General features: G+C 53.2%; 104 protein-coding genes and 1 other RNA gene (2 of these 105 cut by a window edge). 83 read left to right on the forward strand and 22 right to left on the reverse strand.

Translation table 11 applies throughout. The features are described 5' to 3' along the window. Positions 1 to 610, reverse strand: the 5' portion of a protein-coding gene (locus EDM56_RS06215) for a permease (RefSeq protein WP_183192311.1). It extends 287 nt beyond the left edge of the window; 610 of the gene's 897 nt are visible here — the first part of the coding sequence; the start codon lies at positions 608 to 610; the stop codon falls past the left edge of the window. 376 nt (positions 611 to 986) lie between these two features. Between EDM56_RS06215 and EDM56_RS06220 the strand changes: the two genes are divergently transcribed. From EDM56_RS06220 to pyrE, 13 genes are all read left to right on the forward strand, one after another. After that, a complete protein-coding gene (locus EDM56_RS06220) occupies positions 987 to 1,373 on the forward strand; it encodes a DUF4912 domain-containing protein (protein WP_122917029.1) in 387 nt (128 codons plus the stop codon). A 33-nt stretch (positions 1,374 to 1,406) separates the two neighbouring features. After that, positions 1,407 to 2,837 (forward strand): phosphoglucomutase/phosphomannomutase family protein, encoded by a 1,431-nt coding sequence (locus EDM56_RS06225; protein WP_122917030.1) that lies wholly within the window; start codon positions 1,407 to 1,409, stop codon positions 2,835 to 2,837. 281 nt (positions 2,838 to 3,118) lie between these two features. Next, the gene (locus EDM56_RS06230; protein ID WP_122917031.1) at positions 3,119 to 3,772 is read left to right on the forward strand and encodes a serine/threonine protein kinase; all 654 of its coding nucleotides are present in this window, start codon (positions 3,119 to 3,121) and stop codon (positions 3,770 to 3,772) included. Between the two features lie 127 nt (positions 3,773 to 3,899). Beyond that, positions 3,900 to 4,349: a signal peptidase II gene (gene lspA, locus EDM56_RS06235; RefSeq protein WP_122917160.1), complete on the forward strand. Its 450-nt coding sequence runs from the start codon at positions 3,900 to 3,902 to the stop codon at positions 4,347 to 4,349. 12 nt (positions 4,350 to 4,361) lie between these two features. After that, positions 4,362 to 5,291 carry an RluA family pseudouridine synthase gene (locus EDM56_RS06240; RefSeq protein WP_122917032.1) on the forward strand — a complete coding sequence of 310 codons (930 nt, stop codon included), beginning with the start codon at positions 4,362 to 4,364 and terminating at the stop codon, positions 5,289 to 5,291. A gap of 258 nt (positions 5,292 to 5,549) precedes the next feature. Continuing rightward, on the forward strand, positions 5,550 to 6,092 hold the full coding sequence (gene pyrR, locus EDM56_RS06245) for a bifunctional pyr operon transcriptional regulator/uracil phosphoribosyltransferase PyrR (protein WP_122917033.1): 543 nt from the start codon (positions 5,550 to 5,552) through the stop codon (positions 6,090 to 6,092). Positions 6,093 to 6,218: 126 nt separating this feature from the next. Continuing rightward, positions 6,219 to 7,568, forward strand: coding sequence for a solute carrier family 23 protein (locus EDM56_RS06250; protein ID WP_122917034.1), 1,350 nt, complete (start codon positions 6,219 to 6,221; stop codon positions 7,566 to 7,568). 195 nt (positions 7,569 to 7,763) lie between these two features. Further along, a complete protein-coding gene (locus EDM56_RS06255) occupies positions 7,764 to 8,705 on the forward strand; it encodes an aspartate carbamoyltransferase catalytic subunit (protein ID WP_122917035.1) in 942 nt (313 codons plus the stop codon). Beyond that, the gene (locus EDM56_RS06260; protein WP_122917036.1) at positions 8,672 to 9,949 is read left to right on the forward strand and encodes a dihydroorotase; all 1,278 of its coding nucleotides are present in this window, start codon (positions 8,672 to 8,674) and stop codon (positions 9,947 to 9,949) included. The genes EDM56_RS06255 and EDM56_RS06260 overlap by 34 nt, the downstream gene beginning before the upstream one ends. Positions 9,950 to 9,964: 15 nt before the next feature. Further along, on the forward strand, positions 9,965 to 11,053 hold the full coding sequence (locus tag EDM56_RS06265) for a carbamoyl phosphate synthase small subunit (RefSeq protein WP_122917037.1): 1,089 nt from the start codon (positions 9,965 to 9,967) through the stop codon (positions 11,051 to 11,053). After that, on the forward strand, positions 11,046 to 14,258 hold the full coding sequence (carB, locus tag EDM56_RS06270) for a carbamoyl-phosphate synthase large subunit (protein WP_122917038.1): 3,213 nt from the start codon (positions 11,046 to 11,048) through the stop codon (positions 14,256 to 14,258). The genes EDM56_RS06265 and carB overlap by 8 nt, the downstream gene beginning before the upstream one ends. 18 nt (positions 14,259 to 14,276) lie before the next feature. Further along, the gene (gene pyrF, locus EDM56_RS06275; protein ID WP_122917039.1) at positions 14,277 to 15,002 is read left to right on the forward strand and encodes an orotidine-5'-phosphate decarboxylase; all 726 of its coding nucleotides are present in this window, start codon (positions 14,277 to 14,279) and stop codon (positions 15,000 to 15,002) included. A gap of 19 nt (positions 15,003 to 15,021) precedes the next feature. After that, positions 15,022 to 15,663 carry an orotate phosphoribosyltransferase gene (pyrE, locus tag EDM56_RS06280; protein ID WP_122917040.1) on the forward strand — a complete coding sequence of 214 codons (642 nt, stop codon included), beginning with the start codon at positions 15,022 to 15,024 and terminating at the stop codon, positions 15,661 to 15,663. Between the two features lie 120 nt (positions 15,664 to 15,783). Here pyrE and EDM56_RS06285 read toward each other — a convergent pair whose 3' ends face one another. Next, on the reverse strand, positions 15,784 to 16,260 hold the full coding sequence (locus EDM56_RS06285; protein WP_122917041.1) for a CcdC family protein: 477 nt from the start codon (positions 16,258 to 16,260) through the stop codon (positions 15,784 to 15,786). Between the two features lie 112 nt (positions 16,261 to 16,372). Continuing rightward, on the reverse strand, positions 16,373 to 17,593 hold the full coding sequence (locus EDM56_RS06290; RefSeq protein ID WP_122917042.1) for an MFS transporter: 1,221 nt from the start codon (positions 17,591 to 17,593) through the stop codon (positions 16,373 to 16,375). A gap of 116 nt (positions 17,594 to 17,709) precedes the next feature. Between EDM56_RS06290 and EDM56_RS06295 the strand changes: the two genes are divergently transcribed. Continuing rightward, on the forward strand, positions 17,710 to 18,396 hold the full coding sequence (locus EDM56_RS06295; protein WP_122917043.1) for a CPBP family intramembrane glutamic endopeptidase: 687 nt from the start codon (positions 17,710 to 17,712) through the stop codon (positions 18,394 to 18,396). Here EDM56_RS06295 and EDM56_RS06300 read toward each other — a convergent pair. Continuing rightward, positions 18,377 to 18,916, reverse strand: a complete 540-nt coding sequence (locus EDM56_RS06300; protein ID WP_122917044.1) for a DUF309 domain-containing protein — start codon at positions 18,914 to 18,916, stop codon at positions 18,377 to 18,379. The two genes, EDM56_RS06295 and EDM56_RS06300, sit on opposite strands and share 20 nt — an antisense overlap. A gap of 168 nt (positions 18,917 to 19,084) precedes the next feature. On the opposite strand from EDM56_RS06300, the gene EDM56_RS06305 reads away from it, so the two are divergent. Then, positions 19,085 to 19,810, forward strand: a complete 726-nt coding sequence (locus EDM56_RS06305; RefSeq protein WP_183192312.1) for a stalk domain-containing protein — start codon at positions 19,085 to 19,087, stop codon at positions 19,808 to 19,810. A gap of 83 nt (positions 19,811 to 19,893) precedes the next feature. Next, positions 19,894 to 20,136 (forward strand): hypothetical protein, encoded by a 243-nt coding sequence (locus EDM56_RS06310; RefSeq protein ID WP_122917046.1) that lies wholly within the window; start codon positions 19,894 to 19,896, stop codon positions 20,134 to 20,136. Between the two features lie 53 nt (positions 20,137 to 20,189). On the opposite strand, the gene EDM56_RS06315 is transcribed toward EDM56_RS06310, so the two are convergent. Next, positions 20,190 to 20,360, reverse strand: coding sequence for a YjzC family protein (locus EDM56_RS06315; RefSeq protein WP_122917047.1), 171 nt, complete (start codon positions 20,358 to 20,360; stop codon positions 20,190 to 20,192). 134 nt (positions 20,361 to 20,494) lie between these two features. On the opposite strand from EDM56_RS06315, the gene EDM56_RS06320 reads away from it, so the two are divergent. From EDM56_RS06320 to ssrS, 5 genes are all read left to right on the forward strand, one after another. After that, the gene (locus tag EDM56_RS06320) at positions 20,495 to 21,439 is read left to right on the forward strand and encodes a GntR family transcriptional regulator (RefSeq protein WP_122917048.1); all 945 of its coding nucleotides are present in this window, start codon (positions 20,495 to 20,497) and stop codon (positions 21,437 to 21,439) included. Positions 21,440 to 21,450: 11 nt separating this feature from the next. Continuing rightward, positions 21,451 to 22,341, forward strand: a complete 891-nt coding sequence (locus EDM56_RS06325) for a DMT family transporter (RefSeq protein WP_122917049.1) — start codon at positions 21,451 to 21,453, stop codon at positions 22,339 to 22,341. A 693-nt stretch (positions 22,342 to 23,034) separates the two neighbouring features. Continuing rightward, positions 23,035 to 24,198: a CaiB/BaiF CoA transferase family protein gene (locus EDM56_RS06330; protein ID WP_122917050.1), complete on the forward strand. Its 1,164-nt coding sequence runs from the start codon at positions 23,035 to 23,037 to the stop codon at positions 24,196 to 24,198. 65 nt (positions 24,199 to 24,263) lie between these two features. Next, complete coding sequence (locus EDM56_RS06335) at positions 24,264 to 25,826, forward strand: long-chain-fatty-acid--CoA ligase (protein WP_183192313.1); 1,563 nt, start codon at positions 24,264 to 24,266, stop codon at positions 25,824 to 25,826. Positions 25,827 to 26,011: 185 nt separating this feature from the next. Beyond that, positions 26,012 to 26,200: non-coding RNA, 6S RNA (gene ssrS, locus EDM56_RS06340), on the forward strand. 273 nt (positions 26,201 to 26,473) lie between these two features. Here ssrS and EDM56_RS06345 read toward each other — a convergent pair. Further along, entirely contained in the window at positions 26,474 to 26,989 is a 516-nt protein-coding gene (locus EDM56_RS06345; RefSeq protein ID WP_183192314.1) for a hypothetical protein, read from the reverse strand. A 171-nt stretch (positions 26,990 to 27,160) separates the two neighbouring features. Next, complete coding sequence (locus tag EDM56_RS06350; RefSeq protein ID WP_122917052.1) at positions 27,161 to 28,903, reverse strand: Rqc2 family fibronectin-binding protein; 1,743 nt, start codon at positions 28,901 to 28,903, stop codon at positions 27,161 to 27,163. Between the two features lie 211 nt (positions 28,904 to 29,114). Here EDM56_RS06350 and EDM56_RS06355 point away from each other — a divergent pair, with 211 nt between their 5' ends. The 15 genes from EDM56_RS06355 (at position 29,115) to EDM56_RS06425 (ending at position 44,321) form a co-directional block, all read left to right on the forward strand. Next, positions 29,115 to 30,002, forward strand: a complete 888-nt coding sequence (locus EDM56_RS06355) for a YicC/YloC family endoribonuclease (RefSeq protein WP_122917053.1) — start codon at positions 29,115 to 29,117, stop codon at positions 30,000 to 30,002. Positions 30,003 to 30,027: 25 nt separating this feature from the next. After that, positions 30,028 to 30,297, forward strand: a complete 270-nt coding sequence (remA, locus tag EDM56_RS06360) for an extracellular matrix/biofilm regulator RemA (protein WP_122917054.1) — start codon at positions 30,028 to 30,030, stop codon at positions 30,295 to 30,297. Next, on the forward strand, positions 30,290 to 30,937 hold the full coding sequence (gene gmk / locus EDM56_RS06365) for a guanylate kinase (protein WP_246009287.1): 648 nt from the start codon (positions 30,290 to 30,292) through the stop codon (positions 30,935 to 30,937). The genes remA and gmk overlap by 8 nt, the downstream gene beginning before the upstream one ends. A 3-nt stretch (positions 30,938 to 30,940) precedes the next feature. Further along, positions 30,941 to 31,150 carry a DNA-directed RNA polymerase subunit omega gene (gene rpoZ / locus EDM56_RS06370; RefSeq protein WP_122917055.1) on the forward strand — a complete coding sequence of 70 codons (210 nt, stop codon included), beginning with the start codon at positions 30,941 to 30,943 and terminating at the stop codon, positions 31,148 to 31,150. Positions 31,151 to 31,229: 79 nt separating this feature from the next. Continuing rightward, positions 31,230 to 32,468: a bifunctional phosphopantothenoylcysteine decarboxylase/phosphopantothenate--cysteine ligase CoaBC gene (gene coaBC, locus EDM56_RS06375; protein ID WP_122917056.1), complete on the forward strand. Its 1,239-nt coding sequence runs from the start codon at positions 31,230 to 31,232 to the stop codon at positions 32,466 to 32,468. A gap of 2 nt (positions 32,469 to 32,470) precedes the next feature. Beyond that, positions 32,471 to 34,915: a primosomal protein N' gene (gene priA, locus EDM56_RS06380; protein WP_122917162.1), complete on the forward strand. Its 2,445-nt coding sequence runs from the start codon at positions 32,471 to 32,473 to the stop codon at positions 34,913 to 34,915. Positions 34,916 to 34,965: 50 nt separating this feature from the next. Next, on the forward strand, positions 34,966 to 35,442 hold the full coding sequence (gene def, locus EDM56_RS06385; RefSeq protein ID WP_122917057.1) for a peptide deformylase: 477 nt from the start codon (positions 34,966 to 34,968) through the stop codon (positions 35,440 to 35,442). A gap of 5 nt (positions 35,443 to 35,447) precedes the next feature. Continuing rightward, the gene (gene fmt, locus EDM56_RS06390; protein ID WP_122917058.1) at positions 35,448 to 36,410 is read left to right on the forward strand and encodes a methionyl-tRNA formyltransferase; all 963 of its coding nucleotides are present in this window, start codon (positions 35,448 to 35,450) and stop codon (positions 36,408 to 36,410) included. A 1-nt stretch (position 36,411) separates the two neighbouring features. Beyond that, complete coding sequence (gene rsmB, locus EDM56_RS06395; RefSeq protein WP_122917059.1) at positions 36,412 to 37,770, forward strand: 16S rRNA (cytosine(967)-C(5))-methyltransferase RsmB; 1,359 nt, start codon at positions 36,412 to 36,414, stop codon at positions 37,768 to 37,770. A 342-nt stretch (positions 37,771 to 38,112) separates the two neighbouring features. Continuing rightward, entirely contained in the window at positions 38,113 to 39,183 is a 1,071-nt protein-coding gene (gene rlmN, locus EDM56_RS06400) for a dual-specificity RNA methyltransferase RlmN (RefSeq protein WP_122917060.1), read from the forward strand. 5 nt (positions 39,184 to 39,188) lie between these two features. Further along, positions 39,189 to 39,953 (forward strand): Stp1/IreP family PP2C-type Ser/Thr phosphatase, encoded by a 765-nt coding sequence (locus EDM56_RS06405; protein WP_122917163.1) that lies wholly within the window; start codon positions 39,189 to 39,191, stop codon positions 39,951 to 39,953. Positions 39,954 to 39,958: 5 nt separating this feature from the next. Further along, positions 39,959 to 41,926: a Stk1 family PASTA domain-containing Ser/Thr kinase gene (gene pknB / locus EDM56_RS06410; RefSeq protein ID WP_122917061.1), complete on the forward strand. Its 1,968-nt coding sequence runs from the start codon at positions 39,959 to 39,961 to the stop codon at positions 41,924 to 41,926. Between the two features lie 24 nt (positions 41,927 to 41,950). After that, complete coding sequence (rsgA, locus tag EDM56_RS06415) at positions 41,951 to 42,841, forward strand: ribosome small subunit-dependent GTPase A (RefSeq protein ID WP_122917062.1); 891 nt, start codon at positions 41,951 to 41,953, stop codon at positions 42,839 to 42,841. Beyond that, complete coding sequence (gene rpe / locus EDM56_RS06420) at positions 42,835 to 43,482, forward strand: ribulose-phosphate 3-epimerase (protein WP_122917063.1); 648 nt, start codon at positions 42,835 to 42,837, stop codon at positions 43,480 to 43,482. The genes rsgA and rpe overlap by 7 nt, the downstream gene beginning before the upstream one ends. Before the next feature lie 152 nt (positions 43,483 to 43,634). Next, positions 43,635 to 44,321, forward strand: coding sequence for a metallophosphoesterase family protein (locus EDM56_RS06425; protein ID WP_122917064.1), 687 nt, complete (start codon positions 43,635 to 43,637; stop codon positions 44,319 to 44,321). An 88-nt stretch (positions 44,322 to 44,409) separates the two neighbouring features. Here EDM56_RS06425 and EDM56_RS06430 read toward each other — a convergent pair whose 3' ends face one another. Then, the gene (locus EDM56_RS06430) at positions 44,410 to 45,540 is read right to left on the reverse strand and encodes a M20 family metallopeptidase (RefSeq protein ID WP_246009288.1); all 1,131 of its coding nucleotides are present in this window, start codon (positions 45,538 to 45,540) and stop codon (positions 44,410 to 44,412) included. Between the two features lie 421 nt (positions 45,541 to 45,961). On the opposite strand from EDM56_RS06430, the gene EDM56_RS06435 reads away from it, so the two are divergent. The 19 genes from EDM56_RS06435 to spoVM all read left to right on the forward strand — a co-directional run bounded on the left by EDM56_RS06435 (position 45,962) and on the right by spoVM (position 64,713). Beyond that, positions 45,962 to 46,786, forward strand: coding sequence for a transporter substrate-binding domain-containing protein (locus tag EDM56_RS06435; protein ID WP_122917066.1), 825 nt, complete (start codon positions 45,962 to 45,964; stop codon positions 46,784 to 46,786). A gap of 32 nt (positions 46,787 to 46,818) precedes the next feature. Then, complete coding sequence (locus EDM56_RS06440) at positions 46,819 to 47,478, forward strand: amino acid ABC transporter permease (protein ID WP_122917067.1); 660 nt, start codon at positions 46,819 to 46,821, stop codon at positions 47,476 to 47,478. Beyond that, entirely contained in the window at positions 47,471 to 48,193 is a 723-nt protein-coding gene (locus EDM56_RS06445; protein WP_122917068.1) for an amino acid ABC transporter ATP-binding protein, read from the forward strand. The genes EDM56_RS06440 and EDM56_RS06445 overlap by 8 nt, the downstream gene beginning before the upstream one ends. 317 nt (positions 48,194 to 48,510) lie before the next feature. Continuing rightward, the gene (locus EDM56_RS06450) at positions 48,511 to 49,980 is read left to right on the forward strand and encodes a M81 family metallopeptidase (RefSeq protein WP_122917069.1); all 1,470 of its coding nucleotides are present in this window, start codon (positions 48,511 to 48,513) and stop codon (positions 49,978 to 49,980) included. A gap of 45 nt (positions 49,981 to 50,025) precedes the next feature. Next, positions 50,026 to 50,895 (forward strand): MurR/RpiR family transcriptional regulator, encoded by an 870-nt coding sequence (locus tag EDM56_RS06455; RefSeq protein ID WP_122917070.1) that lies wholly within the window; start codon positions 50,026 to 50,028, stop codon positions 50,893 to 50,895. Between the two features lie 101 nt (positions 50,896 to 50,996). Beyond that, on the forward strand, positions 50,997 to 52,628 hold the full coding sequence (locus tag EDM56_RS06460) for an ABC transporter substrate-binding protein (protein WP_122917071.1): 1,632 nt from the start codon (positions 50,997 to 50,999) through the stop codon (positions 52,626 to 52,628). A gap of 20 nt (positions 52,629 to 52,648) precedes the next feature. Then, positions 52,649 to 53,569, forward strand: a complete 921-nt coding sequence (locus EDM56_RS06465; RefSeq protein WP_122917072.1) for an ABC transporter permease — start codon at positions 52,649 to 52,651, stop codon at positions 53,567 to 53,569. An 88-nt stretch (positions 53,570 to 53,657) separates the two neighbouring features. Next, positions 53,658 to 54,497 carry an ABC transporter permease gene (locus tag EDM56_RS06470; RefSeq protein ID WP_246009291.1) on the forward strand — a complete coding sequence of 280 codons (840 nt, stop codon included), beginning with the start codon at positions 53,658 to 53,660 and terminating at the stop codon, positions 54,495 to 54,497. A 27-nt stretch (positions 54,498 to 54,524) separates the two neighbouring features. Further along, positions 54,525 to 55,412: a serine hydrolase gene (locus EDM56_RS06475; RefSeq protein WP_122917074.1), complete on the forward strand. Its 888-nt coding sequence runs from the start codon at positions 54,525 to 54,527 to the stop codon at positions 55,410 to 55,412. Between the two features lie 26 nt (positions 55,413 to 55,438). After that, positions 55,439 to 56,428, forward strand: coding sequence for an ABC transporter ATP-binding protein (locus tag EDM56_RS06480; RefSeq protein WP_122917075.1), 990 nt, complete (start codon positions 55,439 to 55,441; stop codon positions 56,426 to 56,428). Beyond that, positions 56,425 to 57,414 (forward strand): ABC transporter ATP-binding protein, encoded by a 990-nt coding sequence (locus EDM56_RS06485; RefSeq protein WP_122917076.1) that lies wholly within the window; start codon positions 56,425 to 56,427, stop codon positions 57,412 to 57,414. Before EDM56_RS06480 ends, EDM56_RS06485 begins: the two co-directional genes overlap by 4 nt. Positions 57,415 to 57,416: 2 nt before the next feature. Then, the gene (menC, locus tag EDM56_RS06490) at positions 57,417 to 58,544 is read left to right on the forward strand and encodes an o-succinylbenzoate synthase (RefSeq protein ID WP_122917077.1); all 1,128 of its coding nucleotides are present in this window, start codon (positions 57,417 to 57,419) and stop codon (positions 58,542 to 58,544) included. An 18-nt stretch (positions 58,545 to 58,562) separates the two neighbouring features. Beyond that, positions 58,563 to 59,393, forward strand: a complete 831-nt coding sequence (locus EDM56_RS06495) for a GNAT family N-acetyltransferase (protein ID WP_122917078.1) — start codon at positions 58,563 to 58,565, stop codon at positions 59,391 to 59,393. 1 nt (position 59,394) lies between these two features. Next, positions 59,395 to 60,804, forward strand: a complete 1,410-nt coding sequence (locus EDM56_RS06500) for a serine hydrolase (protein ID WP_122917079.1) — start codon at positions 59,395 to 59,397, stop codon at positions 60,802 to 60,804. Between the two features lies 1 nt (position 60,805). After that, positions 60,806 to 62,224, forward strand: a complete 1,419-nt coding sequence (locus EDM56_RS06505) for a serine hydrolase domain-containing protein (RefSeq protein WP_122917080.1) — start codon at positions 60,806 to 60,808, stop codon at positions 62,222 to 62,224. A gap of 26 nt (positions 62,225 to 62,250) precedes the next feature. Beyond that, positions 62,251 to 63,087 (forward strand): M55 family metallopeptidase, encoded by an 837-nt coding sequence (locus EDM56_RS06510; protein WP_122917081.1) that lies wholly within the window; start codon positions 62,251 to 62,253, stop codon positions 63,085 to 63,087. Between the two features lie 5 nt (positions 63,088 to 63,092). Then, a complete protein-coding gene (locus EDM56_RS06515; protein ID WP_122917082.1) occupies positions 63,093 to 64,250 on the forward strand; it encodes a M20 peptidase aminoacylase family protein in 1,158 nt (385 codons plus the stop codon). Positions 64,251 to 64,427: 177 nt separating this feature from the next. Then, positions 64,428 to 64,601: a hypothetical protein gene (locus tag EDM56_RS31375; protein WP_183192315.1), complete on the forward strand. Its 174-nt coding sequence runs from the start codon at positions 64,428 to 64,430 to the stop codon at positions 64,599 to 64,601. Positions 64,602 to 64,629: 28 nt separating this feature from the next. After that, positions 64,630 to 64,713, forward strand: a complete 84-nt coding sequence (gene spoVM / locus EDM56_RS06520) for a stage V sporulation protein SpoVM (protein ID WP_122917083.1) — start codon at positions 64,630 to 64,632, stop codon at positions 64,711 to 64,713. Positions 64,714 to 64,856: 143 nt separating this feature from the next. On the opposite strand, the gene rpmB is transcribed toward spoVM, so the two are convergent. Beyond that, positions 64,857 to 65,045, reverse strand: coding sequence for a 50S ribosomal protein L28 (gene rpmB, locus EDM56_RS06525; protein ID WP_122917084.1), 189 nt, complete (start codon positions 65,043 to 65,045; stop codon positions 64,857 to 64,859). A 237-nt stretch (positions 65,046 to 65,282) separates the two neighbouring features. Between rpmB and EDM56_RS06530 the strand changes: the two genes are divergently transcribed. The 4 genes from EDM56_RS06530 to EDM56_RS06545 all read left to right on the forward strand — a co-directional run bounded on the left by EDM56_RS06530 (position 65,283) and on the right by EDM56_RS06545 (position 68,933). Continuing rightward, positions 65,283 to 65,648: an Asp23/Gls24 family envelope stress response protein gene (locus EDM56_RS06530; protein WP_122917085.1), complete on the forward strand. Its 366-nt coding sequence runs from the start codon at positions 65,283 to 65,285 to the stop codon at positions 65,646 to 65,648. Positions 65,649 to 65,661: 13 nt separating this feature from the next. Then, positions 65,662 to 67,401: a DAK2 domain-containing protein gene (locus EDM56_RS06535; RefSeq protein WP_122917086.1), complete on the forward strand. Its 1,740-nt coding sequence runs from the start codon at positions 65,662 to 65,664 to the stop codon at positions 67,399 to 67,401. Positions 67,402 to 67,420: 19 nt separating this feature from the next. Beyond that, positions 67,421 to 68,278, forward strand: coding sequence for a DegV family protein (locus EDM56_RS06540; RefSeq protein WP_122917087.1), 858 nt, complete (start codon positions 67,421 to 67,423; stop codon positions 68,276 to 68,278). A 268-nt stretch (positions 68,279 to 68,546) separates the two neighbouring features. Beyond that, the gene (locus EDM56_RS06545) at positions 68,547 to 68,933 is read left to right on the forward strand and encodes a DoxX family protein (protein ID WP_122917088.1); all 387 of its coding nucleotides are present in this window, start codon (positions 68,547 to 68,549) and stop codon (positions 68,931 to 68,933) included. A 62-nt stretch (positions 68,934 to 68,995) separates the two neighbouring features. Here EDM56_RS06545 and EDM56_RS06550 read toward each other — a convergent pair whose 3' ends face one another. Beyond that, the gene (locus tag EDM56_RS06550) at positions 68,996 to 69,214 is read right to left on the reverse strand and encodes a hypothetical protein (RefSeq protein WP_122917089.1); all 219 of its coding nucleotides are present in this window, start codon (positions 69,212 to 69,214) and stop codon (positions 68,996 to 68,998) included. A gap of 234 nt (positions 69,215 to 69,448) precedes the next feature. Between EDM56_RS06550 and sdaAB the strand changes: the two genes are divergently transcribed. The 3 genes from sdaAB to recG are packed head-to-tail and all read left to right on the forward strand — an operon-like array spanning position 69,449 to position 73,093. Then, positions 69,449 to 70,114, forward strand: coding sequence for an L-serine ammonia-lyase, iron-sulfur-dependent subunit beta (gene sdaAB, locus EDM56_RS06555; protein ID WP_122917090.1), 666 nt, complete (start codon positions 69,449 to 69,451; stop codon positions 70,112 to 70,114). A 40-nt stretch (positions 70,115 to 70,154) separates the two neighbouring features. Further along, positions 70,155 to 71,039 (forward strand): L-serine ammonia-lyase, iron-sulfur-dependent, subunit alpha, encoded by an 885-nt coding sequence (gene sdaAA, locus EDM56_RS06560; protein ID WP_122917091.1) that lies wholly within the window; start codon positions 70,155 to 70,157, stop codon positions 71,037 to 71,039. Between the two features lie 2 nt (positions 71,040 to 71,041). Further along, positions 71,042 to 73,093: an ATP-dependent DNA helicase RecG gene (recG, locus tag EDM56_RS06565; RefSeq protein ID WP_122917092.1), complete on the forward strand. Its 2,052-nt coding sequence runs from the start codon at positions 71,042 to 71,044 to the stop codon at positions 73,091 to 73,093. Positions 73,094 to 73,162: 69 nt separating this feature from the next. On the opposite strand, the gene EDM56_RS06570 is transcribed toward recG, so the two are convergent. Then, positions 73,163 to 73,711, reverse strand: coding sequence for a hypothetical protein (locus EDM56_RS06570; protein WP_122917093.1), 549 nt, complete (start codon positions 73,709 to 73,711; stop codon positions 73,163 to 73,165). A 219-nt stretch (positions 73,712 to 73,930) separates the two neighbouring features. Here EDM56_RS06570 and EDM56_RS06575 point away from each other — a divergent pair, with 219 nt between their 5' ends. Then, entirely contained in the window at positions 73,931 to 74,647 is a 717-nt protein-coding gene (locus tag EDM56_RS06575) for a response regulator transcription factor (RefSeq protein WP_122917094.1), read from the forward strand. Next, on the forward strand, positions 74,637 to 76,208 hold the full coding sequence (locus EDM56_RS06580) for a sensor histidine kinase (RefSeq protein WP_183192317.1): 1,572 nt from the start codon (positions 74,637 to 74,639) through the stop codon (positions 76,206 to 76,208). The genes EDM56_RS06575 and EDM56_RS06580 overlap by 11 nt, the downstream gene beginning before the upstream one ends. Before the next feature lie 39 nt (positions 76,209 to 76,247). On the opposite strand, the gene nadE is transcribed toward EDM56_RS06580, so the two are convergent. The 5 genes from nadE to EDM56_RS06605 form a co-directional block, all read right to left on the reverse strand. Then, complete coding sequence (gene nadE, locus EDM56_RS06585; protein WP_122917096.1) at positions 76,248 to 77,075, reverse strand: ammonia-dependent NAD(+) synthetase; 828 nt, start codon at positions 77,073 to 77,075, stop codon at positions 76,248 to 76,250. Continuing rightward, positions 77,075 to 77,719 carry a nicotinate-nucleotide adenylyltransferase gene (nadD, locus tag EDM56_RS06590; protein ID WP_122917097.1) on the reverse strand — a complete coding sequence of 215 codons (645 nt, stop codon included), beginning with the start codon at positions 77,717 to 77,719 and terminating at the stop codon, positions 77,075 to 77,077. The genes nadE and nadD overlap by 1 nt, the downstream gene beginning before the upstream one ends. 18 nt (positions 77,720 to 77,737) lie before the next feature. After that, a complete protein-coding gene (locus EDM56_RS06595; RefSeq protein ID WP_122917164.1) occupies positions 77,738 to 79,372 on the reverse strand; it encodes a nicotinate phosphoribosyltransferase in 1,635 nt (544 codons plus the stop codon). A 26-nt stretch (positions 79,373 to 79,398) separates the two neighbouring features. Beyond that, on the reverse strand, positions 79,399 to 79,962 hold the full coding sequence (locus EDM56_RS06600; protein WP_122917098.1) for a cysteine hydrolase family protein: 564 nt from the start codon (positions 79,960 to 79,962) through the stop codon (positions 79,399 to 79,401). A 67-nt stretch (positions 79,963 to 80,029) separates the two neighbouring features. Further along, a complete protein-coding gene (locus EDM56_RS06605) occupies positions 80,030 to 80,806 on the reverse strand; it encodes an NUDIX hydrolase (protein ID WP_122917099.1) in 777 nt (258 codons plus the stop codon). 429 nt (positions 80,807 to 81,235) lie between these two features. Between EDM56_RS06605 and EDM56_RS06615 the strand changes: the two genes are divergently transcribed. The 7 genes from EDM56_RS06615 to EDM56_RS06645 all read left to right on the forward strand — a co-directional run bounded on the left by EDM56_RS06615 (position 81,236) and on the right by EDM56_RS06645 (position 91,833). Then, positions 81,236 to 82,336 (forward strand): ATP-binding protein, encoded by a 1,101-nt coding sequence (locus EDM56_RS06615; RefSeq protein ID WP_122917101.1) that lies wholly within the window; start codon positions 81,236 to 81,238, stop codon positions 82,334 to 82,336. Further along, the gene (locus tag EDM56_RS06620; RefSeq protein WP_122917102.1) at positions 82,297 to 84,678 is read left to right on the forward strand and encodes a DUF5682 family protein; all 2,382 of its coding nucleotides are present in this window, start codon (positions 82,297 to 82,299) and stop codon (positions 84,676 to 84,678) included. The genes EDM56_RS06615 and EDM56_RS06620 overlap by 40 nt, the downstream gene beginning before the upstream one ends. After that, positions 84,663 to 85,802, forward strand: coding sequence for a VWA domain-containing protein (locus EDM56_RS06625; RefSeq protein WP_122917103.1), 1,140 nt, complete (start codon positions 84,663 to 84,665; stop codon positions 85,800 to 85,802). Before EDM56_RS06620 ends, EDM56_RS06625 begins: the two co-directional genes overlap by 16 nt. A 55-nt stretch (positions 85,803 to 85,857) precedes the next feature. Then, on the forward strand, positions 85,858 to 89,361 hold the full coding sequence (locus EDM56_RS06630; protein WP_122917104.1) for a DUF4132 domain-containing protein: 3,504 nt from the start codon (positions 85,858 to 85,860) through the stop codon (positions 89,359 to 89,361). Positions 89,362 to 89,365: 4 nt separating this feature from the next. Then, the gene (locus EDM56_RS06635) at positions 89,366 to 91,006 is read left to right on the forward strand and encodes an SWIM zinc finger family protein (RefSeq protein ID WP_122917105.1); all 1,641 of its coding nucleotides are present in this window, start codon (positions 89,366 to 89,368) and stop codon (positions 91,004 to 91,006) included. A gap of 20 nt (positions 91,007 to 91,026) precedes the next feature. Then, complete coding sequence (locus EDM56_RS06640; protein ID WP_122917106.1) at positions 91,027 to 91,320, forward strand: hypothetical protein; 294 nt, start codon at positions 91,027 to 91,029, stop codon at positions 91,318 to 91,320. A 186-nt stretch (positions 91,321 to 91,506) separates the two neighbouring features. Continuing rightward, on the forward strand, positions 91,507 to 91,833 hold the full coding sequence (locus EDM56_RS06645) for a YnfA family protein (RefSeq protein WP_122917107.1): 327 nt from the start codon (positions 91,507 to 91,509) through the stop codon (positions 91,831 to 91,833). A gap of 502 nt (positions 91,834 to 92,335) precedes the next feature. Here the strand turns inward: EDM56_RS06645 and EDM56_RS06650 are convergent. Further along, complete coding sequence (locus EDM56_RS06650) at positions 92,336 to 92,953, reverse strand: cupin domain-containing protein (protein WP_122917108.1); 618 nt, start codon at positions 92,951 to 92,953, stop codon at positions 92,336 to 92,338. Positions 92,954 to 93,089: 136 nt separating this feature from the next. Here EDM56_RS06650 and EDM56_RS06655 point away from each other — a divergent pair, with 136 nt between their 5' ends. Next, a complete protein-coding gene (locus EDM56_RS06655; protein ID WP_122917109.1) occupies positions 93,090 to 99,098 on the forward strand; it encodes an AAA family ATPase in 6,009 nt (2,002 codons plus the stop codon). Positions 99,099 to 99,246: 148 nt separating this feature from the next. Beyond that, positions 99,247 to 100,095 carry an SDR family oxidoreductase gene (locus EDM56_RS06660; RefSeq protein ID WP_425456285.1) on the forward strand — a complete coding sequence of 283 codons (849 nt, stop codon included), beginning with the start codon at positions 99,247 to 99,249 and terminating at the stop codon, positions 100,093 to 100,095. 85 nt (positions 100,096 to 100,180) lie between these two features. Here the strand turns inward: EDM56_RS06660 and EDM56_RS06665 are convergent, their stop codons facing one another. Together EDM56_RS06665 and EDM56_RS06670 are read right to left on the reverse strand one after the other, a co-directional pair. After that, positions 100,181 to 100,537 carry a response regulator gene (locus tag EDM56_RS06665; RefSeq protein WP_122917111.1) on the reverse strand — a complete coding sequence of 119 codons (357 nt, stop codon included), beginning with the start codon at positions 100,535 to 100,537 and terminating at the stop codon, positions 100,181 to 100,183. A gap of 239 nt (positions 100,538 to 100,776) precedes the next feature. Next, a complete protein-coding gene (locus tag EDM56_RS06670) occupies positions 100,777 to 102,423 on the reverse strand; it encodes a family 10 glycosylhydrolase (RefSeq protein ID WP_122917112.1) in 1,647 nt (548 codons plus the stop codon). 315 nt (positions 102,424 to 102,738) lie between these two features. Here EDM56_RS06670 and EDM56_RS06675 point away from each other — a divergent pair, with 315 nt between their 5' ends. Both EDM56_RS06675 and EDM56_RS06680 read left to right on the forward strand, forming a co-directional pair. Beyond that, the gene (locus EDM56_RS06675; RefSeq protein WP_246009292.1) at positions 102,739 to 103,482 is read left to right on the forward strand and encodes an ABC transporter ATP-binding protein; all 744 of its coding nucleotides are present in this window, start codon (positions 102,739 to 102,741) and stop codon (positions 103,480 to 103,482) included. Continuing rightward, the gene (locus tag EDM56_RS06680; RefSeq protein ID WP_122917113.1) at positions 103,479 to 104,240 is read left to right on the forward strand and encodes an ABC transporter permease; all 762 of its coding nucleotides are present in this window, start codon (positions 103,479 to 103,481) and stop codon (positions 104,238 to 104,240) included. Before EDM56_RS06675 ends, EDM56_RS06680 begins: the two co-directional genes overlap by 4 nt. Positions 104,241 to 104,331: 91 nt before the next feature. On the opposite strand, the gene EDM56_RS06685 is transcribed toward EDM56_RS06680, so the two are convergent. Then, positions 104,332 to 105,513 (reverse strand): CapA family protein, encoded by a 1,182-nt coding sequence (locus EDM56_RS06685; protein WP_122917114.1) that lies wholly within the window; start codon positions 105,511 to 105,513, stop codon positions 104,332 to 104,334. A 245-nt stretch (positions 105,514 to 105,758) separates the two neighbouring features. Here EDM56_RS06685 and EDM56_RS06690 point away from each other — a divergent pair, with 245 nt between their 5' ends. The 5 genes from EDM56_RS06690 (at position 105,759) to EDM56_RS06715 (ending at position 109,476) form a co-directional block, all read left to right on the forward strand. Then, complete coding sequence (locus EDM56_RS06690; protein ID WP_122917115.1) at positions 105,759 to 106,481, forward strand: amino acid ABC transporter ATP-binding protein; 723 nt, start codon at positions 105,759 to 105,761, stop codon at positions 106,479 to 106,481. A 31-nt stretch (positions 106,482 to 106,512) separates the two neighbouring features. Further along, positions 106,513 to 107,334 carry a transporter substrate-binding domain-containing protein gene (locus EDM56_RS06695; RefSeq protein ID WP_122917116.1) on the forward strand — a complete coding sequence of 274 codons (822 nt, stop codon included), beginning with the start codon at positions 106,513 to 106,515 and terminating at the stop codon, positions 107,332 to 107,334. Between the two features lie 79 nt (positions 107,335 to 107,413). Further along, positions 107,414 to 108,100, forward strand: a complete 687-nt coding sequence (locus tag EDM56_RS06700; RefSeq protein WP_122917117.1) for an amino acid ABC transporter permease — start codon at positions 107,414 to 107,416, stop codon at positions 108,098 to 108,100. 25 nt (positions 108,101 to 108,125) lie between these two features. Further along, positions 108,126 to 108,857: an IclR family transcriptional regulator gene (locus EDM56_RS06705; RefSeq protein WP_122917118.1), complete on the forward strand. Its 732-nt coding sequence runs from the start codon at positions 108,126 to 108,128 to the stop codon at positions 108,855 to 108,857. Between the two features lie 409 nt (positions 108,858 to 109,266). Continuing rightward, entirely contained in the window at positions 109,267 to 109,476 is a 210-nt protein-coding gene (locus tag EDM56_RS06715; RefSeq protein WP_122917120.1) for a hypothetical protein, read from the forward strand. 382 nt (positions 109,477 to 109,858) lie between these two features. Here the strand turns inward: EDM56_RS06715 and EDM56_RS06720 are convergent, their stop codons facing one another. Then, positions 109,859 to 110,878 carry a YeiH family protein gene (locus tag EDM56_RS06720; protein WP_246009294.1) on the reverse strand — a complete coding sequence of 340 codons (1,020 nt, stop codon included), beginning with the start codon at positions 110,876 to 110,878 and terminating at the stop codon, positions 109,859 to 109,861. 174 nt (positions 110,879 to 111,052) lie between these two features. Between EDM56_RS06720 and EDM56_RS06725 the strand changes: the two genes are divergently transcribed. Then, entirely contained in the window at positions 111,053 to 111,970 is a 918-nt protein-coding gene (locus tag EDM56_RS06725; RefSeq protein ID WP_122917122.1) for a LysR family transcriptional regulator, read from the forward strand. 358 nt (positions 111,971 to 112,328) lie between these two features. Then, positions 112,329 to 112,871: a GNAT family N-acetyltransferase gene (locus tag EDM56_RS06730; RefSeq protein ID WP_122917123.1), complete on the forward strand. Its 543-nt coding sequence runs from the start codon at positions 112,329 to 112,331 to the stop codon at positions 112,869 to 112,871. Positions 112,872 to 112,877: 6 nt separating this feature from the next. Here EDM56_RS06730 and EDM56_RS06735 read toward each other — a convergent pair whose 3' ends face one another. Then, positions 112,878 to 114,443: a hypothetical protein gene (locus EDM56_RS06735; RefSeq protein ID WP_122917124.1), complete on the reverse strand. Its 1,566-nt coding sequence runs from the start codon at positions 114,441 to 114,443 to the stop codon at positions 112,878 to 112,880. Between the two features lie 184 nt (positions 114,444 to 114,627). Here EDM56_RS06735 and dinB point away from each other — a divergent pair, with 184 nt between their 5' ends. After that, a protein-coding gene (gene dinB / locus EDM56_RS06740; RefSeq protein WP_122917125.1) for a DNA polymerase IV crosses the window boundary here: on the forward strand, positions 114,628 to 115,343 show its 5' portion. Its footprint extends 520 nt past the window's final position; the window shows 716 of its 1,236 coding nt (coding positions 1–716); it begins with the start codon at positions 114,628 to 114,630; the stop codon falls past the right edge of the window.

Consider the following 115,343-nt stretch of genomic DNA (forward strand, 5'->3'; position numbering starts at 1 on the left):
TTTGTCCCAATGCGCTAAGCGTGTCGCGCGAAAGAAAAACTTGCAGAATCGAGCTGACCAAAGCACCAAAGATCAAATATTTTCCCATATCAAAAAATTCGTCCACCGCATGGCTGAACACGGCGAATATGCCGGAGGAACCGCGCGAGGAATGTGCGGATGTTTCTTCCGCACCGTAACGTAGCACCCGATTCCGGAAAAAAAACAGGACGAACGCGCCGACCAAAAGTGCGGTGACGAGCGCAAGTACGCTACGATAGACAACCATTTCTGGCTGCTTGATAAAGGCGGTGTAAGTAGCTGCCATCACGACCGGATTGACAATCGGTCCTGCCAATAGAAATGTGACCCCGACAGAGGGAGGCATGCCTTTGTGGATCAGACGGCGCACAATGGGAATGATCGCGCATTCGCAAACTGGGAAAAGGAAGCCAAGCAAAGAGGCAAACGGCAATGCCACAAGCGGATGCTTCGGCGTCCAGCGCCTGATTTGTTCGTCGGTTACGAACGTTTGGATGAGTGCGGAGAAAAACACACCCAGCAGCACAAACGGGACAGCTTCCAGGAGGATGCTGAGAAACAGGGTTTTCACATCGAGCCAACGTTCCAAGGGGGTGTCCCTCCTTACGAAAATCAATAACGTAACTATAAACCGGAATTATTCTTGTTTGCAATGCGTATCTTTTCGACAAGCCGTATTCCTGACCACAATGGTTTCCATTACTTTATGAGCGAGAGGACAAACCATGCATGATTTTAACGCTGCATTCACAATTTTTCGCTACCATCGAATGAGGTGAAGCTGCATAAGATGAGTAGGGGCGGACGTTTGCAGCAGGCAAATCCAATCGATTTGGAAGGATTACTCGACAAAAGAAGTAACAAAATGCGCCGAGCATTCGACAGTCATCGCTGATTTGGTTCAGTATACTTGGTTACAGACATGATTCGCGAAATGGGTACAAGAGAAAGGGGCGTAAAACCAGATGATGACTGATCGTAACCCAAAATGGGATACCGTTCCGCTCGATGAGCAGCCACATATACAAGCCATGCTCGTTTACCAGCGTGCCGCCGCCACACTCTATGTGCGTTGGAAAATGTCGCAAACACGGATGAGAATGGTCGCCTCGTATCTTGAAGCCGATGAGCGCTGCATCAAGCAAGGGCTACGATTGTATGATGCAACCGATTCGCTCGACCGCCAAACAATACGTGATTTTATGATCAACGAGTCGTCGGCAGGCGCGAATGCGAAAGAAATTTCCGAAATTGTCGAGAATCGCATTTATATTGTAGATTATGGTTTTTTCCATCAGGATAAGTTTTACCCCATCTTACGGTCGGAGCCGATCGCGGTCAACGCGATGTGATGCCGGTCAGGGGATGTGAAGGAGGGACGCCGGATGAGCGACATACGGTTTGGGACGGACGGGTGGAGAGCGGTGATCGCCGATCAATTCACAATGGAAAACGTACGAATCGTCGCACAGGCGATTGCTCACTATACGATCGAAAATCAGCAGCAGCAACAAGGAATCATCGTCGGCCATGATACGCGATTCATGGGGCGGGCATTCGCGCAAGAGGTAGCGAGCGTACTGGCAGCCAACGGAATCACCGCCTATTTGGTGAACGAACCGACGCCGACCCCGGTCGTCGCTTTTGGAGTGAGGCATTTTGCCGCGAGCGGTGCGGTCATGATCACAGCAAGCCACAATCCTCCGCACTACAACGGAATCAAGTACATACCCGATTATGCCGGACCTGCCACGAACCCGATCACGATCCGGTTGGAGCAGTTAATCCATCAGGTGCAGCAAAAACGTGAGGTGAACCGGATCAGTCTAGAAGAAGCGGCGAGCAAACGGAAGCTGCAATACATTTATTTGCGCCCGCACTACGAGGCGCATCTTCGTCGGATGATCCGTTTTGATGTGCTTCGTGGAGCCGCTCTGCATATCGTGGTCGATGCGATGCACGGCGCCGGGATCGGCTATGTCAGCACCATTTTGAAAGAAAACGGGCTGAAAGTGACGACCATCCGCGATTATGAGGACCCGATGTTTGGCGGTGAGCTGCCGGAGCCCAATGACAAACATCTGGCAGAACTCAAAGAGGAAATACGCCATGCACGCGCTGACCTTGGGCTAGCGAATGACGGCGATGCGGATCGATTCGGCGTCGTCGCTGCTGACGGACGGTATATCCCGCCTAATCAGGTGCTTGCGCTGCTCGCGCGCCACCTCATCAAAAACCGCAAGCAGACCGGGCGGATCGTTCGTACAGTCGCGACGACGCATCTGCTTGATCGAATTGCCCGTCAGCATGGGCTGGATAGCGTGGAGACACCAGTCGGCTTCAAGTATGTTGGCACCGAGATGATGGCAGGAGACGTACTCATCGGCGGGGAAGAAAGCGGCGGTTGCAGCATTATGGGGCATATACCGGAAAAGGACGGTATTTTGACGAACTTGCTGATTGCCGAAATGTGCGCGTGGGAAAAGAAAAGCATTACGGACATTTTGGCTGAGCTGCATGGCGAGTATGGCGAATTTTTTAGCACCCGCCTCGATCTGAAAACGCGGGGAAACAGCGAATGGCTTAATCAAATAAGAGAAAAGCCGCCCGTCCAGATCGGTAGCTATGAGGTTCGGGGCGTCGACCAAAAAGACGGGATCAAGCTGCAGCTAGATAACGAACAATGGCTGCTGATTCGTCCGTCCGGGACGGAGCCGCTGGTGCGGATTTATTGTGAGGCGGGTTCGCTGGAGGAGCTTGGCGGACTACAAGAGACGGTTTCTGATTGGTTCCGGGATTTGCACGATGACGAATAAACCTAAAAGGCGCCCTGACAGCGTAAGAACGCGGAAGGGGCGCTTTTTTTGTACAGATAAGAATTTATAAAATTCTTATCCAGTATAAGGGCAACCGCGGCTCCGCCAAAAAGCATGGCGTAGCCAGGTTTTCTAAACACTTAAAGAGCCAAGTTTTCCAGCTTTAGCTGGATTGTAAACAATGGTAGAATAGAAACGTATTTTTGTATGAAGTAAAGCTGCTACCGCAAAGGTCTGCTGCTTGACACTATTGGTAAGACGTGGGAGCGAGACAGTGAACGATGAAAATCGAAGAATCTGTGTTAACCGAATTTTTGCATCAGGTGCGATTGAAAAGTCCGTCACCAGATGACCCGATCGTCGTTTCGTATACGCCCCATCCATGGGAGCTGGTCGGGACCGGCAACTATGCGGGCGTATTTGGTCACCCTGATTATCCCGAGCTGGTCGTGAAAGTGTATGCGCCGGGACGGCCTGGGATTGAAAAAGAGATCGAGGTGTACAGCAAGCTGGGGGAAACGCGTTACTTTCCCGTCTGCTATCAGTATGGGGACAATTATTTGGTCATACGTCGGATGAACGGCATCTCCCTGTTCGACTGCATTCGCCACGGGATTCCCATCCCGCCGCAAGTCATCGAGGATGTGGAGGAAGCGTTGGAGCTCGCGCGCAAAAGGGGCTTGTATCCGCATGACGTGCATGGAAAAAACGTGCTGATGCATCTGGGGCGCGGTTATTTGATCGATGTGTCCGACTATTACATCAAGGCGGAAGATACGAAATGGCGCGATTTGCGTAAAGCGTACAATGCGATTTATTTGCCTTTCCTCAAGGACCGCGGGTGGAAGGTGCCGCTATGGGTATTGGATGGCATTCGCAAAGGATACCGGTATGTAAAGAAGGTGCACCGGCTGCTTGAGGCGATGCGGCTGTAGGGACGGTCGCTTGGGAAACGGGCACTTCATTGCCGCTTACGAGACGATATGATAGAATTTGATTTTGACCGCATATGGAGCTTTTTTTCTAATGATGCATTTGCAGGGGATAGAGGAGGACAAGATGTTGATTTACTACTTATACGCACTGGCAGTCATTTTATTGGATCAATTGACAAAGTACGCCATCGTAAAAAACATGGTTCAGGGCGAATCGATCCCGTTGATCGATAATGTCTTCCAATTAACCTCGCATCGCAATATGGGAGCGGCATTTGGAATTCTGCAAAATCAGCGGATTTTGTTCATTATTATCACCCTGGCGGTCGTCACGGGCATCATCGTGACGCTGTTCCGTATCGGGCGCACGCAGCCGCGCATTTCCCTCGGTCTTTCGCTCGTGCTGGGTGGGGCGATCGGTAACTTTATCGACCGCGCTTTAAATGGACAAGTCGTCGATTTTCTCGATTTTGTGCTGATCCATTTCCCGATCTTCAATGTGGCGGATGCTGCGATCACCATCGGGGTCGTCATCCTGCTGCTTGACATTTTCTTTGATTCGAAACGAACACGATAGGAGAACACCATTATGGAAAATACCCCGCTTTTTGAACGCTTCGACTGGACGGTCGAGGCTGCCGACAAGGGCGAGCGGATCGACAAATTCATCACATCGGCCAATGAAGACTGGTCGCGTTCCCAAGTACAGGCATGGGTAAAGGAAGGGCGCGTCACAGTAAACGGTGAGCCGATTAAAAACAATTATAAAGTGGCGGTAGATGACGAGGTCACGCTGCGCGTACCACCTCCGCGGGAGCTGGCGATCAAGGCTGAGGAAATGCCTTTGGACATCGTGTTCGAAGACGCTGATGTCGTGGTGGTCAATAAGCCGCGCGGACTTGTCGTGCATCCGGCGCCGGGACATTACAGCGGCACGCTGGTCAACGGCCTGATGCATCATTGCAAGGATCTTTCCGGGATCAACGGCGTATTGCGTCCGGGCATCGTGCACCGAATCGACAAGGATACTTCCGGTCTTTTGATGATCGCCAAAAACGACAAGGCTCATATGGGACTTGCCGAGCAATTGAAAAACCATTCAGTCAACCGCAAGTATGTAGCATTGGTCAACGGCGTGATTCCGCATGAAATGGGCACGATCGATGCGCCGATCGGCCGCGATCCAAAAAATCGTCAGCAAATGGCGGTTGTCTTCGAAAACAGCAAGTCGGCTGTCACGCATTTTGTCGTGCTGGAGCGTTTTGCTGATGCGACATTGGTTGAGTTGAAGCTAGAAACGGGCCGGACGCACCAAATCCGCGTCCATATGAAATATATCGGCTATCCGCTCGTCGGCGACCCGAAATACGGAATGAAGAGCAACATCGATTTTGACGGGCAGGCGCTGCATGCCAAAACGCTCGGCTTCGAGCATCCTCGGACAGGGGAGTACATGGAGTTTGAGGCGGAGTTGCCTACGGAGATGAAAGAGCTGATTGCATTTTTGCGCCAGCAGTAGGAAGCGGGGTAAGTTGAACCTTCCTTACATCGATAGATTTATTTTTCTTGACACCCATCCGCAAAGGTGGCATACTGATTGCAGATGCAAAGTGAACCTTTAAATCCAGTCCTGTGAGGCTGGCAAGGGCTTCGGATATGGAAAAGAAGGCTGCAGCCGCCGGCTGTCTGCCTATTTTCCGCAAGCGAGCTTCTTGTCAGGTGGACAAGAAGCTTTTTCTTGTTTCATTGACAAACTTCCTAAGAGGAGAGGCGTACGATGGGTGAAAAAAGCGTATTGATGGATGAAGCAGCCATTCGCAGGGCGTTGACACGCATTGCCCACGAGATCATCGAGAAAAACAAAGGCGTCGAGGATTGCATCATCGTCGGCATCAAGACGCGCGGTGTGTACCTGGCGGAGCGCCTCGCCGAGCGGATCGAACAGATCGAAAGCGTCAAGCTGGCAGTCGGCGAACTGGACATCACGTTTTACCGCGATGACCTTTCGCACAAAGCGGAGGATGCGGTGCTGCGCGGCGCGCAAATTCCGGAAGATGTGACAGGCAAGACGATCATCCTGGTCGATGACGTTCTCTTTACGGGACGGACCGTCCGTGCGGCATTGGATGCCTTGATGGACCACGGCCGCCCCAAAATGATTCAGTTGGCTGTGTTGGTAGACCGCGGTCACCGCGAGCTGCCGATCCGACCTGACTATGTAGGCAAAAACGTGCCGACTTCACGAAGCGAGATCATTTCCGTTCTGCTCGAAGATGTCGACGGCGCTGAAGAAGTTACGATTTCCCAAGTATCGGAATAGTCCTCTTTAAATCCAATCCCGTGAGATTGGCAAGGGGAGACTTTGTACCGTCTCTCTTTGTGTGCGCACAAAGAGATTTTTTTTGCCCAAAAGCAAACAATACAAAGAGAAATGAGGGGGAGCCCAATGAATCAAAAGAATTTTATCGATGTCCATGAAACACCTGCACCGTCCCGGCTCTTGCCGCTCAGCATTCAGCACTTATTCGCCATGTTTGGCTCTACGGTACTGGTTCCGATCCTGGTCGGACTTGATCCATCGGTAGCACTGCTCACGAGCGGAATCGGCACGCTCTTGTACCTGCTCATCACAAAAGGAAAAATTCCGAACTACGTCGGATCGTCCTTTGCCTTCATCGGTCCGATCATCACCGTGTCCCACGCATACGGCATGGGAGTGGCACTGCTCGGCGGCCTCCTCTCCGGTCTAGTCTACATGCTGGTGTCGGGAATCGTCTACAAAGCGGGCGTACGCTGGCTCGACCGCGTTCTGCCTCCGGTCGTCATCGCCTCGATCATCGCGGTCATCGGCTTGAGCTTATCCGGTGTAGCCGTCGACATGGCGACGAAAGTAACGGTAAACAATCAATCGGTCTTCTCGCTCACCTCCGCGGAAATTTCGTTGGTGACTGTCATCGTAACGGTAATTGCAGCGGTTGTGCTGCGCGGATTTTTCGCACTCATCCCGATTTTGATCGGTATCATCGTAGGTTATCTGTACACGCTGGTTCGCCATCCAGACCTGATTATGAGCAAATGGAACCTGGTGACGGACGCAAGCTGGATCGTTGGATTCTCGGAAATGTTCCACAGCCACCTGAAAGTCGGTCTGGTCGTCGAAGCGATGAAAACCCCTTCTTCCTGGCTCGCAGCGCTCATCATCGCGCCAATCGCGTTCGTTACGCTGGCTGAGCATCTTGGCCACCTGCTGGTAACCGGAAAAGTCATGGACCGCGATCTGATGAAAGACCCGGGCCTGCACCGTTCGCTCTTAGGTGACGGTGTGGCGACCACGCTCGCAGCGTTTCTCGGCGGACCGCCGAATACAACGTATGGTGAAAACATCGGTGTCTTGGCTATCACCCGGGTCTACAGCCGCGTGGTCATCGCGCTTGCAGCGGTATTCGCCATCCTGTTCGCCTTCATCGGCAAAATCAGCGCGCTCTTGATGACCATCCCGACCCCGGTGCTCGGCGGCGTTTCGATCATCCTGTTCGGGATCATCGCTGCGCAAGGCTTGCGGATGTTCGTCGAAAACAAAGTAGACTTTGCCAACAAACGCAACATGATCATCGCTGCAGCGATTTTGGTCACCGGTATCGGCGGATACAAAATCAGCTTTGAAAGCATTCCGTTCCTGAGCAACCTGACAATCGATAACATCGCGTTCTCCACTTTCTTTGGGATCATCCTGAATGCGGTTTTGCCAGGCAAGGATCAGGCGCAGGCGGATGAGATGAAAAAACAAATCGCATAACAGAATACAGTTCGCAATCCTTTTAAATCGGTCCCGAGAGGCTGGTAAGGGTAAGCAGGGCTTCCTTTGCCCTGCACTGTAGAAGCAGTTAAAGAAGCTTCTTGCCCAACCAGCCCACCCAAAACGGCTATGTATGGCAAGAAGCTTTTTCTATAGAGAAGCAAGACAAGCGAAAGAAAATGGAGGCGTGTAGGCATGAAAAATCATTTACTCGGCATGAAAGATCGATCCAGACAAGAGATTGAAATGCTACTGGCACGAGCAGCATATTGGGCAAACGAGCGCGGCGTTCAATCCGACGCCCTGCAAGGAAAATTCGTTGCCAACGTGTTCCTCGAACCCAGCACCCGCACCCGCTTTTCTTTTGAAGTCGCACAAAAACGATTGGGCGCGCACGTGCTGAACTTTGCGGCCGAATCATCATCCACGACAAAAGGCGAAACCGTCTACGATACGCTCAAAACGCTTGAATCAATGGGTGTCGAGGCAGCGGTGATCCGTACATCAGAAAACGGGCTCTTGCAGACGCTGGCCGACAAGGTGAACATGACGCTGGTTAACGCCGGCGATGGCACGAATGAACATCCGACACAGTGCTTGCTTGACCTACTTACCATCAAACAGCATTTCGGACGCATCCAAGGCTTGAAGATCGCCATCATCGGTGATTTGCGCTACAGCCGCGTGCTCGGTTCCCACCTGCATGCCCTTCCGACTTTAGGCGCAGAATTGATGCTAGCAGGACCTGCATCGCTCATGCGTGACACAGCTGAACTACCGCCGGGAACACGCGTGGTCGAGGTGGACGAAGCGGTTCGCACTGCGGATGTGGTAATGATGCTGCGCATCCAGCTTGAGCGTCACGCAGGTACGCTTGACATGAGCAAGGAAGAGTATCATCAGGCGTACGGCCTGACGGTCGGCCGCGCAGCTCAGATGAAGCCGCATGCGATCATCATGCACCCGGCGCCATTCAACCGCGACGTGGAAATCGCCTCCGAGCTGGTGGAGAGCGAGAAATCGAAAATCTTCACACAGGTGGCAAACGGTGTGGCCGTCCGCATGGCAGTACTAGAAAATCTTTTGAACGGGGGAGAGAAACAATGGGCATCATCCTTCAAAACGGCAAACTTCTAAATCAAGCAGGCGAACTGATCAAGCAGGACATTTTGATTGAAGACGGCGTGATTCTACATATCGCCGATCAAATAGAAGCAGCAGGGCATGAGGTAATCGACGCAGGCGGCAAATTCGTCTCGCCAGGTCTCATCGACGTCCACGTGCATTTTCGCGAGCCAGGCTTTGAAGCGAAAGAAACGATTGCGACAGGCGCGGCATCCGCAGTGCGCGGCGGATTCACGACTGTAGCCTGCATGCCGAATACGCGCCCGGTGATCGATTCCGTCGAGACAGTGGAACTTATTTTGAACAAAGCGGAGGAAGCGGGCAAAGCACGCGTCATCCCATACGGCTCCATCACGGTTCGCGAGCTCGGCAAAGAGCTGACCGATTTCGCCGCACTGAAGGAAGCGGGCATTTTCGCGCTGACGGATGATGGCGTCGGCGTCCAGTCGAGTGCGATGATGCGCGAGGCGATGAAGCAGGCGACCGCGCTCGGCATCTCGATCGTGGCGCACTGCGAAGACGAGGAGCTCGTGCCAGCTGGCAGCGCCCTGCATGAAGGCGAAGTCAGCAAAAAGCACGGATTGCCAGGCATCCCATCGCTCTCTGAATCGATCCATGTGGGTCGCGACATTTTGCTCGCCGGCGAAGCAGGCGCGCATTACCACGTATGCCATATCAGCGCGAAGGAATCGGTTCGCCTGGTACGTGACGGTAAGCGCGCAGGGGTGAACGTGACGACGGAAGTGTCACCGCACCACCTGCTGCTTTGCGACGAAGACATTCCGGATAATTTGGACACGCGCTGGAAAATGAATCCGCCGCTGCGTTCCCGCGAGGACCGCGCAGCGCTGATCGCGGGCTTGAAGGATGGCACGATCGATGTGATCGCCACCGATCATGCACCGCATACGGAAGAAGAAAAAGCGAAAGGGATGGAGCGTGCGCCGTTCGGTATCGTCGGACTGGAAACCGCCTTCCCACTTCTATACACACATTTTGTCCTGACCGGTGAGCTGACGTTAAAAGAGCTGGTGGACAAAATGACGAAACGACCGGCGGAAATATTTAACCTGCCATATGGCGAGCTGAAAGAAGGCAAGCCGGCAGATTTGACCGTGATCGACCTCGAGAAAGAACAAGCAATCAACCCTGATGAATTCGCGAGCAAAGGACGCAACACACCGTTTTTCGGCTGGGTGTGCAAAGGTTGGCCCGTGCTGACGATCGTGAATGGCCAGGTAGTATACAACGGATAAAGAGGAGGCGGCAACATGCGCGCAAGGCTGATTTTGGAAGATGGAACGGTATGTGTAGGGAAAGCAATCGGAGCTACATCGGAATCGATTGGCGAGGTTGTATTTAATACAGGTTTGACAGGCTATCAGGAGGTTATCTCCGACCCGTCCTACTGCGGACAAATCGTCGTAATGACCTATCCACTGGTAGGCAACTACGGGATCAACCGTGACGATTTCGAATCGGTGCGCCCGTTCATCCACGGGTTTGTCGTACGCGAGCACTGCGATGTGCCAAGCAACTGGCGGAACTCCAAGACGCTCGACGAGCTGTTGAAAATGTACGATATCCCAGGCATCGCGGGCGTTGATACACGCATGCTGACGCGGAAAATCCGTCATTTCGGTACATTGCGCGGAATCATTACCACGAGCGAGGCGCCGGCGGAAGAGCTGATTGCGACCTTGCAGGCAAGCAAGCTGATGACTGATCAAGTTTCGCGCGTCTCCACCAAGAGTGTGTTCTCCAGCCCTGGCAACGGGCATCGTATCGCACTGGTCGATTTCGGTTCCAAGCACGGCATTTTGCGCGAGCTGACCAAGCGCGGCTGCGATGTGGTGGTTGTTCCTTACAACACGACTGCGGAAGAAATCCGCCGCATCGAGCCGGACGGCATCATGCTCTCCAATGGCCCTGGCGACCCGAAAGATGTGCCGGAAGCGATCCAAATGATCCGTGACATCTTGGGCGAGTATCCGCTGTTCGGCATCTGCCTCGGACACCAGCTGCTGTCGCTCGCGAAAGGCGCAGACACACAAAAAATGAAATTCGGCCACCGCGGTGGAAACCAACCGGTGAAAGAACTGACCACAGGTCGCACATACATCACTTCACAAAACCACGGCTATGCCGTAACGGCAGAGTCGATTGAAGGAACAGGGCTTGAAGTCACGCACATTTCCTTGAACGACGATACCATCGAAGGCGTGCGCGACGTCGCAAACCGCGCGTTCTCGGTACAGTACCATCCAGAGGCGGCGCCGGGTCCATACGATTCCGGTTACCTGTTCGATCAATTCCTCGATATGATTGCGAAAGCGAAGGAGGCCAAAACACATGCCTAAAAATACAGACTTGAAAAAAATTCTCGTGATTGGCTCCGGTCCAATCGTAATCGGCCAAGCGGCAGAGTTTGACTATGCAGGTACACAAGCGTGCCAAGCACTGAAGGAAGAGGGCATGGAGGTTATTTTGATCAACTCCAACCCAGCTACCATCATGACCGATACCAACATGGCGGACAAAGTGTATATCGAGCCAATCACGCTTGAATTCGTCGAGCGCGTCATCCGTCAGGAAAAGCCAGACGGCCTTCTGCCGACCTTGGGCGGACAGACTGGTCTAAACATGGCGGTCGCACTTGCAGAAGCGGGCGTCCTGGAGCGCGAAAACGTGAAGCTGCTGGGAACCAACCTCGACTCGATCAAGCAAGCGGAAGACCGTGAACTGTTCCGTGCCCTGATGAATGAACTGAAAGAGCCAGTGCCAGACTCCGTGATTGTCAGCACGATTGAAGAAGCGGTTGATTTCGCGAATGAGATCGGCTATCCGATCATCGTGCGCCCGGCTTACACATTGGGCGGAACTGGCGGCGGTATTTGCGATGATGAAGAATCGCTCCGCGACATCGTGGCGAGCGGACTGAAATACTCGCCGATCACCCAATGCCTGATCGAAAAAAGCATCGCTGGCATGAAGGAAGTCGAGTACGAGGTCATGCGCGATGCCAACGACAACTGCATCGTAGTCTGCAACATGGAAAACATCGACCCTGTCGGAGTTCATACTGGGGACAGTATCGTCGTAGCACCGAGCCAAACGCTGTCTGACCGTGAATATCAAATGCTGCGCTCTTCTGCACTGAACATCATCCGCGCACTCGGGATCGAGGGCGGCTGCAACGTGCAATATGCGCTTGATCCATACAGCTTCCAATACTATGTCATCGAGGTAAACCCGCGCGTGAGCCGTTCCTCGGCGCTCGCATCCAAAGCGACCGGTTACCCGATCGCCAAAATGGCAGCGAAAATCGCCATCGGCTACACGCTCGACGAGCTGAAAAACCCGGTGACAGGCCAAACATACGCATGCTTTGAACCAACGCTGGACTATATCGTCAGCAAAATCCCGCGCTGGCCGTTTGATAAATTCCAATCGGCGAACCGCAAGCTCGGCACGCAAATGAAAGCGACAGGCGAGGTCATGGCGATCGGCCGCACCTTGGAAGAATCGATTATGAAAGCCGTTCGTTCCTTGGAAGTGGGCGCATACCACCTGGAAATGAAAGAGGCTGCATCTATCTCCGAAGAAGAGCTGAGAAAACGCCTGGTCACACCTGACGATGAGCGCTTGTTCCTGGTGTGCGAGGCGCTGCGTCGTGGCTACTCAATCGATGCGATCCACAGCTTGACCAAGATCGACCTGTTCTTCCTTCACAAATTCGCCAACATCGTCGAGATGGAAAAAACGATAGCGGAAAGCGGAATCGACGTAGAAACGCTGTACGATGCGAAGCGGATGGGCTTTACCGACCGCAAAATCGCCGAGCTTTCCGGCAAGGCGGAAGTGGACGTGCGCAGCCTGCGTGAGCAGCATGGCTTTATCCCGGTCTACAAAATGGTAGACACTTGCGCAGCCGAGTTCGAAGCTGCGACACCATACTACTACTCGACCTATGAGCAAGAGGATGAGCGCGTGGAAACAGGCAAGAAGCGCGTGATCGTGCTGGGCTCCGGTCCGATCCGGATCGGTCAAGGAATCGAGTTCGACTATGCGACCGTCCATGCGGTATGGGCGATTAAAGAAGCAGGCTACGAGGCTGTCATCGTCAACAACAACCCGGAAACCGTATCGACCGACTTCAATACATCCGACCGTCTGTATTTCGAGCCGCTCTACATCGAAGATGTCATGAACATCATCGACAAAGAAAAACCGGAAGGCGTCATCGTCCAGTTCGGCGGACAAACAGCAATCAACCTGGCTGACAAGCTGGAAGCGCGCGGTGTGAAAATTTTGGGTACCAGCCTGGAAAACATCGATGCAGCGGAAAACCGCGAAAAATTCGAAGCGCTCTTGCGCGAGCTGAATATGGCACAGCCGCTTGGCAAAACGGTCTTCTCCGTCGCGGAAGCGGTGAACGTAGCGGAAGAGCTCGGCTTCCCGGTACTGGTGCGCCCGTCCTATGTACTCGGCGGACGTGCGATGGAAATCGTCTATAACCAGCAAGAGCTGTCTTCCTACATGGAGCAAGCGGTAAAAATCAACCCAGAGCAGCCTGTCCTAATCGACCGCTACATGCAAGGAACGGAAGCGGAAGTAGATGCGATCTGCGACGGCGAGAACGTCCTGATCCCTGGCATCATGGAACATATCGAACGCGCAGGCGTGCACTCCGGCGACTCGATTGCGGTTTATCCGCCGCAATCGCTCTCTGAAGAGATCAAGCAAGAGTTGATCGAAATGACGACGAAGCTAGCGCGTGCCCTGCAGATCAAAGGCTTGCTCAACATCCAGTTCGTCATTTACAAAGATCGCCCATATGTGATCGAGGTGAACCCGCGTTCGTCCCGTACGGTGCCGTTCCTGTCCAAAGTGACAGGTATCCCGATGGCAAACATCGCGACAAAAGCGATCATGGGCCAATCGATCCCAGAGCAAGGCTTTGCGACGGGTTATCATCCAGAAGAAAAAATCGTCTCCGTCAAAGTACCGGTCTTCTCGTTCGCCAAGCTGCGCCGCGTCGACATTACGCTCGGACCGGAAATGAAGTCGACAGGCGAGGTAATGGGCCGTGAAACGACGTTGGCTAAAGCGCTGTACAAAGGGCTGATCGCCGCAGGCATGAACATCCCGACAAAAGGCTCGCTTCTGGTAACGGTGGCGGACAAAGACAAGGAAGAATCGCTTGAGATCATCAAAGGCTTCCAACGCATCGGCTTCCGCATCATCGCGACGACGGGAACAGCGGATTATCTCGAACAAACAGGCCTCAGCGTGACGCGCGTACAAAAACTGGCAGAAGGTGTACCGAACATCCTCGATATGATTCGCACCGGCCAGGCTAATATCGTGATCAACACGCTGACAAAAGGCAAAACGCCTCAGCGCGACGGCTTCCGTATCCGCCGCGAAGCAGTGGAGAACGGCATTCCGTGCCTGACGTCCCTCGATACCGCGAAAGCGCTCCTGCACGTCCTGGAAACGATCACGTTCCAGACAGAAGCGATGCCGCAAATGAATCTCGGCAAATCAGCCGTGACGGTATAAAAGGGAGGAAACGAAAGCATGACAGATTTTCGCGAACGGATCATTCTAGCGCTCGATTTCGGATCGCCTGAAGAAGCGTATGCTTGCTTAGACCGGCTTACGGGTGATGTGAAGTATGTCAAGGTCGGCATGGAGCTGTTTTACGCAGCGGGCCCAGCGATCGTCTCCACATTGAAAGAACGCGGCTTCAAGGTGTTCGTCGACCTGAAAATCCACGACATTCCCAATACGGCCCAAGGCGCGATGCGCAGTCTAGCGCGCCTCGGTGCCGATATGATGAACGTGCATGCGGCAGGTGGCGTGAAAATGATGGCAGCAGCTCGCGAAGGAGTGGAACAGGGGACGCCGGCAGGCTCCCCGCGCCCGCTCCTGATCGGTGTCACCATGTTGACCTCCACCAGTGAGGATGTAATGAACAGCCAGCTTCTCATTCCAGGCAAGCTGGAAGACACCGTCGCAGGCTATGCGGCGTTTACGAAAGAGGCAGGGCTTGATGGGGTAGTGGCTTCCCCGCTGGAAGTTCCACTGATCAAAGAGACGTGCGGCACAAGCTTCGTCACCGTGACTCCGGGCATCCGTCCGGCAGGCTCGGCAAAAGGTGACCAGACCCGTGTGACGACACCGGAGGAAGCGCTCTTGACCTTGAATAGCGACTACATTGTGATCGGTCGAGCGATTACCGGCGCAGTTGATCCGCGTGCAGCCTGGAACGACATGATCGATTCACTGAAAGCATCGAGATAGAAAAAGGGAGGATACAATCATGAGTCAAATTGCGTCTATTGCGAAAGAGGTGGCATCCCACCTGCTAACTATCGGAGCGGTGCATCTGCGCCCAGAGGAGCCGTTCACCTGGACGTCCGGGATCAAATCGCCGATCTATTGCGATAACCGCATCACGATGTCTCATCCCGAGATTCGCAGCAAAATTGCCGATGCTTTCGTGCAAACGATCCGCGAGCGTTTTCCTGATGCGGAAGTGATCGCGGGCACGGCGACGGCAGGTATCCCGCACGCGGCTTGGATCGCTGACAAAATGGGGCTGCCGATGATTTACGTGCGCGACAAGGCGAAAGGCCACGGCCGTCAAAATCAGATCGAAGGTAGCCTTACCAAAGGACAAAAAGTGGTAGTCATCGAGGATTTGATTTCGACCGGCGGCAGCTCGCTGAAAGCAGCACAAGCAGTGCAGGCGGAAGGGGCGGACGTGCTCGGCGTGGTTGCGATCTTCTCCTACCAGTTCCCAGATGCTGAAGCGCTTTTCAACGAAGCAGGCGTGCCGTTTACCACGCTGTCCAACTACACCGAGCTGCTCGCTGTCGCAAAAGAGCAAGGTATCATCACACCTGAGCAGGAGAATGTGCTGGTAGAATGGCGCAAATCGCCACGGACGTTTTTTGCCTAATCCTGCTAGACAGCACAACAAACGATAAAGAGTCACCCTTAGGGGTGGCTCTTTTTATTGAACAAGCACACAAAAAAGCACCGCCGGAATGGTTCCGGACGGTGCATCGCGTAAGCAGGCTCAAAAGCTCGCTTGTTTTTTCATCAATTTGCGGTACATCACGGCCATCGCTACGCGCCATGGCATGATCATGCCGAATGCGAGGACAAAGAACAACCCCGCAGTCTGCATTGCGGAAAAGATTGGCTCGATCTCCTCTCGCAATGTGATACGAACGATCAAGAGACCGACCAAAATGAAGAAAAACGCCTTGGATCGTTTCAAGTACACATCGCTGCCGACCAATTCAAAGCGAGATGTGAGAATCAGCGGAATGGAAAAGATCACGCCGACGCAAAAAGCGATCAGATCATAACTGATTGACGTGGTCGTATCCGGCAGCACAAACATCAAGAATCCGGTCGACATGAAAAACGGTGGAGCTATGATTTTTCGAAAGGAAATCGGCTTTCTCGCCGCGCGCATGCGAATGAAAATCATCGAGGTCGCCATCAAAAGCGCCACGATCATAGATATCGTTTGTAACGTAGGATGCATTCGATCTGCTCCTTTCAATCCTGATTGCGAATTTCGGTAGAAAACCTCTCGTTTACTAGTGTACTCTTTTTCGAAAAAAGCGCAATGGATTCATTTGTGAATCAAGGAGGAATCAGCCTGAGATCTCATGATTAGATAGCTGGTGCTGACGGACGTCCACGGGATGCCGCTTGCCATAGACGAGCGAGAAAACACCCATGAAGAAGGTCGCCCCGCACATTACCCACATGAAGCCGTTTAGTCCAATCAAATCGAGGCATGCCCCTGTCATTATGACAGAAACCTGGATCAGGACGCGCTCGAGCATTCCTTTGAAGGCGAAGAACCGGCCATGGGTATCGTCAGGCAGCCGCTTCTGGAATATCGTCGTCACGGAAGGGAAGAAAAATGCGACGGTGACACCAAACAAGGCAAATCCGACGAGTACGATCAATCGGCTTTCGGCGAAGGAAAGGAAAAACTGGGACAGCGCAAACACAAACAACAGCATCGAGGAGAACTGCACTAGGTTACGGTTGCCGATCAACTGTTTGCTGATAAGCCCTGCGATCAGGATGCTCGTTCCCTCCACGGTATAAATCCAGCCCATCACCTCAGGCGAATGCTGAATCTCGCTGTATTTGAGCACGAGCAGATTGAAGCCGCCGAGCAGCAGAGTGATGATGAACGTATTGCAAAGCCCGATAATGACGGCAGGTTCCCGCTTGATCAAGGAAAACACCTCGGAAAAGCGCATCGCCTGTTTTGGGCGAGCTTTTGTTTCCGTTTGCTTAGGAATCGTCATCCACAGCGTGGCGACCGCAAGAAAGATATTTGCTGCAAACGTGAACCAATAGAGCTGGTCAAGGGCGAGCGAGGCGACCAGCACACCACCGAGCGCTGTTCCCCCAATGCGCGAGATCGTGGTCACATTCAGGTAAATGCTGTTACCGCGCAACAACTCGGATGGGCCGAGAATGGCTGGCAACGAAGATTGCACAGCGGGCAAGTAAAATGCATTGGATGCTTGTTGTATCACCAGGGCACAAATCATGATGAAGATCGATTGGTGGTCGATGGCGGGGATCATCAAGAGCGGACTGGCGCAGCGGAGCAGGCTTGAGGTAAACAAGATTTTTTTCTTATCGCTGCGGTCGATCAAGGCGCCTGCTTTTGGCGAAAGCAGCACGCCTGCCATCAACCCCGCCATCAAGATGAGCCCCTTCACGGTGTCGGACGGAACGATATGCTGCATGAACTGCAGATTGCCGATAATAAAAATCCACAGCCCTGCCCCCGCAATGCTTTCGCCAATCATCAGTAAAAGAAAGGTGCGATTGCGTAATAAGTTCATCTTGGTCGATTCTCCCAAATAATCAAAAATTTTTTATTGGCACAGTATAACATAAGCACCAACTGCAAACAATAAAACGATCATGTCACTACGCTTTGTGTGAGGTGGGCTGAGAGTTGCACCGTACGCACTTGCTTCGTCTTGCCATATCTTACGGGATACTCGGGACAAGCGCCGTTTGGGTCGGGCTTGTCTGGCTGCAAAGTCTGATGGCCACGTTTATTCTCTTTCATTTCTTGGTATGCTGCATGATTCCGATCGTACACGGAATTGGGGAAGGTAGTTTGCGAGCGCGGTGGAGCGAGGCATTTGCTATCTGGTTTACCAGGACGGAAGGGATTTTTGTCGGGATTGCGACAGGGACGGTACTGTGTCTCGCTGCCTTGTCGGGGCTTTATCTGCTCCTGCAAGTGGTGCCGGATAAGGAGCAAATTCGCCCCGTCTTGATTCGCTGGGGGCTCTCCGCTGATTGGCTGGGCCTTTTTTTTACCTATATCGTATTCGTGAATTCCTTGCTGGAGGAATTGATGTGGCGCGGTTTTTTGTTGGAGCGTCTGGAACGGGTGGTGGCGCCGATGACCGCTATGCTGTTGAGCAGCTTTTTTTATGCGCTCTATCATGTAGTCATCGGCACGGTGTTATTTGGCTGGAAATGGGGGGCAGTGATCACGGGAGCGGTCTTTTGCGTAGGGATGATGTGGGCGTATATAAAGCGTCGCCATCCCCCGATCTATGCCGTCTGGATCAGCCATTTGCTGGCAGACCTCGGCATTATGCTGGCGCTCAGCTGGTGGATCTTTTGAGACGCTCAGCTGTTTTTCTGTCCAATTCTTCTTTTCGTTTATCAATGACATCCCGGCGATCGCGAACGGTATGTTTGTTGCAAATGTACGCGTTGCCCAGATCGCTTGGACTGCCAAACACCAAGCCGCGCTCGTCGCAAAACTTTTGACAGTGCGCCAAAAGCGCCGGATCGGCAATCGGCAGGTCGATGCTGTGATAGACCTGCTGGCTGTCCAGTGCAGCTAGCCGCTCTTCCAATCGCTTGAGTAGCTCATCAGACGCTAGCCCCAATTGTTGCAGCGTGTCTGGATTCGCCTGCAAAATGTCGTATGCGGAAGCGAGCATTTTCCGCGCGCCACTGAAATTGTTGCGCCGCTGGTGATACAGCGAGACGGCGATCTGAATCAATCCTACCCACGTGCTGTGTTTGCCACGGTCAGGCAAGCTCTTCCAATACTCTTCCAAAATCTCATGGCATTCAAAATAATCTCGGTCGGTGTGAAAATGAATCAAATAGTCTACGTAAGCGTTGGGATACATCGCGTTATCTCCTTTTCTAGTGCCAGATCGGAATCTTCTTGGCAGACTGCGCTGGCGGCGCTTAGCAGCCTGATCCCGGAACAAATGTCTGAAGAGGCATAGGTTTTGATCAAGACGAGCTCCAGTCCCGCATAGACTTTAGCAAAGCGGGGAATGGAGGGATTAGTCATGGTGAAGAAATGGTTGCTCACAGGCTTGCTGGCATGCTCGCTCTCATCAGTCGCTTACGCTGACGCGTCAAGTAAGCCGAATGGAGCGGCAGCTGTCGCAGGTGCAGTGGTTTTTCTCCCTGCCCAAACGGTCATGCAGCAGTATGACGTGGACCTCTTTTATCATTATAACTCACAAATGTTCCTCATGATGAGCGGAAACAACTCGGTTTATTTCCAGGTAAACCAACCAGTTCTCTATATAAACGGCAAGCAAGTGCGGTCAGGCGTTTTTGCAAAATATGAAAATGGCGCGCTGATGATTCCGGCCAGGTATTTGACGGATGGCCTGCAAATTGTCCTAAAACCCCAAGGACAGGAAGCGCAACAAAAGGCGGATGGGGCGACAGCATCGGGGCTTTTTCACAAGTGGCAGCTGTTTCTCCCTGGCATCGCATGGGAAACGCATCCGAATTCCGGCCAAAGCACCATTTACCAGGGCGCAGATACGTTGCAGGGCTCATTGGATATCCATGCCGATGGCACCTATGAATGGATCAGCTCGCGTGACAACAAAACGATCACAGGCGTGTGGACGCGGACCGACAGTATGGAGGAACCGATTTTGCTGCTGCAAGGCGAAGGGGGAGACGACTATCGGATCGGGATTTACAAAGGAGCGCTTTTCATCAAGGCGAAAAGTAGCGGTTGGCTGTATTACCTTTCAGGCAGGTTGCTTCCGTAATGGTTGAGGTGTGGCAAGCCTTGCAATTGACCGCAGACTGTAGTGAAATAAGAGAGAGAACCTAACAGAGAGTTGAGGATTGTATGACAAGAGACGAAATTATGAATGCGTTACAAGCAAAACGGATGACAGAAGTGATTGAACTGGTGGAGGATGCAGAGACCGGCGAACTGGAAGAATTGGAATTGGTCGAGCATCTGGGGCTGATTGCGGATGAAGCGCTCAACCATGCCGTGCTGGCTTATCTGATGAGCAAAGGCGTGAAAATCACGTACTTGAGCCCGGAAGATTTTGATGATGAGGAAGAGGACGGAGACGAAGACTGATCGGCTCTATGGCAAACGTCAGGGATCAAACAACCCCTGACGTTTTTTGCTGCTTATTTTTGCGTCCAGACACGGTTTTTGTTACGTGTCGCCGGGAATTTCTGGCCTCTTTCCAATTCAATGATCATCGGGTCTTGCACACCGGAGCCGGATTCTCCGATCTCCATGTAGACGCCATTTTTGGGGGACTTGTCTCCCTCTTTGAAACGGCTTTGTTCGCCCATGCTCTCCACCTCACTTTCTACGCTGGCTACGGGGTTAGTATTTCCGATACGGAAGTGTTCATCCCACCTATACAAAGGGTGTTATCCATTGATATACTGATTGATATATCAATGAAATCATGCGGAGGAAAAAAATGCTGCGCATACAATTGCAAAAAGATTCAAATCATTCGTACCACGAGCAATTATACCAACAGATTGCCTCACTGATTCGTAGCGGCGATCTTGAGCCGTTGGCGCACCTTCCCACTGTGCGTGAGCTGGCTGCGCAGCTTCATGTCAACTACAACACGGTCCGCAGCGTGTACCTGCGCCTCCAGCAGGAAGGGCTGGTCGATTCTAGGCAGGGACGGGGCACGATTGTTAGCAATATTGTGAATGATCCATCAATGATGCGCAATCCGGCTCAGTTGGCTCTGCTGGCAAAGGAGACGGTGCATAAGGTGAAGGCGATGGGCTATACGATGGACGAATTTTCACGGGTGATGTCCATCGTGATAGACGAGCTGAAGCACCTTCCTGTCCTATTTCTTCGCTTCACGGAACTGGAGCTGGCGGAATACTGTCGATTGGTCCAGTACCATTTGCCGAGCGCCATGGTAGAGGGCTGGACCTTGCAGGACTTTTGGGAGCGATTGGAAAAGGACACGTGCTTTTTGCAGCAATACAAGGCGATCGTGACGCATCCGTCAGTGAACCTGCGCGTCAAGCAAGCATTGCCGCGAGAAGCTCCGCCGGTGGTAAGCCTCGACTTCATCCCCGATCCGACCGTTGTTATTCCGCAGCTTGACGCCTATCCGCGCTCAACGAAAGTGGGGCTTATTTGTGCGACGACCCGCGGCGTCGAAGGAATGATGAACGATTTGGTCAATGCGGGCATCACCCATCTGGACTTGAATGCAATTGAAGTGAATCATTCGGATGTGTTCGAGCGGATCGCTACCTGCGATGTCGTCTACATTTCAAAGCCAGGCTACATGACGCGGCCGCAGCTATTGACGCTGCCGAAAGTGAAGGAGTTTCGGGAAGTGCCCGATCACCACGGAATCAATGAGCTTCGTAAAATCGTGACCCATTAGGAAGGGATAGCGTGAGTCGAACAAATGCGATGCTGCTTTTGGCAGTAATACTGTGGGGAGCGACTATCCCTCCGACCAAATGGGCGTTGGAGACGGTCGAGCCGCTTACGTTGACGTTTATGCGTCTGGCGCTCTCCAGCATTCTGTTTGTGCCGTACGCCTGGAAAAAGGCCAAGAAGGAGCAAAGTGACATGACCATCCCGTGGCTGCGCCTTTGCTCGCTGTCCTTTACCGGCGTGGCAGGCTACTTTTTATTCGGTTATACAGGCATCGCATTCACAAGCGGAGTCAACGTCAGCATTATCGACTCGACTTTGCCGCTCTTTACGATGGTGTTTGCTTATTTTTATCTCAAAGAACGGATCGTCTGGCAGCAGTGGACCGGACTTTTCATCGGTTTGACCGGTGTATTGCTGATCGCCCTGAAATCGGACAAATCGAATGACAGCTCACTGTTTGGCGACATGATGGTGCTAGCAGGCTGCATCATCTGGGCAGTCTATATCGTCCAGATGAAAAAGCCGAAGGGGGAGGATCGGTTGCCCAGCGAATTGTTCACCGCACTCCTTTTGCTGATCGGCGCCGCGATGATCTTTCCTTTTGCTGTAGTGGAGATCGGGGTGCTCGGTTGGCCGACGTTTCCGCCCAAAACCATCCTGTCGCTGGTGTTCCTCACCATTGGATCCTCGATTTTGGCCTATTGGTTGTGGAACAAGGCTGTGGAATCAGTGTCGGCCAGCAAGGCAAGCGTGTATCTGAACTTTATGCCAGTCATCAGTGTCATCGCCTCGGTTCTATTCCTGAAAGAAACGCTTACTTGGCAAACGGTGATCGGCGGCTGTCTCGTGCTGACAGGTGTCGTGTTCGCTGAGCGTCTCCAGAGACGGCGGGCGCTTGACTAAGGGACATACGCTGATTTTCAAGGCATTTGGTCATTTGTACCAGTCGCAACGCCCCCTTGTGTAATACATTGTAAATGTACCAAGACAAAAGGGGTGATCTTACAATGGGTTGCGGATGCAGACGTTCACGTTCACATTGCAAGACGAGTTGCCATTGCAAGAAATGCTGCAAGGTAAAGCACTATAAGAAAGTATTGGTGCCTTACTACAAAACGCATTGCACGGATTTCCACAAATGCCACCACGGAGGCCATCACCATGGCGGCGGATGTGGCTGCGGCAGCAGCAAGTCCTATGATTCCTCTTCCATGATGTATATGCACCATGACCATCACATGATGGAAAATCGAATGATTGGTGGCTATGGCAAATAAGAACGGAAAAAAGAACCGGAGATACGTGCCGGTTCTTTTTTTTGATCGTATAAGAATTTATAAGTGCTCGCGCTTATAAATTCTGGAGCGGAAGACGGAGTACCTCAGCGTCACTTCTAGCATCGGCATCGGTAAAACTTTCCATAGATCGAAGGACCTGCTTCTTGAAAGGACTTCTGAAAGAAGTTTTTCTTACCATATAAAATGAAGTTTATATTGTCAGAAAATTGGGAGGATTAGGAAAGCTTTCTGCCGAATACATAGCAAAAAAGATGGCTTGGATGCTTTTCGCAAAACGCTGCGAAAGGAGGCGATAAGGATGCTTTCGGGAATTACCATCCTCGATTTCACCATGAACATGCCAGGCCCGTACTGCTCGATGAGGCTCGCCGATTTGGGGGCGACCGTAATCAAGGTGGAAACGCTTCCGCTAGGCGATCCGCAGAGGGCCCAGCCTCCTTTGATTAATGGGACCGGTGCAGGTTTTCTGGCACTGAACCGCAACAAGAAGAGCATCGCTCTCAACCTGCGCGCCAAAGAGGGCAAGGAGCTCGCGTTTGGACTTGCGCGTCAGGCAGATGTCGTCCTGGAAAGCTATCGTCCCGGTGTCATGAAGCTGCTCGGTCTGGATTATCATGCCATCCGGCGCGTGAATCCGGCGATTGTCTATGGCTCGATCACCGGCTATGGACAGCGAGGGCCGCTCAGCCAAGCGGGCGTCCATGACCTGAACGTGCAAGCTCAATCCGGCATGTTGGCGAATGACCCTGAACACCACCGGCCCTTGTTGCCCCGCGTTCCTGTATCTGATTATGCCACGGGGATTTATGCTGCTGAGCAAGTATGCGCCGCCCTCGTGCAAAAGGAGCGGCAGGGGATCGGGGCGTTTTTGGACATAGCTGCGATAGATGTGATGGCTTCCTGGATGGGCCAGCACGCCATGCTGATTGCGGAAGGGCGCGGGCGGGAAGCCGAAAAACTCGGGCAAAAACAGCTGATGTACGGGATGTATGAGACGGCGGACGCTCGCTTTGTCGCTTTCGCAGCGGTGGAGGAAAAGTTCTGGGTTAATTTTTGCCATGCCGTCGGACGGGAGGATTGGGAAGCGCTATCCCATTTGGATGCGTGGTCGGTAGCGGAGCTGCAGGAGGAAGTGCGCTCGCTGTTTCTCACGCGGACGCAGAGCGAATGGCATGAGCTGGGACTAGAAGTGGATTGCTGCCTGACGGCGGTAGAAGAAATGGACACGCTATTGGACAATCCGTTTTGGCATGGTCGCGAGCTTTTGTCTGCGCAGGAGAAGGGCGAGTGGGCGAACATTTTGCAGGTGCGGACGACGATGCACGAGACGAATGAGCATTTCAGCCCACCGCCCACACTGGGAGCAAACACCTTTGACATATTGCGCGAGCGACTCCACATGACAGACAGGCAGCTGCGCGCATATGAGGCAGTTGGGCTGATCGGCGGCGCGCTAGATTGAGCGGCCCTATGGAAAGATCCACAACGGAACTGGAACGATTTTGGCGATTGCAAGGGGGAGAATGTATGATCATCACTCAGTCTCTGATTACGCAAGCGAAAAACAGGCCGAACAAGATCGCGATCATCGATGGGGAAAAACGCTTTACTTATAAACAATTCGCGCAGCGTGTTGCGCTACTTGCGGGCGCGCTGGAAGAGGCAGGCGTGAAAAAAGGCGACCGTGTCGCCCTGCTCTTGCTAAACGAATCGCGCTACCTGGAGCTGCTTTACGGGATCACCTTGTTAGGGGCGATCGCGGTTCCGCTCAATGTGCGGCTATCCCCGGTAGAACTCGACTTCATTTTGAAAGACAGCGGAGCGAAGCTGTTGTTTATGCATAAGGAGTTTTTGCCGATCGTACCCAAGCTACGGCAGGAAATCGCCTCGATCGAGCGGTTTGTGCTGTGCGAGGATGAGTGTGCAGGCGATGGGATGAGCGGTTATGAGGACATGCTGTCTTCTGCACAGCCGGTAGAGCTGGTCGGGCGCGTGACGGAAGAGGAGATCGCCGGTATTTTTTATACGGGGGGCACGACGGGCATGCCCAAAGGGGTTATGCTCACGCATCGCAATCTTTTGTCGAATGCCTACAATGTCGGCCTGGCGCTTAACTACACAGCAGATGATATATACTTGCATGCGGCTCCGATGTTCCATTTAGCAGACGGTGCTTCAACCTTTGCCATCACTGTCGTTGGCGGAACACATGCACATGTGCGGATGTTCGAGCCGAACCAAGTGCTGCAAACGATCCAAGATGCGCGGGTCACCTCGTGTCTGCTTGTCCCGACGATGATCAATATTTTGATCAATTTGCCGGGCCTGAAGGACTATGACATCACAAGCTGGCGCAAAGTCCTCTACGGCGCATCGCCATGCCCGCCTGAAGTGCTGAAGAAGGCGAAAGAGCTACTGCCTATCCAGTTTTACCAAGGGTATGGGCAAAGCGAAGCGGCGCCGGTTCTCACCTTTATGATGCCGAAGGATCACGTTACGGAAGGGGAGCCGAATTTGGTCGCTCGCCTGGCATCGTGCGGTCAACCGCTCGCTGGCGTGGAAGTACGCTGCTTCGATGCTGAGGATCGGGATGTGAAGCCTGGCGAGGTTGGGGAAATCGTCGCACGGGGACCAAACGTCATGAAAGGATACTGGAACCGTCCAGAGGAGTCGGAAGCCGCACTGCGCGGGGGATGGCTGCGTACTGGGGACATGGCGACGGTGGACGAGGAGAATTTCTTTTTCATCGTCGACCGGAAAAAAGACATGATCGTCACAGGAGGCGAAAATGTGTATTCCGTTGAGGTGGAAAATGTCGTCTACACACATCCTGGCGTCTTGGAGGCGGCGATTGTCGGGGTTCCGGACGAGCGCTGGGGCGAGGCGGTCAAAGCGGTCGTAGTCGTTCGAAACGGCACTAGCCTGACGGAGGAGGAATTGATCCAGCATTGCCGCAGCTATTTAGCGAACTACAAGGTGCCGAAATCGGTTGATTTTGTGAGCGAGCTGCCGAAAAGCGGAGCGGGCAAAATTTTAAAGCGCAATCTGCGGGACAACTATTGGCTCGGTCAATCCCGCAAAGTGAACTGATAGGAGCGTTTTGCAGTATCAACTTGTGCACTGCTGCATATCTTACAAAAAACGTGGCGCAAAAAAGAACTGGTGCATCAAGGGAATCGTAGAGTCGCTTTCCTAGCATGGCAGGAATTATATTTGTGCAAAGGTCTTTCGTATGCTACTATAATGGCAAGAAGAACAACACAAGTGAAATAAACAGACTCCTGCGATGTGCGTTTTGGCTTTTATGTTTTTAACCTTAAGTGTTTCCAGGGAGACAGAACTTTTCGCGTATGTCAGGCCCACCTCCGGTACGGACGCATGGGAAGGCAAAAGCGATGACGGGTCACCCACCTGTTAGTAACAGGTTATAGAAACATGATGCCAGACGGCAGAGCGGGGCTGTTTATTTTTTAATACCCAATGAAAAGAGTTGCCACCATAGCTGGTCGCCACCATAGGTTGATGGCGAGAGGGCTATTTTTTTTGCCCAAAATAGGGGGATATTGTGGATTTAACACTGGAACATGCGTCGAAAGCGGCCTAGTTTTTTGGGGCGGGACCGGCAGTCAAGCGTCTAATTTTGATGCAGTCAACTCAAAAAACGCACGGCCCAAGCGGCGTGCGTTTTTATGTTCACGCGGCTCCGCCAAAAAAGCTGGGTGAGCCTCTCTTGAAAGTTAATGCGTGCTGCCAGAGCCTTGCTGGTTGCTTTGATAGCGCTGTGTCATTTGCCCAGGCTGGCCTTGCGTACTGCGCTGATTTTTTTGCTGTCCCTGTTGCCCTTGCTCGTTTCCATTGCCGACAATTGTCAAGTTATGCTCCAGGTCTTGGGGTTGCTTGGCGTCCTGGATGACTTGATACATTTGCAGGAAGGTGGCTTTTTGTCCTTCGGGAATCCCTTTTATGCGGACGGTCATTTCTTGTAAACCACCCTGGCCAGAGCCTTGGTCTTGGCCGTTTCCGCCACTGCCACCACCACCACGCTGACTACCCTGGTTTTGGTCTTCTGAACTATCCATGGTGAGGAAGCTGAACAGGTTGTCGTCTTCATTGCCATTATCGCCATGGGAGCTTTGATTTTGCTGGCTTTGCCCTTGCCCTCCGCCTTGGCCCTGTCCGCCACCTTGTCCCCCCGTTTCAAACAAGATATTGAATTCGTTTAAGTCCGTTTGCACAATTCCTACTACGTTCATTGTAAAACCCCTCTTTGTATCGCAAGATGAGTAACAATTGATGTGTCTCCGATTGATCCATGATCTTAGTATGAACGTTGAAGGACTGAGTATGCGTGAACCGTTATCTTTATGGGACGGTTGTTTTATACAGGTAGGAATCGCGAGCCGTGTTGAAGTATCATGGCGCCGTTACGGCTTTGCAGCAGCGGGTTTTGTCCTGTTTTGTTTTTTTAGTCGGTCGATTGTTTTGCTGTCTGGGGTGACATAGATCGTGCGCTGCTGCTCATAAATGACGAACCCGGGCTTGGCTCCGTTCGGTTTTTTGACGTTGCGGATCAAGGTATAATCGACAGGTACCTGGCTTCCCTCGCGAGCCTTGCTGAAAAAGGCAGCGAGCATGGCGGCTTCCTGCAGCGTCTGCTCGGAAAACTCTCGCGCACGGATTACCACATGTGAGCCCGGAATGTCTTTCGTATGCAGCCATGTTTCATTGGCAGCTGCCAGCTTGTTGGTCAAGTATTCGTTTTGCTTGTTGTTTTTCCCCACCAAAATCGGGGTGCCGTCGCTCGATACGTACTCCTCCAGCTCGGGGCGCGTATCTTTTTTCTTACGCGCATTCCGCTGCTTTTGTTTGCGTACATAGCCCTGCTCGGCCAACTCGTCACGAATCTCTTCCGTTTCGCTCATCCGGGAATACTCCAGCTGCACGAGCAGACCATCGAGGTAAAGAATCTCTTCCTCGGCAAGCCGAATTTGTTCCTCGACGAACTGCAAGCTGTTTTTGGCCTTGTTGTATTTTTTGAAATACGCTTGCAAATTTTCCGACGGGGTTAAGAGCGGATCTAGGGGGATGTCGATCGTTCCGCCGGCCTCATCGTACCAGTTCACAGCAGACAGAACCGTATCGCCGCGTTTCAGCTGATGAAGGTGTGCAGTGATTAGCTCGCCGTACAGGCGAAAGCGCTCGGCGTCCTGCGCGTCGATCAGCGTCTGCTTCAACTTCTCGATCTTTTTTTCGTTCTTTTGTTTTTCCAGGGTGACGATTCGCAGCAGGTCATGAACCTTTTGCTTGATCACGTCACGCTGGGCTTTGTCTTGGAAAAAATGCTGTAGGCAGTCACTGACATCAGCAAAAGTCGTGCGCTCCCCGTCAACCAAATGGGTGAGGGAGGTTACAGAAAACGCGGCCTTTTCCTTTGTGATAACTGTGTTTGGCGAGTATCGGTTCTGCTTCACTTCCGCAAACAGCTCGGAAAAAGCAGTCCACAGCGATTCACGCGTAGGTAAGCCGGCACGGAACACGATCTCTTTGGCAAGAAGCGGGCTTACGCCGCTGTACCGATCGACAATTTGTTTATCCAGCTTTCCCTCGTTCCAGTTTATCCGCGCGATGAAGTCGGCTTGCGTTTCTTGCAGCGGATCGGCTTTTCCTTGTGCGGGAGGGGAAATGTACGGACGTCCGGGCAGCACTTGCCGATGCTGGCTCATGCCGTGTGATACGTGGTGCGCGCTGTCTAAAATCATCTGCTTGTCGACATCGATCAAAATGATGTTGCTGTGCTTGCCCATGATCTCGACGATGATTCGCTTGTGCGTGACATCGCCCAGCTCGTCGCGAGAACGCACATCTATATGGATAATCCGTTCCATGCCAACCTGCTCGACCGATTCGATCGTGCCGCCTTCGCAATGCTTGCGCAGCAGCATGCAGAACATCGGCGCTTCAGTCGGGTTGACGAATTCTTCCGTTGTCAAATGAATCCGGGGATAGGTCGGATTGGCGGAAAGCAGCAGTTTTTGGTTGCCGCCTTGCGCGCGGATGGCGAAAACAAGGTCACTCTCATGCGGTTGATGGATGCGTGAGATGCGGCCTCCTTTCAGTTTGGCCAGCTCGTGCGCCACGGCACGGGTGACGACTCCGTCAAAAGCCACGATTCTTCACCTCTATGTATAGAATGGACTAAGTGTACCACAGCGCGGGAGCAACCCCAAGCGACAAGTTTCCCCGCAGCTTTTGTTGACACTGCCAATGATTGTCTCCTATAATAGAATAACGATTTTGTGTCTATTTATCGTAAGGAAAAAACGCAGCGCCTTAGCGCTAAATTCAAAAAAAGTTGTACTTATGGCGGGATGTGTGAGCATGCTCCGATCAATGACAGGGTTTGGCCGAAAGGAATCGGTTTACCAAGATTTGCGCGTAACGGTAGAGATGCGGGCAGTCAACCACCGTTTTTGCGAGGTGGTCGTTCGCCTGCCGAAATCGTACGCGGTGTTAGAGGATCAAGTCAAAAAGATCGTCGGTGCGAAAGTGCAGCGCGGCCGCGTTGATATTACCATTTCACTCGAACGGCAGGCAGTCGCCCAAAAAACGGTTGCTGTCGATTGGGAGCTGGCAGAACAATATGTCCAGCTATCCAGAGAAGCGACGATTCGCTTGGCAGTGGAAGGTCGTTTATCGATTGATGAATTGTTCGCGATGCCAGGTGTACTCACGACAGCGGAACCTGAACAGCTTGCACCCGAGGAAATTGCCGAGTGGGTGTCTGCTACTGTAAGCGAGGCGACGGACGACCTACTCTTGATGAGAGAACGGGAAGGTGAACGACTACTCGCTGACTTTAAGCAGCGCTTGCAAAAAATCGAACGTTGTGCGGAAGAGATACATACGCTCTCCCCTACAGTCGTGGAGGAGCACCGTAGCCGGCTGCTTGCGCGCATCGCGGAATGGAAGTCCGAGCTAAAGCAAGAGTTCGAGGAGCAGCGAGTCATGCAGGAGATCCTGTTGCTGGCAGAGCGTTCGGATATCACAGAAGAATTGACGCGTCTATCCAGCCACTGTGTGGAATTCGGCAACCAGCTGAATGGCGCGGAAGCAGTGGGACGCAGGCTCGATTTTTTGCTTCAGGAAATGAACCGCGAGGCCAATACGATTTGTTCAAAAGCCAATCATGTAGGAATTTCGCATTTGGCTGTTGAAATCAAAGCGGAATTGGAAAAAATGAGAGAACAGGTTCAGAACATCGAGTGACGATGAAAGGATGGACTTGGCAACTATGGCAATTAAACTGATTAATATCGGATTCGGTAACATTGTGAATGCCAACCGGATCATTTCAATCGTAAGCCCGGAATCGGCTCCAATTAAACGGATCATTCAAGAGGCGCGCGATCGCAGCATGCTGGTGGATGCCACTTACGGAAGACGGACCCGCGCGGTTATCATTACAGACAGCGATCATGTAATTTTGTCGGCTGTCCAGCCAGAGACTGTCGCGCAACGTCTGTATACGAAAGATGACAAAGATGACGAGTCTGATGAATAAAGCAGGAGTTGAAACAGGTACGATGGAAAAGGACAAAGGACTGCTTCTCGTGCTCTCCGGACCATCCGGGGTAGGCAAAGGGACTGTCTGCAAAGCGTTGCGAGAGAAGATGCCGGAGCTGATTTATTCCGTCTCCGCCACGACGCGCAGCGCCCGTGTTGGGGAAGAGGAAGGCGTGAACTATTTCTTCAAAGGTAGGGACGAATTCCAACGGATGATCGAGCAAGACGAACTGCTGGAATGGGCAGAATATGTAGGCAACTATTATGGCACGCCGCGCCGCTTCGTCGCGGATACGCTTGCAAGCGGTAAGGATGTCATTTTAGAGATTGAAGTGCAAGGGGCCTTGCAAGTAAAGGAAAAGTTTCCGGAAGGGGTTTTCCTGTTCCTGGCGCCGCCTGATTTGTCCGAATTGGAAAGCCGGATCGTCGGTCGCGGCTCTGAATCGGAGGAAACGATCAAGAGCCGCATGGAAATGGCCCGCACCGAGATCGAGCTGATGGACAAATATGACTACGTCGTGGTCAATGACTACATCGATACCGCCTGCGACAAGATCAAGGCGATCATCGCAGCAGAGCATCTGAAAAAAGACAGGCAAATCCATAAGTATCGCAAGTGGATCCTGAAGGAGGTTTAATCCATGTTGTTTCCATCGATTGACAAATTGGTTGAACAAGTAGAAAGCAAGTACACACTGGTGACAGTGGCGTCCAAGCGTGCTCGCCAGCTGCGTGAGCAAAACGACCTGCAGCTGGACAAGCCGAAAGCGCGCAAATTCGTCGGACAATCGCTCGAAGAGCTGATCACCGGCAAAATCGTTTACGAAAACCCAGAAGTACGCAAAGCGTAGACCGAAAAAAACAACCTCTTTGCAGGTTGTTTTTTTCACATGAAGATGCGTAAGTTGTGTTGAGAGGAGAGGCAAAAGCATGCAGGTATTGCAGGGGAAAAGAATCGTTCTGGGCGTTGCCGGAGGGATCGCCGCCTTCAAGGGCGCGGCGTTGGCGAGCAAGCTCGCTCAGGCGGGAGCGCTTGTGGATGTGATCCTCACCGAAAATGCGACCCAATTTGTCCAGCCGCTGACGTTTCAGGCGCTGACCCATCGTCACGTGTATACCGATACGTTCATCGAGCCGGACCCGAGCGTCATCGCGCACATCGAATTGGCGGACAAAGCGGACTTGGTCGTGCTGGCTCCCGCGACCGCGAACCTGATCGGCAAGCTGGCGAATGGCATTGCCGACAATATGCTCACCTCGACGCTTTTGGCTACGAAAGCGCCTGTGCTGATTGCGCCAGCGATGAACGTCAATATGTATGAGCATCCGGCCGTACAGGCGAACATGCAGCGGCTGGCATCGTACGGCTACCGTTTTTTGGAGCCGAACGAAGGGCTGCTGGCTTGCGGCTGGATCGGCAAGGGTAGGCTGGCAGAACCGGAAGAAATCCTCGCGGCAGTGTCGCGGTTTTTGACAGAGGAAGCATCACCGGTAGAACACGATTGGGCGGGCAAAAAAGTGCTGGTCACCGCAGGGCCGACGCGGGAAAAAATCGACCCTGTGCGCTACATCTCCAACCATTCCACCGGCAAGATGGGCTACGCGATTGCGGAGGCGGCGCGCGACCGAGGCGCTGATGTCGTGCTGGTCAGCGGACCAGTGGCTCTACCGAAGCCAGACGGCGTGACGGTCATTCCTGTCGAGTCCGTGCAGCAAATGTACGATGCGGTCATGCAGCATCTGCCAGAGGTGGAGGTAGTCATCAAATCCGCAGCCGTATCGGATTATCGGCCGAAAACCGTCTCTGCGCAAAAAATGAAAAAAACGGGCGACGATTTGTCGCTCGAGCTGGAAAAGGCGCCAGACATTTTGGCGGAAGTAGGCAAGCGGAAAACACATCAGTTCGTCGTCGGTTTTGCGGCCGAGACACATGATGTACTGAATTACGCTGCTGATAAGCTAGCACGCAAAAACTTGGACATGATCGTCGCCAACGACGTTTTGCAGGAGGGTGCCGGCATGGGGACCGATACCAACATCGTCACGATTTTGGCCCGGGGGAGCGAGCCTCTGCAATCGGGGAAAATGAGCAAACGCGAGGTGGCGGACAAGCTGCTCGACGCCATCTTGACGAATCAACGCGGAGCAGCTGCCGCATCCGAACGATGAGCATGATTGCACAAGTGATTGTGGAAGTGCCGGTGAACCGGACCAATCGGCCGTTTGATTATGCGGTGCCGGAGTGGCTTGAACCGATGGTCGCCATCGGTAGCCGCGTCGTGGTGCCGTTTGGCCCGCGCAAGCTGCAAGGCTATGTGATCAATCTATATGATGCCGAGGAGTCCGGAACACAGGAGGGGGCGCCCTCACTGCTTAAGTTGAAAGAAATCGAGCAGGTGCAGGATGATGTGCCGCCGCTCACCCTGGAGCTGATTCAGCTGGCTGAATGGATGAGCCGCCAATATCTCTGCACATGGGTAAGTGCCCTGCAGGTCATGCTGCCTGCCGTGCTGAAAGGCAAGACGAAAAAATGGCTTTCGGCTACAGAGCAGCTGCTTGCAGGCCCGCCGCAACAACCTGGCTTGCTGCAGGAGCTGTACTGGCGACGGATCGAGTTCGAGGAAGCAGAAAAGCAATTTCCCCAAGAAATCAAGCAGGTGCCTGGGTGGGTGAAGGCAGGCCTCGTCAGCTTCGACTACCAAGTCACGGACAAAATCACGCGCAAGCAAATTTCGCAGGTGACACTGCTACTATCCGACGAGGAACTCGTACAGGTGCTGCCGACCATTCCCGAACGCTCGCGTAGAGCGCGGCAGCTCTTGCTTTTGCTGCAGGAGACGCGTGAGCCGATGCCCTTGTCCGATGTTCTGACGGAGACCGGCATGGCTCGCTCGACCCTCAAAGGACTGGAGCAAAAAGGCTGGATACGGATCGAGCAGGTGGAGGTTTTTCGCGACCCGTACGCAAACCGGACGTTCGCCAAAGGTGTGAAGCACCCATTCACCACCTGGCAGCAACTCGCTTACACTGCTATTGAAGCGGCCATAAATGGAGGAGAGCATGCCGCATTTTTACTGCACGGGGTGACAGGCAGCGGCAAGACGGAAGTTTATATGGAAGCGATCGAACGGACGCTTGACCTTGGGAGGGAAGCGATTTTTCTCGTGCCGGAAATTTCGTTGACGCCGCAGATGGTCAAACGCTTCAAGGAACGGTTCGGCGATCGCGTTGCTGTGCTGCACAGCGCACTGTCGCAAGGGGAGCGCTACGACGAGTGGCGCAAAATCGTTCATGGGCATGTGCAGGTGGCCGTCGGAGCCCGCTCCGCGATTTTTGCCCCGTTCAAAAATCTTGGGCTTGTGATTATTGACGAGGAGCACGAAAGCTCCTACAAGCAAGAGGAGACGCCTCGCTACCATGCTCGCGATGTGGCGATGCAGCGGATGAAAAACAACAATGGCGTGCTGATCCTAGGCAGCGCGACGCCCGCTTTGGAAACGTATGCGCTGGCGACCCGTGGGCGCTACAGGCTGCTGACAATGAGCGAGCGCGTTGGTAAACGGCCGCTGCCGACCGTTCATGTGGTCGACATGCGCGATGAGCTGCGCCAGGAGAACCGCTCGATGTTCAGCCGCAGCCTGTTTTCGCTGATCGAGGACCGTTTGGCGAAGCAAGAACAGATCGTGCTGTTTTTGAACCGCCGCGGATTTTCAACCTTTGTCATGTGCCGCAGCTGCGGCTACACGTTGTCGTGCCCTCATTGCGATATTTCGCTCACCTATCATAAAACCAACCATACGAGCCGTTGCCATTATTGCGGCTACACGGTGGCACAGCCGCAGCATTGTCCGGAGTGCCAAAGCCCACACATCCGATTTTTCGGGACGGGCACGCAAAAGGTGGAGGCCGAGCTCGCTCAACTGTTTCCTGGCATCCGGGTCATCCGGATGGACGTGGATACGACGTCTCGCAAAGGAGCGCATGAAGAGCTGCTGGACCGTTTCCGCACCGGACAAGGCGACGTTCTTCTCGGGACGCAAATGATCGCCAAAGGCTTGGATTTTCCAAAAGTCACACTGGTCGGTGTAATCGCTGCAGATACGTCGTTGCACCTGCCGGATTTCAGGGCGGCGGAAAAAACGTTCCAGCTGCTGACACAGGTTGGCGGACGGGCCGGGCGCCACGAGCTGAAAGGCGATGTGGTGATCCAGACGTATACACCGGAGCATTTCAGCATCCAGCATGCCACACACCACGACTATCTTTCCTTTTATGAAGAAGAAATGCGGCATCGCAGGCAAGCGGGGTATCCGCCTTATTTTCGTCTGGTACTGATCACGTTCAGCCATGAGGATGTGCCAACGGTTATCCGGGCTGCGGATTTGATGGCGCAATATTTGAAGCCGCGGTTGGCCGAAACGACTCGATTGCTTGGGCCGGTCGCCTCGCCGATCGCCCGGATAAAAGATAGATTTCGTTTCCAACTCATGCTAAAATATCGTGATGAGCCGAAGTTGGCTGATTTGTTGGCCCAGGCGACCGCACAGGCGCAAGAGTGGCAGAAGCAGCACGGCGTTCTGATGACGATCGACGTCGATCCGCAAGTTTTGTTATAAACCAAATGGAGACTTCCAGGTTCCATTTTCAATATCAGGAGGTATTTTTTATGGCAATTCGCACCATCGTGAAACATCCCGATCCTGTCCTTCGTGAAAAAAGCATTCCGGTAACAAAGTTCAATAGCAATCTGCACAAGCTCCTCGATGACATGGCAGACACCATGTACGATGCAGATGGCGTAGGCTTGGCAGCTCCGCAAGTCGGCATTTTGAAGCGCGTGATCGTGATGGATTGCGGCGACGGCCTGATCGAAATGGTTAATCCGGAAATCATCGAGCATGAAGGAGAAATGATCGAAGATTATCCAGAGGGCTGCCTCAGCATTCCAGGCATGCGCGGTGACGTACGACGCCACAAATGGGTGAAGCTGCGCGCGCAAGACCGCAATGGCGAATGGTTTGAGATGGAAGCGGATGATTTGCTGTCCCGTTGCTCCCAGCATGAAATCGATCATTTGAACGGCGTTTTGTTCATCGATATCGCGGAACGCGTTTATACGGTAAAGCCTGGAGAGGAAGAGTAAACGAAATGAATGATAAAAAGGATGTGCGCATTTTGTTCATGGGCACGCCTGATTTCGCCGTAGCCAGCCTGGAAGCATTGCTCAGCGCTGGCTATCGCGTCATTGGGGTTGTTACCCAGCCGGACAGGCCTGTCGGACGCAAGCAGGTGATGACGCCACCGCCGGTGAAAGAAGCCGCGCTGCGCCACGGTTTAAGTGTTTACCAACCGGAGAAAATAAAAGAAGAGGATGCGCTTGCCGAAGTGATGGCAACGGAGCCTGATTTGATCGTGACAGCTGCTTACGGACAAATTTTGCCCAAACGTCTGCTGGACGCGCCGCGCCATGGCTGCATCAACGTCCATGCCTCGCTCTTGCCGAAATATCGGGGAGGCGCGCCGATCCACAAATGCATTGTGGAAGGGGAAAAAGAGAGCGGTGTGACGATCATGTACATGGTCGAGGCGCTTGATGCGGGCGACATGCTCTCGCGCGTCGTCGTACCGATCGAAGAGAATGACAATGTGGGGATGCTGCACGACAAGCTGGCAGAAGCGGGTTCCCAGCTGTTGGTGGAAACACTGCCAAAGCTTTTGAACGGTGAGCTCGTGGCCGAACCGCAAGACCATGCGCAAGCGACATTCGCCCCGAATATCAAGCGTACGGACGAGCGGATCGATTGGAGCAAAACGGCGGAACAAATCTACAACCAGATTCGCGGCCTGAACCCGTGGCCGGTGGCTTTTACCACATGTGAGGGCAAGACGTGGAAAATTTGGCAAGCGGAAAAAGCGGAGGTAACCGGCGTGATGGGCGAACCGGGAACTGTGATCGACAAGACGCAGGACGGCCTGATCGTCGCATGCGGTGCAGGTAGCGTGAAGCTGATCGAAATCCAGCCGGAGGGCAAAAAGAAGATGAGCGTGCTCGACTTTTTGCGCGGAGCAGGAGCGTCGCTTGCCATTGGAACCAAGTTAGGAGACTGTTAACGTGACGAGAACAAAAACTGCGCGCGAAGTAGCGCTTGAGGTGTTGGTACGGGTAGACGAATTCAAATCGTACAGCAACCTCGAACTCAAAGCGGTGCTGGAACGCGAGCCATTGTCGGCGGTTGACGCAGGACTGGTCACAGAGCTGGTCTACGGTACCATTCAGCGGCGTAATACGATCGACGATGTGCTGTCCCGCTTCATCAAAGGCAAGGGCGGCCTAGCCAAGCTGCAGCCGTGGGTGCTGCACTTGCTGCGCTTGAGCCTGTATCAAATCCGGTATTTGGATCGAATTCCGGACCGGGCTGCCGTTCATGAAGCCGTCGAGATTGCCAAACGGCGCGGTCACCAAGGGATCGCCTCCTTGGTAAACGGGGTGCTGCGCAATGTCCTGCGCCAGCCGGAATGCTTTGAGGTATTGCCGACGGGCAGTTTGGCCAAGCGGTTGTCGGTGGAGCTTTCTCATCCCGAGTGGCTGGTCGCTCGCTGGCTCAAGCTGTATGGCGAGGAGGCGACACGGGCGATGTGCGAAAGCAACAACCTTCCTCCGCACACCTCCGTACGAACCAATCAGCTGAAAACGGGGCGAGAGGAATTAATTTCCGCGATGCTGCAACATTTTCCACATGCCCGACCGTCTATGTTAAGTGCGGCTGGAATTGTCGTGGATGGCGGACATGTCGCTGGCACAAGCTGGTTCCGTGAAGGGCAGTGTACGATTCAAGACGAAAGCTCCATGCTGGTTGCTCCAGCGCTCAAGCCGTTGCCAGGTCAGCGCGTGCTCGACGCCTGTGCGGCACCGGGCGGGAAGACAACGCATATCGCGGAACTGATGAACAACGAGGGCGAGATTGTGGCCTGCGACGTGCATGCTCACAAGCAGGAGTTGATTCGCCAAAACGCAAAGCGTCTCTCCATCGATATCATAACGCCCGTAGTCGCCGACGCGGCTACGCTGACAACAGAAGAGCATGGCACGTTTGACCGGATTTTGCTGGATGCGCCGTGCACCGGCTTAGGGGTAATCCGCCGCAAGCCAGACTTGAAATGGCAAAAAAACATCAACGACATCAAGCAAATCGCCAAACTGCAGGCAGAGCTGCTGGAGCGCGTTTCCAAGCTGCTTGCACCAGGCGGACTGCTCGTATACAGCACATGCACGATCGACCCGGAGGAAAACCAACAGGTTGTCGAACGATTCGTCGCCGACCATCCGGAGTTCGAGCTGGACACCACGCTCGCAGCCGATCTACCGGAAGCGGTGAGCGCCCAAGTGCAGGAAAAGGGCTATCTGCAAATCCTGCCTCATCAATTTCAAAGCGACGGCTTTTTCATCTCACGACTCAAACGAAAAGCGTAGCGAACAGGGATGGGGTATCGCAGCAGCGGTTCACCATCCCTATTTTTTCAGATTTTTATATCTAGGATTAAACTGCTGTTAGGAAAGACAGATCACAGCAGCAACGGGATTTTCGGAAAAAAGTGGAACGGATGCCTTGGCGGAGCCGATCACCCCGACCCCCAGTGGGCATTGTCACAGCATCCGTGGAACTTTTTTCCGAAAATCCCCGAACGACCCCTACGGTCGTTTTATAAAAATTTAGACCTTCTCAACCAGTAAAAATCTGTTTCATTGCCGCAGCACTCGGCAAAGAGTACAATGGACAATGAAAGAATTTAAGAAAAAGGTGAATGATGCATCATGCCGATGACCTCAGCGACGGGGAACCGTCCTTTGATTTATGGAGTAACGTTAGATGAGATAAAAGAATGGCTCGTGCAAAACGAAGATAAAGCGTTCCGCGCCCAGCAAATTTTTGACTGGCTGTATGTTAAGCGCGTAAGCTCCTTCGACGAGATGAGCAACGTATCGAAAGAACTGCGACAAAAGCTCGCAAGCGAATTCCGCATCGATCCGTTAAAAGAGATCACGCGCCAGGAATCGTCCGATGGAACGGTGAAATTTTTGTTCCAGCTGATCGATGGTCACGCGATCGAAACCGTCATCATGCGTCACAATTACGGCAACAGCATCTGCGTCACGACACAAGTAGGCTGCCGTATTGGCTGCACGTTTTGCGCATCAACGCTTGGCGGTCTGAAACGCAATCTGGACGCAGGTGAAATCGTGGCGCAAGTGCTTGCGGCACAGCGCTTCCTTGACATAGACCAACAGCGCGCTAGCCATGTTGTCGTCATGGGTATCGGGGAGCCGTTTGAGAACTTCGACAACCTGATGGCCTTTTTGTCCATCATTAATGACAACCGCGGCCTGAATATTGGGCAGCGCCATATTACCGTGTCTACGAGCGGCATTATCCCGAAAATTTACGAGTTCGCCGAAAAAGGCGGGCAAGTGAACCTCGCCATCTCGCTACATGCGCCGACGACTGAGCTGCGCACACAGCTGATGCCGATTAACCGCGGTTTCCCACTGGAAAAACTGATGGAGGCATGCCGCCATTATGTAGCGAAGACAGGGCGCCGCATCAGCTTTGAGTATGGTCTGTTCGGCGGACAAAATGACCAGCCCGAGCATGCTGAACTGCTGGCTGACCTGATTGGTGATATGCTCTGCCACGTCAACCTGATCCCAGTCAACTACGTGCCGGAAAGGGATTATGTGCGCACAGCTCGAAACGATATCTTTACGTTTAAAAACATTCTGGATAGTCGCGGCATCAATGTAACGATTCGCCGTGAGCACGGCAGCGATATTGCTGCGGCCTGCGGCCAATTACGTGCGCAGCACGCCAAAGAAACGGCGGGGTGATCAGTGTGGAAATAGCAATGAAATCACATGTCGGTTGTATCAGGCAGCTCAATGAGGACTTTTATGCGTGCACGGTCGACGATCACGGTCGGGTCTTTTCCATTGTGGCTGACGGAATGGGGGGTCATCAGGCTGGCGATGTTGCCAGCCGGATGGCTGTTGAGGGCATTTTACGCGAGCTGTCCGAGTTGGAGCCCGATCTTGAGCGCGAGGACGCGCGGGAACGGTTGATGCATGCGATGGTCGTGACGAACGAAGCGGTTTATCGGCATGCGCTCGAAAATCCGGAGTGCAATGGGATGGGGACGACCGTAGTCTGTGCCCTGATCGACGATGAGGGCGGGGTTTTGGCTCATGTCGGCGATAGCCGCATCTATCTGTATACGGCAGATGGCCTGAAGCAGCAGACAGAAGATCACACGCTCGTGCATGAATTGATGAAAAGCGGCCAAATTACTTCCGAGCAGGCTGCGGTCCATCCACAGCGCAATGTCATCATGCGGGCGCTGGGAACAGAAAAAGACGTCCGCGTTGATTTGGGCGAATTTCGCTGGGAGCAGGACGACGTGCTGCTACTGTGCTCGGACGGTTTGACCAACAAAGTATCGAAATCGCAGATTGAATCATTGCTTGGTAGCCAATTGCCTTTGAAAGAGCAGATCGATGCGCTTGTTCAGCATGCTCTTGATGCCGGAGGAGAAGACAATGTAACGGTCGTCGCCGTTCGCAATCGCGATGAAGCCGTTAATACCGGCAGGAAAGAGGGGTGAGCAGGATGGAAGGACAACTCTTAGGGGGACGTTATCAGCTCGAGCGCCAAGTAGGTGGTGGCGGGATGGCGATCGTGTACAAAGCGCGCGATGTGGTCCTGCATCGGCAAGTTGCCGTCAAGCTGTTGCGCCCGCAATTTGGTTATGACGAGGATTTTGTCCATCGTTTCCGGCGTGAAGCGCAGTCGGTAGCGAGCCTGTCTCATCCAAATGTAGTCAGTGTATATGATGTAGGCCAAGATGGTGAAACCCATTACATGGTGATGGAATACATAGAAGGCCCCACATTAAAAGATGTGATCAATTCGCGTGGAGCGCTGCCTGTCGAAGAGGCTGTGCGGATCGCGGTTCAGGTGTGCGACGCGTTGGAGCATGCCCATCAGAACAAAATCATTCACCGTGACATCAAGCCGCATAACATTTTGATTGGACGCAACAACCGGGTGAAAGTGACCGACTTTGGGATTGCGCGGGCAGTTACGCAGGCGACAATTACGCATACCGGCTCTGTTCTCGGCTCCGTTCATTACTTTTCACCTGAGCAAGCCCGCGGCGGGATCACCGGCGAGAAATCGGACATTTATTCGCTAGGGATCGTGCTGTATGAGATGGTGACAGGGCGTGTACCGTTTTCAGGCGAATCGCCGATTTCAGTCGCTTTGATGCATTTGCAGGAACGGCTTCCCGAACCGAGACAGATTAATCCGGATATTCCGCAAAGCGTGGAGAATATCATTTTGCAAGCATTGGCCAAAAATCCGGCATTCCGCTACAAAAACGCGGCGGAAATGCTCGAGGATTTGGAGACGTGCCTGTTTCCCGAACGTCTGAACGAACCGAAACTGACGATTCCGACAGATGACGAGGAGACACGGGTGCTGCCCGCGATCACGCCGGAAATGCTGGAGCAGTCCAAGCAGGAACGACAGGAGCGCATGAGTGGTGCAAGCCGCTCGGGAGAAAAGGAACCGCAGAAAAAGCCAAAGTGGTGGGTGAAGCTTTCCATTTGGATCGGCGTGCTCTGCCTGTTCGTTGTCCTGGCATTTGCAGGTTTCAATGTGTTATTGAACCTGATCGTCGTGCCGGAAGTGCCGGTACCGTTGGTGGAAGGGACGATGGTGGAACTGGCAAAAGCGAAAATACAGGAGCAGAAGCTGGAACCGGTTGTGAAAGAGGAATACAATGACAAGGCCGAAAAGGGCGTTGTGTTCCGACAAGATCCGTCGCCTCCGATGAAGCTGAAGGAAAAGTCAACCGTCATGCTATATGTCAGCTTAGGGAAAGAACCCGGCAAAATGCCGCCGCTGACCGGTTTGAACCGCGCGTCCGCAGAGCAGGCTCTGAAAGCAGCCGGCTTTACCGTGACGGACAGTACGTTTGTAGAGGTAGAGAACGACAATGTGCGTGCGGGTGATGTTATCGACCAATCACCGCTAGAGGGAACAGAGGTCATTCCGTCGGATACGACCGTTACCGTCAAGATCAGCAAAGGCAAACAATATGTGCGCATGAAGGATTTGCGTACGTTGACTGTGGATCAGGCGCGGGTGGAATTGCAAAAATTGGGGCTGAATATGGGTAAGCGCAACCCGAAAGATACGTTCACCACTAAGCAGCCAGATATCGTTTTGGCCACATACCCGTACGAAGCGGGCATGAACGTTCCGGTAGGAGAAACTGTCGATCTCGACGTATCATCGGGCAAATATCCTGACGGTGCGATCGAAGGGAAGGCACCTGTATTCGTCGATGTAATTCCGGGCGAAACTGCGAAAGTGACCATCACGGTATCGGATGCACGCGCCAATGATCAGGCGGTAACGACCGAAACCATCACGGAAAGCAAAAGCTATGACGTGCCAGTCATCGTTTCGCCAACAAAGCAGGCAACAATTAAAGTGATGAAAAACGACCAAGAGTACCAAACCTTTACGGTCCAATATCAAGCAGTTGCACAAACGCAAGGTCAATAACAACAACTACGTGGAGGGAAACGAATGCCAGAAGGGCGAATTGTGAAAGCGTTAAGCGGATTTTATTATGTAGCGGATGGAGACAACATCGTCTCGTGCCGGGCACGGGGCTTGTTCAAGAAAAAGGATGCCAAGATCAATCCGCTGGTCGGAGATTGGGTCGTCTACGAAGAGACCGACCCGTCCGAAGGATACGTGATGGAGATTGTCAACCGTCAAAATGAATTGCTACGCCCATCCGTAGCTAACGTGGATCAGGCCGTACTGGTGTTTTCCCTGCACGAACCGTCATTCAGCAGCTTGCTGCTGGACAAATTTTTGGTGCATATCGAGCATGTCGGAATCGATGCCCTGATCGTTTTGTCCAAAGCTGATCTGGTCGACGATGAGCTGATCGAGAGCATCGTCGCCACCTACAGCGCAATCGGTTATAAAGTCATTCCGTTTTCCAAGCGAGACTTGCGCGGACTGGAAGAAATCCGCCGCGAGCTGGCTGGCCACATTAACGTATTCGCGGGCCAGTCGGGCGTGGGCAAGTCATCGCTGATCAACTGCCTGTTTCCTAACGTTTCGATGCAGACAGGCGACATCAGCCAAAAGCTGGGACGCGGACGACATACGACGCGCCACGTCGAGCTCGTGCCGATCGAAGGGGGCGGGTATGTCGCTGATACGCCTGGTTTCAGCTCGTTGGAGTTCGTCGGCATCGATGAGCAGGATCTGGCAAATTCGTTCCGTGATTTCACGGACGTAAGCGACGGCTGTAAGTTCCGCGGCTGCCTTCACTTAAGCGAGCCAGGCTGTGCGGTACAAGCCGGGGTGGAACAGGGAGAGCTCAGTCAGGAACGATATGATCATTACCGCCAGTTTATGGAGGAATTAAAAGAATACCAACGGAGGAACAAACCATGGTAAAAGTAGCACCTTCCATACTTTCAGCGAATTTCGCCCGGTTGGGAGAAGAGATTCAAGATGTAGAGCGCGGCGGAGCAGACTGGATTCACGTCGATGTTATGGACGGTCATTTTGTTCCAAATATCACGATCGGCCCGCTGATCGTAGACGCGATCCGTCCGGTCACCAAGCTGACGCTGGACGTTCACTTGATGATCGAGGAGCCGGATCGTTACATTCCGCAATTTGCAAAAAGCGGAGCGGATATTATTACGGTGCATCAAGAAGCGTGCCGCCACCTACACCGCTCGCTCTATTTGATCAAGGAGCAGGGCGCTAAAGCGGGTGTCGTGCTCAACCCGGCAACGCCGCTGGTAACGATTGAATCAGTGCTGGACGATGTCGATCTAGTGCTGCTCATGACCGTAAACCCTGGCTTTGGCGGACAAAAGTTCATTCACAACGTATTGCCGAAAGTGGCAGCGTTGCGCGCGATGCTAAATGAGCGCGGCCTGTCTCACGTCGATATCGAGATCGACGGCGGGGTGAACTCGGAAACTGCGCGCTTGTGCGAGCAGGCGGGTGCGACGGTGCTCGTAGCGGGCAATGCCGTATTTAACCAACCGGATCGCGCCAAGGCGATCGCAGCGATAAGAGGATAATAGACAAACGAGGAGCCAATTCATCGGGATAGGCTCCTTTTTGTGCTACAGATAAGAATTTATAAAATTCTTATCCAGTATAAGTGTAACCGCGGCTTAAGCCAAAAGCTTGGCGTAGCCAGGTTTTCTAAAAGTAATTGGAGGGAAGCAAGATGAAGCGCATGTTGGCCATCAGCGACATCCATGGAGAATTGGCGAAGCTTACGGCCTTGCTGCAAGAGGCGAACTATGATCCTAATGAGGACCAGCTGATTTTGGTGGGCGACTATATCGACCGCGGACCGAACGCGCGTGAGGTATTAGACAAGGTGATGGAGCTGCAGCAGGGTGGAGCGATCGTCTTGCGGGGCAACCATGAGGAGATGTTGGTCCGGGCATGGGAAAACCGGGAAGAGGCCTTTTGGCAAAAGTGGACGAGAATCAATGGAGGGGACCAAACGCTGCGCAGCTATCAGGTCGACCCGAACACTATTTTTGCAGATGTGACAGAGGAGCAGGCCGCGATCATTCAGAAGCATGTGGATTATATCAAAAGCATGCCGGCCTACTATGAAACCGATCAGTATATTTTCGTTCATGGCGGTGTCCACCCGACGACCCCGCTCGCCGAGACGGACCCGTATGTCCTCGTCTGGATTCGCGATGAGTTCCACAATGGCTACAACGGAGAGAAGCCGGTTATTTTCGGTCACACGCCGACGGAACGCTTTCATGGCGAGGGCGTGTTCGAGGTCTATTTCGGGGCGAACAATATCATCGGGATCGATGGCGGGGCAGTATATGGCGGGCGTCTGAACTGCTTGGAGCTGCCAAGCAAATCGATATACTTTATTGAATAGAACCAAGCAGATGGAAAAAAGGACGAACCCGAGCGCAAGCCGGATTCGTCCTTTTTGTAATTGTGTGTCTCGTTGGAAAGACAAGCCGCTATAGCGTGGTCATCATCCGCAAAAGTAAGGCGATCCGCTCTGGAATCGCAGAAATCAGCACATGTTCATGGGACGCGTGCGCGCCGTCTCCGACCGGCCCTAAACCGTCGAGCGTCGGTGTTCCTTCATCTGCGCAAAAGTTTCCGTCGCTCGTGCCGCCAACGCCGATTTCATCAAGCGTGAAGCCTTCTTCTGCAGCCAGACGCTGTGCGTGTTTGAACAGCAGCACCGTCTTTTCGCTGCGTTCCATTGGAGGTTTCGGAATGCCGCCTTCCACCTGCAGCTCGGCATGTGGCAACACCGGTGTAAGCCCGTGCATCAGCTTCGTGATGCGTTCAGCCTCCTCACGCTTGCTCACGCGCACATCGATGATCGCATGGGCCGCTTCCGGCACCACATTGGAAACGGTACCGCCGTTGATTTTACCGACGGACAGCGTCGTCCCGCTATCGTAGTTCGTCCAGGATTGAATGCGGACGATTTGATGGGCAATCTCTTCGATCGCATTGACACCTTTCGCATGGTCGTTACCGGCATGGGCAGCCTTACCTTTGGCATGCAGCGTGAATTCGCCGCCGCCTTTTCGGCTTGTCTTGATCAGTCCGTTGCCAAACGATGGCTCGATCACCAGTGCAGCGGCGCTTTTCCGTGCCTCGGCGCGAATCAGCTGCTCAGAGGAAGGGCTTCCAACCTCTTCATCGGTGTTCCAGAAGAAGACCAGTTTTTTGGTCAAGGGGAGACCGCTGTCAATAATCGCCTTTAAGGCAAAGTAGCAAAAGATGATGCCTGCTTTCATGTCGTAGGTGCCGGGGCCATAGACGCGCCCATCCTCGATGCGCCAAGGCTCGGTAGCCAAGGTGCCAATCTCCTTAACCGTGTCGAAATGGCCGAGGATCAAGAGCTGCTCCTCGCCCTCCCCGTATTCGACACGCAGCTGGTCGCCGAACTGCTGTTGTTCGATCCGCTCCACTCTGCAGCCAAGCTTGCGGAAGCGCTCCGCGATCACGCCGCCGAGCGAATCGACTGCCTGCTTGTCATGGGTAGGGGTCTCGATTTCCACATACTCGCGCAGTTCCTTGAGAATGTCGTCTAGCTGTGCTTGAAAGTAAGGAATCCATGTTGTCGACAATGGTGTACCTCCGTTCTTGGTAAATGTTCTCTCCGATTGTACTATAGTTTGCGTCGTAGGTGGTACCGTTGCTTTCCCACTCAATGCGCTCCAAAAGCGCATTGGAGCGGTTCTTTTGACAGAATTCTAATCGTAAAATTCTGCAAATGCTCGTACAATGAGAAGGTATCGCTTCGCTCTTTGAACCACAAAACCGAACTAGGTGAATAATTATGCAAATCGTTCATTTTGCCAAAAGCAAGCGGTTCTTTGACCGGAAATGCACATTTATCAAGGGGGGAGCGTGCCTTGTAGAAAAAGGAATAAAAAAAATTTTGTTATATGGTATTAAATAAGTTGAATTTTTATTGAAATGTATCTACAATAGTCAGTGGACTTACACGATTATGTGTACAACATTTTTTACAGGGGGTTAGTAGAGATGAAAAAAATGAACTCGCTTCTCACATTGGCGCTTGCTTCTGCGCTTTCGATAACGGTTTTGGCTGGATGTGGTACCGGAGCACAGCAAGGCGGCGATAACAAGCAAGCAGCTTCCGGCACAGATTCCGCAGCAGGAGGCGCTAAGCCGAAAATGGTGATGGCGACATCCGCCGACTATCCGCCATACGAGTTCCATGATACGTCCAGCGGGAAAGATGAAATCGTCGGTTTCGACATCGACATCGCTAACTATCTCGCAAAAGAAATTGGCTTTGACCTTGAAGTAAAAGACATGGATTTCAACGGTTTGCTGCCTGCCCTACAGTCGAAGCGCGTTGATTTCGTTATGGCCGGCATGACACCGAAGCCGGAACGTCTGGAAAACGCGGATTTCTCGGATATGTACTATGACGCGAAAAACACGATTGTTTCCAAAAAAGGCAGCAACTTGACCAAAACCGAAGATCTGGCCGGCAAAAAAGTAGGCGTGCAGCTTGGCTCGATCCAAGAGGGCGAAGCGCAGGAGCTGGCGAAAAACATCCAAGGACTGGAAATCAAATCGCTTAACAAAATTCCGGAAATCGTCCAAGAGCTGAAATCGAACCGTATCGACGCGGCGATCATCGAGGACACCGTAGCGAAAGGCTATACGGAGTCGAACCAAGATCTTGAGTTCAACGTAATTGCACAAAGCACACCAGCAGGTTCTGCAGTCGCTTTCCCGAAAGGCTCTGAAAATGTCACGAAGTTCAATGCCGCGATCAAAAAGCTGAAAGACTCTGGCGAGCTGGACAAACTGATCAAAAAATGGTTTGAAAAATAAACCGATACTTCTTTAGGAGGTGTGGATAGCGCGTGGTTCTCGATTTCTCCAAAATCGCCGATAAGATTCCCTATATTCTCGGCGGCATTATCGACACCTTGCAGTTTACGTTACTGTCAGCTGTAGTCGGGATTATTCTCGGAACGATTTTAGCCTTGATTAAAATTTCCAACAATCGTCCGCTGAAGTGGCTAGCAATCTTCTATACATCCATTTTTCGCGGCACGCCGTTGATCTTGCAATTGACGCTCATCTACTTTTCCGTTCCTCAGCTGTTTAATTATCCAATCACCCCTTTGATGGCAGGGGTGATCGCGTTCGGACTCAATTCAGCAGCGTATACGTCCGAAACGATTCGCGCCGGGATATTGGCTGTAGACCGTGGACAGCGTGAAGCAGCGCTGTCCCTCGGGATTCCTTATCGCAAAATGATGGTTGATATCATTTTCCCGCAGGCATTGAAAAACATCATGCCAGCAATGGTGAATGAAGGAATTAACTTGCTGAAAGACTCCGCATTAGTTTCTGTCATTGGTGTTACAGAGGTACTGAGACGGGCAGGTATAGTAGCAGCCGAAAAATTTCTCTATTTCGAACCACTTCTGCTTGCGGGTGCAATTTATTATGTCATGGTCATGACGCTGACCTGGGCAGCTCGCAATTTTGAGAGGAGGTTGAGACGCAGTGATTAAAGTGGAGAATTTGTCCAAATCATTCGGCAAGCTCGACGTACTGCACAACATCTCGACGACGATTGAAAAAGGTGATGTGGTCGCGATCATCGGGCCGTCCGGCTCCGGGAAGTCTACTTTTTTGCGCTGCATGAATCTGTTGGAGACGCCGACACAAGGGCGGATTTGGATCGATGGCGAAGAGATCACGTCCAAGAAGACGGATATTATGAAAGTGCGGCAAAAGATCGGGATGGTATTCCAGCACTTTCATCTGTTCCCGCATAAAACGGTGCTGCAAAACCTGACCTATGCGCCGGTTCAAGTGAAAAACGTGTCCAAGGAGCAAGCGGAGCAAAAAGCCCGCGAGCTGCTGACCCGCGTGGGGCTGCTGGACAAGGCTGACGTGTATCCGTCCCGCTTGTCCGGTGGACAGAAGCAGCGCGTGGCGATCGCCCGCTCCTTGGCGATGGAGCCGGAGATCATGCTGTTTGACGAGCCGACATCCGCGCTTGACCCGGAGATGGTCAAAGAGGTGCTGGAGGTCATGAAGTCGCTTGCCGAAACGGGTATGACGATGGCGATCGTGACACATGAAATGAATTTCGCCCGTGAAGTGGCCGATCGCATCTGTTTCTTGGATGGCGGTCGGCTGGTGGAAGACGAGGCGCCTGAGACGTTTTTCACGGCACCAAAAAGCGAACGGGCGAAGCAATTTTTGGAGAAGATGCTGTAATTCGAAATGAATAGGGTTCGAAGAAGAATGTTCCTTTCAAAAAAGAAGGAGAACATTCTTTTTTTATGCTCAACGAAACGGACCAATTGAGGAAAAAGCGCGCCACATCAGCGTTTTTTGATTTTTTAAAGAAGAATTTTATCCTTCTAAATTTATTTTATTGAGGATATCTTTTTATTTTCTGAATTTTCGTATTGAAATTAGTAGAAGACTGGGATTATAATGCAACTAGAGTTTGAACTTCATTTAACTTTTCGATTTAAAGTGTAAACTTCAATATGAAAAATGATTGCGGAAAAAGGGAGGATGATCCGGCAATGAGAATCGTGATTGCGGAAGTGATGCACGAAACGAACACGTTTTCGAATGTTCCGACGACACGTGAGCTTTTTGAGCTGTGGGAATGGGCGAGAGGGGATGCAACCATTGCGAATCACAGAGGGGTGCGGGATTTTCTCGGCGGTATGATCGACGCGGCGGACCAGCGCGGGATCGAGGTGGTTGGCGCGTTTTCGACCGGAGCGTACCCAGCTGGAACAATTACAAAGGAGACGTATGATGCGCTGCAGGATGAGCTTCTCTCGGGAATCGCGGCTGCAGGCAAAGTCGATGCGATCTGCCTGGCGCTGCACGGTGCGGGTGTCGCGGAAGGCATCGATGATTTGGAAGGAACGTTGCTCAAGGCAGTGCGTGAGCAAGTTGGGTATGAGCTACCGCTGATCGTAACACTTGATTTACATGGCAACATTACAGATGTGATGGTCCAGGAAGCTGATATTTTGCTCGGCGTTCACTTATATCCGCACACGGACTGCTATGAACGGGGACTGGAAGCAGTCGAGTTGGCGGAGCGGATGGTAAAAGGGACATTGGTGCCGCGCATGCATCGGGCGACACTGCCGCTGATCGTTCCTACTTCTACAACGAACCTGTCTCCGGCTAAAGACATCAATGAGGCATGCTACAAATGGGAACAAGAGCCAGGCATGGTGGATTGCGCGTTTTTCCACGGTTTTCCATACACCGATATTCCTGAACTGGGCGTTACGGTAATCGCGGTTGCAAATGACGACGCAGAACTGGCGAAGCGTGCGGCTGAAAGCGTAGCCGACCTGATCTGGGCGAAGCGCGAAGAGTTTGCACCTGACGTATTGTCGCCAAAAGAAGGGCTGGCTTTAGCAAAAGAGGCCACGACGTTCCCGGTCGTCATAAACGAAACGTCCGACAACCCGGGGGGCGGAACGCCTGGAGATGGAACGTATCTCTTGCGTGCCATGCTAGAAGCCGACTTGCAAGACGCGTGCTTTGGATTCATCTACGATCCGGAAGTTGCCGCGCTCGCTCATGAAAAAGGAGTTGGCTCCACAATCGAGGTGCAGCTAGGTGGAAAGACGGATCAGCTGCATGGTGAACCGATCGCGCTGACCGCTTATGTGAAAGCGCTAACAGACGGCAAGTTTATCACCTCATCGCCGATGGGCAAAGGCTCGCCCGTCAATTTGGGCAAATCGGTTCGCTTGCAAGCGAATGGCGTCGATATTCTCGTCTGCTCGGTCAAAACGCAGGTTCTCGATGAGCAGGTCTTCCTGCTGCACGGCATCGATGTTACCGCCTATAAAATCGTCGCGCTCAAATCGAGCCAGCATTTCCGTGCCAGCTTTGAACCGATCAGCGCACAGATCATTACGGTCGATTCGCCGGGACTCACGACTCTGCTATTCTCGGCGTTTGACTACAAGCGGTTGAATCGCCCCAAATACCCGCTCGATCCTGTAACGGAACGCTAGCAAACAGTCGGACCATTTCATTTTTCTAGGACAGGTGAATTCAACATGGAGAGTGTACATGAACGCATTCGCAAATCGTTTGAACAATTGACAACGCAGCAAAAATCAGTAGCGAAATATATACTCGACGAGCCGAATCAAGTCGCTCTCCTACCCGCAAAAGTAATCGGGGCCAACACGGGGACTAGCGAAACAACCGTGATCCGCCTCTGCTATTCGCTCGGCTATTCTGGCTTCAGCGAATTGCAAAATGAGATCCGGCAATCGCTCCTGTTTCCGGTCATTCAAGAGAATGTGGTGCAAACGTTCCATGACGCGACCTACGACTACAGCGACAGCGATGACGTCATCTCGTTTACCATGGAGCAAGATATGGCGTTTATCCAAAAAACGATGAACGGGCTCGATCGGCGGCTGTTCGATCAAGCCGTACAAGCAATCGTCAAAGCGAAAAAGATCGTGGTGGCGGGCGGCCGCACAAGCTATGCGTCCGCGTACTGGCTCTCCTTTGCACTGAATATCGTCAAAGGAGACACCCATTTGTACCGCGGACAGGTGGATGATGCCAACTATCTGATTTCAGAAGCGAATGAAGACTGGCTGATGATTGCGCTCGTTTTCCCGCGCTACTTGCAGGATACGGTGCAGTTCGCCAAAGCGGCGAAGGAAAAAGGGGTGACCATCGTGGCGATCACCGACCACGAGCTGTCGCCACTCGGGCCGTTTGCAGATGTCCTACTGAAAGTTACCACACCGTCGCCCACGACTTTAAAGGGCATGTCAACGATTTTCACCTTGCTAAACGCATTGGTTAGCGGCGTGACTCAGGTCGATCGGGAACGAGCGCAAAAGCGGATCAAGATGTATGACAAGACGAGCGAGCAGTTTTATCCTTTCGTCCAGCGAAACGAGTGAGACGCACAGAGATAAATGGTTATCCAGTATTCGCATAACCGAAGCTACGATCGAAACGATTGGCGTAGCCAGGTTTTCTAAACACAAAGGGGGTATTCTTCATGGCAAAGCATACGCGGCGCATCGGCAGTCTGGCAACGATCGGGCTTAGCGTCACACTGCTTCTCGCAGCATGTTCGGGCACTACCGGCACCAAACCATCGGGGACGGAACCGTCCGCCTCGCCAGGAAAGGCAGAAGCGACAACTGGCGGCACGCTGGTCATCGCCGCTCCCGTCGAGCCAGACACATTGGACCCGCAAATAACAACGTGGCTGGACAATACCAACAATCAGCCGTATGATTCGCTTTTGAGCCGCGATATGCAAGGTAAGTTGGTTCCGCATTTGGCTGAATCTTGGCAAGTGTCTGACGATGGTAAGGTGTGGACGCTGGTGCTCCGCAAAGATGTCAAATTCCAATCGTCGGGTGCACCGATGACAGCCGAATCGGTCAAAGCATCCATCGAGCGATTCGTTAGCATTTCCCCCAGCAAAGATTTGGCAGGACCGATCGACAAGATTGAGGCGCCTGATGCGAACACAGTCAAAATATACTTCAAGGAACCGTTCGCCCCATTCGCAAACATGCTGGTCTCATCGTTCTTAACACCGTTGGATCCGGAGCGTCTGAAAGAAAAAGGCGACAAGTTCGGGGAGGCTCCGCTCGCAACAGGGCCGTTCATGAATCCGGAAGTGAAACGCGGCGCATCCGTCTCGTATGTGAAAAATCCGGATTACAACTGGGGACCGCTCTATGCCGACAACAAAGGCGCACCGTACGTCGACAAAATCGTCTTCCGTTTCTTAAAAGATGACGACACGCGCATCCTCGAGTTCAAGAAAGGCACGATCAACATCTTGCAAGAAGTGCCAAGCACGTACGTGAAAGAATTGGAAGCCATCCCAGGAACCAAAATCGAAAAGAGCCTGGAGCAAGGCATGAGGTACCTCGGCTTCAACAACCAAAAAGAAATTTTCAAAGACGTGCGCATCAAGCAGGCAATCGCTATGGCTGTTGATCGCGATCCGATCGTACAGGTTGCTTTGGCTGGGTTCGCAAAACCGAATTTCGGCCCGCTGCCGCCGACCATTCCTGGCTACAGCGAGAAGATCGAGAACATGGCGAAAGAGATGTATGCACATAACGTGGACAAAGCGAAGCAGCTTCTTGCAGAAGCGGGATACACCGACAGCAACGGCGACGGCATCGTTGAGAAGGACGGCAAGCCGCTCTCGCTCGAACTGCTCCTGCCGGCAGACCCTGCCTTGCAGCGTGTTGCGCAAATTTTGCAAGCACAGCTCAAAGAAATTGGCGTCGACATTAAAATTGCCGTGCATGATATAGCCACGGTGCGAGATCGCACGACAAAAGGCAACCACGAGCTTTTCCTGCTATTTTTCGGGCTGAACGATCCGGACATCCTCTACCTTCTGATGCAGACTGACAACTCGAGGCGCGTGCATTATTCCAATCCAAAAGTCGATGAGCTTCTCGTCAAAGGGCGTACGGTGATGAAAGAAGACGAACGGATGAAAGTGTATGAGGAAGCCGAGGAGCTGTTGGTCAAAGATCCGCCATGGGTACCGCTGTATGTGAATGAAACAGTGACTGCTACGCGCAATATCGAGGGCTACAAGCTCAATCCGTTCACTGGCGACATTCCGCTCGCAGACATTAAAATCACGAAATAACAAAAGGGGGATGGGGCGTTTTGCAACGATACCTTTTCCGAAGATTGCTGTCGCTCTTGGGGACGCTACTCGGCGTCACCATCCTCATCTTTCTGCTGGTACATCTGATTCCGGGGGACCCCGTGCAGTATCTGCTCGGGGAGTTTCCCACCGCCGAAGCGATTGCCGCACTGAACGCGCAGCTTGGCCTGGATAAACCGTGGTATGTGCAATATTTCAGCTTTTTGGGCCGGCTTGTGCAGGGAGATCTCGGGACATCGTACATCACTGGGTATACGGTTTGGCAGGAGATCGTGGATCGCTTTCCAGTCACGCTTCAGCTGGCGTTGTACAGCATGATCCTCTCGACGGTGATCGGGGTCATCGTCGGTGTATTTGCAGCCGTGAAGCAAAATACGTGGATGGACCGGGTAGTCGTGTTTTTCTCCTTGATCGGGATATCGGCGCCTGGGTTTTGGATCGCGCTGTTTCTCATCTGGATTTTTGCTTACATGCTGCCGATCTTTCCGATTTCCGGCTACGACGGATTTTTCTCGCTAATCCTGCCATCTGTCACGCTCGCTTTGGGTGAAGCGGGGATGATCGCCAGAATGACGCGTTCCAGCATGCTTGATATCATCAAACAGGATTACATGCGTACCGCACATGCGAAAGGGGCTCCACAGCGTTCGGTTGTCCTGCTGCACGGGCTGCAAAATGCGATGATCCCGGTCATCACACTGATCGGGCTGGAGTTCGGGGCGCTGCTTGCCGGCGCGGTCGTGACGGAGACGATTTTTTCCTTGCAAGGGTTGGGCAGCCTTGCCATTGAGGCGATCGGGAAGCGCGATCTGCCGACAATCCAAGGATTGGTCTTTTTCATCGCGTTCCTGTTTGCCATCACCAACCTGATTGTCGACTTGCTGTACAGTTTGTTCGATCCACGGATCAAATACGAGTAGGAAGGAGCGAGAGAACGTGAGTGGAAACGTAAGCCGACTGGAAGCGGAACATGAAACGCATCCTCCCATCCGCGCCGTAGAATCGCCGGTGACCCCGTCGCCTCCCTACTGGTTGCAAGTCGCAAAGCGGTTGGTTCGCAACAAGACGGCGATGGGCGGCGCCATCATCTTGCTGATTTTCACGATCGGATGTGTCTGTGCGCCGCTTTTGGCCCCTTTTCCGATCGATCAGATGAATTTTCAGGATCGCATGGTAGGACCGGGGGCAAAGCATTTGCTTGGGACCGATGATTTTGGCCGCGATATTTTTTCGCGTCTGCTGTATGGCGGTCGCATTTCGCTGCTGACCGGACTGATCACCGTGACCATCGCAACGGCGATCGGTGTCACGCTGGGGGTCATCGCAGGCTATTATCGCCGCTTGGACATTTACATCATGCAGGTAATGGACATCTTGCTGGCGCTTCCGGCCTTGCTTTTGGCGATTGCCATCATTGCCGTACTGGGACCAGGCTTGACTAACGCGATGATCGCGATCGTGATCGCCGTGATTCCGTCCTATGTTAGGGTGACGCGCGCTTCCGTCTTATCGATCCGCGAAAAAGAATATGTAGAGGCGGTGCGGGCACTCGGCATCCGCGATGCGGTCGTATTGGGGAAGCATATTTTACCGAACATTTTGTCGCCGATCATCGTACTGATGACCTTGCAGTTTGGCAGCAGCATTTTGGCGGCAGCGGCGCTCAGCTTTCTCGGACTCGGGGCGCAGCCGCCGGCGCCGGAATGGGGTGCCATGGTGTTTGTCGGCAAGGCGTTCCTTGGGCAAGCGTGGTGGATGTCGATCTTCCCTGGCATGGCGATCATGCTGGTCGTGCTGGGCTTTAACCTGCTAGGAGACGGCCTGCGGGATGCTTTGGATCCAAAATAATGACAGTCGGAAGGAAGTGGGTTGCAGATGAGTTTGCAGGAAAAGCTGGAGGCTGTGTTGTCCGAATCTTCCGCGGTTTTCGGCGTTACGGTTAAGCATATTGGCACGCAAGAAGAAGCACGCATTAACGCGGACCGCTATTTTCAGATGGCAAGCACGTTCAAGGTGCCGATTTTGGCAGCACTGTTTCGCGATGTCGAGGCGGGCAGGCTCCGGTTGGAGGATCGGATTCGCTTGACCGAGGATGATTTGGTCGCCGGCTCAGGGGTGCTCAAAGAGTTCCTCCCGGGTGTGGAAGTAGCGATTCGCGATTTGGCGATGCTGATGATCATCGTCAGCGACAATGTGGGGACGGACAAAGTGGTGGAGCTGGTCGGCAAAGAGCGGGTGGAGGCATTCATGCGGGAGCTGGGTCTGAACGGTATATCCGTCAAATTCGACTGCTGGGAGCTCTTGAGCATCGGCGCTGGTTTGGCCGGTGAGAAAAAAGGCAAAGCCGGCGTCGATAGGCTTAACAAGCAGTTCGCCGAAACCGGTTTCGATCCGGACAATTTCATTTTTCAGCCGAGTCCGGAAAACAATGTGGCGACGCCATCTGACATGGGCAGGCTGCTTGAGCTGATCGCGACGGGACAGCTCGTTTCGCAGGAGGCGTGCGACGGTATCCTCGACATCATGAAAAGACAGCAGCTGCGCAATCGCATTCCGTATTCGCTTCCGGACAAAACCGTGATCGCCTGCAAGTCCGGGACGATCGGCAGCGTGGTGAACGATGTGGGTATCGTCTATCTTCCCGAGGACAAGGGCGCTTTCACCATCGCAGCGATGTCACAGGGCAACGGTACGATGAAAGAAGGGGAGCAGCTGATTGCTCGGTTGGCCCTGACGGCCTACGAGCATTTTATGAGCCAGTAATGCGAGCGTAAGGATGGAGGGTCGACATGATGAAGGAGAAAGAGACGGTATTGGACATCGATCGGCTGTCCATGATTCTCAAAACGGGGCGTGGCGCGTTTACGGCCGTGAATCAGGTCAGCTTTCAGATCAAAGCAGGGGAAACCGTCGCACTCGTCGGTGAATCGGGCAGCGGCAAAAGCGTCACGTCCCTGTCGATCATGGGGCTCATCTCCAAAAAAATCGGCACGCTTGAAGGCAGCATCCGTTTCAAAGGGAGTGTGCTCAACCAACTGGCGGAGCGTGAGATGCGACAGATTCGCGGACGGGACATCTCGATGATTTTTCAAGAACCGATGACATCGCTGAATCCGGTGCACAGCATCGGGCGGCAGATCGATGAGGTGTTCCGGCTGCATGCCGACTATTCCAAGCAGGAGCGGCGGGCAAAAACGATCGAGATGCTGCGAAAAGTGGGCATTCCGCGCCCCGAGGCCATTGTTAACGAATATCCTCACCAGCTGTCGGGGGGAATGAAGCAGCGGGTGATGATTGCGATGGCGATGGCGTGCGAGCCGGATTTGCTGATCGCCGATGAGCCGACCACGGCGTTGGACGTGACAATCCAAGCGCAAATTCTCGATCTGATGAACGAGCTGAAGCAGACGGCGCACACCGCCATCCTGCTGATTACCCATGATTTGGGTGTGGTTGCAGAGATGGCCGATCGCGTGATGGTCATGTATTACGGCGAGATTGTGGAAGAGGCGGATGTTCAAACGATTTTTGCGAATCCGAAGCATCCGTACACCGTTGGGCTGCTCCAGTCGATCCCGAGCCTAGAGACGGAGCACAGCAGGCTGACGCCGATTGAGGGGAATGTACCGGTACTGGGCGAAATCTCGGGCGGCTGCCCGTTCCGCTCCCGCTGCAAACACGTCACGGAACAGTGCGTGCAGGAAAAGCCGCCGGTGATCCGGATGGGCAAGCATGCGGTCCGTTGCTGGATGTATGTCGATAAGGAGGTGGCGATATGAGCGAAAATCTGCTCGTGGTCGATAACCTTAAAACATACTTTCCGCTAAAAAAAGGATTTTTCGGACAGCCGTCCGGCCACGTCAAGGCGGTGGACGGCGTTTCATTTCGGTTGAAGCAGGGAGAGACGCTTGGCATCGTCGGCGAAAGCGGCTGCGGCAAGTCGACAACAGGGCGGAGCATTTTGCGGCTTGTTGAGCCGAGCGATGGCTCAGTGCGATTTGGCGGTGAAGAGCTGATCGACATGCCGCAGGCGAGGTTGCGCGAGATGCGCAGCCAGATGCAGATCATTTTTCAAGATCCGTATGCCTCGTTGAACCCGCGGCTGACGGTTTCCTCCATTTTGGCAGAAGCGCTGCGCGTTGGCGAACCACAAAGCGATGTACGACACTTGCGGCAGATGGTCATGGAGCTACTTGCGATGGTCGGGTTGAATCCGTCACATGCCGACCGCTATCCGCACGAGTTCAGCGGAGGTCAGCGGCAGCGTATCGGAATCGCCCGCGCGATCGCGGTAAAGCCCAAGCTGATCGTGGCCGATGAGCCGGTGTCGGCACTGGACGTCTCGATCCAGGCGCAGATTTTGAACTTGCTGCAAGACTTACAGGAAGAGCTGGGTCTCACCTACTTGTTTATCTCGCATGACCTCGGGGTAATCCGTCATATCAGCGATCGTATTGCCGTTATGTACTTGGGCCGGATCGTGGAGATCACCGACAAGAAGCGGCTGTTCGCGGAACCGTTACACCCGTACACGCAGGCGCTGATGTCAGCGGTGCCGGTGCCGAATCCCAATCAGAAAAAAGAGCGGATCGTGCTGGGGGGAGATGTGCCGAGCCCAGCCAATCCGCCGACAGGCTGCGCCTTCCACCCCCGCTGCCGCCACGCGATGGATATTTGCAGACGCGTCCGGCCGGTTGAAATGGCGGTGGCGCATGATCATATGGTGGCTTGCCATCTTTATGGGGCCGATGAAAGGAGCGAATGATGATGAAGATCGAACGAATCGAATGGAAACGATTGCACTTACCGCTCAAGGACCCGTTTGAAGCGAGCTTCGGACGTTTGGCCAAACGCGATTTTTTGTTAATCAGCGTGCACAGCGAGGGAGAGACAGGGTATGCCGAAAGCGTAGCAATGCCGTTCCCTTACTATAATGAAGAGACGACGGATACGATTCTCTACATGCTGGATGCGATCATGATCCCCATGCTCCTGAAGAGTCCGATCGAACGCCCGGAAGATGTGGATCGTCTGTTTTCGTCGATCCGGCGTAACAATATGGCGAAGGCGGCTTTGGAAGGGGCCGTTTGGGATTTGTACGCCAAGCAGCAAGGTTTGTCGCTTGCACATGCGCTGGGCGGAAAGCGCAAGGAAATCGATGTCGGCGTAAGCGTCGGGATTGAGCCATCCGTCGAGGACGTGGTCCGTAAGGTGGAAGGATTCGTCGCGGATGGTTACAAGAAGATCAAAGTCAAAATCAAGCCTGGTTTTGACATCACGCTGATCGAAGCGCTGCGCAAACGGTTTGGCGATTCCTTGCCGCTGATGGCGGACGCCAACTCCGCCTATACGCTCGACCAGCTCGACCTGATCAAGGAGCTTGACCACTATAACCTGATCATGATCGAGCAGCCGCTTGCCCATGATGACATCGTGGACCATGCGCGTCTGCAGCACCAACTGAACACGCCGATCTGCCTCGATGAGAGCATCCATACGGCAGAGGATGCGCGACGTGCGATTGAGCTTGGCAGCTGCAAAATCATTAATATCAAGATAGGCCGCGTCGGCGGACTGACGGAAGCGAAGAAAATCCACGACTTTTGCCAGGCGAACGATGTTCCCGTCTGGTGCGGCGGGATGCTGGAGAGCGGTGTGGGTCGGGCGCACAACATCGCGATCACCTCATTGCCTAATTTCACGATCCCTGGCGACACCTCCGCCTCTAGCCGTTATTGGGCACAGGATATTGTCGTACCGGAAGTGGATTTCCTGAGGCCCGGGATTTTGGCGGTGCCGGACGGACCGGGGATCGGCTATGCGATCAACTGGTCTGCGGTGGAAGCGTTGAAAGTGCAAGAAAAAAGCTATTCGCACACGAATGTGACGATATGAGCCCGAGGTGAGCTACACATGCAGTCAGAATTGGAATACCGCGTGATTACGGACGCAGTGCAGATGGAGGAAGTCGAGATGCTGCAGCTTGCGGTATGGGGGGACAAAAACATCACGCCCACGCCACAGCTGATGGCCGCCATTCATAATGGAGGCGTGGTGATCTCTGCCTACCACGATGGGAAAGCGGTCGGCTTTTGCTACGGCTTTGCCGGTTTCAAAGCGGGGAAGGCGCATCTTTGCTCCCATATGCTAGGGATATTGCCAGAGTACCGAGACTGGGGCATCGGCAAACAGCTCAAGCTGCGCCAGCGCGATTGGGCGATCGCCTATGGCTATGAGAAGATGACATGGACCTATGATCCGCTGGAGGCGCGCAATGCGTACCTCAACCTGTGCAAGCTGGGCGGCATCGTCAAGACGTACATGGAATCGTATTACGGGGAAATGAAAGACGGCATCAACAAAGGTCTGCCAACGGACCGTTTTTTGTTGGAGTGGCATTTACAGGGGGAGCGGGTAATTCGCGGGTTGGAAGGCGTCTCACTCGTCGAAAGTAAATGGAAAGACTATCCATGGGTATTGGATTGGCAAGAAACGAATGGGTACCCGCATCCACTCGTCCGCGACTGTGTGGGAGAGAATGAAGGAATGCTGCTCGCGGTCCCTGCAGACATCCATTCACTGAAAAAGGAACAGCTGGAAGTAGCGGCCCAGTGGCGTATGGCTCTTCGCCGGATGTGCCAGGACGCTTTTGCACAAGGCTACGTTGCTGTCGGTCTGCTTAAAACGGAAGGGCCTGCGCATGCCTATGTGCTGGAACGAATAAATGAAGAGGGGGACGTGTAAGATGGAGCATTTGGAAGCATATGCTGCAAAATTGATGGAGCAAGCCAAGCTGCCGGGAGCGTTTATCGGTTTTGCCAAAGACGGAGAGACCGTGTTTGCTAAAGGGCTTGGTTTTGGCGATGTAGAGTCGCAGACGGAGATTACGCTCGATACGGTGTTTGGAATCGGTTCGATAACCAAATCGTTCACGTGCGTCGCGATCATGCTGCTGCAGGAAGCGGGGAAGCTTTCGGTTACAGATCCGGTTTCCGATTATTTGCCTGAGTTTCGGACCGCGGATGAAGCGTTGACCCGCAGGATTACCATCGGCAACCTGATGTCGCATACAGCCGGCCTGCCATCGCTACCGTCCCTCTACTATGCGATGCGACGCAGCATGGAAATCGACCCTGCGGTGAAAGAAATGCCGTCCAGCATTGACTTGACCGCGCATGAGCCGATCGATACGTATGGGGAGCTGATGGATTTCATCGCAAGCCTTGATGTCAAATTGCTGGGTGAGCCAGGGACCGAGTTCAGTTACAGCAATGACGGGTATGCGCTCCTCGGCGCGATTATCGAACGTGTGAGTGGGCAATCGTATGAAAGCTATGTGAAAGAGCATCTGCTCGATCCGGCGGGAATGACCAACACGGTGTTTTTGATCGAGGATCTGGAAAATCAACCGAACATCGCCACGCTCTATACAAGCAAAAAAGGAGAGAATGGCAAAGAAGTGTTCGCAGCACCGATCTGGTGGGATGCGCCCGCCATGCGTGCGGCAGGCTTTTTGAAATCGACGGGACGGGATATGCTCGCTTACGCCGAAATTTTTAGAACCGGCGGATTGGTGGGAGAAACCCGAATTCTTACAAAAGAAAGCGTCGAGCAGATGATCGGCAATTATGCCGGGCTGGAGCCAGGGCGTCACTACGGCTACGGGTTCATGGTAACGCCTGATTTCCGCGGCGGAACGCTGGTCGAGCATGGCGGCGCGATCAAGGGAGTCGCTGCTCAGATGTGCATCGTGCCTGAGCAAGGGATCACCTGCGTCGTCCTGACTAATCTCGACGGAGCGCCATCGACAGAGCTTTTGGGGGCGACCCTGAACACGGCGCAAGCGCTGCCGGTCGAGGAGCCGATCATGAGCTATGCCGAGTCGCCTGTCTCCGCTGATTCTTTGCAAGAATATGTCGGCCAGTTCGGTTCGGGAGAAGGGGAGAAGCTGGAGATTACGGCAGATGAGGCGGGGCTGTCGCTGACGGTGCTCGGAACGACATTCGCACTGAGGCCAGTGGGAACGGACAGTTTTGTGTTCCAGACGCCGACCGGTTTGGAAAAATGGATTCGCTTCAACCGCGATGGGGAAGGCAAGGTCAACCGAGTCGCCTTCCATTTCCGTCAGCTGCTCAAATTGACCGAGGAGGCGTGACATGGGAACGCATGTATGGGAAAAACCGTTTGAAGCTTATGCCCAAAAGCTGATCGACGAGGTGCAGGTACCGGGAGCGATCGTTGCTGTCGCAAAAGACGGAGAGCTCATCTACGAAAAATCGTTTGGATATCGTGATCGCGAAGAACAGGCGCCGATCGACCTTGATACGGTGTTCGGGATCGGCTCGATTACAAAATCGTATACATGTGTAGCGATCATGCAGCTCCAAGAAGCAGGTAAGCTCTCCATCCATGATCCGGTCGTGAAGTATTTGCCCGAATTCCGCACGCCAGACGAGTCGCATACAAAAGCAATCACGATCCAACACTTCATGACGCATACCCTTGGACTGCCACCGCTTTCGTCGCTGTTCCCCGGGATGCTTGAAAGCATGAAGGATGATCCGGCGGCGGAGGAGCTGCTGGCGCTACCCGAGCTGCAAGGGCTAGAACCGATTCATACGTATGAGCAGCTGATGGACTATATCGCCAAACAGCCCATCGAACTGCTCGGTGCGCCGGGTTCCGAGTTCAGCTACTCCAATGACGCCTATGCGTTATTGGGAGCGATCATCGAGCGCGCCAGCGGCCAGCCGTATGAAGACTATGTGAAGGAGCACATTTTGGAGCCGCTCGGACTGACGCGCAGCGTCTTTCACATCGAGGAGCTGGGTGACGATCTAAACCATTCCATGCTTTACTCCGCGGTTACGAAAGATGGAGTCAAAGAAGTGCTGCGCACCCCGATCTGGTGGGATGCACCGGCGATGCGTGCCGCAGGGTTTCTCAAAGCTTCCGCGCGGGATATGCTGCGCTATGCGGACGTGTATCGGACGGGCGGCAGTGCAAACGGCGTACGCATTTTGTCGGGAGCGAGCGTTGCCGAGATGGTCACGCCTATTGTCAAAGTGGATGCTCTGAAGGGCTACGGCTACGGACTCGGCATTCAGCCGTTCGGGGAGAACGCGACGCTAATCCAACACACCGGCGGTATTAAGGGTGTTACCGCGCACTTACTGATTGTGCCAGAAGCTGGCATCACGGGCATTCTTTTGACCAGCATATCTGATTCGCCAATCCAGGCTTTGACGCTTGGTCTGCTGAATAGCCTTCTTGGGCGCCCGCTTGAGACGCCGTACGCGACCGTTGATTCATACGAAGCTCCGCTTGACGTATTGCGGCAATCGGTCGGCACATTCAAATCAGGGGAAGGCGACCAAGTGACGGTCAAGTTTGACGAGGAAAACGAGCGGCTTGTGCTCGCCATGGGCGGCAAAGAGTTGCCGCTCCGACCGATCGGCGAGGACGCGTATTTGTTTACGGAGCGCAACGTGGATACGAGCGTACGCTTTGTGCGAAGCGCAGACGGAACGATCATCCGATTTGCACTAGGGTCGCGGCAGTTGCCGGTTGCCTGACCAAAAGGGACGGGAGGACTTTACACATGAAAGTATTCATTTCGCTTGATATGGAAGGGATCTCTGGACTTGCTGAATGGGAGGATGTCATACCGGGCCGCCGTCATTATGAGGCGGGCCGCCGCTTGTTGACGCAAGATGTGAACGCGGCAATCGAAGGGGCTTTGGAAGCTGGGGCGACCGAGATCATCGTCAACGAATCGCACGGTCCGATGAATAATCTGATTTTGGAAGAGCTGCACCCGCAGGCAGATGTCATCCGCGGCTTCTTCAAGCCACTTTGCATGATGCAAGGAATCGACTCGACTTGCGACGCCGCCTTTTTCATCGGTTATCACGGACGTGCTGGAACGGGCGAGGCCGTGATGAACCATACGCTTTCGGGTCTTGCCATTCATCGCCTGATCTTGAACGGCAAAGAAGTGGGCGAAGCTGGTCTGAATGCTGCGGTTGCTGGAGCCTTCGGCGTTCCGGTCGTGCTGGTCACCGGCGATACGCAGACAGCTGAGGAGGTGCAGGCAGACATTCCTGGTGTCTTTACCGTCGCTGTGAAAGCCGGAATCACCGGATTATCGTCACACGCCATGCATCCGGTACGTGCGCGGGCATTGATCCGTCAGCAGGCCAAAGAATCGCTGCTCAATCGGCATCTGGTTCAGCCGCTTGCGCAACAGGCGGACAATACGATCGAGGTGGAATTCACTAAGACACAGTTCGCCACTGCAGTCAGCTGGATGCCGGGCGTCGAGCTCGTAGACGGGCGGACGGTGCGTTTCCGTTCCGCCGACATTACAACCATGATGCCTGTCCTGCAAGCGATGCTGATGATCACAGGACAAGTGAACAAAATGATAACAGGGTGAGGGCTATGATCGACCAGTTGAAGCAATGGATAGAAGCGAATCGGGAAAAAATTGAAGCAACGTATCATGAGCTGCACGGGCTGGCCGAGGTCAGCTGGAAAGAGCACCGCTCGACGGCATACCTGTGCCGTGAGCTGGAAGCGATGGGCATCGCGTATGAGACATTCCCTGATATTACTGGCGTCATCGCGTATGTAGGGGAAGAGGAGGCAACGCCGGTCGTCGGCCTGCGCGCCGATATGGACGCGCTTTGGCAGTTGGTCGACGGGAATTGGCAGGCGAATCACTCATGCGGCCACGATGCGCATATGACCATGGCCTTGCATGCGCTGCGCTGTGTGAAAGAGCTCGGCTTCGAGCCGCAAGGGCGGCTCAAGGTTATCTTTCAGCCTGCCGAGGAGACGGGGGAAGGGGCGCGAACGCTCGTGCAGCACGGCGTGATCGATGACCTCGATCATTTGATCGGTATCCACGTGCGTCCTTACTTTGAGGTGCCGTCAGGCTCGGCTTCTCCAGCGATTCGCCACGGAGCCATCTCGCAGGTACGCGGCAAGCTGAAGGGGGAGCAGGCGCATGCCGCTCGTCCGAATCTCGGTACGAATGTAGTAGATGCACTCTCGCTCTTGATCACGGCCGTCAATGCGGTAAAAGTCGATCCGACAACCCCGATGTCGGCTAAGGTGACAATGGTGAAGGCAGGCGGCGACAATCTCAACATCATCCCGGATGAGGCGCAGTTTGGCCTCGATTTGCGCGCGCAAACCAATGAGGCGATGGAGTGGCTGCTCGCACGCGTCTTGCAGGCGATCGAGGTTGCTGCAACCGCCAACGGTGCTGTCGTCGAACTGGAGCCAGTCATGCAGCTTCACGCAGCTGTCCCCAATGGGGAAATGGAGCAGCTCGTAGCAAGTGCGATCGCAGAGACGCTCGGTGAGGAAAAACTTGCCCCTGCGCCAGTCACACCAGGCGGTGAGGATTTCCACTGCTATGCGGTCGAGAAACCGGGGCTTGCCACCACGATGATCGGGCTTGGCACCGGGCTTTCGCCAGGCTTGCACCATCCACAGATGCGCTTTGACCTTGGCACCCTCGCAAATGGCGTCGCCGTTATGGCAGCCTCCGCGATCAAGCTGTTGGGACATGCGCCTGAAAATAATTCATGATTGGAAACGAGCGGTAGGCAACAACTACCGCTCTTTCGCATAAAGTAGTCAGGTAAGAGCTTTTATTCCCGTTTTTTTTTGGACGCGTCGGCACTCCCAACACATGTTTACCCCTCTACGGAATATGATGTATTATCCAAGGCACGTAACTACCCATTCAGGGAGGTGTGGCATGGAATGGGCTTTCGCACATTTCGTTATCGCCAGGGGTTCGCCGCAAAACGCGTACTTGGGGTTGCTCTAGCAGTCGGGGGAATGACCATTCTGCTCGTCGCAACTCCTGCTTGGGTTATGTATGCCGGTCTCGGAGCATCACTCATGGGGGTTGGTTGGTTTTTGTTTGCCAAGTAATCAAGTAATCCGTCAAGGAGGGGTGAACATGCGGTTTTATACGATAAAGCTGCCCAAATTCATCGGCGGTATGGTGCGTGCGGTCATCGGGGCCTTCAACAAAAACAAATGACAGCATGCGGAGCGACCACTCCCCCGAATCGGGGGTGATGGTGCCAGCCGTCTCGCCCGAGCAATTAGCAGGATTGAATACGGGGAAAAAGAAAAAAAGCACCAGAGCAGGTGCTTTTTTGCGTTGCGTTTGTGAACAAACGACTATACGCGGGTTACAAGACCGGATTTCAGTGCACGAGTGCTGACATAAACGCGTTTTGGTTTACCGTCAACCAGGATGCGCACTTTTTGAACGTTAACACCCCAAGTGCGGCGAGTTGCGCGCATGGAGTGGGAGCGTGCGTTTCCAGCTTTCGCAGATTTACCTGTTACGAAACATTTGCGTGACATCTATTTCCACCTCCCTCAAGCAAGTGAAGCGAGAACGCCTAAGCCTACTCTTCATTATTACAAACACTCAGTTATAGTAGCATAGCGGAGTGTCAATTGCAATACTTGACAGTGATTTCGACAGAACAAGACAGCTTGGCTGAAAAAGCTTCATTTTCATCAGGGCGTATAGTAGAATTAGTGGATACGAATGTGATAATGACGGTTTTTGCCGTTTTCTAAAGGAGGATTTCCGACATGACAGTGGAATTGAGTACGCCTCTAGGAAAAATTGACGTAACGGAAGATGTGATCGCCCGGATTGCCGGCGGTGCAGCGATGGAAGTGTTCGGCTTGGTCGGAATGGCTTCGCGCAAAGCACTGAAGGATGGCATTGCGGAATTGCTCGGTTTGGAAACGTTGAGCAAGGGTGTCGTTGTATTCAACCAAAATGGCGAAGTCAGCCTGGATATGCATATCATCGTCAGCTATGGTACGAAAATATCAGAAGTGGCGGGAAACGTCCAGCGTCGCGTTCGTTACACGTTGGAGCAGATGGTTGGGATCGATGTCGCAGCCATCAATATTTACGTGCAGGGAGTACGTACCGATCGGGACACGTAAGGGAGGAACATAAGTGGTACATACGCAACTTGACGGAGATTTGTTTAGCCAGATGGTGTTCCTGGGCGCCGCCAAGCTACGCACAAATGTAAAAATGGTAGATGCCTTAAATGTGTTTCCGGTGCCGGATGGCGATACCGGGACTAATATGAATATGACGTTCACGACGGGCGTGGAGGAGCTGGCCAAACGGCAGTCCCCTCACCTAAGTGAGTCGGCGCAGACGCTGGCGAAGGGTCTGTTGATGGGCGCGCGCGGCAATTCCGGTGTGATTTTGTCCCAGCTGTTCCGCGGCTTCAGCAAGTCGGTGAGCGGCAAGTCCGAGATTACGGCGCACCAGTTCGCCGATGCGCTGAAAGCAGGTGTTGACACTGCGTACCAGGCTGTTATGCGTCCGGTGGAGGGCACGATTTTGACCGTCGCCCGCGAAGCGGCGGAGACAGCGGTACGGGCTGCCCGCGTTTCGGACAACCTGACGGCGGTCATGGAGAAAACACTGGAGCAAGCGAAACTAACATTATCGCGTACGCCAGAGTATCTTCCGGTTTTAAAAGAAGTCGGCGTCGTGGATTCCGGTGGCCAAGGCTTGGTCCTGATCTACGAAGGATTCGTGCAAGCGTTGCACGGCGAGGTTGTGGATGATGCAGACCATGGCCAGCAGGTAGCATCTGTCGCAGAACTGGAGCAGCTCGTCGCCGAGCAGCACAACGCACAGTTACATATGAAAACCGAGGATATTACGTTTGGCTACTGCACCGAGTTCATGATTCGACTTGCGGACAGCACGGAGGCAAACAAGAAAGCGTTTGCAGAGCAGTTGTTCCGCGCCCAGCTGGATCGCATGGGCGATTCGCTCTTGGTAGTCTCCGACGAAGAGGTGGTCAAAGTCCACATTCATGCGGAGCATCCCGGCGAGGTGCTGAATTATGCGCAGCAATACGGCAGCCTGCACAGGCTGAAGATCGAAAACATGCGGGAGCAGCATTCCAATATCGTGAAGGAAGAAGCGACGAAGCACGATTCTGCCGTTCCTGTTCCAGTTGCAGCAGAGGTGCATACGGCTGAGGTTGCCGCTCCGCAAGCGGAATCAAAGCGCTTGCCATACGGCATCATCGCGGTAGCGGCTGGCCCTGGCATTGCCGAGATTTTTAAAAGCCTTGGCGTTCATGCGGTAGTCGAAGGCGGACAGACGATGAACCCGAGCACAGAGGATTTCGTCAACGCCATGAACGGGCTTGATGCCGAACGAATCATCATTTTGCCGAACAACAGCAATATTGTCATGGCTGCTCAGCAATCGGCCGCACTGGTGGATGTACCGGTAGCCGTCATCCCGACCAAGAGCGTCCCGCAGGGGATGACCGCGCTTGTCTCATTCAATGGCGACGAATCGCTCGATACAAACCAAGAGGCGATGACGGCCGCGATTGCGCAGGTGAAAACCGGACTGGTGACGCATTCCGTCCGCGATACGAAGCTGGGCGATGTGGAAATCAAGGAAGGCGACTTCATCGGGATTGCCGATGGCACGATCGTCACCGCGCAGGCGGATATGATGGAAGCAGCCAAAGAGCTATTGCGCAACATGGTGGACGAGGACACGGGAATCGTATCCATATTGTTGGGTGAAGGAACGCAAGACGAGCAGGGCGAAGCGCTGGTCGCGCAATTGGCCGACGATCATCCGGATGTAGAGGCGGAGGTCGCCTACGGAGGACAGCCGCTCTATCCGTTCATTTTTGCGGTGGAATAAGGAAAGAGGAAGGTGCAGGATGCCACCGATTGTCATTGTAACCGACAGCGCAGCGGACATCGACGATGCGAAGCGCGCGGAGTGGGGAATTATCAACGTACCGTTGAAGGTGAATCTCGGTCAGGAAACCTATGCGGACTGGGTGACGATCAAGCCGACAGCGTTTTATCAAAAGCTGCGTGAGACGGGCGTGCTTGCGACAACCTCGCAGCCATCGCCGCTTGAGTTCGCGGAATGCTTTAAAAAAATTGTGGACGAGCATGGGCCGGACGTGCAGATCATTGCACTGATGCTGTCTGCCGCCCTGTCCGGTACGTATCAGTCCGCCTTGATCGGCAAATCGATGCTGGAGGAAGAGGTGGACATCACCATCATCGACTCCCGAAAAGCGTCGTATTTGTATGGCTATGCCGCTGTGCAGGCCGCCCGCGCGGCCAAAGAGGGCAAGACCAAGCAGCAGGTGCTTGATCTCATCGGACACATTTTAAATGACGTGCAGGTATTCTTTTTGGTCGACACGCTGACGTATTTGCAAAAAGGCGGGCGGATCGGCAAAGCGTCCGCATTGATCGGTTCGCTTTTGAATATCAAGCCGATCCTGTCTCTCGATTCGGTCGGCACGGTCTTTCCGGTGGACAAGGTTCGCGGTACGAAAAAAGCGATCGCGCGGATTGTCGAAGAACTGCAGGCGTATGCAAAAGGCGAGCCGGTCGTACTCGGTATCGTTCACGCCGATGCGGAAGCGGAAGCTGCTGAACTGCTAGAGAAGCTGAAGCAAGAATTCAAGGTGACAGATTCCTTTTTGGTGGAGCTTGGCGCGGTGATCGGTGCACACGCAGGTCCCGGAACATTAGGGTTCGTCATCTCAAAAGCATAGAACTGTGCGAGGCAAAGCCTCTTTTCTACCAATTGGGTGGAGAAGAGGTTTTTTTATTACACGCAGGCTGTAGTAGGGAAGACATAATGATGCCAATACTCAGCCATACTGATAAGGAGAAGACGTGCCACCTGCGGTTACATAAAAAGGTGAGACATTTCTAGTAATAAAAATATAAATATAGTTACTTGACAAAAGTAAGTAGTTTTCGTATGATACTTACATAATGTTAGTTCATTACAAAAAAACATCTTGGAGGTCAAACAAAATGGCAAACCTTGGACTTTTAATCATTCGTTTGGTTGTCGGTCTCATTTTCGCAGCACACGGCACACAGAAACTGTTCGGCTGGTTCGGCGGACACGGCTTGAAAGGAACTGGCGGCTGGCTGGAATCCATTGGTATCCGTCCTGGTGTACTGATGGCATTCCTCGCCGGAGCTGGTGAGCTTGTCGGCGGATTGCTGTTCGCGGCTGGCACATTCACATGGCTGGGGGCAGCTCTCATTGTCATTACAATGCTGGTGGCGATTTTCTCCGTCCATGGCAAAAACGGTTTCTGGGTTACATCCGGCGGGATTGAGTACAACGTCATTCTGATCGCGATCGCTGTCGGCATCGCGTTGGTCGGTCCTGGCGCTTACGTGCTGTTTTAAACGGAATCGAGAAAAAAACACAGATGCTGACTGCGCATCTGTGTTTTTTCATTTGGAGAGGCTCAGGTACGTTCTGGGCCATCGGCTTCGTTTTTTTTGCGCTCGCGTTCGATTTTTGCCGCCACGGTTGCTTTCGGGCTCCAGCAGTTGAATTGATAGGACGGCTGAGTTTGATAGCCGAGACGTTGACAGTGGTACGTCGTCTTTTTCGCGGCTTCCTTAATCACCTCGAAATGCTGGCAGGTAGCGCAACAGTGATAGCGCTGTGCGGCTTGCTCCATCGAAAGGCTCCTCTCTCACATGATCGATTGGATGTACTTAGCAGTATAGAGCCTTTGTGAGCAGGTGTCTGTAGGGGAACGTCGGTTGAGCCAAAATTTTTGCAGTAGGGAAAGCGCCTCATTCGAAAAATCCGCTTCCAATCGATGCCTGATGCGCTTAGACATGTAGCGCTTTCATCCCGACATGATATACTGTACTATGGGTTTGAAGTGTGTCGGGGGAGGAAAGCTCGCGTGAAATATAAAAGTGTATTTGACATTATCGGTCCGGTGATGGTGGGGCCGTCCAGTTCGCATACCGCCGGAGCAGCGAGAATCGGGCGGATTGCACGTGGCCTGTTTGGTCGCCAGCCGAAAAAGGTGGACGTTACCTTTTACGGCTCGTTTGCCAAAACGTATCAGGGTCACGGCTCTGATGTGGCGACGGTAGCAGGGATTCTCGATTTCGACACGTTTGATACGCGTTTAAAAGAATCGCTGCGCATCGCCAAGGAACAGGGCATCGACATTTCCCTGCACGTTTCCGAGGCGGTGACGGAGCATCCCAACACCTCCCGCATCCGGCTTGAAGACGAGCAGGGCGCGACAGAGGTGGTAGGGGTATCTATCGGTGGTGGAAAAATCGAGATCACCGAAATTGATGGGTTCGCGGTTCAGCTTGGCTTCAATACGCAGACGCTGATGGTATTGCATGAGGATCGCTTCGGGATGATCGCAGCTGTCGCCAAAATACTGAGCGAGCGCCAGATCAACATCGGTTCGATGGAGGTGTCACGGCATGCGCGGGGCTCCAAGGCGCTGATGGCGATCGAAGTCGATTCGGTGATTGCACCGGACATTTTGGAGCAAATGGAGCGCATCCCGTCGATCTACCGCGTCTCCTTGCTTTCACCTAGCTAATCGAGCACGTATTTCTTTTCGCACAAGGAGTTGGGGTTTGATGTTTCGCAATATAGCAGAATTGGTTGAAATGGCGCAGTCCCAAAACAAGCGGATTTCACAAGTGATGATCGAGGCGGAGATGCAAGTCTCCCAGCGCACGCGCGAGGCGATCATGGAAGATATGATTAAGAATCTGGATGTCATGGAGAGCGCCGTGCAGCGCGGGCTTCATGAGGATATCCGTTCGCACAGCGGCTTGACGGGCGGCGACGCCAAGAAGCTACAGAACTATATGAAAGAAAAGCCGTTCCTCTCCGGTCCGACATTGTTGAATGCGGTAAGCATGGCGATCGCGGTCAATGAAGTGAACGCAGCGATGGGGACGATCGTGGCGACACCGACGGCAGGGGCATGCGGGATCGTGCCGGGAACGCTTTTCGCGATTTCGGAAAAGCTGACGCCTACGCGTGAGCAAATGGTCGACTATTTGTTTACAGCAGGTGCGATCGGCTTTTGCATCGCCAACAATGCGTTCATTTCCGGCGCAGCGGGCGGCTGCCAGGCCGAGGTCGGTTCGGCTACGGCTATGGCTGCAGCGGCAATCGTGGAGATGGCCGGCGGCACGCCGGAGCAATCCGGGCAAGCGGTGGCAATCGCGCTGAAAAACATGTTGGGCTTGGTGTGTGACCCTGTCGCGGGCCTGGTTGAGGTGCCTTGTGTCAAACGCAATGCGATGGGTGCCGCGATCGCAACGGTAGCCGCAGACATGGCGCTGGCTGGCATCACAAGCGTGATCCCGCCCGATGAAGTGATCGAGGCAATGTATCGGATCGGCTGCACCATGCCGAATACGCTGAAGGAAACCGCGCAAGGAGGGCTGGCTGCTACCCAAACCGGCCGCCTGATCGAAGCGAAAGTTTTCGGCGTGCAAATCCCGAAATAAGCATGGCCGGACTCGATTCTGCGGTAATCGGGCTTCATGGGGTAGGTGAAGAGCGGGCGGCAGAGCTTAGTAGCATCGGAATCGTGACGGTTCGTGATCTGCTAGAGCATTTCCCGTCCCGCTATGAAGATTATCGCGTCAAAGATTTAACCGAAATTAAGGACCAAGAGAGGGTCACGCTGCAGGGGACGATCTACAGCGAGCCCTCTGTCCGTTTCTATGGCAAGAAAAAATCCCGCATCTCCGTCCGGCTCGTGATCGATCGGGTAGTCGTGACGGCGATCTGGTTTAACCAAAACTTTGTGAAAAAGCATTTGTCACCGGGCAAGGAAATTCTCGTGACCGGCAAATGGGATCGCAACAAGCTGCAAATCACGGTGAACGAGATGACCGAGGTGAATTCGGCACGCGTGCAGACGCGTGGCGAGCTGGCCCCCGTTTACCCGCTTGGCGGCGAGCTGACGCACACGCTTTTGCGCAAGCTGATCGAACAGGCGTTAAAAACGTATGGCAGCCAGATCGGCGAGGTGCTGCCAGCGGAATACATCGAACGCTACCGCCTGATGCCGCGCCAAAAGGCGATTGCCACCGTCCACTTCCCTGCGAATGTCGAGGAAGGGCGGATGGCCCGGCGCACGCTGATGTTCGAGGAATTGTTCCTGTTTCAGCTGAAAATGCAGGCGATGCGCCGGATTACGCGCAAGCAGACGGCCGGGATGGCGCAAAGCATCCCGATGGAAGAGGTGCGCCAGTTTGTCCGCTCGCTCGCGTTTCCGCTGACTGGTGCGCAAAAGCGCGTGGTCAAAGAAATGTTGGATGACATGCAGGCCGATTACGCAATGAACCGGCTGCTGCAAGGGGATGTCGGCTCGGGGAAAACGGTTGTGGCCGCGATCGCCCTTTACGCGTCTTTCCGAGCTGGGTACCAGGGCGCTTTGATGGTACCGACGGAAATACTCGCCGAACAGCATGTGCAATCGCTCACCGCGCTCTTGGAGCCGCACGGTATCAAAGTCGCGCTGCTCGCCGGTTCGCTTACGGCAAAGCGGCGGAGGGAAACGATCGCTGCGCTGCAGGAAGGGCAGATCGACGTGGTCGTCGGCACGCACGCGTTGATTCAGGAGGATGTCTTTTTCGAGCGCCTCGGCCTAGTCATTACGGACGAGCAGCACCGATTCGGGGTCGACCAGCGACGTGTGCTGCGCAACAAAGGCTTGTCTCCAGACGTGCTGTTCATGACGGCGACGCCGATCCCTCGAACACTCGCGATTACGGCTTTCGGCGATATGGACGTATCGACGATCGATGAGATGCCGGCAGGCCGCAAGCCGATTGAGACAGAATGGGTGAAGCACGATCAATTTCCGCTGATTTTGGAACGGGTTCGCGGCGAGCTGGCACGGGGCAGACAAGCCTATGTCATCTGCCCGTTGATCGAAGAGTCGGAAAAGCTGGACGTGCAAAACGCGATAGACTTGCATGCGCAATTGACCCACTGCTATCCGGAATTCCAGGTCGGCTTGATGCACGGCCGCCTACATGCCAAGGAAAAGGATGCGGTGATGCAGGCATTTGCCGCTAATGAGGTGCAGCTGTTGGTTTCGACCACGGTCGTTGAGGTCGGGGTGAACGTGCCGAATGCGACCTGCATGATCATATATGACGCTGAGCGCTTCGGCTTAGCCCAGCTGCATCAGCTGCGCGGACGGGTTGGACGTGGAGCGGAACAGTCATATTGCTTTTTGATCGCCGATCCTAAATCGCAGGTCGGCAAAGAGCGGATGCAGGTCATGTGCGAGACGAACGACGGTTTTGAACTGTCGCAGCGCGATTTGGAGCTGCGCGGGCCGGGGGACTTTTTCGGTACCAAGCAGAGCGGCTTGCCCGAGTTCAAAATCGCCGACCTGTTGTCCGATTACAAGGCGCTGGAGGTGGCCCGCCAAGATACGGCGGCACTTGTGGCGACCGATGAATTTTGGCGCGAGCCGCGCTATGCCCACCTGCGTGCGTATTTGGAGCGGGAAGGCGTATTGGAAGGAATCGTGTTTGACTAATGCATTGAAACGAAAAAAGCAACTGCCCGCGAACGAAAGACGGGGCCAGTTGCTTTTTGTTGTTGATGATTATAAAAAAGCATGAAGCAAAAAGAGGACGGCAAACGCAACGCCAGTTCGCAAGTGCCACTTCCGATCCAGTCTCCTATATCGGAATAAGCCCGAGATCGGAACCGGGAGCAGGACGAGTAAGGCAAGCAGACCGCTCACATTGCTAAAATCAAATGTAAACCCATACATGAAGACCGCGACCGTATGCAGGATAATAAAAGCAATCGCGATGATGGCGACCGGCGTATGCCATCTGCGGACGAAACGTAGCAGAGCGGCCAACGCTTTTTTGATCTTTTGCGCACCGTCCAGAACGCGAAGTCTCATGACAAGAAGGAGGACATAGTTCGCCAGCACAAAAAACAAGGCGATTCTTGCATTGGAGCCCAAGTCTTTAAACGTATGTTCGAACCTTTTGCTAGCGAGCGTTTCTGCCGGAACCTGCATGAGCGCATACAGTTGCCAAATCACCAATACAACCGCTATCATTATCGAAACCATGACCCATAGACGTTCCTTTTTGGGGATCCATTGTTGTTTGGTGCCCCCGGTTTCCCGTGTATTCATAATCTTTCTCCTCCTGATTAACTCGCTGTCCCTCTTTGAAGAGATAGGAGTGATCTCGTCTGCTATCATGGTACAAAAAAGTTCTTAAGGAATCATGAGAGTCTCTCTGAAAAATTTCTGAAAGGTCGCGCTGAAACTTCAGAAACCCTTCAGAATTTCTAGCGGGATTCTTAAGAGGCATCGGGTAAACTTAAAACCAAAGAGAAGGGAGAGAGTCCCGTGGCCCAAGAAACCATTCTCATCATCGATGATGAAAAAGAAATCCGCGATTTATTGGGGATTTATCTCACAAATGATGGCTATCACGTATTGAAGGCAGCAGATGGATTGGAGGGGCTTTCGTACTTGGAAAACGAAACCGTCCATTTGGTGATCTTAGACATCATGATGCCTCGCTTGGATGGGATTCAAGCGTGCATGAAAATCCGTGAAAGCAGGAATGTGCCGATTATCATGTTATCTGCGAAATCACAGGATATGGACAAAATTATGGGATTGACCACCGGAGCCGATGATTATGTGACGAAGCCGTTTCAACCGCTGGAATTGATGGCCCGAGTGAAGTCGCAGCTACGACGCTATCTCAGGTTAAATCAAACGGATGGTAACACGCGCACCCATGCACACGAGCAGATGGATGTGATTGCCATTGATGACTTGTTGATCAACGTCACGACTCACGCGGTCACGGTTGAGGGTAGAGAAGTCAAGCTGACTCCACGGGAATTTGCCATATTGGCACTTTTGGCGCGAAATCCTGGCGTGGTCTTCAATACGGAAAAAATATATGAACGCGTCTGGAATGAACCGTTTTATGAATCGGATAACACCGTTATGGTACACATCCGTAATTTGCGTGAAAAGCTTGAGGATAATCCAAGATCACCTCGGTATATCAAAACTGTGTGGGGGGTCGGCTACAAAATTGAGCCATAAACAGCGGCTTTTCACTGGAACGCTTGTCCAGCAAGTCCGGTCAAGCATCCGGATTCAACTGATTTTTGCGTTTGCATGCTGTGTTCTTGTTTCCGTGCTCGTCGGTTTCGTGACGAGGCCACTTTTCGTTACGAATGAACGCAGACTCGATTTTATGGAAGGGATCGTCTCGATTAATGAGAGCGCACGAGAGCTGGTCAAGCAATTCAATGACATGAATCAAGATCGTAATGTACTCATCATCGAATTGGGAGACAAAGATCCTGTTTTCAAGAGCAGGTTCCTGAATCGATCACTCCCGTCAAACACAGGGGATGAAGAGTGGTTGACCGTCCCTCGAGATGGCAATTCACAATACCGCTTAACGAAAAGCGAATTGATTCTTTATTTGCTTAATGCGACGAAACAAACACTCCCGCTCCATGCCTTCATTACCGATGCAGAGGGGAACATTCGATATAAATCCGCTGGGGTAAACGAAACCCATGTCGATCTTCCCCATATGATGGAAGATGCCCAAAGGCCTCCGGATGGACACGATAAGCATCCGATCGTGACCAGGCTGTATCCACTGACCTTGGATGGAGCCAAAGCGTACTTGCTTGTACAGGGTGTCCCACAATCAACGGTGGTCTATGTAAAGGAACCCGGCTGGGCTCCGTTTCTACTGGGGTTGATTACTTTTTTTCTCTGTTTTTATTTGATCACTAAACGAAAGATGAGAGAAATGGAAGAGATTGCGTACGGTGTGAAGGAAATCGAGAAGGGGAATTTACAATATCGCATCCGGGAAAAAAGCAAGGACGAGCTGGGGTCTTTAGCTATCAGCATCAATCGCATGGCTTCGGAGTTAGACCAAATGATTGAAAGAGAGAGGCAAGCGGAGAAGGTTAAGGATGAGCTCATAACAAACGTTTCCCATGACTTGCGCACGCCGCTTACGTCCATCATGGGCTATATGCGTTTGGTGAAAGACCGTCAATACAAAAACCAGGCCCAATTAGAGGAGTATGTGGATATCGCCTATGGGAAATCAGAGCAATTAAAAAAACTGATCGAAGATTTATTTGATTTTACACGCCTGCATCACGAAGGGGATTCGCTGAAAAAAGAAAAAGTCAGTCTCAACCAAATGTTGCGACAACTGCTCGAAGAACTGGATCCGATTGCGAAAGATAACGATGTTACCTTTCAAAAAGACTTTCCTCCTGAACCGATCAAGGTGGAGGTTGATCCTAATCTAATGGTGCGGGCATTCGAAAATGTGCTGACCAATGCGATCAAATACAGTACGCACCCGGGGAAGATTCTTGTCAAATTGGTCCGTCACAGCGATTCTGTACAAATGACCGTATCGAATCCATGCGAGGCTATCTCCATGGAAGAGGTTAATCGATTATTTGACCGATTTTACCGGGTGGACACCTCTCGCACCTCCAGCAAGTCAGGTGCAGGGTTAGGGTTGGCCATTACCAAAAGCATCGTCGACTTGCATCAGGGGTCCATTGACGTGGAATATGAAGATCATGTCATCCGGCTATCGATCTTCTTGCCCCTATAAAAAACTGGTTCGGTAATGGTCCGGACCAGTTTTTTTGCGCTATTGCCGCCACCAACCATCAAACGGCGTGACCGGCAGCTGCCGCTTATGCATGGTGCGATCGTACTGCCGCTCGATCTTTTCTTGGACGTCGGCAGGTACCGTACCACCCGACAGATACTGATCCAGTTGATCATAGGTGAATCCGAGCGCTACTTCATCGGGAAGCTGCGGGCGATCATCCTCGAGATCGGCTGTCGGCGTCTTGTGGTATATCGATTCCGCAGCGCCAAGCACAGCGAGCATCGAGCGCACCTGCACTTTGGTCAATCCGGATAGCGGCGCAATATCGGCACCACCGTCGCCATATTTGGTGAAAAAGCCTGTCGCCGCCTCAGGCGCCTGATCGGTGCTGAGTACAAGCAGCCCGAAATGAGCCGCGACATCATACTGGACCTTCATCCGCTCACGCGCTTTTGTATTCCCTTTGTGGAAATCGGACAGCGGTTCGCCGACAGCCAGTTCAAATTGCGATATGGCGTCATCGACAGCAGGCTTGATATTGACCATTAACTGCTTGTGCGGCTGGATGAAGGCGAGCGCATGCTGTGCATCGGCTTCATCCAGCTGTGTGCCATAAGGGAGGCGTACCGCTACAAAGAAATGGGGCTTACCCGTTTCGGCTGTCCATTCGTCGCAAGCGATGCGAGCCAGCATGCCGGTCAAGGTGGAATCGACCCCGCCGCTTATTCCGACCACATAGCCTTTGGCTGCGGTTTTGTGCAGATAGTCTTTCAAAAACGTGATTCGCTCACGTATCTCCAGGGCGGGGTCGCGATCTGCGCGCACATGCAGCGCCTCGATGATGTGCCTCTGCTTTTCGTTCATTACGACACAACCTCCTGTGTATACAAACCATTTTGATAGATGTAAGCGAGCACGACGTCCGGCAAAAGAAAGCTGGGGTCGCCGCCATTGCGGATTTCTCCGCGAATGTAGCTCGAGCTGATGCCCATGCTGATTCCTTTGGACATGGTCAAAAACTGCTCGTCATTGTTGCGCAGAAGCGGGTGCGCTGCGATCAGGTCGTCGATGTGGTAGCCTTCCCGCGACATGACGATGAAGCGGTGGTTTTTCACCAGCTTTTCGGCGTTGCCCCAGTTCGGCAGCCCTTCGAGCAGGTCAGCCCCCATGATGAAGAAAAGCTCGTCATCGGGAAACTGTTTGCGGAAATGCTCCATCGTATCGTAGGTGTAGGTTTCACCAGGCAGCGCGTTAAGCTCGACCGTCGAAATTTCAAACAGCGGTTCACCGAAGCGGTTTGTTTTGGTTTTGCACTCACGGAGTGCCAGCTCCAGCATGTTCAGCCGGTGCTGGTCTTCCGTCTGCAGCACCTTGTCGCGGCGCTTCGAGGAGCACGGCGTAAAAATAACTTTATCGAGACGCTTGCGGCTTGCCACCGCCGAAGCGGTGAACAAGTGTGAATATGTGATCGGATCGAAGCTGCTACCATAAATCCCGATTCTGCGCATAGGGGGTTCCTCCCGTTATCATTCAGTTTGGATGTTTTGCCGTTTGGCCTGGATCAGACGGTCCTTCAATTCCTTCAGCTGATCCGACAGCGCGACAGGGTACACTTCCGGGTGATCGAGGCGCAAATACTCTTCCCAAAACGTGTTTTTTTGCGCCAGGTGAAAGGCGCGTGTCTGCTTGAGCGTCGGTACGTTGTACACCATCTGCCCGTTCTGGAAAATCGGCACCAGCAGTTCAACTGCGGTAAAATTTGCGATGCGCTTGCTTTTCAGCGGGTTGGTCGGATGCTTTAGCGTAATCTCGTTTAGTCCCTCCAGACTCTCCGATGCGAGACACAAATAGTCGCCTTTGGCCATCCCGTCCTGGTCATACAGCCGGTATGTTTTTTTTAGCCCTGGATTGATGATCTTGTCGAGGTTTTCCGAGATTTTGATCAAGGCGAGCCAATCGTTCTCCTGCTTTCTCGCGACGATCTTGTGCACGCCGCCGAGCGCGGGGGTGTCGTAAGCGGTGATATATTTGGTGCCGATGCCCCAGATGTCGATCTTGGCACCCTGATGCTTGAGCGAGGTGATCGTGTACTCATCCAGATCGCTCGAGGCGGCGATTTTGACATACGCTAACCCGGCGTTGTCGAGCATTTTGCGGGCGCGCTTGGACAGGAAGGCGAGGTCGCCGCTGTCGAGCCGGATCCCGGTGAGCTTCTGCCCGCGCTCTTCCATCGCTTTCGCCACGCGGATAGCGTTCGGAATGCCGGATCCGAGCACGTCGTACGTATCGACAAGCAAAATGCTTTTTGCCGGAAACACATCGGCAAAGGCGAGGAAGGCATCCAGCTCATTCGCAAAAAACTGGACGAACAGATGGGCATGCGTGCCGGTCGTCGGTACGCCGTACTTTTTGCCAGCCTTCATGTTGGACGAATAATCAAAGCCTGCGACGTATGCCGCGCGGGCGCCCTGCACGGAAGCGTCGCGCCCTTGGGCACGTCGCTTGCCCATCTCGATGACGCTCTGCCCGTCGGCAGCGGTGAGAATCCGCGACGCCTTTGTCATCAAAAGCGACTCGCTGTTTACCGTATTCAGCAGCTGGGCCTCGATCCAGATGCACTCCATGATCGTCGAAACGATGCGAATGTAGGGAGTATTCGGGAAGATAAGCTGACCTTCCTCCGCGGCGAACAGCTCGCCGGTGAACCGCAGGCTGCGCAATTCGTCTAAAAACGCTTCGTCATACAGCTTTTTTTCCCGCAAGTAGGCGATATCCGCTTCATTGAAGTACAAATGCTCGACGATATCGATGAGCTGATGCAATCCCCCAAAGGCGACATAGCCGCCAAGCTCGCCGGAAAAATCAGCAGATGCTTTGACAAACGGGGCCTTGCGGTAAAAATCGTCGAACACGACCTGTGTCCGGTGCAGTCCTTTCTTGTAGAGGGCGTACATCATGCTGATCGCATACTCATCCACATCAAGCCCGTAATCGCGGGAGGGATCGTAAAACGGGAAGATTTCGAATTCGTGTGTCTCACCGCACGCCGCGCACGGATTGACCTCGGTGGAGATGCGGAAGCTCGGCTGCTGGCAAGCGCGGCACAGGTGGACATAGCGGTATACCTTCGGATCGATGGCGTCGAAAATGGTTTTTGGCATGTTCATCGTGTTTTCATCCTTTCTTCTTATTGGTCTATACGGGCGGATACAACCGACACGCCCAGTTGGTTCGCAAAGTGACGCAGTGCCCATTCGTGCCCTGCCGGATTGAAGCTGGCGACCGCGTCTGCATGAATGACCGGCACGAATCCTTGGTACCAGGCCGAGATCGCGGTATGCAGCACGCAAATATCTGTGCAGACACCCGCCAGATGGATTTCGCGAATGCCCCGTGCGTGCAGCTTCAGCGCCAGGTCGGTTCCGGCAAAAGCGTCGTAGCGGGTTTTATCCATCCATTCAACCGCGTGCTGGTTTTGTCGGTAAAAGCCGTTCAATTCGCCATAAAGCTGGCGGCCTGCGGTCCCGATGATGTTGTGTGGGGGATAGAGCGCGCTTTCCGGATGGAGCGGATCGTGGGCCTGGTGGCAATCAACCGCCATCACGACGTAATCGCCTTGCGCAAGATGGGTGCGTGCAAGCGAAACGATCCGCTGCTCGATGCGCTGAGCAGGCTCGCCGCAAGTCAAGGCACCGTTCACAGCCACAAAATCATTCGTATAGTCGATGACGATCAATGCTTTTTTATTCATCGATAAGCCCTCCAATGAGTTAGTTTTTATGACGTTGTTAAAATTACCATATCATAGTTCAAAAAAATTAGTAGATGGTCAACGGTGGAACATAGTCGGTAAAGCGGTAAAGCTTTGCTTTTGTCTGTGAGGTGCTGTTGGAATACTTTTCTCGTCCGTGCGCATCTGTGGCAATCTCGATAATCCCTTTGCGCGCTTGTGTCGACACGAGCTTTTTGCCGAAGTTGGAACGGTCCGCCTGAAAGCTCGGGACGACGGTCTCGATCACCTTGAGCAGCTCTGAGAGCGTGAATTCGCGGGGCAAAAACTCTTTGGCGATATTGGTCTGCAGCATCTTTTCCTGAACACGCTGCAAGGCGTCTTGTAGGATCAGGTTGTGGTCAAACGCCAGCTGCATGCCCATCGCTTCCTCTACGGAAAACAACCGTGCGTCTGCTGCATCGTCGTCGGCCTTGAACCCGCTGAGACGGCTTTCGTTGACCAGCGCGTAGTAGACGACCGTCGGAATCCAACCGCCCGGATCGCGTCCCGGCGCATAGTACGTGCGTAGCTGCTCGATATGGACCGCCTCAGGGGAGAGATGCGTCTCTTCCCGCAATTCGCGCTCCGCGCATGCGTCAATGGTTTCGTGCTCGGTGGAGAACCCGCCGGGAAATGCCCAATAACCTGGGAAGCGGTCGCTTTTTGGATCGCGCTGGATCAGCAATACTTTCAGCGTCAGATCGGGGAGCGCCTTGTTTTTCGTATCTCGCCGCGGCTCGGTCGTAATGGTGAAGAGGCAAATATCAGTCGGCAAGCCGTCGGGAGAACGGTATTTTTTTTGTGTGGTCGATTCAGTGGCCATTTTTGCTTCATCCTTCCTGCGGTTGCTCATGCGCTAATTATACATGGTAAAACTAACCGTGTCAATATGATGTAGTAAAAATAACTACGTCTATTTTTCACAAACTCGCCATCGATTGGCCCAAAAGGCCGAAACAAAGCGCTGAGCCGGAACGTATGACTTACAAGCGCGATTACGTCAAACTGGAAAAATCATACTTTTCGTCCATTGCAGGGAAAATTCCGCTTGCTATGATGGAAAGGTATGGACCAATACTGACATTTTCGAAAAAACGGGCGATATCCGCGCGCGTGCAAAACATATGCAGGCAATTGAGAATGATTTTCGCCAAAGTCATACCGTACCGTATCATTTTTCCGAAGCCCGCCAAATAGAAGTAAAGGGAGCAACGGAGTAACGCAATAGAGGAGAGGAAGGAAGAACGCGAGCATGGAAACGATGAAACCGCCAATGGAAGTGTTGTATGAAAAAGAGCTGGAGGCACTGCGGGCAAACGACACGGGTGCGAAGCCGCCGAACTGGCTCCTGTCGCCGAAGGCCGTCCGCGATTTCATTCTGGGAACCCCGAAGCCGCTTAAGCTCAACGGAGAGAGCGTGACGATCAGCAAAAAATTTTACGGCGACGATGTGATGATTGAACGCTCAGTGGTCGCTCTAGCAGGCAACCGCGGGCTCATGCTGGTCGGGGAACCAGGAACGGCCAAGACGATGCTGTCGGAGCTGTTGTCCGCCGCGATCTCCGGCACCAGCACCAATACGATCCAAGGGACTGCGGGTACGACGGAAGACATGATCAAATATTCCTGGAATTACGCGATGCTGCTCGACAAAGGTCCTACGTATGAGGCATTGGTCCCGTCGCCCCTGTATACCGGGATGAAGAAGGGAATCATCACCCGCTTCGAGGAAATTACGCGCTGTCCGTTTGAGGTGCAGGATGTGTTGATCAGCATTTTGAGTGACAAGGTGATGAACATTCCGGAGCTTGCGGACGGCATTTTGTTCGCCAAACCTGGCTTCAACATCATCGCGACCGCCAATATCCGCGACAAAGGTGTTAATGAAATGAGCAGCGCCTTGAAGCGCCGCTTCAACTTCGAAACGATTTTCCCGATCAACCATGTAAAGATGGAGGCGCAGATCATCGAAGCCCAGTCGCGTAACATTTTGCAGCAGAGCGGCATCGACATCGAGCTGAATCAGGAGATCATCGAAATTTTGGCGACGACGTTTTTGGAGCTGCGCACGGGACAGACGCGGGAAGGCTACAAAATCGACACGCCGCAAACCGTGATGAGCACGGCAGAGGCGGTGTCCGTCTATGTGCAAAGCGCGATGACCGCTCACTTTTATGACGATAAGGCGATTTCGCTCGAGAGGCTGGTGCAGAACATGCTTGGCGCCGTCGCCAAAGAAAACCACAAAGATATCAATGTGCTGAAGACCTATTTCTCGAAGGTAGTGAAAGAACGAGCGAAGGATGCGGGCCTATGGGAAGCGTATTACAACGAGAAGAAATGGATACGATAGCGGAGCTGTTTGCATCGCGTGTCTTTGATTTTACTCAGCAGGTCGTCTACTTCCCGATCCGTCACCATAGTCCCGCCTGCTCCTATCATTTGCTCCAGACGATCGCGGCTTACCAGCCGCAGATTATCTTGATCGAGGGTCCGGACAACAGCAACCACATCATTGATGTATTGGCGCATGAAGATACCAAGCCACCGGTCAGCATTTACTACGCCTACTCGGCCGAACAGCACAACTATTCGTGTTATTTCCCGCTGCTTGATTACTCCCCCGAGTACGTGGCGATGAAAGAAGCGCGCCGTCTCGGCATTCCCGCTCGTTTCATCGATCTCGGTTATGGGAGCCGGCTCGAAAGCCTGGAGCATGGGCACGACATCAAACGGGAGAATGAAAAGGTATCGTATCAGGACGAAAAGCTGTTGACCAGCTCTGCGTTCATCAAGCGGATATGCGAGTCGATGCACTGCCGCAATTTCGATGAATTGTGGGAGCGTGTGTTTGAGATCGGCGGCATTCGCAAACCGACCGATGCATTCGTCCGTGAGGTGTTCGCCTACTGTTACCTGTCGCGTCAATGCTATGCAGAGGAGACGCTTGCGGAAGAAGGGCATCTGATTCGCGAGGCGCACATGAAAACGTGCATCGCAGCGGCACGCGAAAAGTACGGCAAAATCCTCGTCGTGACGGGCGGCTTCCATACATATGGCCTGATCGAGGAGCGAAGCCATTCGTATCAGGTCAAGCAGATCAAAGATGAAAAGGTATATCCGATGGTCTACACGTTCCGCGAGGCTGACCAGCTGAGCGGCTACGCGAGCGGAATGCCTTATGTTAACTACTACGATACCGTCTGGAAGGCAATCCAGAAAAAAGAACAGCAGCCGTTTCACAGGAGCGCCGTAAGCTTCCTCGCCCAGCTGCTCAAAAACTTGCGGGCTAAAGGCGAGACGGTCTCAGTGGCGGACGCAATCGAAGGCTTCAACCTGGTCAAAGGGCTCGCCGTGCTGCGCGAAAAGTCGGAGGGTGGTGCGTACGAGCTGCTGGACGGTGTGACCACCGCATTTACAAAAGGGGAGCGGTCCATCGCCACCGAGCGGCCAATCGAGACGCTTGCTGAGCTGATGATGGGCGATGTGATCGGCGAAATTGCCAAAAATGATCTGGATGTGCCCATCGTCCGCGATTTTAAAGAGATTTGCAAAAAACAGAAGCTGCAGCTGAAGACGACGGGCAAAAGCCAAAAGGTGCTGGAGCTGTACGCCAAAGAGTCGCATCGCCAAGCAAGCCAGTTTTTCCACTGCCTGCAGTTCATGGAGGTGGAATTTTGCCAAAAAGAGTCGGGGCCGGACTGGAAAAACTACCGCAACGTCAATCTGGTGCGCGAAAGCTGGAACTACAGCTACTCATCCTACGTCGAGGCGCGGCTGATCGAAAACTCGCTTTACGGCGGCACGATCAAGGAGGCGGCGATCAATCGGCTGGAGGAAGTGGTCAAACAGCTGCCGTTGCACAAGAGCCAGGAAGCGGCTCGCTGGCTCTTGCAAGCGATTTTGATGGGACTGGAGGAGACGGGGGCCAAGCTGTTCGCGTTGGTGGAAGATTCGGTCAAGCATGATGGAAGCTTTACCTCGCTTTGTCAGACGCTCAAAACGCTGTCGATTTTAAACGACCAGAGGCGCCTGTTCGCGCTGCGGGAGACCGAGCGACTGGCACAGCTGATCGATGAAACGTACTACAACGCCGTGACCAAAATTTATGAGTTGACCCAGCCCAATCCGGATGAATTGGCCGAAATCGCCGAGCATCTGAAATATTTACATATGCTCGCGGGCAAAGGGGACGAATCGCGAGCGGACGAGATTTTTGCCGATCAGCTGCGGGATTTGCTCGCCCATGATCAACTGCCTGCACAGCTCGAAGGCGTCGTTACCGCCATCTTGTGCGATCGGGGCGAGCTTGCGCAGGAGGAGATTGCGCGCAGGGCGAGAGGCTACATTTTTGGTACGCCGGATCGCATGCTGGCCACCGCGCAGTATTTACAGGGCGTGTTTACGGTCGCACGAGACATTTTCCTCTACGACGAGCGGCTCGTCGCCGACTTGAATCAGCTGATAGAAAGCTTGTCGCATGAGGCGTTTTTGCAGGTCGTTCCCGAGCTGCGGCTGGCGTTTACATATTTCACCCCGATGGAAATCAGCATGATCGCAGAAAAAGTCGCGACGCTGTTTCAGACGACCGTGGAGGAAATGGTCCGCCCCGCAATTGACGGACAGACTCTGCGGCAGGCGCGCGAGCTGGACCAAGCCATACAAAAGGAGTTTGCCAAATGGAGCCTCACGTAAATCGAGAAACGTTGAACCGCTGGCGGCTGCTTCTCGGTGAAGGGGCGGGGGAATCGCTTGCGGAGGCGGAGGGCTACCAGGAATCCGAATTCGCCTATGGCGAGATCGATGACATTTTAAGCTATCTCTACAACCGCGAATATGGCGAGGACCAGGGCTACCGCAAAGGTGGAGGGCAGGGCGCCTCCCAGCTGACCGTGCCCACCTGGCTGCACAAGATCCGAACGATCTTCCCGAAAAAGACGGTGGAAATTTTGGAGAAGCAAGCGATTGAAAAATATAAAATGACTGAGCTCTTAACCGACAAGAAGGTGCTGGAGAAGCTCGAGCCCAACATGGCGCTGCTGAAAAACATTTTACAGTTCAAAGGCTATATGAAGGGCGAGGTCATAAAAAGCGCCAAGGACATCGTACGCAGGGTGGTTGACGACTTGAAGCGGCAGCTGGAATCCGAGATTCATGCCAGCATCACGGGCAAGCGCAACCGACACAAACGCGGCTATGTCAAATCGATGAAAAATCTGGATTACAAAAAGACGATCCGCAAAAACCTGAAAAACTATGACCGCGCCAATAAGCGGCTGATCATCGATGAGCTGTATTTTACCAGCAACGTCCAGCAGCATAACAAATGGAATATCATTATCACCGTCGACGAGAGCGGCAGCATGATGGATTCGGTCATTTACAGCGCCGTAATGGCCAGTATTTTTCACAATTTGGCTGCGCTGAAAACGAATCTGGTCATTTTTGACACGAAGGTCGTCGACTTGAGCAACCAGCTGGAAGACCCGGTCGATCTCTTGATGTCCGTACAGCTGGGCGGGGGAACGCACATCGCAAAAGCGTTGAAGTACAGCCAAACCTTGCTGGATAACCCTGCCAAAACGATTTTTATCCTGGTCAGCGACCTGGAGGAAGGCTACCCGATCCACGAAATGTACCGCATCAGCAAGGAGATCATCGATTCGGGCTGCACGTTCCTCGTGCTGACAGCGCTGGATTTCGCAGGTAACACTGTCTACAACAAAAATGCCGCCCGCACATTGGCCGATATGGGCGCGCATGTGGCGGCGATCACCCCGGATGAGCTGTCCCAATGGATCGGCAAAATCATCCGCTGATAAAGCGATTACGACCAAAAGAGAACATGGAGTTGGGGAAAGAGGAGGAAGTCAAATGGTACTGAAAAAGAGCAATATCGAACCGCTTATCTCGCAGTTTGCCGATAAATTTGCCCGTGAATACAAGCTGGATGCCGATCATTACGAGCAGCTGGCGGATTATGTTTCCGGCGAAACCGAAAAGTTTCCGAGCATCCTGGTCACGCCTAAGATGTACGCGTACGATACGATGTCGACACTGGAAAAAATCGGGAAGCGTGGCATGGATGCAACGTTTTACCGCGCGTCTGACGTGCTTTTCCGCACAACCGACAACAAGCGGCAGAAAAGCAATGTGCTGCGCATTATTCTCGATGATTTTTTTGAAGCGGTTGGGTTGAGCCGCGATCGCCGCGACTCGGAGGAAAAAGGGGAGCACCTTTTCGCCCAGTTTCGTGCGGTAAAAGAGCATATGGGGTTATCTGTCCTCGATTTTTATTTCGACGAGTTGCTCGGCGAATACCAATCCAGCTTGAAAAATTCGTACTCCGTGACGAAAGGTGCCGTTCATATGATGGTCATGCTGCACACGCTGCTGCGTGTCGAACCCGGCTATCTCGAACCGGCCAAGTCGCGCCTTCATCCACTGCTGGTCGCGGTGCTGACTGAAAACGACGATGAAGTACGCCGTGAGCTATCGGCGGTCAATGAGAAGCTTGCGACCCATCCGCTCCCTCGCAAGGAATGCACGTCGTTGATCAATCTGGACCGCCAGCTATTGAAAGAAAAGGTTACACGCGTCTGCGCAGAAGCGGGGTTTGCACCTGACAAAAGTCAAGAGAAATTGCTCAGCCATTCTGAATTCAAGCTTTACTCCACTTTGCTCAGCACCGCGCTGTTGTATCGGGTAAATCTGTACGGTGGTAAAACACATTTTTGCAATAAACAAGATGTGATCGACCGGTTGCTCCTGGACGCTGCAAAGATACAGTACCAAATCATTCCGCTGGATCTCATCTATGATTTGACGCAGTTTGACTACGGCGAAACAAAGCGCACGGATGAACTGATTGACGGGCTTGTGCCGACAACGGAGCCATATGGCCTCATCATCCACCTGACACATGAGCTGCGATCCTATCAAATTGAATGGGATGTGCTGAAAACTCATGCGCTCGCCGAACCTGCCAAATCGGAGCGTGCCATACAATTGGTGTCCGATCCGCTGCTCAAAGGGTTTTTGTACAAAACACTGTATGACCACGGCATCGAGCTCGACGATAGCCTCGAGGAGATCGTGCTGTCTTCCCTGAAAGCAGACAGCCGCCTGCACAAGCTCTATCAATTCCTTACTGAACGCATCACATTAGAAGAGCTGTTCCAAGCGGGTGAACAGGTAAAGGGGAATCAGGGAGGCCTTCATGCCCATGACATAAAAGGGTCTCTGTTGCTGCTCACGTTTCTTGGGATGGATCATCCGCTGTACCGCCGCTTCTTTATTTATTTGAGCAGAGCCAAGGCGAATGAAGAAAACATGCGGCTGATTTATTCCCTGTTCACCTCGTACGCATTCGATCCGGTTCAGCTGCTAGCGCTATACGCAGATGAGCCGGAAGCGAACGCGGACCAATTTTTGCTCCAACTGCTCAACATGAAGGGCTCGTCGTATTATTACAGCCCGCCTGAACAAACCTACAAGGCCGTCATCGCGGGCAATTTGGGCAAATCGCTCGCGCATTACGCACAGCTTGGGGCCGATGCGCGCCTTTCGATCATGGAAACCGTTGTGGAACAAAAGAAGCTCGGGCACACCGAGCATTTCGAGCAAGCGATCGTGCTCGGGCTGCAGGACAGCTCGAAAAAAGTAAGCGGGCTTGCGCTTGCCACGTTCACTAGCGCACAGGACAAAGCGTTGTTTGTGCGGGTGTACCTTGCGGAAAAAAAGGCAAAGGTGAAGGAGCTCGCCCTCGATGCGCTGCGCACCCTGCCTGACCATCGGGAGGTGCTTCAGGAGCTTTTGGCAGCAGAGACGAACAACAAGTTCAAAACGATGCTCCAAAACATGCTCGACCTGGAGGGCCAAAAATCGGCGAATGCACAGGCTGCATGGGGCGCGATGGTGGACAAACGCAAGCTTACCCGTTTGAAATGGCTCGCCATCGACCGTCTGCCACCGATCAAGGATCACGATGGCAATGAGCTCGGCCGGGAGCTTATTGAGTACGCGCTGACCCAATCCATCGATTTTACGACAGGTCCCAACCCGAATGTGCTCGCATTGAAAGAAAGCGCTGATCCGCGTTCGCTCGCCGATCTGACGCTTGACGTGCTCAACGTCTGGATCGACAACAATGCGGTAGCGAAGGAAAAATGGGTCATGTTCCTCGCGGCGGGGCTTGGCGATCGTCGCGTTACCGACGTGCTCGCCTCCCGGATCAAAGAGTGGGCGGACATCGGCCGCGGTGCGCTCGCCTCTGATGCAGTCCGGGCGCTCTCCTTCATGGATGAGCTCGCCGCACTGCGCACGATCGACCACGTCAAGCGGACCGTCAAAAACAGACAGGTAAAAAACGCCGCGTTTGAAGCGTTGGCGATGGCCGCCAACAATTTGCAGATTACACCGGAGGAGCTGGAGGATCGCCTGGTCACCACGCTTGGATTCGATGCGACTGGAAAGCGAGTGTTCAGCTATGGCCCACGCAGCTTCACGGTCAAGGTCAACAATGAGCTCGCTTTGGTCATCATGAATGACGAGACAGGCAAAGCGGTGAAAAGCTTGCCTGCAGTGGGACAAAAAGACGATGCCGCACTAGCGGAAGCAGCCAAGGCGGATTTTGCCCAATTGAAAAAAGACTTGAAAAACCTCATCTCCATCCAGGGTCTCCGCTTGGAAGAATCGCTGTCTAAAAATCGGGTGTGGAACACGGAGGCATGGAGAAGCCTGTTCGTGGACAATGTGCTGATGCAGAAATTCGCTATCGGGCTGATCTGGGGCGTGTATGACGACACCGGACTGAAAGATACGTTCCGCTATATGGATGACGGGACTTTCAATACCGTGGACGAAGACGAATACGAGCTGCAGGACGATGCGATGATCGGCCTCATCCATCCGATCGAGCTTACGACAGACGAGCGGGACGCATGGCAGACGCAGCTCGACGATTATGAAATTACACAGCCGTTCGCACAGCTGGGCCGCGAGCTGTTCTTCCCGACGGATGAGGAGACGAAGAGCAACAAGGTGGCTCGGTTCACCGAAGGCGAGTATTCGCCGACGGCATTCCCGAAAAGCCTGGAAAAATACGGGTGGTACAAAGGAATGGCACAGGATGGAGGCTGGTATCACGAGTTTTACAAAGAGTACGGCGATATGATCGTCGAGCTTACATTCAGCGGTACGAGCATCACCTATTATGACGGGCTTGACGATATCAGCTTGGAAGAGCTCGGTTTCTACCGCAACAAGCGGGATCGCTATCACTATTACCAGCGCGACCAGCGCCTTGCGATTGCGGACATCTCCCCGCGCGTTTTCAGCGAAACCATTTACGATATCAAGCGGGCGACGGGAAAATAGGCGTATGGCGGACTTTTCGACACAGTTTCATCGCTTTGTCGCTCTTTGCACGGAAGAATACTTGATTAAATACGCAAACAAAGGCTTGTATAACCGGGCGCAAAAAGAATTGGAAAAGGGCGTTCAGGTGACGTACGAATTCCAAGCGGACCAAGTGACGTGCACGCTTGATGACGGTACGGTCTGTGAGCTGACCGATGATATCGAGCGCTTTCGCTGCACATGCCCATCCGATAAAATCTGCAAGCATGTGCTGATCGCCATCCTCTCCTACCACCGTCAGGAGGGGATCGACGCGCAAGTACCGACGGCAGATTTTAGCTGGATTCTGACGCAGCCGATCGATACGCTTTGCCGCCACTTTACAGAGTCTCAAATCGACGAGGTGCTATTCCGGATTCACTATGAAGAAGAGCTTGCGATTACACAGGGGGCGTTTCTCACCGTTACGTTGACCTTTCAAGGCGTGGAGGTCTCGTTTTTGGAAGAGGCGGACATTGCCAAAAGCATGTGCAGCTGCAAGGAAAAGGCGGGCTGCATTCATCGGCTGGAAGCGCTCATCCGCTACCGCATACGGCATGGGGTAACGGATTTTGAGACGCTGCATCAACACACGGCCGATGTGACCTATTCGGCAGATGTCGTCTCCGATACCCGCACGCTCATCGCGCAGATTGCTACCACCGGTCTAGCCAAGCTGCCGCAATCGGTTTGCGATCGTCTAGAGGTTTTGGCGATCGCTGCGCATAATGGAAATTTACCGAATCTGGAGAGGGAGATACGCGGGATCAATGGCGAATTGGGGCTGTTTTTCAAGCGGCATGTCCGCTTTTCCAAGGACTTGTTTCGCAAGCGGCTGACGCGCGCCTATATGAATCTCGAAGCGCTGGAACAAAAAACGGCTACCGTGGAGCAGAAAGCGCAGCTGCTCGGACGCTTCAAAAGCAGATACTACCCGATTCCGCGCTTGCTGCTGTACGCTTTGGGTGCCAATCCGTGGGAAACCCGCTCGGCGTACAAGGGGATCACCTATTATTTCTACTCGCCGGATGACGGTTGCATCTATACGTATACCGAGGCGAGACCTGTCTATTATGAGGATGTTTCCTTCTTATTTGCCGATCAGTATGCCAAGCGTTCGACGTGGAATTACGATCTGACGATGAAGCAGATCGCCAGCGCGCAGCTTGTGGCGACCATTTGCAAAGTCAACCGGGAGCGCCGCCTTTCGTCGAGCGAGGAGACTTCCATCGCGATTAAGCCGCGCATGCGGATTGAGGATGTGGAGCTGGGCGAGCTGGTGGTAACCGATTGGGCACAAGTGCGTAGCAAAGAAGGGCGGCAGCTTTTCACCGATCGCCGCGAGCAGTTGATGCTGCTGAAAGCGAGCCATGTGGCGGAGACGCGCTTTGAGCAAAAAACGCAAAACTTCCTTATCATGGTCGAAGATGCGGGGGGAAATTACCTTTCGCTGACGATTCCCTACAACAAAGAGTGGGCGGGCAGCGTTCGCTTTCTCGAAAAGAGTCGGGAGCTTTTGGGGCTGCGGGATTTTTATATCCTTGCTCAACAGGTGGACGATGCGATTGAGCCGATCAGCTTGTTAAAGGATGCATCGCTCAGCAATCTGAAGCTGGATTTTTAAGCGTGGGGGTGGAAGGTGGCATGGATGCAGTTGCACAGCTTGCCGATAGGTTGACCGAATGGAGCGAACGGCTTTTGGTGAAAGGTCTGGCGAAAACGGATGCTAAGGACGTAGATGAACTTCACGCCCTTTGTGATGAGGCAAGAGAGCTGGACATGGGCTTTCTCGCCTTGCTGCTCGAACAACTGGCGGAAGCGGGCGCCCGTTATGTCCGGGATAGCCGGGCCGATGTAGAGGAGCTGGTTCACCGTTATTTTTACTTGTGCCAGTATGTGAGCATGGCAGAGACGGGCGCTGAAGAGAACCAACCGTAACGGGCAAAACGGAAAACAAAACATGATGGGATGACAAGTGAGCTCCTGTGCGGACAGGGGCTCTTTTCTCTGGAAAGGCCTTATTTTTGCATGGAGGGGTTGCTGGGGAGAGGAATTGATTGTATGGTCGATAAAACACAGATGTCATAAAAATTTGTCTACGCGAGTTTCTGGGGGAGATGTTTTTTGTTTGCAGCGATCGTTTTATTTCTGGTAGCTGGCCTGGCTGAAATCGGCGGCGGCTATTTGGTGTGGCTGTGGCTGCGGGAAGGCAAGCCGATGTGGTTTGGCATTGTGGGCAGCATTATCTTAATTGCATATGGCATCATCCCAACGATGCAAACCTTTCCGTCGTTTGGCAGGGTGTATGCGGCCTATGGTGGCGTCTTTATCGTGCTGGCTGTTCTTTGGAGCTGGTGGGTCGATCGAAAGGTACCGGATGCTTACGACTGGGCGGGAGCGGCTTTTTGCATTGTAGGCGTGTCGATCATGCTGTGGGCGCCGCGGCACTAATCTGCGGCACGGCCGAATGCAGGCTCCCCCGCCAATTACAGCTATTGGACGGAGGGGAGGCTTCCTGCAATTCCTGAGGCGAAACCGAACCTAAACCGGTCCGTTTCTGTCCCGCTCATGCAAGCGATCCATCTGTGCTTTCCCAGCCTGCAAGACGCTGTTCCGAGCAGAGCTTATGGCGATTATTTGATACGCGAAAAGAAAATGAGATGAAGTTCGTTCCATATATAGTATGATGGAAGTAAAAAATATTTTCCTGGATGCGTTAAATGAGCACAGCGCGATCATCCGGAGCAGAAATATACAGACAACCTTGAACGCCGGAATCGGGCAAACCACAATCCAATACTTACGTGTCTGACCGGACGGCACAATGGTTGGTACGGTAAACAGTGATGCCGGTGATGGGAATGTCATGGTGTTGAGTGCTTTTTGTATCGAAGGAGAGAAATACTTGGTGCGAGGAAGCCATATCGGTCTGCTTTACATAAGCGGCCCGATCTTACGAAGAAAATTTCTCAGGTTCGTCTAGATTAGACGCTTTCGGAGTTTGAGGAGTCTCTTTGTAGTATTTATCCATCGTCTTGGCGGCTCCTGTCCAGCGGGAGAGCGCGGCCAGAGCGCCGAAGATGCCTTTTTGCAGGAAGCGCGGCAAGTACGGGACATAAAATTCACCCAGTTCAAACAGCGTCCCTAGGAGCAACGGGTTTTTCGGTAAATAAATTTTTAGCAGCGGATTGTAGTAGCTGCGTCCATCCGTATCCAAGCCATACCCGCAGCGGACGAAAGCCTCGAATGTGTCGGCAGGGCGGATTTCGGCGGTGAAGCTAACGAATTGGTCGGTATTGTTCCAGAAGCCATGCGTGTGATCTTTCGGGACGACGGCCACGTCGCCTTTTTTCAGCGGGATTTTTTTTTCGTCCAAAGTGACGTCCAGAACGCCTGTCAGCCCTTCAAATGTTTCGACAAATGCGGTATGGTAGTGGAGAAAGATACCGTTATTTGGGGGCAAATCCGTGCGGAACAGCAAGTACTCACCATTGGTTTCATCAGTTGTTTTGATGAATGTGACAGATTCCCCCGTCGTCGGGTTGCCGACGGTTCGACTCAAGCTGGACATGGTTCATTCCTCCAATATGGGATGGGATGGCATGGTGTCTTGAACTTTTTGTCATAATAGTTTTACTATAAATTATTCGACATTAATAGACAATAAATACATAATGTATGATGGCAAAAAATGTGGAGTTGATAGCATGAATGATAGGATTGTCGTTCCCGGTTATAAGATTACGGACAGAATCTCCAAGAATAGCAACCAGCTTGTTTATCGGGGCATCAGGATAGAGGATCAGCTGCCTGTCATTTTAAAAATGCCAAAAGAAGGCTATCCCGCAAAAAAGCTCAAGCATGAATTTCATATTTTGCAATCTCTGCATACGACAGCCGTCACGAATGTTGTTGAATATATCAATGTCGGAAGAGACAGCGTCCTAGTGATGGAGGATCACGGTGGGGTGCCGCTCGATCTGTTTTTAAAGATGAAGCGACCTTCGATTAAAGAGATCATCTCCATTTGCATTCGGATCGCCCGCTGTATCGGTGAAACCCATCAGCAGCACATCATCCACAAGGACATCAATCCTACTAACATACTCATTCGACCGGATTCGCTCGGGATCAAGCTCGGCGGATTCGGCAGTGCGACCCGGCTTGCAGAAGAATATCAGAGCGTATTGAATCAAAGGGAGCTGGCTGCAAGCTCACCTTATGTGTCTCCTGAGCTGACGGGCCGTATGAACCGCTCGCTTGACTATCGAACCGACTTTTACTCCTTTGGCATCGTCGCCTATGAGATGTTGACAGGGTTTCCGCCGTTTTTGTCCACAGATTTGCTAGAGATGGTGCACGCTCATATCGCGCTTGCGCCGATTCCACCCCATGAACTGAATCAGGCCGTACCAGGCGTCCTTTCGGAAATTGTGCTCAAATGTTTGGCTAAAAACGCGGAAGACCGTTACCTCAGCATTTCTGGCTTGATCGCCGATTTGCAGCAATGTCTGCACCTGCTGGTCGAGACCGGAAAAGTCGAGCCGTTCCCCATTGCCATGCAGGATCAGACGGATCGATTGATCATTCCACAAAAGCTGTATGGGCGCAAGCAAGAGGTGCAAAAGCTGGCTGACGCGTTTGGGCAGGTGGCAAATGGCGCTATGCGCTTCATTCTGGTCAGCGGCAGCGCAGGTGTTGGCAAATCAGCACTGGTCAATGAGGTGCAAAAATCGCTCTACACGGGCAAGGGCCGCTTTGTTCGAGGCAAGTATGATCAGCTAAAGCGGGAGATTCCGTACTCAGCACTGCTGCAAGCCTTCCAGGAATTGATTCAGCAGCTCTTGATGGAGGAGGAAGCTGAGCTTGCGATTTGGCGGGAAGCGATTCTCGATGCGATGCAAGGGCTCGGACAAGTCATCGTCGAGGTAATCCCCCAGCTGGAAAAAGTCATCGGCAAGCAGCCGTCCGTGCCGGAGCTGCTCCCGGCTGAAGCCAAAAACCGGTTTCAATTTATGATGCAGCGCTTTATTCGCGTTTTGGCTCGACCCGACCATCCTCTGGTACTGTTTCTCGACGATTTGCAGTGGGCGGACACCGCATCGCTTCTGCTGATTCAGGAGCTGTACAAAGATTTACAAATGAACCACCTGCTATTAATTGGCGCCTATCGTTCCCAGGAGGGCACGACGAATCCAGCCTTCCTGACGATCCTAAACGAGCTCGACTGGCAGGATGCGATCATCGACCGTATTCAGCTGAGGCCGCTTGACGTGACACAGATCAATCAGCTTTTGGCGGATACGCTTCGTCTCGAACCGCTTTACACGATGCCGCTGGCCAAAATCATGGTGCAAAAAACAGAGGGGAACCCGTTTTTTGCCAGACAGTTCCTTAAATCGCTCTATGACAGCCAGCTTCTGACCTTCCGGCATGAAGAGCGGTGCTGGCTGTGGGATGTCGATCAGATCGAGCGTCTCAGCACGGCGGACAATGTCGCCCAGTTTCTCGTTGACAAGGTGCTGCAGCTTCCCCACAGCACGCAAAGGCTGCTTGCCTATGCTGCCTGCTTGGGCAACACCTTTTTCCTCGATATGTTGGCCGCGGCAAGCTCGCAGGAGGAACTGGACGCCGCGCAGCAGCTATGGCCGGCCATTTTGGAAGGGCTGCTCTATCCCCTAGAAGGGGAACAGCATATCGCCTATATGGCAGATGCGCTTGACGACTTTGAGGATACGCCGAAAGTGCAATTCGTGTTCGTGCATGACCGGATTCAGCAAGCTGCTTATTCGCTGCTTGGTGCAGACGAGCAGAAAAGCGCCCATCTCATTCTCGGCAAAATGTTGGAACATCTGTATTTCACGGTGAAATCAGACGACTACCTGTTCGAGATGTGCGACCATTTCAGCAAAGCCGACGATTTGCTCGAGGAGCGGGATGCCCGGCTTCGCGTGGCGCGCTATCACCTGATGGCAGGGCAAAAGGCGAAAAGCTCGACGGCGTATGATGCCGCCCTGCAATATTTGAAGCGCGGAGCCAAATTGCTTCCCGCCGATGCCTGGCGAGCAGATTACCCGCTTACAATCGAGCTTTACACGCTCTTGGCGGAAGCCGAGTATTTGTGCAAAAACTTTGCGGAAGCGGAGCGGTTGTTCCGAATCGTTTTGGATAACGCTAAAACCGCGCTGGAGCGCGTACGCGTTTTGGAAATTCAAATCCATATGTATACGGCACTGGCAAATTTTCCGCTTGTGGTGGAAATCGCCAATGATGCGCTGAGCCAGTTGAACGTGCGCATTCCAGCGGCCCCGGGAAAGCTTGATTTGCTCAGAGAAATGCTACAGATCAAGCGGAGATTGGGCACACGCAACGTCGAGCGGCTGCTCGATCTACCGCATGTCCCGGAAGAAAGCTATAAAGTAGCGATGAACATCATCAGCTATGCCGGTCCGTCTTCGTACTTCGTCAACCAGAACTGGTTTGCGCTGACGATCCTGCGCGTGCTTAACCTCTCGCTTGTTCACGGCAATTGCGTTGCTTCCGCCAACGGGTACACCGGATACGGCATCGTGCTCTGCAATAAATTTTCCCAATACAAGTCTGGACATGATCTCGGGAGACTGGGGTGCCAGATCGCGGAGAAATTCCAGGATCCCCTTGCCATGACGAAAGCGTACGGCGCATTCGCGATCATGATCAACCATTGGCGCAATCATGCTAAAACAAATATTCCGCTGTTGAAAACAGCCATCCAGCATGGGCTTGAGAGCGGGGGCAACATTTATGTCGCCTATAATTCCCTCGGCTTGCTTGACGCCATGTTTTTCTGCGGCACCTCGCTTGACGAGCTAGGCAAGCAGCTGCGCCTTTATGCCGAATTGATCCGGCAGGTGAAGGTTGTCGACCATGACGACCGCGTGCTGTTGCTGCATCAATTCCTCGACTGTCTGACTCTCTGGAAGCAGGATCGCACTGTATTCGCAGGTCACGGGTTCGATGAATCGGCCTATGTGCTGGATCTGCATGCGGACAGCAACGGATACAAGCGGTACATTTACCACTTTTATAAAATGCACGCCTGCTACTTGTTCGAGCAGTATGCGCAAGCAGCGGCCTTATCGATTGAGGCTGAACAGTGGATTGAGACGGTCAATGGCCAGCTGCTAGCGGCGCAGCATTACTTCATGCAAAGCCTGGCGCTCACCACACTGTACGAAACCGCCAATCAGGAAGATCGCACTCTTTACCGGAAAAAAATCAAAGTCAATTTGAGCAAGATGAAGCGCTGGGCCGAGAATAGCCCGGAAAACTTCTTACACAAGCAGCAGCTGATGGCAGCGGAGTGGGCACGTGTGCGCGGGAAAAACCAAGAGGCCTCGAATTTGTATGAACGTTCGATCCAAGCGGCGAGACAAGCGGGCTTTGTGCAAAATGAAGCGATCGCATGTGAGTGTGCAGCCAAATTTTCGCTGTCAATCGGACTTACGACGCTGGCCAAAGTGTACATGACCGAAGCGTATGATGCCTATCTCATGTGGGGCGCTGTGGCGAAAGCGGCTGATCTGGAAGAAAAGTATGCCGATTTGTTGTACCGCAGCCAATCAAAAGCGTCAGACCGTCCGGTTGAATCGATCATCGAGATTGCCGCCGCGATGGCTTCTTCGCCCGTAAACACGCAGCGTCCCGCCGCAAACATTCTCGACTTGATGACGGTCATCAAAGCTTCGCAGGCCATGGCGAGCGAAATCAAGCTGGAGAATCTGCTGGAAACGATGCTCGGTACGGTCATCAGCAGTGCGGGCGCGCAAAAAGGGCTGCTGATTTTGAAAAACGAGGCGGAATGGCTGATCGAAGCCGCCGGCTATGTGGGCAAAGACATGGAAATCATGCAATCGATTCCGTATGACCAGAGCGGTTTGCTCTGCGTGTCGATCGTCAATTATGCGATCCGGACGGAGGAGATGGTGGTGCTGCATGATGCTTCGCGCGACGAGCGCTACCAGAAGGACGCCTACATTGCACAGATCAAGCCCAAGTCGGTTCTCTGCGCACCATTGTGGAAGCAAGGCAAAATGATCGGGATTCTCTATCTGGAAAATAACATAGCGTCCCATGTTTTCAATGAAGGTCGGACTGAGCTCTTGCGCCTGATTTTTTCCCAGATTGCGATTTTCATCGAAAATGCCCGCTTGTACCATCGCCTTGAAGTGTGGAATCATTCGCTCGAAAAAATGGTCGCGGAGCGGACTGGCGAAATTCAGAAGCTTTTGCAGGACAACAAAAATTTGCTGAACCATGCGGGCCAGGGCTTTCTGCTATTTAGCGACAATCTGGTCGTCCATTCTGAATACAGCCGCGAATGTTTGCGGATTTTTGGCAAGGAAATCGCTGGTATAGCGGTATCTGAGCTCTTATACCCGGATCACCAGGAAGAGCGGATGTTCATCGAATCGCTTCTGCACAAATACTTTGAAACGAAGAACATCATGCAAAAGGAATTGTATCTGACCTTGATGCCGCAGGAGATTACGGTAAACCAGCTGCCGGTGAAGCTGGAGTGCAGACCGATCCATGATGCCGGGGAGGCGCAGATCGGCCTGATGCTCATCCTTACTGACTTAAGCGAGAAGCGCGCGCTGGAAAATAAAATGGAGCAAGATTTGCAGATTTTGAAAATGGTCGTGTCGGTCGTGACCAACATTGAGCTGTTTCAGGCTGCAACGCGCCAGTTTGAGGCGTTTTTCAAGCATGAATGGGAAAGCTTCTTCGCCAATGTCAATGGCGGCAAAGAGCGGTTGTTCGAGCTGATCGGCAGACTACATCAGTTCAAAGGGGATTTCAGCCAATTCCATCTGCTGCATACGCCGCAGAAGCTGCACGATTTGGAGACTGAGCTATTCGAGTGCATACGTCAAAACGACCCAGACGCGCTAGCGAGACTCGGGGCTGCGATCGAACCGAATGCCGTCCTACAGGTGATGGAGCAGGACATGCAGATGCTCAGGCAAAGGCTTGGGTACGGGTTTTGGGAAAGCAAAGAGCAGGCTGTGTCGTTTAGCCAAGACCGTTGGAAGCTGTTTTGTGATAAGCTGGTAGCCCGCATGCATGTGGAAGGCGATGAGGAGCTGTACCGTGCGCTTCAAGAGCTGCAGCACCGCCCTGTCGGCGAGCTGTTCACCCGTTACACCGATACGGTCACCCAATGGGCGGTCCGCTTAGGGAAGCATGTGTCCCCACTCAAAATCGAGTGCGATGAGCTGTGGGTCAATCCGGACCGATTCGCTAGCTTTGTCAGCTCGCTCGTCCATGTATTCCGCAATGCAGTCGACCACGGGATCGAGGATGAGGAGGAGCGGCTTGCGCAGGACAAGGAGCTGTGGGGCAGTATTCGCTGCACGATCAAGCAGGAAGCGGACCGATTGGTGATCGCGATCGCGGATGACGGTCGGGGCATCGATTTGGAGCAGGTCAAGAGCAACTGGCTAAAACGAAACGGCGTCGGTTTTGTCGATGCGCCGGTCTGGAGTGAGCAGGAATGGCTGGCTAAACTGTTCGCGGATGATTTCTCCTTGAAAAACGAGGTCAGCGAAATGTCAGGCCGCGGTATGGGTCTTGCCGTCGTCAAGCGGGAGCTGGAGCAGCTTGGCGGCCACGTTGAAGTCAAAACGCGCAAAGGCGAAGGGACAAGCTTTAATTTTTACGTGCCGCTGGATTAGTTGCAGCAGTGCTGGTTCAAAAGAAACCGGAGGTGTACCCCTCCGGTTTTTTGTACCCCAAATCGCTTGCAGACGGGGTGTGTCTGGCGCTTATGTGCGCGGCGTGCTACGATTTGTTTATCTTGACATAAGGAAAAATTCGGAAGGAGTGATCGATTTGAAAGGCATCATTTGCATTACGGGAGCGTCATCCGGGATCGGGCTGGCCACCGCCTTGAAACTGGCGCGCGAAGGCTTTACGGTGTATGCTGGCACGCGGCAATTGCAAAGAGAGCTGGAAACGCATAAGGACATAGAAAACCTCCATTTCCTCGAGATGGATGTAACCAAGCCAGATACGCTGCGTCAAGCATTTTCCGCAATTGAGCAAAGGCATGGGCATCTGGATGTGCTGTTCGCGAACGCGGGCTACGGTTTTTTAAAAGCGTTGGGGCAGGCCTCGATGCAAGAAATCAAGGATGTGTTCGAAACGAATTTTTTCGGGGTGATCCATACGATTCAGCTTGCCGAGCCCTTGCTGCGCAAGGCGGATGCTGGCTATATCATCGCCACCTCCAGCGTGGGTGGACTGGTCGGTCAGCCACTCAATGAAGTTTACTGTGCAAGCAAATTTGCGCTTGAAGGCTTGCTTGAGAGCATGGCGACGTATTACAAGCCGACTTTCAATATCGACATTACCCTCTTGGAGCCGGGTGCCATCGCCACCAATTTCGGCAGCACCGTGCAGCGAAACATCGAAGAAACAGGCGGCATTCCAGACGATGTGTACAAGCCGATCGCTGACGCATATTTAGGGACATATGCCAAGCGTAACACCGCGCCGCAGACCGCTGAATCAGTAGCGGAAGTTGTGTTGGGTCTGCTTCAAATGGAGACGAAGCCGCTGCGCGTCCGCACCTCGGACGCAGCCGAAGCGTTTGCTGCCCACAAGACTGCTGCGGACCCGATGGGATTGGAAGGAACAGCGAAGATTCGCAAGCTACTCTTGGGGTTGTGATCCGTAGTATTTTGGCAGCGTCGCCTTGGTGTTTGCAGAAAAAAACCAGCCTCCCGTAAAACAGTGCGGGAAGGCTGGTTTGATGTTACAGGACGTTTGCCATTGCGCCAAGCAGCTTGTCTTCATCGACCGGCTTGGTAATATAATCGCTTGCGCCTGCTTTAATCGCTTCAAACACAAGCGGCTTCAATCCGTATGTGCTAACGATGATGATTTTGGCAGCATGGTTTTCTTTCACAATCAGTTTAACGGTTTCGATGCCGTTCAGCTCCGGCATGTTGATGTCCATCGTGATCAAATCCGGCCGGTGCGTCAAGTATTGATGGTACGCTTCATAGCCGGTCGTAGCTTCTGCAATGACTTGATGTCCAGCTCGTTCGAGCGTCTGCTTTATGTATTCTCTGACTACTACAGAGTCATCTGCGATCAGGATGCGAGCCATAGGACCTCCTCAGGTATCATACTGGTAGAATGAGATGGGATAACGGTAATGTTACCATATCATTGGAGAGAAAAAAGTAGCAAGAAAAAAATGGTTACCCTCAGTCTAATGGATGACTCGTTTTCTTGAAATGAGCATCTAGCAGGAGACAGCGCTTCACTGCAAAAAAGCAGCTCGCCCTAATGGGCAAGCTGCTTTTTTGCAGTGAAGCTGGTGCTGACACAAATGCGATGACGGTCTCACATCCCGTAATAGGAACGGAGTGCCTGCACAATGCCGAGCGAATTTTTGCGCAAGTCTTTGGCGCTGAAGAAAATGTCGCCTTGCACCTGTGGGTATTGCGTATTGTAGATCAGCTGATTGATGATTTCTTGGGCGTTTGACCAACCGGCTTCCGCGGTTCCCAGCTTGTACGGCGAATGGCCGATGTAGAGCTTGACGCCGGTGCCGTTCACCTCGTTCGCCCACCATGCTACCAGCTTGTCATACTGCGCGGGCGTAAATGAGAGGCTCCAGTACAATTGAGGCGCGACATAATCGATCCAGCCTTGCTTGATCCACGTCCGCACATCCGCATACATGTTGTCATAAGCGGTTACGCCCGCTTTCGTATCCGAGCCGGTCGGATCTTTGGCGATATTGCGCCAGACGCCGAACGGGCTGATGCCGAATTCGACCTGCGGCTTGGCGCTGTGGATGGATACGCCTAGCTGGGAAACGAACTGGTTGATATTGTCGCGGCGCCAGTCGGCCAAGTTCGCGATTTTTTTACTGTTGTACGCCTTGAACGTCGCAGCGTCATTGAAAACGCCGTCTGACGGGTAAAAGTAGTCATCCAGATGAACGCCATCGATGTCATAGTTTTTCACGACTTCCATGATGTCCTTAATGATTTCTTGGCGCGCCTGGGGAATTCCCGGGTTGATGTACAGCTTGTTGCTGGCATTGACGATCCAGTCTGGATGCGCCTTGGCCACATGGTTAGCGGCAAGCTTGTCCGTTTTGGCGTCCGTATTGGCCCGGAACGGATTGAACCAGGCGTGGAATTCCATGCCACGCTTATGCGTCTCCTCGATCATGAAGGCGAGCGGATCATAACCTGGATTTTTTCCTTGCGTGCCGGTCAAAAACTTGGACCACGGGACAAGGGAAGAAGGATAAAGCGCATCTGCGGCAGGTCGTACCTGGACAAATGCGGCATTCATGCCCATGCTCTGCAGCTCATCGAGGAGATGGATGTACTCTTGCTTCTGTTTTTGCTGGTTGCCGACGGACGCGGTGGACGGCCAGTCGAGATTGAAGACGGTGGAAATCCACACGCCGCGTAACGAACCTTCCGTATGTACAGAACCGTTGTTATTGCTTGTATCGCCCGACGATTCGCTGCCGGAATTGATGATGTCCGGAGGCGGACCTGCAACTGAACCGTTTGCAGATGTCAAAAGAATGGTACGGCTTGCCTGATCCCAGTCTACCGTAAGGCCGAGCTGCTCGCTGACGAACCGGACAGGCACCATGATTCGGCCTCCTTTGTTTTCAGCGGATGCATCTAGTGAAACGCTGTTGTTGTTTACCACGGCAAACGGCATGTTGACGGTCATTAAAATGGTTGTCCCTTGACGGCTGATTGTGGCTGTCTGGCTGCCCGGGTCCCAATCGACGGATGCGCCAAGCCCTTCGCTAATGATGCGAAGCGGGACCATCGTGATGTTTACCCCTGGCAGGATGTAAGGCGAGACATCGCTTGCGAGCGGTTGCCCATCCAGCAGGAGGGTGATGGCGGAAGGTGCTGCAGCCTGCACAGGCGGCGGCTGAAGCGCCGGGACGCTTGCTGCAAACAGCAGGAGCGTAAGAAAGCAAATGTGAATCCAGTTGCGAAACCTCATGTTGAAAAGCCTCCAAAACGATAGATTTGCGAGAAAATCTCTATGGACAATAGACGCCCGGGCGGCGTTTTTGTTTCGCCAGAACAGGAAAAATAGAGCATTTTGACTAGATGGCAGACGAAGCGAACTATATTTTTCGCGCTAGTCGGATATGATACAATAAACGAAATGGTTATCGGACTTTCGCAAGTGGCCAGGGGATGATGCAGGCGGCGGCAACGGGATGCTGCGCGCTTTCTTCTCGTTGTGCACCATGCGATCCCCCATTGGAGGCAGTGATGCTGCGGGAAAGGGGTGTGCGCACCTGTGGGTGTGATGCTTACGATTGAAAACGTGATGAAATACAAAGGGAACGCGGAAGGGGCGGCAGCTGAACTGTTGTTTTCCGGGATTACAGCCAGCGTTCGGCAGGGAGAGCGCATCGCCTTGATCGGCACGTCCGGCCAGGGGAAGAGCACGCTCTTACGCGTGCTGGCGCGGCTGGATCTGCATGACGGCGGGCGGATTGCACTGCATCAGCGATCGTCAGAAGAGTCGGACGCGCGGGAATGGCGAAAGCGGGTGTGCTATGTCGCCCAACAGGCCGTGATGCTTCCTGGTAGCATCGAGGATAATTTGCGGACGGCCAGCCGCTTGCACGGACAGCCCTATGACGACGAGCTAGCCGGACGGCTGATGGGCTGCCTCGGTTTGGAGCATTTGGATATTAGCAAGCGGGCAGCGGATTTGTCCGGCGGAGAAAAGCAGCGGGTGTCGTTGGTCCGCTCCATGCTGCTGGGCTCGGAGCTTCTGCTGCTGGATGAAATCACAGCCTCGCTTGATAAAAACAGCGCGAGAAAGGTCGAAGAAACTTTGGATGAGTGGCATCAAACAAGAGGAACGGCGTCGATCTGGGTCACGCACGATCTGGAGCAGGCGCAGCGGGTGAGCGACCGTACGTGGTTCATGGCAAACGGGACGCTTGCGGAAGACGCGCCGACGGACGCTTTTTTCGAGCAGCCCACGACGGAAGCGGCACGCAGCTTTTTGCAGCTGCCGAATAGCACGGTGAGCCTATGAGCTTGTTCTCGTTAAGCTGTACGCTTGTGTTTGTGCTAGCCTCGATGGTCATCTCCGTCTGGCAAAAGCTCGGCCTCGAAAAAGACATCGCGATCGGGACGATTCGATCTGCGGTGCAATTGCTCGCGGTCGGCTACGTGCTGCAATTTATTTTTCAAGCGGACCAGCCTGTCTATTTAGTCATCATCATCTCGTTCATGATCGCCGTCGCTTCGTGGAATGCAAGCAAGCGTGGTAAGGGGATGAAGGGGATTTTTTGGCGGATCGCTGTCGCGATCAGCGCCATGGAGCTGCTGATGATGGGGATTCTGCTTTCGCTCGGCATGATCTCGCCGACGCCCCAATATATCATTCCGATCAGCGGCATGACCATCGGAAGCGCGATGATCGTCTCCGGACTATTCATGAACCAGATCAAGCGAGAGTTCCAGGCGTCGCGCGGAGAAATCGAGACGCTGCTGTCGCTCGGGGCAACCGCCAAGCAGGCGATTCAGGACATTCGGCGGCGGACGGTCAAATTCAGCATGATTCCGACGATTGACGGGATGAAGACCGTGGGCATCGTCCAGCTTCCCGGGATGATGACCGGCATGATCGTGGCCGGAGCGGATCCGGTCGAAGCGGTGCGCTACCAGATTTTGATTGTCTTTTCTTTTACAGGGGCGGCTGCAATGACCAGCATGCTGCTCAGCGTGTTGTGCTACAAGCTCCTATTTACAAACGATTTGCGGATGAAGCAACTGGACGGCGATAGTTAGCCACCGTGCATTACGTATGCCGACCATACAAAAAGCAAGCTGCCATCGGGAAACTCTCCATGTGGCGGCTTGCTTTTTGTGTGCCTGTCCGTTATTCGGTACTCGGGTGGATGCTACCATCCGCGTCAATGCGCACGTCCTTTGAGATCGATTGGATTCGCTGGCGCAGCTTTTGGGCGTTTTCGGCGTTCATCGGGACAGCTTGCCCCAGTTCAGCGTGATGGGGAAGCATCGTGAGCGAGCAGGTGCCTGCTTTTGTGCATGTCGCTTGCAGCACCATCGTTTCCCATGTACGCGGCTCGCTCGCTCTTGTAAAAATAAAGTTACCGGTGCTGTAGGCGATCCATTTGTCGCGATACGATTCGAATCCCTGTAAGACGTGGGGATGACCGCCGACAATCAAATTGGCGCCCGCATCGATGAAGGCGCGAGCCAGTGTCGTTTGATGCTCGACAGGCAAATCTTCTCGCTCTTTGCCCCAGTGGGGGATGACGATGACAAGATCGGCATGCTCTTTGGCTGCACGGATCGCAGCGACGGCTCGTGCGGGATCGTAGACCGAGGCGACGCCCGGCATGTTTTTCCCAGCGTACCAGCTCACCTCCGGGATCACCCGGCTGAAACCGAAAAAGGCCATCTTAATGCCGTTTCGCTCCACGATGATCGGGGCGTACGCGCGATCGTCATCGGGGCCTGCGCCCATGTACGCGATGTTATTTTGCGTGAGGGCGTCAAACGTATCCAGTAAGCCGTCAACCCCTTGGTCCATCGAATGGTTGTTGGCCAGATTGACCAGGTCGATTCCGGCCGCTTTCAGCGCGGGAATCGCTTCCGGCGGCGATTTGTAGACGAACTCTTTGTTGGCTGCCGGCATGCCGCGTTTTGTAACCGGCGTTTCCAGATTGCCGATCGTATAGTCGTCGTCTGTAAACAGATCCTTCACATAGGCGTAGGGAAAATCGTAGCCTTGTTCCTTAAGCCGCGTTTCCACATGTCCGGTAAAAATGAGATCGCCGATGAAGGTCAGCTTGACGGTGGCGGGTTTTTCCACAGGCGTGGTGATATTTGTCGATTGCTCCACCGGCGGCGACTTGTCTAGCAGCCCTTCCAGATACGCTTTGCCGACGAAGAGTATGCCAGCCACAGCGAGACAGGCGAGCAGGATGCCACCTGCAAGCAGGCTGATTTTTCGCGGACGGAAGGCATTCTGTCGCCGATTTCGCTTCTGTTCCCGGCGCATGGTCGCGATCCGCTCGCTTCTCGTTTGATCCATGATTTTTGTCCCTCATTTTGCGATCGTTTCTTTTCTATATATTCAGCGAAGTGATGAGTTCACCTTTCATAAGACGGTTAAAAAAGACAAAATGTTACATTTTTCGTGTTTTGTTGTTGGGCGAATCAAATTTTTCTTGAATATCAGAAAATATCTATTTATAATTAAAATCAGAAATCGTTTCCGATATTCGGAAAAGTTTTTCAATCAATTCATCCGGTATGTCGAATTAGGGGGATGACAGGGTGATCGAAGTTAAACAACTTGTTAAGTCATTTGGCTCATTGACCGTGCTGAAGGGTGTAAACCTCACGGTGAATGAAAAAGAAGTGGTCGTTCTGCTGGGAGCCAGTGGTTCAGGGAAAAGTACGCTACTTCGTTGTTTGAACTTTCTGGAAATGTATGACCAAGGCGAGATTTGGGTCGGTGGCACGCGGATTGATCCGAAAGTGACCAACTTGAACCAATTCCGGTCCGAGGTCGGGATGGTGTTCCAGCACTTTAACCTGTTTCCGCACAAGACCGTTTTGGAAAATGTCATCGAGGCGCCTGTCCATGTCAAAAAAATGAGTGTGGCAGAAGCCAAGGCACTCGGCAACGAACTGTTGAAAAAAGTCAACATGCAGGACAAGGCCGATGTGTATCCGGACATGCTCTCAGGCGGCCAGAAGCAGCGGGTTGCGATTGCTAGAGCACTCGCCATGCAGCCGAAAATCATGTTGTTCGATGAGCCGACGTCAGCGCTTGACCCCGAGCTCGTGGGAGAGGTGCTGCAAGTCATGAAGCAGTTGGCCCGTGAAGGCATGACGATGATCGTCGTGACGCATGAAATGGGCTTTGCTCGCGAAGTTGCGGACCGAGCCGTATTCATGGATAACGGCCAAATCCTCGAACAAGGACCGCCAAGCACATTCTTCGAAAACCCGCAGCATGATCGCACCAAGCAATTCCTCGGTAGCATTCGTTAAAAAATCATACAGATTCCAGGGGGGCTTTATTATGAAAAAGAGAACAAAATGGACAGGCGCATTCGTCACAACCGCACTTCTCAGCTCGATTTTATTGGCAGCATGTGGAGCGGGAGGCGGCGGCAACGCAAGCGCACCAGCAGCTTCCGGGGGCGATCAGGCAGCGGGAGGCAAAAAAGATTTCACCTACGCGATGAGTGGCGTGTACAAGCCGTTCAGCTTTAAAGACAACGGGAATTTGACCGGCTTTGACGTGGAGATCGGACAAGCGTTGGCGGAAAAAATGGGCATGAATCCAGTGCCGATCACCAATCCGTTTGAAACGATCATCCAAGGGCTGGTTTCCAATAAATACGATTCGATCATCGGCAGCTTGACGGTGACTGACGAACGCAAAAAAGCAATCGCTTTCACCAACACCTACTACCGTTCCGGTTCGCAAATGTTCGTGGCGGAAGACAACAACACGATCAAGACGAAAGAAGATTTGAAAGGCAAGCGAATCGGTGCGCAAAAAGGATCGAGCTACCTGGAGTGGGCGAAAAAGCTGACCGATGCGGACAAAATCACAACCTATGACAGCGACATCACCGCGCTGCTCGACCTGACGACCGGCCGACTCGATGCAGTGATCACCGACCAGGTTGTTGGCTTGCGCTTCATCAAAGAGGGCGGCGGCAAAATCAAAGATGTCGGCGAGATGCTCAGCAAGGACGACCAGGCGATCGGCGTGCGCAAAGATGACAAGGAAATGCAGGACAAAATCAATAAGGCGCTGGATGAGATCATCAAAGACGGCACTTATGAAAAAATCAGCCAAAAATGGTTCGGACGCAATATTCTGGGTCAATAACGAAAACGATGCGCAAGGAGGGTGTCCCGCTCCGAGGACACCCTCACGTTTTTTCAGCCAGAGCGAGGAGTGATCATTTGTGATTGATATTTTATTCTCCAGTTATCCGCTTTTCCTGAGTGCGATGTTGCTTACACTAAAATTGACGGTCGTCGCACTGGTAATGGGCTGTTTTGTCGGTCTTGTGGTTGCATTTTTCCGCATTTCTGATTCCAAAGTGTTAAATACCATCGCGCACATTTACATCACCGTCATTCGGGGCACACCGCTGATCGTGCAGATCGCGATCCTTTATTTCGGGATTTCCAGCTTGGTAACGCTTTCAGCGTTCTGGGCGGGGGCGATTGCACTCGCGATCCATAACGGCGCGTACATCGGTGAAATTTTCCGCGGCGCGATCCAATCCATCGACCGCGGGCAGATGGAAGCGTCTCGCTCGCTCGGCATGCCGTATTCGATGGCGATGCGGCGGATCATTTTGCCACAAGCGTTCCGGCGGGCGATTCCGGCATTGGGCAACCAGTTCATCATCGGGTTGAAAGACTCGTCTCTGGTCGCGTATGTCGGGATGTCCGATCTGTGGGGCGCAGCGCTCAGCGAGGCGGCTTCCAACTACCGCCAGCTCGATACGTATATGGTAGTCGGCGTGTATTATTTGGTCCTGATCATGCTGTTCACGTACTTTGTGAACAAGCTGGAAGGAAGGCTGTCCAATGACCGCCGCTCCGCAAAGCCGCAGAGCAAGGATAGTGGCGTGGCAGCGTAATGTGAACAATAGAGGATGGGAGAATATGGTTCAATCAATCGATCGGACGATGACGATTATCCGGGTGCTGATTTCAGACGAGAAACCAGCGTGGCCCATCTCTGAGTTAGCTGATGCGACCGGTTTGCCGCTCAGTACCTTGCACCGATTTTTGGAATCGATGATCAAGTTTGGACTGGTCGAGCAGGAGCCGGTGACTAAGCATTATAAAGCAGGCTATACGTGGATGGAGATCGGTTTTGCGCTGCATGACAAGATCAACTTCCGGCATGTCGCCAGACCGATCATGGAGGAACTGGCGCAGGAGGTGGAGGAAAGCATTTTCCTCAACATGCCAGCTGGCTTTGATTCCATCCCGATTGAAAAGGTAGAAAGCCCGCTGAAGCTGCGAATTGACGAAAATCTCGGCGAGCGGATTCCGCTTACGATCGGCGCGCCCAACCGAGTGATTCTGGCGCACTGGAAACAGACTGACATGCTGAAGGTTGTAGCCAAGCAGCTGCCAGCCGCCCAGCACCAGGCTTTTCTGGAGCAACTGGCCGTCGCCAAGGATGCGGGCTATGCGATCAGCTATGGAGAAAAAACGGAAGGCACCGTTGCGGTAGCGGCCCCGATCATCGGATTTGGCCACCAGCCGGTTGCCGCCCTCTCCATCAACGCCCCCAGCTTCCGCGTGCCGGAAGAACGCCTTTCAACCCTAGTCGAAAAAGTCAAACAAGCCGCCGCTCTCATCACAACAAGAATCGGCGGTTTATAAGAAAACCCATCAGGGAATCCTGATGGGTTTTTATTTTTTTCCATATTTTCCCCAACACAGCTTGAGGGCGGAATGACGCTACCGCAAGGGATTTTCGGAAAAAAGTGGAGCGAAAGCTTTTGACAATGCCCACCAGGCTCATGCCAAAAAACGAAAACGCCTTTGCGCCACCTCTACATCCTTGAGATACACCCGCCGCGCAGCGTGTGGCTTTGGGGCGCAGTTTTCGTTTTTTGGCGTGAGCCGTTCCCCCCGCCCCCCCAGCAGGCATTGTCACTGCTTTCGCGCAACTTTTTTCCGAAAATCCCCTCGCCTCCACAAAAAAACATCCTCCCCGCCCACAAGCTGCAACCTTCCCTCCACTTCACCCGTACTACAAAAGAGAACACAAATCGGGGAGGGAAAACCGATGATCGACTTTGGTGTCGTCAGCATCGAATGGGGGACGCTGCTGTTCCAGCTGATGACATTCCTGATCCTGCTCGGATTGCCTGTCGGACTGATCATATACCTCTTCGCGCGATCCAACCGAAAGAAGAAGACCATGGTTGAACTAGAGCGGCGGATCGAGCAATTGGAACAGGAAGTAAAGCAGAACAAGAAAAAAGAGAGCCAGTGAGCGGCTCTCTGAGTGTCGAGAAAGTCCCCTTTTGAAAAAGGGGACGTTTTGTGCTTTTTCGCAAAATTTAGAGCGGGGGTTTATCGACAGCCTGACCATCAAGCCTTATCTCTCTAATTCAGTTTGAGTGGCACTGCAGCAAGGGATTTTCGGAAAAAAGTGGAGCGAAAGCTTTTGACAATGCCCGCCAGGCTTATGCCAAAAAACGAAAACGCCTTTGCGCCACATCTACTTCCTCGAGATCCACCCGCCGCGCAGTGTGTGGCTTTGGGGCGCAGTTTTCGTTTTTTGGCGTGAGCCGTTCACCCCGATCCCCAGCAGGCGTTGTCACTGCTTTCGCGGAACTTTTTTTCGAAAATCCCCTCGCCTCCACTACAGCAAATCAGACCAAAACATAAGCCAGAACCGACAGCAACACAGACGTGATGCTCATCGCAATCAGCGGGCGAAGCGCTTTTGTCCGCAGGTCGCGCAGATTGACGTTCAGCCCAAGCCCGACCATCGCCATCGTCAAGATGAACGTAGTCAATGTTGCGATGCCATCCTTAAAACCATCCGATACCGGGATGACGTTGCCCATGACATAGCTGCCGAAAAAGCTCATGACGATGAAGCCGATGAGGAACCAAGGGAACCCGATCTTGGTTCCCGCTCCGGCGCGGCCGGTTTTTTTCATCCATGCCATCAGAATGAAACTCAGTGGAACAAGCAGCAGGACGCGGCCCAGTTTGGCCAAAAGCCCAATCGCGAGCGCATCCTGACCGCCGGGTGCGGCTGCCAGCGCCACATGCGCGATCTCGTGCAGACTGATTCCCGACCAGATGCCATAGCTGGTGGGTGTAAGCGGCAAAAACGGACGGAGAATCGTGTAGCCGACGGCAAAAATCGTTCCGACCAGCGCGATGATGCCGACACCGATCGCCGTATCTTCATCCCGCGTTTTCAGAATCGGTGAAACAGCCGCGATCGCCGCCGCTCCGCACACGCCGGTGCCGACGCCGAGCAAAAGCGAGAGGGAAGCGTCCGCTTTCATCCATTTGGCCAGCAGGACAGTGAGCCCGATGGAGAAGGCGATCACGCCGGCATCATAAGCCAAGAGCCCCAGCCCTTGGTGAAACACAACATCCATATTCAGCTTCAATCCATAAAGAATGATAGCAAGGCGGAGCAGGCGCTTCGCAGAAAATTGAATCCCTGTGCGCAGCTGCTCAGGGTATCCCCAGATTTGGCGGTACACCACCGCGAGGACGATTGCACAGGCGAGCGGGCCGACATGGTCAAACCCGGGCACCTTTGCTAGCACGTAGCCAAGCAGGGCGACTACCAATGTAAATGCAATGCCTCCCAGCCAGCGGCCTGTCGAGGTCGTTTTTTCCGTTTCGTTCGTTTTCTTTTTCGCCATTTCATTGTAAAGGGAGGCGGTTCCTTGCTTCGTTTGTACTGCCATTTCGATCACCTCAGCGTTGTAACTTACATTGACAGCATAGTCGAAAACGTGACATAAGGAAAATGAATCGTTATGATGATGATAATAAGTAAATTTGTATAGTAATAGTCAAGCGAGGTGGTGAACGGGATGGACCAGCAATTGCTCGTCTTTTTGACCGTTGTGGAGCAGCAAAACTTTTCGCGCGCAGCGGAAGAATTGCACATGACCCAACCGGCGGTCAGCCAATATATCCAGTCGCTGGAGCGGGCAACCGGGGCAAAGCTGCTGGAGCGCAGCAACAAGTATGTACGTTTGACCAAGGCGGGTGAGATCGTCTACCACCATGCAAAGGAAATCGTCGGCCTCTACACGCGGATGCAGAATCTGGTTGATGATCTGCAGCATACGGCGAGTGGCCCGCTGTCGATCGGGGCCAGTTTCACGTACGGCGAATATGTGCTGCCGCATATTATTGCCCATTTGCGGACGAACTACCCGATGATCACGCCAACGATTACGATTCATAACACAAAAGAAATCGCCGCGATGGTCGTGAACCATCAGCTTGATGTCGGCATCATCGAGGGCTTCTACAACCCGGGGAATGAACGAGTGGTCGTGGAGGCGTTTGCGGAGGATGTGATGTATGTGGTGGTGCCAGCCGGGCATCGTTTTGCCGGACGGCAGGAGGTGGATGCACGCGAGATGTGCGATGAAGCTTGGATTGTGCGCGAAATGGGCTCGGGCACGCGGGAGGTAAGCGAACGGTTTTTCCGCACGCTGCCGCAGATGCCGAACAACCTGATGGAATTCGGTAGCACCCAAATTATCAAAGAGTCGGTGGAAGCGGGACTTGGTATTTCGTTGCTGTCCGAGTGGGCGATACGCAAAGAGCTCTTGCTCGGCACGCTACATATGGTATGCGTTGCGGGCGTGCCGCCGGTCAAGCGCCACTTTTCGCTCGTGAGGCAATCGACACCGTTTCAAACGAAGGCGCTGGAGGTCTTTTTGCAGCTATTGCGAGAGGATGAGATTTATCCCGCGTTTCGCCCCAAAGCAGAGTAATTGGCATTCGTGCAGTTGACAGAGGATATTTGCAGTGCTACTCTGAAAAGTGAAAATTTGGAAGGGAGAGTGCCCACATGAAAAAACGTTCGCTACTTTCTTTGGCAAAAGGCATCGGGTACTCGACTGCCGTTTTCTTCAACAATGCGCGCAACGGGAGAAGTCTGTCCAAAAATGGATATACGAGCGACTGTTAGATCCTTTGCGCCGAAGGTTGAAAAGGAACAAGTGGGCAAGTAGCGTCACGGGTCGCTTTCCTGTGGTTTTTGCGATAATAAATGAAACGCCACAGGGCAGCTGCCTGTGGCGTTTTTTCTTGCTGGTCAATTCCAAAGATGACATGAGGAGGAATCTCTACATGAAACTGCACGGAAACAAAATTACGCTCAAGCTGCTCGAATTAAGCGACGCCGAGGCGATGCTCCGCCTCCACCTGCGCAATCGATCGTTTTTTCAATCGTACATCCCGAAGCGCGATGAATCGTTTTACACGCTCGACGGGCAAGAGGCCCGCATTCAGGCCGATCTTGCGCGAAAAGAACAGGATCAGGGCTATTCGTTTGGCATTTATTTGGTCGATACCGGCGAGTTGATTGGTAATGTTACGCTATCCGAGGTGCTGCGAGGTCCCTTGCAAAGCTGCTTCATCGGCTACTACTTGGATCAGGCGCACAATGGCAAAGGCTATGTGACGGAAGCGGTTCGCGTGGTTGTGGACTACGCCTTCCATGAGCTCGCACTTCACCGGATCGAGGCCGGTGTCATGCCGCATAATGTACGTTCGATGCGAGTTTTGGAAAAAGCAGGCTTCCATAAAGAAGGGATCGCCCGGAAAAACGTCAAGATCAACGACAAATGGGAGGATCATCAGGTGCTGGCAATCGTGAATGAAAACGACTGAGCCTGCTTAGTGCAAAACGACTGGAAGCTTCTGTGCCGTACGCACATAGATCCATTTCCCGTCCCGGCTGGTGCCGACGATGGAGGCGTCGGGCCACAAGGAACCCGCGATCTGCTGCGCGTGGTTCGCATCGGCATCATAAAGATGGAGGCTCTGCGTCTGCGGAGCGTCGTCGCTGCTGCGGGCATCCAGCTCCAGGAAAGCGAACCGGTGCGTACCGTTCAGCCAGACACCGTCGCGGATTTCGTCGCTGATTTTGACAGTGCCTTTATACAAGCCGGCATTCGGGTATAGCTGGTACAGATTGTCGTCGGAAACGGTATAGCCGGACCAGGAGTCTTCTGCTACCGGCGGGTTCCATGCCTGAACCGTCCTTGTTTTCCAGCCGTATTGGTAACGCAGCTCTTTGAATGCTTTTTTATCCTGCATCACAAAAGTGACACGCTTGCCATCATCCGCAAAGGTCACCGGCAGCTTGCTCGTGCTGACCTCGCTTTCGATGATGTTGCCCTTTAACGCTTGGGGAAACCGCTGTTGTTCGCCTGTTGCGAGATTGCGGACGATCAGATCGAGGTCAGCGTTCTGGTCTTCCTTGCCTACGGCGAGAAACAGATAGGCTCTGTCCTTGCTAAATCCGCTGCCATACACATAGTCAGGGAGCTGAAAGGATATGGCGGTGTCGCTTGGAGGCAGCTGAATGGCTGCATCCTCCGGTTTGGCGTAGAAAAATCCGCGCGTATCAGCGGTAAAGGCCCCATTCCCTTGGTAGCTTTCCATCAGTTCCACCGGGTAGTGGGTCATCTGTTTCGTTTCGGTATCATAGAGGGCATAGATCCGTTCGTAATCCGCGTCGCACTCGCAATACTGCTGGAAGCGGCTGAGCAGCAAGTAGCGCTCTGCCTCGCCCTGCCATAGCATGGTTAGATAGGGCTGGTCAAACGCTGTGAGCTGCTCGCGCGCTCTGCCGTCCGTCCGGATTCGCCATAGCTGTCCGGGATTTTCCGCGATCGCCCGGAAGCGGGGGGCATCGTTCAAGCTGACGCCTGTCTGCGTAACCGCGCCCGATACGTCCAGCATATATCTGAACTCACCGAACGGCGGAAGGGTGGAAGCATCTCCAATCTCTACGCGCACATGCAGCTGCCGATCGCTCGCCCATGCAAACGAGTAGGTCGGCTTGACTGCGTTCTCCCGCTCCTCTTGATCTTTCGCTTGTGCGTCCCGCAACGCTTTTTCGACCGAGGCGCGGTTCATCGCTTCCTTGAAAAAGAGCGTGTACGTTTGCGGCGCTGTGCTAACCAATGTTTGAATCGGTGATTGCAGGCGAGGTTCCACGTCGAGCCGGATGAGAACAGGGTCTGTGAGCGAGGCGTAGTCGAAGGGTGTTTCCGCAGGCGCGTCGGTTTTTGGCGGTTGTGCAGCTGGTGTTTTTGCGGGAGTTGGCGTCTGGGCAGTGGGAGAGGCTATAAAGAAGCCGGGTACATCTGTTTTGGCAGACTCATCGGAAGCACGGCAGGCAGAGAGGGGCAGGGCCAAGAGGAGCAGGGCGAGCAGCGCGCGCGTTTGTTTCATTTTGGCTAACAATCCTTTCATTCGGTCGGAAGTGATTACTGATTGGACGTCGAACGAAGGCGATTCGTTACGAAAAAAGGAAATTTTACCAGAAAAAATATGCTGTCCTCCGGGTATAAATGAGAACAGATGTTTGCTATACTAAGAAGAGAACATTTGTTCCTGTTATCTTGGAGGGATTGCAATGGACAGCAGCAAGCGCATTGTGTTTTTGATCGATATGCAGAGCTTTTATGCCAGCGTGGAAAAGGCAGCCAATCCGGACATCCGCGATAAGCCGATCGTCGTAGCCGGCGATCCGAAACGGCGCAGCGGCGTGGTGCTGGCAGCCTGTCCGCTGGCCAAAGCGTACGGCGTGACCACGGCCGAGGCGTTGTGGCAGGCGGAACAAAAGTGTCGCCACCTGGTGGTGGTGAGACCGCGCATGGAGATGTATATGCACGTGTCGCTGCAGATTACGCGTATTTTCGAATCCTTTACCGATCTGGTCGAGCCGTATTCCATTGACGAACAGTTTCTCGATGTGACTGGCAGCCTCTCCTTGTTTGGGGAGCCGCGGGAGATCGCCCGGAAAATCCGGGAACGGGTGAAGCAGGAGACCGGGATTGTCTGCCGCGTCGGCATCGGCGAGAACAAGATACTGGCCAAGATGGCCTGCGACATCGCCAAGAAGCGGGAGGACGGGATTTTTTGGCTGAAAAAAGAAGAGCTGGGCGAGACGCTGTGGACGCTGCCCATCGAGAAGCTGTTTGGCGTCGGTTCGCGGATGAAGCGCCATTTTCACCGGATGGGCATCTATCGCATCCAGCAGCTAGCTGATCTGTCGCCAGGGGTGCTGATGCGGCGGTGGGGCGTCAATGGTGAGGTGCTCTGGAACACGGCGCACGGCATCGACGAGTC

Source organism: Brevibacillus fluminis (genome assembly GCF_003710825.1).
In the GTDB taxonomy this organism is placed as follows: domain Bacteria; phylum Bacillota; class Bacilli; order Brevibacillales; family Brevibacillaceae; genus Brevibacillus_D; species Brevibacillus_D fluminis.

Bases quoted from the DNA above. Each gene is read 5' to 3' on its own strand.
- EDM56_RS06220 (WP_122917029.1), top strand. From the start codon at position 987: ATGATGACTGATCGTAACCCAAAATGGGATACCGTTCCGCTCGATGAG.
- EDM56_RS06225 (WP_122917030.1), top strand. From the start codon at position 1,407: ATGAGCGACATACGGTTTGGGACGGACGGGTGGAGAGCGGTGATCGCC.
- EDM56_RS06230 (WP_122917031.1), top strand. From the start codon at position 3,119: ATGAAAATCGAAGAATCTGTGTTAACCGAATTTTTGCATCAGGTGCGA.
- EDM56_RS06240 (WP_122917032.1), top strand. From the start codon at position 4,362: ATGGAAAATACCCCGCTTTTTGAACGCTTCGACTGGACGGTCGAGGCT.
- pyrR (WP_122917033.1), top strand. From the start codon at position 5,550: ATGGGTGAAAAAAGCGTATTGATGGATGAAGCAGCCATTCGCAGGGCG.
- EDM56_RS06250 (WP_122917034.1), top strand. From the start codon at position 6,219: ATGAATCAAAAGAATTTTATCGATGTCCATGAAACACCTGCACCGTCC.
- EDM56_RS06255 (WP_122917035.1), top strand. From the start codon at position 7,764: ATGAAAAATCATTTACTCGGCATGAAAGATCGATCCAGACAAGAGATT.
- EDM56_RS06260 (WP_122917036.1), top strand. From the start codon at position 8,672: ATGGGCATCATCCTTCAAAACGGCAAACTTCTAAATCAAGCAGGCGAA.
- EDM56_RS06265 (WP_122917037.1), top strand. From the start codon at position 9,965: ATGCGCGCAAGGCTGATTTTGGAAGATGGAACGGTATGTGTAGGGAAA.
- carB (WP_122917038.1), top strand. From the start codon at position 11,046: ATGCCTAAAAATACAGACTTGAAAAAAATTCTCGTGATTGGCTCCGGT.
- pyrF (WP_122917039.1), top strand. From the start codon at position 14,277: ATGACAGATTTTCGCGAACGGATCATTCTAGCGCTCGATTTCGGATCG.
- pyrE (WP_122917040.1), top strand. From the start codon at position 15,022: ATGAGTCAAATTGCGTCTATTGCGAAAGAGGTGGCATCCCACCTGCTA.
- EDM56_RS06285 (WP_122917041.1), bottom strand. From the start codon at position 16,260: ATGCATCCTACGTTACAAACGATATCTATGATCGTGGCGCTTTTGATG.
- EDM56_RS06290 (WP_122917042.1), bottom strand. From the start codon at position 17,593: ATGAACTTATTACGCAATCGCACCTTTCTTTTACTGATGATTGGCGAA.
- EDM56_RS06300 (WP_122917044.1), bottom strand. From the start codon at position 18,916: ATGTATCCCAACGCTTACGTAGACTATTTGATTCATTTTCACACCGAC.
- EDM56_RS06305 (WP_183192312.1), top strand. From the start codon at position 19,085: ATGGTGAAGAAATGGTTGCTCACAGGCTTGCTGGCATGCTCGCTCTCA.
- EDM56_RS06310 (WP_122917046.1), top strand. From the start codon at position 19,894: ATGACAAGAGACGAAATTATGAATGCGTTACAAGCAAAACGGATGACA.
- EDM56_RS06315 (WP_122917047.1), bottom strand. From the start codon at position 20,360: ATGGGCGAACAAAGCCGTTTCAAAGAGGGAGACAAGTCCCCCAAAAAT.
- EDM56_RS06320 (WP_122917048.1), top strand. From the start codon at position 20,495: ATGCTGCGCATACAATTGCAAAAAGATTCAAATCATTCGTACCACGAG.
- EDM56_RS06330 (WP_122917050.1), top strand. From the start codon at position 23,035: ATGCTTTCGGGAATTACCATCCTCGATTTCACCATGAACATGCCAGGC.
- EDM56_RS06335 (WP_183192313.1), top strand. From the start codon at position 24,264: ATGATCATCACTCAGTCTCTGATTACGCAAGCGAAAAACAGGCCGAAC.
- EDM56_RS06345 (WP_183192314.1), bottom strand. From the start codon at position 26,989: ATGAACGTAGTAGGAATTGTGCAAACGGACTTAAACGAATTCAATATC.
- EDM56_RS06355 (WP_122917053.1), top strand. From the start codon at position 29,115: ATGCTCCGATCAATGACAGGGTTTGGCCGAAAGGAATCGGTTTACCAA.
- remA (WP_122917054.1), top strand. From the start codon at position 30,028: ATGGCAATTAAACTGATTAATATCGGATTCGGTAACATTGTGAATGCC.
- gmk (WP_246009287.1), top strand. From the start codon at position 30,290: ATGAATAAAGCAGGAGTTGAAACAGGTACGATGGAAAAGGACAAAGGA.
- rpoZ (WP_122917055.1), top strand. From the start codon at position 30,941: ATGTTGTTTCCATCGATTGACAAATTGGTTGAACAAGTAGAAAGCAAG.
- coaBC (WP_122917056.1), top strand. From the start codon at position 31,230: ATGCAGGTATTGCAGGGGAAAAGAATCGTTCTGGGCGTTGCCGGAGGG.
- priA (WP_122917162.1), top strand. From the start codon at position 32,471: ATGATTGCACAAGTGATTGTGGAAGTGCCGGTGAACCGGACCAATCGG.
- def (WP_122917057.1), top strand. From the start codon at position 34,966: ATGGCAATTCGCACCATCGTGAAACATCCCGATCCTGTCCTTCGTGAA.
- fmt (WP_122917058.1), top strand. From the start codon at position 35,448: ATGAATGATAAAAAGGATGTGCGCATTTTGTTCATGGGCACGCCTGAT.
- rlmN (WP_122917060.1), top strand. From the start codon at position 38,113: ATGCCGATGACCTCAGCGACGGGGAACCGTCCTTTGATTTATGGAGTA.
- pknB (WP_122917061.1), top strand. From the start codon at position 39,959: ATGGAAGGACAACTCTTAGGGGGACGTTATCAGCTCGAGCGCCAAGTA.
- rsgA (WP_122917062.1), top strand. From the start codon at position 41,951: ATGCCAGAAGGGCGAATTGTGAAAGCGTTAAGCGGATTTTATTATGTA.
- rpe (WP_122917063.1), top strand. From the start codon at position 42,835: ATGGTAAAAGTAGCACCTTCCATACTTTCAGCGAATTTCGCCCGGTTG.
- EDM56_RS06425 (WP_122917064.1), top strand. From the start codon at position 43,635: ATGAAGCGCATGTTGGCCATCAGCGACATCCATGGAGAATTGGCGAAG.
- EDM56_RS06435 (WP_122917066.1), top strand. From the start codon at position 45,962: ATGAAAAAAATGAACTCGCTTCTCACATTGGCGCTTGCTTCTGCGCTT.
- EDM56_RS06450 (WP_122917069.1), top strand. From the start codon at position 48,511: ATGAGAATCGTGATTGCGGAAGTGATGCACGAAACGAACACGTTTTCG.
- EDM56_RS06455 (WP_122917070.1), top strand. From the start codon at position 50,026: ATGGAGAGTGTACATGAACGCATTCGCAAATCGTTTGAACAATTGACA.
- EDM56_RS06460 (WP_122917071.1), top strand. From the start codon at position 50,997: ATGGCAAAGCATACGCGGCGCATCGGCAGTCTGGCAACGATCGGGCTT.
- EDM56_RS06475 (WP_122917074.1), top strand. From the start codon at position 54,525: ATGAGTTTGCAGGAAAAGCTGGAGGCTGTGTTGTCCGAATCTTCCGCG.
- EDM56_RS06480 (WP_122917075.1), top strand. From the start codon at position 55,439: ATGATGAAGGAGAAAGAGACGGTATTGGACATCGATCGGCTGTCCATG.
- EDM56_RS06485 (WP_122917076.1), top strand. From the start codon at position 56,425: ATGAGCGAAAATCTGCTCGTGGTCGATAACCTTAAAACATACTTTCCG.
- menC (WP_122917077.1), top strand. From the start codon at position 57,417: ATGAAGATCGAACGAATCGAATGGAAACGATTGCACTTACCGCTCAAG.
- EDM56_RS06495 (WP_122917078.1), top strand. From the start codon at position 58,563: ATGCAGTCAGAATTGGAATACCGCGTGATTACGGACGCAGTGCAGATG.
- EDM56_RS06500 (WP_122917079.1), top strand. From the start codon at position 59,395: ATGGAGCATTTGGAAGCATATGCTGCAAAATTGATGGAGCAAGCCAAG.
- EDM56_RS06505 (WP_122917080.1), top strand. From the start codon at position 60,806: ATGGGAACGCATGTATGGGAAAAACCGTTTGAAGCTTATGCCCAAAAG.
- EDM56_RS06510 (WP_122917081.1), top strand. From the start codon at position 62,251: ATGAAAGTATTCATTTCGCTTGATATGGAAGGGATCTCTGGACTTGCT.
- EDM56_RS06515 (WP_122917082.1), top strand. From the start codon at position 63,093: ATGATCGACCAGTTGAAGCAATGGATAGAAGCGAATCGGGAAAAAATT.
- EDM56_RS31375 (WP_183192315.1), top strand. From the start codon at position 64,428: ATGGGCTTTCGCACATTTCGTTATCGCCAGGGGTTCGCCGCAAAACGC.
- spoVM (WP_122917083.1), top strand. From the start codon at position 64,630: ATGCGGTTTTATACGATAAAGCTGCCCAAATTCATCGGCGGTATGGTG.
- rpmB (WP_122917084.1), bottom strand. From the start codon at position 65,045: ATGTCACGCAAATGTTTCGTAACAGGTAAATCTGCGAAAGCTGGAAAC.
- EDM56_RS06530 (WP_122917085.1), top strand. From the start codon at position 65,283: ATGACAGTGGAATTGAGTACGCCTCTAGGAAAAATTGACGTAACGGAA.
- EDM56_RS06540 (WP_122917087.1), top strand. From the start codon at position 67,421: ATGCCACCGATTGTCATTGTAACCGACAGCGCAGCGGACATCGACGAT.
- EDM56_RS06545 (WP_122917088.1), top strand. From the start codon at position 68,547: ATGGCAAACCTTGGACTTTTAATCATTCGTTTGGTTGTCGGTCTCATT.
- EDM56_RS06550 (WP_122917089.1), bottom strand. From the start codon at position 69,214: ATGGAGCAAGCCGCACAGCGCTATCACTGTTGCGCTACCTGCCAGCAT.
- sdaAA (WP_122917091.1), top strand. From the start codon at position 70,155: ATGTTTCGCAATATAGCAGAATTGGTTGAAATGGCGCAGTCCCAAAAC.
- recG (WP_122917092.1), top strand. From the start codon at position 71,042: ATGGCCGGACTCGATTCTGCGGTAATCGGGCTTCATGGGGTAGGTGAA.
- EDM56_RS06570 (WP_122917093.1), bottom strand. From the start codon at position 73,711: ATGAATACACGGGAAACCGGGGGCACCAAACAACAATGGATCCCCAAA.
- nadE (WP_122917096.1), bottom strand. From the start codon at position 77,075: ATGAACGAAAAGCAGAGGCACATCATCGAGGCGCTGCATGTGCGCGCA.
- nadD (WP_122917097.1), bottom strand. From the start codon at position 77,719: ATGCGCAGAATCGGGATTTATGGTAGCAGCTTCGATCCGATCACATAT.
- EDM56_RS06595 (WP_122917164.1), bottom strand. From the start codon at position 79,372: ATGCCAAAAACCATTTTCGACGCCATCGATCCGAAGGTATACCGCTAT.
- EDM56_RS06600 (WP_122917098.1), bottom strand. From the start codon at position 79,962: ATGAATAAAAAAGCATTGATCGTCATCGACTATACGAATGATTTTGTG.
- EDM56_RS06605 (WP_122917099.1), bottom strand. From the start codon at position 80,806: ATGGCCACTGAATCGACCACACAAAAAAAATACCGTTCTCCCGACGGC.
- EDM56_RS06615 (WP_122917101.1), top strand. From the start codon at position 81,236: ATGGAAACGATGAAACCGCCAATGGAAGTGTTGTATGAAAAAGAGCTG.
- EDM56_RS06620 (WP_122917102.1), top strand. From the start codon at position 82,297: ATGGGAAGCGTATTACAACGAGAAGAAATGGATACGATAGCGGAGCTG.
- EDM56_RS06625 (WP_122917103.1), top strand. From the start codon at position 84,663: ATGGAGCCTCACGTAAATCGAGAAACGTTGAACCGCTGGCGGCTGCTT.
- EDM56_RS06630 (WP_122917104.1), top strand. From the start codon at position 85,858: ATGGTACTGAAAAAGAGCAATATCGAACCGCTTATCTCGCAGTTTGCC.
- EDM56_RS06635 (WP_122917105.1), top strand. From the start codon at position 89,366: ATGGCGGACTTTTCGACACAGTTTCATCGCTTTGTCGCTCTTTGCACG.
- EDM56_RS06640 (WP_122917106.1), top strand. From the start codon at position 91,027: ATGGATGCAGTTGCACAGCTTGCCGATAGGTTGACCGAATGGAGCGAA.
- EDM56_RS06650 (WP_122917108.1), bottom strand. From the start codon at position 92,953: ATGTCCAGCTTGAGTCGAACCGTCGGCAACCCGACGACGGGGGAATCT.
- EDM56_RS06655 (WP_122917109.1), top strand. From the start codon at position 93,090: ATGAATGATAGGATTGTCGTTCCCGGTTATAAGATTACGGACAGAATC.
- EDM56_RS06665 (WP_122917111.1), bottom strand. From the start codon at position 100,537: ATGGCTCGCATCCTGATCGCAGATGACTCTGTAGTAGTCAGAGAATAC.
- EDM56_RS06670 (WP_122917112.1), bottom strand. From the start codon at position 102,423: ATGAGGTTTCGCAACTGGATTCACATTTGCTTTCTTACGCTCCTGCTG.
- EDM56_RS06675 (WP_246009292.1), top strand. From the start codon at position 102,739: ATGCTTACGATTGAAAACGTGATGAAATACAAAGGGAACGCGGAAGGG.
- EDM56_RS06680 (WP_122917113.1), top strand. From the start codon at position 103,479: ATGAGCTTGTTCTCGTTAAGCTGTACGCTTGTGTTTGTGCTAGCCTCG.
- EDM56_RS06685 (WP_122917114.1), bottom strand. From the start codon at position 105,513: ATGGATCAAACGAGAAGCGAGCGGATCGCGACCATGCGCCGGGAACAG.
- EDM56_RS06695 (WP_122917116.1), top strand. From the start codon at position 106,513: ATGAAAAAGAGAACAAAATGGACAGGCGCATTCGTCACAACCGCACTT.
- EDM56_RS06705 (WP_122917118.1), top strand. From the start codon at position 108,126: ATGGTTCAATCAATCGATCGGACGATGACGATTATCCGGGTGCTGATT.
- EDM56_RS06715 (WP_122917120.1), top strand. From the start codon at position 109,267: ATGATCGACTTTGGTGTCGTCAGCATCGAATGGGGGACGCTGCTGTTC.
- EDM56_RS06720 (WP_246009294.1), bottom strand. From the start codon at position 110,878: ATGGCGAAAAAGAAAACGAACGAAACGGAAAAAACGACCTCGACAGGC.
- EDM56_RS06725 (WP_122917122.1), top strand. From the start codon at position 111,053: ATGGACCAGCAATTGCTCGTCTTTTTGACCGTTGTGGAGCAGCAAAAC.
- EDM56_RS06730 (WP_122917123.1), top strand. From the start codon at position 112,329: ATGAAACTGCACGGAAACAAAATTACGCTCAAGCTGCTCGAATTAAGC.
- EDM56_RS06735 (WP_122917124.1), bottom strand. From the start codon at position 114,443: ATGAAACAAACGCGCGCGCTGCTCGCCCTGCTCCTCTTGGCCCTGCCC.